90 protein-coding genes, 2 tRNA genes, 1 pseudogene and 1 riboswitch (2 of these 94 cut by a window edge) are annotated in these 115,343 nt (G+C 47.2%); of the genes and pseudogenes, 50 read left to right on the forward strand and 43 right to left on the reverse strand.

Annotation, left to right across the window (positions count from 1 at the left end; genetic code table 11):
* The 3 genes in view from EXU85_RS21630 to EXU85_RS21640 are tightly spaced (at most 39 nt apart) and all read left to right on the forward strand, a layout consistent with a single transcriptional unit that may run on beyond the window.
* Positions 1-442, forward strand: partial view of a methyltransferase gene (locus EXU85_RS21630; RefSeq protein WP_142774085.1) — the 3' portion only. The gene continues 233 nt to the left of window position 1, outside the view; only the last 442 of its 675 coding nucleotides appear in the window; its start codon lies off the left edge, out of view; the stop codon is at positions 440-442.
* Positions 443-481: 39 nt separating this feature from the next.
* Positions 482-2,002 carry a radical SAM protein gene (locus EXU85_RS21635; RefSeq protein WP_142774086.1) on the forward strand — a complete coding sequence of 507 codons (1,521 nt, stop codon included), beginning with the start codon at positions 482-484 and terminating at the stop codon, positions 2,000-2,002.
* A complete protein-coding gene (locus EXU85_RS21640) occupies positions 1,999-2,796 on the forward strand; it encodes a bifunctional 2-polyprenyl-6-hydroxyphenol methylase/3-demethylubiquinol 3-O-methyltransferase UbiG (RefSeq protein ID WP_142774087.1) in 798 nt (265 codons plus the stop codon). Before EXU85_RS21635 ends, EXU85_RS21640 begins: the two co-directional genes overlap by 4 nt.
* A 4-nt stretch (positions 2,797-2,800) precedes the next feature.
* On the opposite strand, the gene EXU85_RS21645 is transcribed toward EXU85_RS21640, so the two are convergent.
* The 4 genes from EXU85_RS21645 to EXU85_RS21660 are packed head-to-tail and all read right to left on the reverse strand — an operon-like array spanning position 2,801 to position 6,886.
* Positions 2,801-3,919, reverse strand: a complete 1,119-nt coding sequence (locus tag EXU85_RS21645; RefSeq protein WP_142774088.1) for a glycosyltransferase family 4 protein — start codon at positions 3,917-3,919, stop codon at positions 2,801-2,803.
* Positions 3,919-4,941: a glycosyltransferase family 9 protein gene (locus tag EXU85_RS21650; protein ID WP_142774089.1), complete on the reverse strand. Its 1,023-nt coding sequence runs from the start codon at positions 4,939-4,941 to the stop codon at positions 3,919-3,921. Before EXU85_RS21650 ends, EXU85_RS21645 begins: the two co-directional genes overlap by 1 nt.
* A gap of 3 nt (positions 4,942-4,944) precedes the next feature.
* Positions 4,945-5,907 carry a GNAT family N-acetyltransferase gene (locus EXU85_RS21655; protein ID WP_142774090.1) on the reverse strand — a complete coding sequence of 321 codons (963 nt, stop codon included), beginning with the start codon at positions 5,905-5,907 and terminating at the stop codon, positions 4,945-4,947.
* Positions 5,891-6,886, reverse strand: coding sequence for a polysaccharide deacetylase family protein (locus tag EXU85_RS21660; protein WP_142774091.1), 996 nt, complete (start codon positions 6,884-6,886; stop codon positions 5,891-5,893). Before EXU85_RS21660 ends, EXU85_RS21655 begins: the two co-directional genes overlap by 17 nt.
* 104 nt (positions 6,887-6,990) lie before the next feature.
* Between EXU85_RS21660 and EXU85_RS21665 the strand changes: the two genes are divergently transcribed.
* Positions 6,991-7,866: a glycosyltransferase family 2 protein gene (locus EXU85_RS21665; protein ID WP_142774092.1), complete on the forward strand. Its 876-nt coding sequence runs from the start codon at positions 6,991-6,993 to the stop codon at positions 7,864-7,866.
* 91 nt (positions 7,867-7,957) lie between these two features.
* On the opposite strand, the gene EXU85_RS21670 is transcribed toward EXU85_RS21665, so the two are convergent.
* Together EXU85_RS21670 and EXU85_RS21675 are read right to left on the reverse strand one after the other, a co-directional pair.
* A complete protein-coding gene (locus tag EXU85_RS21670; RefSeq protein ID WP_142774093.1) occupies positions 7,958-11,311 on the reverse strand; it encodes a UTP--glucose-1-phosphate uridylyltransferase in 3,354 nt (1,117 codons plus the stop codon).
* Positions 11,312-11,375: 64 nt separating this feature from the next.
* Positions 11,376-12,335, reverse strand: coding sequence for a UTP--glucose-1-phosphate uridylyltransferase (locus EXU85_RS21675; protein ID WP_142774094.1), 960 nt, complete (start codon positions 12,333-12,335; stop codon positions 11,376-11,378).
* A gap of 775 nt (positions 12,336-13,110) precedes the next feature.
* On the opposite strand from EXU85_RS21675, the gene EXU85_RS21680 reads away from it, so the two are divergent.
* The 3 genes from EXU85_RS21680 (at position 13,111) to EXU85_RS21690 (ending at position 16,483) form a co-directional block, all read left to right on the forward strand.
* Positions 13,111-13,674 carry an RNA polymerase sigma factor gene (locus EXU85_RS21680; protein WP_142774095.1) on the forward strand — a complete coding sequence of 188 codons (564 nt, stop codon included), beginning with the start codon at positions 13,111-13,113 and terminating at the stop codon, positions 13,672-13,674.
* Between the two features lie 291 nt (positions 13,675-13,965).
* On the forward strand, positions 13,966-15,270 hold the full coding sequence (locus EXU85_RS21685) for an APC family permease (RefSeq protein ID WP_142774096.1): 1,305 nt from the start codon (positions 13,966-13,968) through the stop codon (positions 15,268-15,270).
* A 61-nt stretch (positions 15,271-15,331) separates the two neighbouring features.
* The gene (locus EXU85_RS21690) at positions 15,332-16,483 is read left to right on the forward strand and encodes an LLM class flavin-dependent oxidoreductase (RefSeq protein ID WP_142774097.1); all 1,152 of its coding nucleotides are present in this window, start codon (positions 15,332-15,334) and stop codon (positions 16,481-16,483) included.
* On the opposite strand, the gene EXU85_RS21695 is transcribed toward EXU85_RS21690, so the two are convergent.
* On the reverse strand, positions 16,455-17,516 hold the full coding sequence (locus EXU85_RS21695) for a uroporphyrinogen decarboxylase family protein (protein ID WP_142774098.1): 1,062 nt from the start codon (positions 17,514-17,516) through the stop codon (positions 16,455-16,457). The two genes, EXU85_RS21690 and EXU85_RS21695, sit on opposite strands and share 29 nt — an antisense overlap.
* 340 nt (positions 17,517-17,856) lie before the next feature.
* A riboswitch (SAM riboswitch) is annotated at positions 17,857-17,956 on the forward strand.
* A 492-nt stretch (positions 17,957-18,448) separates the two neighbouring features.
* On the opposite strand from EXU85_RS21695, the gene EXU85_RS21700 reads away from it, so the two are divergent.
* The 13 genes from EXU85_RS21700 (at position 18,449) to soxC (ending at position 39,894) form a co-directional block, all read left to right on the forward strand.
* A complete protein-coding gene (locus EXU85_RS21700; RefSeq protein ID WP_142774099.1) occupies positions 18,449-19,078 on the forward strand; it encodes a YceI family protein in 630 nt (209 codons plus the stop codon).
* Between the two features lie 59 nt (positions 19,079-19,137).
* Entirely contained in the window at positions 19,138-20,433 is a 1,296-nt protein-coding gene (locus EXU85_RS21705; RefSeq protein WP_142774100.1) for a dipeptidase, read from the forward strand.
* A 162-nt stretch (positions 20,434-20,595) separates the two neighbouring features.
* On the forward strand, positions 20,596-23,787 hold the full coding sequence (locus EXU85_RS21710) for a TonB-dependent receptor (RefSeq protein WP_246859187.1): 3,192 nt from the start codon (positions 20,596-20,598) through the stop codon (positions 23,785-23,787).
* A 102-nt stretch (positions 23,788-23,889) separates the two neighbouring features.
* The gene (locus tag EXU85_RS21715; RefSeq protein WP_142774102.1) at positions 23,890-25,350 is read left to right on the forward strand and encodes a RagB/SusD family nutrient uptake outer membrane protein; all 1,461 of its coding nucleotides are present in this window, start codon (positions 23,890-23,892) and stop codon (positions 25,348-25,350) included.
* 114 nt (positions 25,351-25,464) lie between these two features.
* Entirely contained in the window at positions 25,465-27,186 is a 1,722-nt protein-coding gene (locus EXU85_RS21720; RefSeq protein ID WP_142774103.1) for a tetratricopeptide repeat protein, read from the forward strand.
* 35 nt (positions 27,187-27,221) lie between these two features.
* The gene (locus EXU85_RS21725; protein WP_142774104.1) at positions 27,222-28,097 is read left to right on the forward strand and encodes a DUF1684 domain-containing protein; all 876 of its coding nucleotides are present in this window, start codon (positions 27,222-27,224) and stop codon (positions 28,095-28,097) included.
* A gap of 844 nt (positions 28,098-28,941) precedes the next feature.
* Entirely contained in the window at positions 28,942-32,106 is a 3,165-nt protein-coding gene (locus EXU85_RS21730; RefSeq protein ID WP_142774105.1) for a SusC/RagA family TonB-linked outer membrane protein, read from the forward strand.
* A gap of 21 nt (positions 32,107-32,127) precedes the next feature.
* Positions 32,128-33,597 (forward strand): RagB/SusD family nutrient uptake outer membrane protein, encoded by a 1,470-nt coding sequence (locus tag EXU85_RS21735; RefSeq protein ID WP_142774106.1) that lies wholly within the window; start codon positions 32,128-32,130, stop codon positions 33,595-33,597.
* A 53-nt stretch (positions 33,598-33,650) separates the two neighbouring features.
* Positions 33,651-35,378: an amidohydrolase gene (locus EXU85_RS21740; RefSeq protein ID WP_142774107.1), complete on the forward strand. Its 1,728-nt coding sequence runs from the start codon at positions 33,651-33,653 to the stop codon at positions 35,376-35,378.
* Between the two features lie 53 nt (positions 35,379-35,431).
* Positions 35,432-36,598, forward strand: coding sequence for an LLM class flavin-dependent oxidoreductase (locus EXU85_RS21745; protein ID WP_142774108.1), 1,167 nt, complete (start codon positions 35,432-35,434; stop codon positions 36,596-36,598).
* A 9-nt stretch (positions 36,599-36,607) separates the two neighbouring features.
* The gene (locus tag EXU85_RS21750) at positions 36,608-38,047 is read left to right on the forward strand and encodes an APC family permease (protein WP_142774109.1); all 1,440 of its coding nucleotides are present in this window, start codon (positions 36,608-36,610) and stop codon (positions 38,045-38,047) included.
* On the forward strand, positions 38,028-38,651 hold the full coding sequence (locus EXU85_RS21755) for a c-type cytochrome (RefSeq protein WP_142774110.1): 624 nt from the start codon (positions 38,028-38,030) through the stop codon (positions 38,649-38,651). Before EXU85_RS21750 ends, EXU85_RS21755 begins: the two co-directional genes overlap by 20 nt.
* A gap of 1 nt (position 38,652) precedes the next feature.
* A complete protein-coding gene (gene soxC / locus EXU85_RS21760) occupies positions 38,653-39,894 on the forward strand; it encodes a sulfite dehydrogenase (protein ID WP_142774111.1) in 1,242 nt (413 codons plus the stop codon).
* Between the two features lie 259 nt (positions 39,895-40,153).
* Here soxC and EXU85_RS21765 read toward each other — a convergent pair whose 3' ends face one another.
* The 3 genes from EXU85_RS21765 to EXU85_RS21775 all read right to left on the reverse strand — a co-directional run bounded on the left by EXU85_RS21765 (position 40,154) and on the right by EXU85_RS21775 (position 42,458).
* A complete protein-coding gene (locus EXU85_RS21765; protein ID WP_142774112.1) occupies positions 40,154-40,594 on the reverse strand; it encodes a DUF4395 domain-containing protein in 441 nt (146 codons plus the stop codon).
* Between the two features lie 45 nt (positions 40,595-40,639).
* Positions 40,640-41,236, reverse strand: a complete 597-nt coding sequence (locus tag EXU85_RS21770; RefSeq protein WP_142774113.1) for a redoxin domain-containing protein — start codon at positions 41,234-41,236, stop codon at positions 40,640-40,642.
* Positions 41,237-41,525: 289 nt separating this feature from the next.
* Positions 41,526-42,458 (reverse strand): alpha/beta hydrolase, encoded by a 933-nt coding sequence (locus tag EXU85_RS21775; protein ID WP_246859188.1) that lies wholly within the window; start codon positions 42,456-42,458, stop codon positions 41,526-41,528.
* Between the two features lie 255 nt (positions 42,459-42,713).
* On the opposite strand from EXU85_RS21775, the gene EXU85_RS21780 reads away from it, so the two are divergent.
* Positions 42,714-43,586, forward strand: coding sequence for a porin family protein (locus EXU85_RS21780; RefSeq protein WP_142774114.1), 873 nt, complete (start codon positions 42,714-42,716; stop codon positions 43,584-43,586).
* A gap of 450 nt (positions 43,587-44,036) precedes the next feature.
* The gene (locus EXU85_RS21785; protein ID WP_142774115.1) at positions 44,037-44,402 is read left to right on the forward strand and encodes a LytTR family DNA-binding domain-containing protein; all 366 of its coding nucleotides are present in this window, start codon (positions 44,037-44,039) and stop codon (positions 44,400-44,402) included.
* Positions 44,403-44,421: 19 nt separating this feature from the next.
* On the opposite strand, the gene EXU85_RS21790 is transcribed toward EXU85_RS21785, so the two are convergent.
* The 4 genes from EXU85_RS21790 to EXU85_RS21805 all read right to left on the reverse strand — a co-directional run bounded on the left by EXU85_RS21790 (position 44,422) and on the right by EXU85_RS21805 (position 52,133).
* A complete protein-coding gene (locus tag EXU85_RS21790) occupies positions 44,422-48,150 on the reverse strand; it encodes a sensor histidine kinase (RefSeq protein ID WP_142774116.1) in 3,729 nt (1,242 codons plus the stop codon).
* Positions 48,151-48,464: 314 nt separating this feature from the next.
* A complete protein-coding gene (locus EXU85_RS21795) occupies positions 48,465-49,328 on the reverse strand; it encodes an AraC family transcriptional regulator (protein ID WP_142774117.1) in 864 nt (287 codons plus the stop codon).
* A 70-nt stretch (positions 49,329-49,398) separates the two neighbouring features.
* Positions 49,399-51,843 (reverse strand): TonB-dependent receptor, encoded by a 2,445-nt coding sequence (locus EXU85_RS21800; protein ID WP_142774118.1) that lies wholly within the window; start codon positions 51,841-51,843, stop codon positions 49,399-49,401.
* A gap of 83 nt (positions 51,844-51,926) precedes the next feature.
* A complete protein-coding gene (locus EXU85_RS21805) occupies positions 51,927-52,133 on the reverse strand; it encodes a hypothetical protein (RefSeq protein WP_142774119.1) in 207 nt (68 codons plus the stop codon).
* A 109-nt stretch (positions 52,134-52,242) separates the two neighbouring features.
* Here EXU85_RS21805 and EXU85_RS21810 point away from each other — a divergent pair, with 109 nt between their 5' ends.
* From EXU85_RS21810 to EXU85_RS21820, 3 genes are all read left to right on the forward strand, one after another.
* The gene (locus EXU85_RS21810) at positions 52,243-53,133 is read left to right on the forward strand and encodes a helix-turn-helix transcriptional regulator (RefSeq protein WP_142774120.1); all 891 of its coding nucleotides are present in this window, start codon (positions 52,243-52,245) and stop codon (positions 53,131-53,133) included.
* Positions 53,134-53,200: 67 nt separating this feature from the next.
* Positions 53,201-53,938: an SDR family oxidoreductase gene (locus EXU85_RS21815; protein ID WP_142774121.1), complete on the forward strand. Its 738-nt coding sequence runs from the start codon at positions 53,201-53,203 to the stop codon at positions 53,936-53,938.
* A gap of 183 nt (positions 53,939-54,121) precedes the next feature.
* Positions 54,122-55,240, forward strand: a complete 1,119-nt coding sequence (locus EXU85_RS21820; protein WP_142774122.1) for an acyltransferase — start codon at positions 54,122-54,124, stop codon at positions 55,238-55,240.
* A 209-nt stretch (positions 55,241-55,449) separates the two neighbouring features.
* Here the strand turns inward: EXU85_RS21820 and EXU85_RS21825 are convergent, their stop codons facing one another.
* The 4 genes from EXU85_RS21825 to EXU85_RS21840 all read right to left on the reverse strand — a co-directional run bounded on the left by EXU85_RS21825 (position 55,450) and on the right by EXU85_RS21840 (position 59,154).
* On the reverse strand, positions 55,450-56,235 hold the full coding sequence (locus EXU85_RS21825) for an AraC family transcriptional regulator (RefSeq protein WP_142774123.1): 786 nt from the start codon (positions 56,233-56,235) through the stop codon (positions 55,450-55,452).
* A complete protein-coding gene (locus EXU85_RS21830) occupies positions 56,232-56,888 on the reverse strand; it encodes an NAD-dependent epimerase/dehydratase family protein (RefSeq protein WP_142774124.1) in 657 nt (218 codons plus the stop codon). Before EXU85_RS21830 ends, EXU85_RS21825 begins: the two co-directional genes overlap by 4 nt.
* A 6-nt stretch (positions 56,889-56,894) precedes the next feature.
* Positions 56,895-57,923 carry an aldehyde reductase gene (locus EXU85_RS21835; protein WP_142774125.1) on the reverse strand — a complete coding sequence of 343 codons (1,029 nt, stop codon included), beginning with the start codon at positions 57,921-57,923 and terminating at the stop codon, positions 56,895-56,897.
* 262 nt (positions 57,924-58,185) lie between these two features.
* A complete protein-coding gene (locus tag EXU85_RS21840) occupies positions 58,186-59,154 on the reverse strand; it encodes a two-component regulator propeller domain-containing protein (RefSeq protein ID WP_142774126.1) in 969 nt (322 codons plus the stop codon).
* 401 nt (positions 59,155-59,555) lie between these two features.
* On the opposite strand from EXU85_RS21840, the gene EXU85_RS21845 reads away from it, so the two are divergent.
* Complete coding sequence (locus tag EXU85_RS21845; RefSeq protein WP_142774127.1) at positions 59,556-60,176, forward strand: hypothetical protein; 621 nt, start codon at positions 59,556-59,558, stop codon at positions 60,174-60,176.
* A 66-nt stretch (positions 60,177-60,242) separates the two neighbouring features.
* On the opposite strand, the gene EXU85_RS21850 is transcribed toward EXU85_RS21845, so the two are convergent.
* Positions 60,243-62,678, reverse strand: a complete 2,436-nt coding sequence (locus EXU85_RS21850; RefSeq protein WP_142774128.1) for an ABC transporter permease — start codon at positions 62,676-62,678, stop codon at positions 60,243-60,245.
* Between the two features lie 628 nt (positions 62,679-63,306).
* On the opposite strand from EXU85_RS21850, the gene EXU85_RS21855 reads away from it, so the two are divergent.
* From EXU85_RS21855 to EXU85_RS21865, 3 genes are all read left to right on the forward strand, one after another.
* On the forward strand, positions 63,307-64,686 hold the full coding sequence (locus EXU85_RS21855; RefSeq protein WP_142774129.1) for an alpha/beta fold hydrolase: 1,380 nt from the start codon (positions 63,307-63,309) through the stop codon (positions 64,684-64,686).
* A gap of 1,119 nt (positions 64,687-65,805) precedes the next feature.
* Positions 65,806-66,228, forward strand: coding sequence for a hypothetical protein (locus EXU85_RS21860; protein ID WP_142774130.1), 423 nt, complete (start codon positions 65,806-65,808; stop codon positions 66,226-66,228).
* 31 nt (positions 66,229-66,259) lie between these two features.
* A complete protein-coding gene (locus EXU85_RS21865; protein ID WP_142774131.1) occupies positions 66,260-66,676 on the forward strand; it encodes a hypothetical protein in 417 nt (138 codons plus the stop codon).
* 149 nt (positions 66,677-66,825) lie between these two features.
* Here the strand turns inward: EXU85_RS21865 and EXU85_RS21870 are convergent, their stop codons facing one another.
* Together EXU85_RS21870 and EXU85_RS21875 are read right to left on the reverse strand one after the other, a co-directional pair.
* A complete protein-coding gene (locus EXU85_RS21870) occupies positions 66,826-67,398 on the reverse strand; it encodes a hypothetical protein (RefSeq protein WP_142774132.1) in 573 nt (190 codons plus the stop codon).
* Positions 67,399-67,562: 164 nt separating this feature from the next.
* Positions 67,563-68,069, reverse strand: a complete 507-nt coding sequence (locus EXU85_RS21875; protein ID WP_142774133.1) for a hypothetical protein — start codon at positions 68,067-68,069, stop codon at positions 67,563-67,565.
* 460 nt (positions 68,070-68,529) lie between these two features.
* Between EXU85_RS21875 and EXU85_RS35440 the strand changes: the two genes are divergently transcribed.
* The 3 genes from EXU85_RS35440 (at position 68,530) to EXU85_RS35445 (ending at position 69,481) form a co-directional block, all read left to right on the forward strand.
* Positions 68,530-68,679 (forward strand): hypothetical protein, encoded by a 150-nt coding sequence (locus tag EXU85_RS35440; protein ID WP_168207843.1) that lies wholly within the window; start codon positions 68,530-68,532, stop codon positions 68,677-68,679.
* 86 nt (positions 68,680-68,765) lie between these two features.
* Positions 68,766-69,179 (forward strand): PIN domain-containing protein, encoded by a 414-nt coding sequence (locus EXU85_RS21880; RefSeq protein WP_142774134.1) that lies wholly within the window; start codon positions 68,766-68,768, stop codon positions 69,177-69,179.
* A 146-nt stretch (positions 69,180-69,325) separates the two neighbouring features.
* Positions 69,326-69,481, forward strand: coding sequence for a hypothetical protein (locus EXU85_RS35445; RefSeq protein WP_168207844.1), 156 nt, complete (start codon positions 69,326-69,328; stop codon positions 69,479-69,481).
* 112 nt (positions 69,482-69,593) lie between these two features.
* On the opposite strand, the gene EXU85_RS21885 is transcribed toward EXU85_RS35445, so the two are convergent.
* The 3 genes from EXU85_RS21885 to EXU85_RS36015 form a co-directional block, all read right to left on the reverse strand.
* Positions 69,594-69,779: a hypothetical protein gene (locus tag EXU85_RS21885; RefSeq protein ID WP_142774135.1), complete on the reverse strand. Its 186-nt coding sequence runs from the start codon at positions 69,777-69,779 to the stop codon at positions 69,594-69,596.
* Positions 69,780-70,179: 400 nt separating this feature from the next.
* A complete protein-coding gene (locus EXU85_RS21890; RefSeq protein ID WP_142774136.1) occupies positions 70,180-70,431 on the reverse strand; it encodes a hypothetical protein in 252 nt (83 codons plus the stop codon).
* A gap of 389 nt (positions 70,432-70,820) precedes the next feature.
* Complete coding sequence (locus EXU85_RS36015) at positions 70,821-70,949, reverse strand: hypothetical protein (RefSeq protein WP_256365995.1); 129 nt, start codon at positions 70,947-70,949, stop codon at positions 70,821-70,823.
* 166 nt (positions 70,950-71,115) lie between these two features.
* Here EXU85_RS36015 and EXU85_RS21895 point away from each other — a divergent pair, with 166 nt between their 5' ends.
* On the forward strand, positions 71,116-71,925 hold the full coding sequence (locus EXU85_RS21895) for an oxidoreductase (protein ID WP_142774137.1): 810 nt from the start codon (positions 71,116-71,118) through the stop codon (positions 71,923-71,925).
* A 12-nt stretch (positions 71,926-71,937) separates the two neighbouring features.
* The gene (locus tag EXU85_RS21900) at positions 71,938-72,780 is read left to right on the forward strand and encodes an AraC family transcriptional regulator (RefSeq protein ID WP_142774138.1); all 843 of its coding nucleotides are present in this window, start codon (positions 71,938-71,940) and stop codon (positions 72,778-72,780) included.
* 6 nt (positions 72,781-72,786) lie between these two features.
* On the opposite strand, the gene EXU85_RS21905 is transcribed toward EXU85_RS21900, so the two are convergent.
* From EXU85_RS21905 to EXU85_RS21915, 3 genes are all read right to left on the reverse strand, one after another.
* A complete protein-coding gene (locus tag EXU85_RS21905; RefSeq protein ID WP_210422398.1) occupies positions 72,787-73,503 on the reverse strand; it encodes an AraC family transcriptional regulator in 717 nt (238 codons plus the stop codon).
* A gap of 108 nt (positions 73,504-73,611) precedes the next feature.
* Positions 73,612-74,574 carry an aldehyde reductase gene (locus tag EXU85_RS21910; protein WP_142774140.1) on the reverse strand — a complete coding sequence of 321 codons (963 nt, stop codon included), beginning with the start codon at positions 74,572-74,574 and terminating at the stop codon, positions 73,612-73,614.
* Positions 74,575-75,065: 491 nt separating this feature from the next.
* Positions 75,066-78,344: a LuxR C-terminal-related transcriptional regulator gene (locus EXU85_RS21915; protein WP_142774141.1), complete on the reverse strand. Its 3,279-nt coding sequence runs from the start codon at positions 78,342-78,344 to the stop codon at positions 75,066-75,068.
* A 562-nt stretch (positions 78,345-78,906) separates the two neighbouring features.
* On the opposite strand from EXU85_RS21915, the gene EXU85_RS21920 reads away from it, so the two are divergent.
* A complete protein-coding gene (locus EXU85_RS21920; RefSeq protein ID WP_142774142.1) occupies positions 78,907-79,668 on the forward strand; it encodes an SDR family NAD(P)-dependent oxidoreductase in 762 nt (253 codons plus the stop codon).
* Between the two features lie 274 nt (positions 79,669-79,942).
* Positions 79,943-80,176, forward strand: coding sequence for a hypothetical protein (locus EXU85_RS21925; protein WP_142774143.1), 234 nt, complete (start codon positions 79,943-79,945; stop codon positions 80,174-80,176).
* A gap of 47 nt (positions 80,177-80,223) precedes the next feature.
* Here EXU85_RS21925 and EXU85_RS21930 read toward each other — a convergent pair whose 3' ends face one another.
* The 3 genes from EXU85_RS21930 to EXU85_RS21940 form a co-directional block, all read right to left on the reverse strand.
* The gene (locus EXU85_RS21930) at positions 80,224-80,724 is read right to left on the reverse strand and encodes a hypothetical protein (RefSeq protein WP_142774144.1); all 501 of its coding nucleotides are present in this window, start codon (positions 80,722-80,724) and stop codon (positions 80,224-80,226) included.
* A 401-nt stretch (positions 80,725-81,125) separates the two neighbouring features.
* Complete coding sequence (locus EXU85_RS21935; RefSeq protein WP_142774145.1) at positions 81,126-81,557, reverse strand: response regulator; 432 nt, start codon at positions 81,555-81,557, stop codon at positions 81,126-81,128.
* 145 nt (positions 81,558-81,702) lie between these two features.
* A complete protein-coding gene (locus EXU85_RS21940) occupies positions 81,703-83,787 on the reverse strand; it encodes a histidine kinase dimerization/phosphoacceptor domain -containing protein (RefSeq protein ID WP_142774146.1) in 2,085 nt (694 codons plus the stop codon).
* Between the two features lie 789 nt (positions 83,788-84,576).
* On the opposite strand from EXU85_RS21940, the gene EXU85_RS21945 reads away from it, so the two are divergent.
* The 5 genes from EXU85_RS21945 to EXU85_RS21965 all read left to right on the forward strand — a co-directional run bounded on the left by EXU85_RS21945 (position 84,577) and on the right by EXU85_RS21965 (position 89,438).
* The gene (locus EXU85_RS21945) at positions 84,577-86,415 is read left to right on the forward strand and encodes a M6 family metalloprotease domain-containing protein (RefSeq protein ID WP_246859190.1); all 1,839 of its coding nucleotides are present in this window, start codon (positions 84,577-84,579) and stop codon (positions 86,413-86,415) included.
* 57 nt (positions 86,416-86,472) lie between these two features.
* Positions 86,473-87,258 (forward strand): hypothetical protein, encoded by a 786-nt coding sequence (locus EXU85_RS21950; protein WP_142774147.1) that lies wholly within the window; start codon positions 86,473-86,475, stop codon positions 87,256-87,258.
* Positions 87,255-88,196 (forward strand): RimK family alpha-L-glutamate ligase, encoded by a 942-nt coding sequence (locus EXU85_RS21955; protein ID WP_142774148.1) that lies wholly within the window; start codon positions 87,255-87,257, stop codon positions 88,194-88,196. The genes EXU85_RS21950 and EXU85_RS21955 overlap by 4 nt, the downstream gene beginning before the upstream one ends.
* A gap of 5 nt (positions 88,197-88,201) precedes the next feature.
* Positions 88,202-88,498 carry a hypothetical protein gene (locus EXU85_RS21960; protein WP_142774149.1) on the forward strand — a complete coding sequence of 99 codons (297 nt, stop codon included), beginning with the start codon at positions 88,202-88,204 and terminating at the stop codon, positions 88,496-88,498.
* Positions 88,499-88,607: 109 nt separating this feature from the next.
* A complete protein-coding gene (locus tag EXU85_RS21965) occupies positions 88,608-89,438 on the forward strand; it encodes a sugar phosphate isomerase/epimerase (RefSeq protein WP_168207845.1) in 831 nt (276 codons plus the stop codon).
* Positions 89,439-89,538: 100 nt separating this feature from the next.
* Here EXU85_RS21965 and EXU85_RS21970 read toward each other — a convergent pair whose 3' ends face one another.
* Both EXU85_RS21970 and EXU85_RS21975 read right to left on the reverse strand, forming a co-directional pair.
* On the reverse strand, positions 89,539-90,018 hold the full coding sequence (locus tag EXU85_RS21970) for an RES family NAD+ phosphorylase (RefSeq protein ID WP_142774151.1): 480 nt from the start codon (positions 90,016-90,018) through the stop codon (positions 89,539-89,541).
* Between the two features lie 24 nt (positions 90,019-90,042).
* Positions 90,043-90,618, reverse strand: a complete 576-nt coding sequence (locus EXU85_RS21975) for an antitoxin Xre-like helix-turn-helix domain-containing protein (RefSeq protein WP_142774152.1) — start codon at positions 90,616-90,618, stop codon at positions 90,043-90,045.
* Between the two features lie 586 nt (positions 90,619-91,204).
* Between EXU85_RS21975 and EXU85_RS21980 the strand changes: the two genes are divergently transcribed.
* From EXU85_RS21980 to EXU85_RS21990, 3 genes are all read left to right on the forward strand, one after another.
* Positions 91,205-91,723, forward strand: coding sequence for a VOC family protein (locus EXU85_RS21980; protein ID WP_142774153.1), 519 nt, complete (start codon positions 91,205-91,207; stop codon positions 91,721-91,723).
* Positions 91,724-92,487: 764 nt separating this feature from the next.
* Entirely contained in the window at positions 92,488-95,145 is a 2,658-nt protein-coding gene (locus EXU85_RS21985) for an excinuclease ABC subunit UvrA (protein WP_142774154.1), read from the forward strand.
* A 116-nt stretch (positions 95,146-95,261) separates the two neighbouring features.
* Complete coding sequence (locus EXU85_RS21990; protein WP_142774155.1) at positions 95,262-95,555, forward strand: putative quinol monooxygenase; 294 nt, start codon at positions 95,262-95,264, stop codon at positions 95,553-95,555.
* Positions 95,556-95,793: 238 nt separating this feature from the next.
* Here the strand turns inward: EXU85_RS21990 and EXU85_RS21995 are convergent, their stop codons facing one another.
* Complete coding sequence (locus tag EXU85_RS21995; protein ID WP_142774156.1) at positions 95,794-98,598, reverse strand: PAS domain S-box protein; 2,805 nt, start codon at positions 98,596-98,598, stop codon at positions 95,794-95,796.
* 68 nt (positions 98,599-98,666) lie between these two features.
* Positions 98,667-99,788 (reverse strand): response regulator, encoded by a 1,122-nt coding sequence (locus EXU85_RS22000; RefSeq protein ID WP_142774157.1) that lies wholly within the window; start codon positions 99,786-99,788, stop codon positions 98,667-98,669.
* 348 nt (positions 99,789-100,136) lie between these two features.
* Between EXU85_RS22000 and EXU85_RS22005 the strand changes: the two genes are divergently transcribed.
* A complete protein-coding gene (locus tag EXU85_RS22005) occupies positions 100,137-100,484 on the forward strand; it encodes a hypothetical protein (protein ID WP_142774158.1) in 348 nt (115 codons plus the stop codon).
* 67 nt (positions 100,485-100,551) lie between these two features.
* Here EXU85_RS22005 and EXU85_RS22010 read toward each other — a convergent pair whose 3' ends face one another.
* On the reverse strand, positions 100,552-101,316 hold the full coding sequence (locus EXU85_RS22010; RefSeq protein WP_142774159.1) for a response regulator: 765 nt from the start codon (positions 101,314-101,316) through the stop codon (positions 100,552-100,554).
* Between the two features lie 478 nt (positions 101,317-101,794).
* Positions 101,795-102,193 carry a T9SS type A sorting domain-containing protein gene (locus EXU85_RS22015; RefSeq protein ID WP_142774160.1) on the reverse strand — a complete coding sequence of 133 codons (399 nt, stop codon included), beginning with the start codon at positions 102,191-102,193 and terminating at the stop codon, positions 101,795-101,797.
* A gap of 264 nt (positions 102,194-102,457) precedes the next feature.
* On the opposite strand from EXU85_RS22015, the gene EXU85_RS22020 reads away from it, so the two are divergent.
* The 3 genes from EXU85_RS22020 to EXU85_RS22030 are packed head-to-tail and all read left to right on the forward strand — an operon-like array spanning position 102,458 to position 105,220.
* Positions 102,458-103,195, forward strand: coding sequence for a (Fe-S)-binding protein (locus tag EXU85_RS22020; protein ID WP_142774161.1), 738 nt, complete (start codon positions 102,458-102,460; stop codon positions 103,193-103,195).
* Complete coding sequence (locus EXU85_RS22025) at positions 103,195-104,589, forward strand: lactate utilization protein B (protein WP_142774162.1); 1,395 nt, start codon at positions 103,195-103,197, stop codon at positions 104,587-104,589. Before EXU85_RS22020 ends, EXU85_RS22025 begins: the two co-directional genes overlap by 1 nt.
* Before the next feature lie 13 nt (positions 104,590-104,602).
* Positions 104,603-105,220, forward strand: a complete 618-nt coding sequence (locus EXU85_RS22030) for an LUD domain-containing protein (protein ID WP_142774163.1) — start codon at positions 104,603-104,605, stop codon at positions 105,218-105,220.
* Between the two features lie 48 nt (positions 105,221-105,268).
* Here EXU85_RS22030 and EXU85_RS35450 read toward each other — a convergent pair whose 3' ends face one another.
* The 5 genes from EXU85_RS35450 to EXU85_RS22050 form a co-directional block, all read right to left on the reverse strand.
* On the reverse strand, positions 105,269-105,418 hold the full coding sequence (locus EXU85_RS35450) for a hypothetical protein (protein ID WP_168207846.1): 150 nt from the start codon (positions 105,416-105,418) through the stop codon (positions 105,269-105,271).
* 346 nt (positions 105,419-105,764) lie between these two features.
* Entirely contained in the window at positions 105,765-106,151 is a 387-nt protein-coding gene (locus EXU85_RS22035) for a hypothetical protein (RefSeq protein WP_142774164.1), read from the reverse strand.
* Between the two features lie 88 nt (positions 106,152-106,239).
* Positions 106,240-106,437 (reverse strand): hypothetical protein, encoded by a 198-nt coding sequence (locus EXU85_RS22040; RefSeq protein WP_142774165.1) that lies wholly within the window; start codon positions 106,435-106,437, stop codon positions 106,240-106,242.
* A gap of 307 nt (positions 106,438-106,744) precedes the next feature.
* Positions 106,745-110,296: a carboxypeptidase-like regulatory domain-containing protein gene (locus EXU85_RS22045; protein WP_142774166.1), complete on the reverse strand. Its 3,552-nt coding sequence runs from the start codon at positions 110,294-110,296 to the stop codon at positions 106,745-106,747.
* A 1,563-nt stretch (positions 110,297-111,859) separates the two neighbouring features.
* Positions 111,860-112,438 carry a hypothetical protein gene (locus tag EXU85_RS22050; RefSeq protein WP_142774167.1) on the reverse strand — a complete coding sequence of 193 codons (579 nt, stop codon included), beginning with the start codon at positions 112,436-112,438 and terminating at the stop codon, positions 111,860-111,862.
* A gap of 226 nt (positions 112,439-112,664) precedes the next feature.
* Here EXU85_RS22050 and EXU85_RS35835 point away from each other — a divergent pair.
* Positions 112,665-113,000 (forward strand): annotated as a pseudogene (locus EXU85_RS35835) (DNA/RNA non-specific endonuclease).
* Positions 113,001-113,393: 393 nt separating this feature from the next.
* Entirely contained in the window at positions 113,394-115,106 is a 1,713-nt protein-coding gene (locus tag EXU85_RS22060; RefSeq protein ID WP_142774168.1) for a hypothetical protein, read from the forward strand.
* A gap of 114 nt (positions 115,107-115,220) precedes the next feature.
* Here the strand turns inward: EXU85_RS22060 and EXU85_RS22065 are convergent.
* Positions 115,221-115,293, reverse strand: a tRNA-Gln gene (locus tag EXU85_RS22065).
* 27 nt (positions 115,294-115,320) lie between these two features.
* Positions 115,321-115,343 (reverse strand) — tRNA-Ser (locus EXU85_RS35225) (it continues 77 nt past the right edge of the window).

Consider the following 115,343-nt stretch of genomic DNA (forward strand, 5'->3'; position numbering starts at 1 on the left):
TTTATCTATAGTATTAGCCAAAAAGGGAGCACTAGTTACTGCATCGGATATTAGTGCCATAGCCTGTAAAACAGTGGCCTACAATGCAACGGCTAATGATGTTTCCATTGAAATCATCGAGTCCGATGTCTTTGATGATTTTGCAAATCAATCTTTTGATTTAATAGTCATAAATCCACCATATTACCCCATAAACCCAAATACAGAAGCAGAAAAAGCCTGGTATTGTGGCGTCGATTACGACTATTTTCATAAATTATTTGGTCAATTAGCAGCCTTTATGGCAAAAGACGGATTTGCCGTCATGGTACTTTCGGAGGACTGCAATAGTAAGTTGATTAGCCAATTAGCAATTAAGTATGGATATGAATGGGCAGAAATCCGTCGAAAGAGATTTAGATTTGAATGGAATTATATTTTTAAAATCAAACACACAAATTAACCAGTCAGTAATTATAAAGATGCAGATCATTTTGTCTTTATGAATAAGAAAAATAAAATTCTTTTATTCAATCCACTTGTAACAAAATTCAAGGCACGGCTACCGCTCTCTATTCTACAGGTTGCTGCATCTGTTTATGGACAATATGATTTTGTACTGGTAGATGGGAATCGCGAAAAAGACGCCTGGAATAAAATAAAAAACTATCTTGACACAGGAGATTTTAGTTATTTTGGATGCACTGTTATGCCTGGGCCACAATTACGGCAGGCTATACCTTACACAAAACAAATCAAAGAACAGTATCCTTATATTAGCATTATTTGGGGCGGTTATTTTGCATCAAATCAGTACAAGGTCTGCATCGATTCAGGTTATGTAGATTATATTATAAATGGAATTGGGGATTTAGCTTTCCCTGCTTTATTATTTGCTTTAGAAAATAAACAACCTCTATCAACTATTAATAATCTAATTTTCAAGGAGAATAACAAAGTAGTAAAAACGCATAAAATTACATCGCTTGATATGGATGCCTTACCAGCATTACCTTATCAGCAACTTGAAGCCCACTACCCTATCCAATCTTATTTTGGCAAAACTCATCTTGGCAACAAAACTTCATTATACCATAGTAGTTTTGGTTGCCCATTTACATGTTCCTTCTGTGGAATAGTGCCAATTTTTGAAGCAAGATGGAAAGGTGTATCTGCTGAAAGGCTATATCATGATGTAAAATATTTAAAAGATACTTATGGTGTAGATTCTATTGAATTCTGCGATAATAACTTCTTTGTATCTGAAAAAAGAGTTAGTTCATTTTGTGAATTAATTAAAAACGAAGGTATAAACTGGTGGGGAGAAGCGCGTATAGATACCCTTGATAAGTTTTCTGATAAAACGCTCGCTGCCATGGCAACTGCCGGATGTAAAATGATTTTCCTTGGAGCTGAGACGGGTAATGAAGAAACCCTCAAAGCTATTGACAAAGGTGGCACCCAAAACGCAAATCAAATGATCCGGTTTGCGGCCCGGCTTAAACAGTTTTCTATTATTCCTGAATATTCATTTGTACTAGGTTTTCCTGCCGAAAATCCGGAAAAAGTAATGGCAATGATAGATGAGGACATTCGTTTTATTAAACGCGTAAAAGAAGCTAATCCTGATACAGAAATCATACTTTATGTGTACAGTCCTGTGCTAACAGAAGGTAGTGACTTATACGAACAGGTAAAAGCCAGCGGCTTCCAGTTTCCATCCAAACTAGAAGATTGGCTGGAGCAGGAATGGAATGGTTTCGACTTACGTAAAAACCCATTGACACCCTGGCTTACAGCATCTATGATTGATAAGATCAGAAATTTCGAAGTTGTATTGAACGCACGCTTTCCAACTGCACAGGATGTTAAATTAACCAACTTCCAACGAAAGTCTATTTCTTTGCTCTCAAAAATAAGGTACCAAACCAACTTCTTCCACTTCCCTTATGAGCTTAAATTTTTACAGCGGTATTGGCTCAGGTATCGACAACCTGAGATTGAAGGAGCAACTGTATTATGAACACTAATTTACTAGCTGTTATAAAAAAAGAATCCTATTCATCAGATGAGGGGGTACTATTGTTGACCGAGTATTTACCTAAGCAAACCCATGAAGAGTTTTATTTGAAACTTAGAGCAAAAGAAAATAGAATCTTAACTGATGACATTGTAAAAGCATTACCAAATATATCTAAAGCGGTTCCACATTCTGATGAATGGTCATTTCGGAAAGCTACTTCAGATCAATTTTGCAAAAATCTATGTGACCAAAACAAAATGGCAAACGTCCTTGACCTAGGTTGTGGGAATGGATGGTTCTCTGCTAAAATGGCATCGCACTCATTCATACATGTTATTGGAATAGATTTAAATTTACCAGAGTTAAAACAAGCTCAACGGCTTTTTGCTTCTCCTAATTTACAGTTCTGCTATGGAAATATTTTCGATGATATTTTTTCAGAAAAACAGTTTGACTATGTTGTATTAAACGCATCTGTTCAGTATTTCCCTTCTATATCTGCTTTATTTAGCCTTTTATTCACTTTATTAAAGCCATCTGGACAGATTCATATTCTTGATAGCCCATTTTACGAAGCCAACGATCTGGAGCAAGCCAGAAAAAGAACATCCATATATTATCAGTCAATGCATCAGCCCGAAATGATAAATTATTACTTTCATCATAGTTTTAATAGCCTGATGCCTTTTAATCCTATTTATACAAAAATTAAACTTTCATTTTGGCATAAAGTAATTAAAAAATCGATACACCCATTTTTGTGGGTTACCATAAAAAACTCGTTAACATCATAGGTAATTAATTAGCAAGTAAGCTTTCATACAAGTTCGCATATTTCTCTGACTGAGCAGTTAAATCATGGGTTTTGCTCCAGGCAATCCCATTTAATCTAAGCTCATTATACAATTCTGGTTTCCTGATTAATAGGAGCACGTTTTCAACTAAAGCATTTATATCACCAACAGGAGCCGCTAATGTAATCCTATTTTCTAAATCGTCGATAAGGCCAACGCGTGTTCCGCATACAACTACGCCTGAAGCCAGCGCTTCATTAACAGCTACAATTTGAGCATCAGATAAGGCGGTATGCAATAAAATGTGTGCTTGTCTAAGATAAGTTGTGAGTTCTCGATTGGGTTGACGTCCATGAAACGTAACTTTATCGCTTAAATCCATTTGTTTTGCAAGCGCCTGTATCTCTCCATCTAGTGTATCCAATCCAAGTACATCCAGTTGAGCATCCACATATTGAGTTATTTTTTGGAATGTTTTAATAAGTGTTGGCAAATCTTTTACTTTATTTATATCACCCAGGTAGATAAACTGATAGGGAGATTCTAGCGTTTTTTCCGTGACAGGAAATTTTGCTAAATCAATACCAAATGGTATAACCACAATTTTTCGGTATGAGAGCGCGCTGTTCAGTTTCTTTGACTGATAATGGGAAGGCGCGATTAGTACGTCAACGTATTTAGCCGTGTACTTTATAAAGTTCTTGGTCAATCCGGATTGAAAAAGGCCATAGTTTATGGCTGGAATACTAGTTACTTCTCCTCCCGCAACCGTAATAGCGGTTTTTATACCCAATAGCTTGCCAATCATTAAAGCCAATGTACCAGACGGAAAGGCCCAAAAAGCATGAATAATCGTGTATCTATATTTAACACAAAAATAAATTAACTTAAAAAACAGATAGATAAATCGGATAAGTACGTGTGTGTACCCTTCAAATGGTATCCCAATTAATTGATAACCTTTAGGTTTAAAATCTGGCACAACTCGTACGAACGAAAAAACGGTTAACTCATAGCTCTTTGCTATTTCTTCACACAATTCAATAAACCAGCAATTGCCTTCCCCCTTATAATTTCCGCCTATTCCTCCATTTACGATGAAAGCAATACGTTTTTTTTTCATTATCTAATCAGCAAACTTTCTGCAATCGAAATGATCATTTCAGGTGAATAACGGCTTAAACATAAGGGCACCTGCCCAAACTGGCATTGAGTTTTCATACAATTTCCACAAGGCAAATCATCTGAATTTAAAATATGTACATTTTCCCCTTCTTGTGCGCTTCTATTTTTATGGGTTGATCCAATTAGGGCTACGGTAGGAATTTTGAAGAGCCAGCCAATATGTAATAGTCCAGAATCTTCAGAAATAAGTAACTGCACTTTTCGGGTAATTAAAAATGCTTGTAATAAAGAAGTTTTTTCTGTTAAATTAATTACTCTTTCCCCTAGTTCTGCCTTAATGTACGCACTTGTAGTGTTTATTTTTTCGGTACCAAGCATCAGGAATTGAGTATGTGGGTATTTCTCAAGCCAAATCCTGGCGAAAATTACGTAGTTTTCTATTGGCCAGTGACGGCTCGGGAAAGCACCTGCTGGATTCAGGATTACAAGTTTTGAGTGGCCGTCCCATCCATTATCTACTAAAAGCTCAGTAGTAAGTTTCGAATCCGTTACCTGCAAGTCGGCCTGCTCATAGGTATTCAGTAATCCGCATCGTTCAATAGTTTGAAAGTACCTAATCGAGCCCATTTCATCACCTAACGGGTCGAATTCAGCAAATGCTTTTGGGGCTAAAATTTTTCTGATCCACTGACTTACCGTGTGATTTTGAAAATCCAATACTACTTCGTAACGCTGTGGAATAAGTTTAATCGCCAACCAAATGGCATGGAAGAGCTGCCTAAACCGTTCGTTTGAATCAGTGAGTGACCAAACGTTACAAAATATACCCACGTATTCTGCTATTTCAACTTTTTCGTACTTGGTTAATAGATCAATCTGAGCCGTGGGATATTTATTCTTTAATGCCTGTAAATATGGGTAAATCCCCAGCACATCACCAACTGCCTGAAAACGCATAGCGAGAATACGCTTAGGTGGTCGATTTAATTGCCAGGGCTTTGTTGAAATTTCTTTTTTCATATTTCAGAAAGTATCTAAATCCGCATAGGTGCATCTAAAGAGATGGTATGGTACATTAGAATTAAATTTTTTATATAATATCGGCATTGTTTCCATTCCCTGATAATACGTAGCAAACAACGATTCTTCAAAACTGCCTTCATGAGTTTGAAAAATAATAGCATCAAGTCCGCTCCAGTAACAAATGGATCTTAATTTTCGCATTGCCTGTTCGAATCTCTCGGATGAATGTGTTTTTAAATCGCCAATAAATAAATGCTGCCCACGAACTTTTATCCAAAATGTAGTATCGTAAAGGCTAATAAAAAAACTACCCATTTTTGTTTTATAATTTAAAAATTCAGGTGTCCTATTTATGGTTAAATATTCATTACTATCAAATGAATTAAAGGGTTCAGGGCAACATTGATATCGCTTTAAACTTTTCTCTGCTTGCAGTGAAATCCATTCGCCCAAACCAATCCGGTTCGCCACTTTCCAGACTGGTATATGGCGTAACGTAATACTATAGTTTTTAAAAATACGCCCAACCTGATAGCCTAGTTTATTGACAGCAATCCCATACGAATTTTGATTAGGCAAACCTAAGACACCTGTTATACCTTCAGCAGGTAGTTGCCGAAACATATAGTCGTTCAAAACAGCCCATAAGCCTTTTTTTGCATAGTCGGGGTGCGTTGCAGAATCACAGGATTGTACGCCTGTATAAGCCTCTCCTTTGTATAATAGTGGGACTAACAAGCCCATTTGATGGCTGACTGCAAGGTCATCATCAAAAGCAGTATAACCCACATTATCAGTCCCTAAGAACTGAGTGGCATACTTTTTTTGTAAGGAATCCTGATTAAAATTTGCCCTCGAAGCGGCATTAAGCAATTTACTTATTGCCAGATAATGCGAACTATTCGATCGTTCAATCCGAAAACCATTCCAATTTTCGGTTACGGGTTTAGAGGTAGCGCTCATTCAGTAGGCACCAGATTTGGTTATTTACTGATAAAAATGGGTTATTGCCGAACCGTTTTTGTAATTCAGGTATCTGCTCGTCTGATTCACAATTTAAATTTCCGGGTAACTGCCTGCGGTAGCCCAGCTCGTTTGCAGCTTTCACCACATCCAGGTTATAAAGTCCATACGGAAAGGCAAACGAATCAATTTCGGTATTTGTAATACGCGTTAGCCATTGCTTTGAAAACCTCATCTCCTCAATGACTTCGTCAAGAGGCCTTCGGGTTAAGTCAGCGTGAGTATGCGTATGTGATCCAATGGTTGCATAAGGTGATTTTGCCATAGCAGCAATTTGCCCCTCCGTCATTTGCAAATAATAATCCTCAGGAAAGTCACTCATTTTCAGGCCTAATTGAGCTTCCATTTCCTGCATAAACTCTTCAATTTCACAGAATGGAAGCTTCCTCAATTCAAGATGCAACGGGTCAGCTTTTTTTTGGGAATAAAAAACCCTGTGTTGGTTTTGGCTGTAGCTTTCTCCTTTAAACACAAGGCGCCGGGCTTTAAAGCGCAACATGTCGTAAAAGTCCGTCCAAAGATAATCGTAGCCTTTCTCTCTGATGGCAGTGACAAAAAAGGTGGCCGGTACTTGATATTTTTCTAAAATGGGTAAAACACGTGTATAGTTATTTTTGTAGCCATCATCGAAGGTTAAAGCAATAGTCAGTCGGTCAGTTGGAAGTGTACTTTCATAATACTCCTTTAATGGTACAATATTGAAATTTTCTTTATAATATCGTATCTGTTGCTCAAATGAATACTCACTAATAAATCGGCTATTAAAGTCTTGTAAGCCCACAGCATCGACCCCATGATAGACCATAATACGTTTACCAGAAACATATCTCAACAGCTGATCTTTCCCACCAACAGTACAAATAAAATCGTTGAGCGGATAACGTATTTTTCGATAGATCTTTTCAACGAATGCTTTCATCTCGACCACATCTTATGTTCAAATTAAGTATTTCCTAGAGCCCAGGTAAATAAGCTTCTAAATATAGTAGAAAAGCATGATCAATTTGAATCAAAAAAAAACAGATGTTTAGTATAATTACAATAACATATAACAGAAAAGACCTTCTGAAAATTACGATCAATTCCGTATTAGCGCAATCCTACAGTGATTTTGAATTTATTATTATCGATGACGGATCGACCGATGGCACCCGGCAAATGGTTACTGAGTTTATCGACTCCAGAGTTAGCTATTATTATGTGAATCACATTGGCTGGCTCTCTAAAATCAGAAACATTGGTCTAGCTAAATCGACTAGAAGTATCATTTGTTTACTAGACTCCGATGACTATTGGCATGTTAATTATCTTCAGGAATTAAGCAGTATTTACGCCAATAAGCAGATAAATTCTGTTATTTCAAATGCGTTAGTCTTTAACAATACTACAGAAAAAACTTTATTTTATGCTTCAGAATTACTATTAGGCCCGGGGTATATTTTAACGTATAGATTAAAAAATCACTCTCCCCTTATTTACCCAAGTTGCTTCTCATTTCTCAAAAAACCAAACCTGCGATTTAATGAAAATTTAAAATGGGGTGATAACGATCTAATTTTACGCATTTTAGCTCTTGGAAGCACTTACATAAGCAAATCAGAGCTGGTTTTCATTCGAAAACATGACAAAAATATGAGTAATAATAAAACTAAGGATTCGCTATTTATACAGGCGTATACTGAAGAGTTTATTACACTTAATTATTTAAAAGACAATAAATTTATTAGTGGATATTTGTACAGAGAGACTTATTCAACTTACCTGTATAAACAAGGAAATAATTTTCTAGAAATTGGCCTCAAATCCGATGCGTGGTTAGCTTATTTGAAATCATTTATACTGTTTCCTCTAAGGCTAAAACCATTTTTCAAGCTCTTCTTAATCCACCGATATGTTTAGGCCAGGTAGATAGTTAACAGGCACAAAAAAAGAGACTACTCGAATGGGTAGCCTCTTTTTGTACAAATTGCAACCAGTTGACACGGTGCGTTTACTGGTTTACATCCGACGGAACAAACGTACCCAACGACGCTACATACGCTTTACTGCCATCGGTAACCCAGGAATCTAACTGCGCGGGGTCTTTCATCTGCTGCCCACGGTATCGGGGAACCTCAATGTAGCCACACTTGACATCCGGTAGCGCCGACATATCGCTCCACAGTTTTTCAATTTGTGCAACTGGGTAAATATCTTCCTGCCCGTGTCCCCAGCGATATTTTACATCTTTTATAGTCACGTAGGTCGGAATCCGATGCGCTACACTTCGTACCGCTTTGGCCAGTTGAGCCTCATCTCCGGTTTGCAAATCGGCGCGCGTCAGGCCAAATAGTTGAAGGAGTAAGTCGATCTGAATCCAGGTTGTATTCGTATTGTAATAGCTCAGATTTAATTCATCCTCCTCTCGGGGTTGCGCTAACCCTTCTAACAGACGGAGCTGCCCATTAACCCGAGCCAATCCACCCCCACGATCTTCAATACGGCGGGGAACAACCTCAAACGTAAGCGCATTGCCCGATTCGAGATGATACCCAAAAGCAGCCGGATCGATGTCGGCTCCGAGCGTATCAATATTATTCAGTATAATGGTTTCCACCTGCGGGTGCTCGATAAGTAGTCGGGCCAGGGTTCCGTTACGCAACAAATTTGACACCTCATACCAGTGACCTAATGGCGAAAACCGTTGGGCGGCAATATTATCGACATAATCGGTGCCCTCTCCTTTTGATTTAGCCCAACTGATCATCGACTGGCGCACAGCATCCCGAACTTTTTGTTTATTTTCATCGAGCGCTTCCTGCGGCATCTCTTCCCATAAAAATCGCAGATCCCGCTCCATGGGTACAAACCGCTGCCCAATGGAACGACCAGGTGACAGGTAGGTTGGACCCTGGTATCCGAAATTACCCGTTTGCTCCAGTTTTTTTCGAATGGGTTCGTGCGTCAGATAGCTGGTGGCCACAATGTGCGGAATGGTAGCACCGTATTTTTCGGCCAGTTTCCGCGTTTTAGCCATGTGTATTTCCAGAAAGCTCCGATGTACACCCTCTATCTCGACAAAGGGGTTAATCGCTTTGATGACCCCAGCCCCTTTGGTCCATCGGCTGCCTACACCAGCCGCCAGATTCATAACTGCAACTTTACCAGCCCGAATGGCCTCTTCCCCAACGCTGGTTAACGACCCTAACGCTTCCAGTTGAGCAATATCTCTCGGCTGAACATCGTCAATCGTTGTTTCGGCCAGCAACCGGTTACGGGCTAATCCTATCCGGCCTTTTTGCAGTTCTTCCCGAATTTCTTCGTGCTGAATGTAATCAAACCCGTTTTGTTTCTTAATCCGATCCGCTTTTTCATTTTCAACACCCCGATTACTCTGTGATGTGGGGTCCGAAACGTTGAACAGATTGCTAATGATGGTTCGCAATAATGGATACGCCAGGTTATTTTTTTCGCAGTAGGTGGTGAAGTAATCTATTTCCGCCCGGCGGACATACGGAATCGTGGTCGGATCTTTCCTCACCAGTTCCGATACATGGATGCCGTAATATTGCTCTGGCATCAGTGCTTCGTTTCCCTCGTGCAGTGTGGCCCAAGTACCTTTCGGGTTGATACTCCAGTTATACACTACTGGCTCCATGGCAAACGGAAGTGAGTCCGATAACTCCCGTTTGGTCTTTAGAAGAATGTCCAGCACCTGCATTTTGTAGTCTTCATACCTGGCAGGGTTAACAAACATCCCCATTCCTCCGCCCGACATTCCGCCGAGCATCAGGAAACCATAGTAATCGGATCCAAACTGCTTTTTAGCTTTGGCAATAATCTGTTCGGTAAAATAGGTTGAGGCCCAGGGAATGATCGTTTTAATGGGCCCTTCCCAGTTTCGGGCCGTATTGGCACCGAGCTTTTTAATATCTCCTTCCTTAATAGCATCCAGAATCGTATCGAAGATCTGATTCGTTTGCTGGCGCGCAGCCCATTCGTTATCACCCCGGAGCAGGTATTTTTCGGATACCATTTCCAGGATCGGGCCAACGTTGGAGGCCATACCGCCATGCATAAGCACCAGCGAATTCATAATTTTATCCTGAATCTCGGGATGCACATCATCGCCCTGTAGTACGCGGTGACGCGGCAATAAAGTCCCCCGGCTAATACCGTATTCAGGATCGCCTTCCTGCGCAAACGTACCCTGAATGGCCTTGATTCCTGGCCAAACCCCACCAGAATCCTGCCAGCCACCGCCAGAGCCTCCAATCCACTCGCCCAGAATAGCCCGTGAGGCAACCAACCGTCGTTCACTTTCATCAAGCCCACCTTCTAGGTGTCGGGTTTGTCCCGTAGCACGCATCAGCAAACTAATGATTGACCCTAACAGGTTGGTAGAAACGGCGAAGCGGGAACCCTTGGGAATGTCATTTACTTTTGTGACAAGTTCAATTCCCATTCCGGGAGCCACAATACGGGTCAGAATTTCCGCTAAGGATTGGTTGGTTCCCTCAAACGATGGAGGAATTAGTCCGGAGGCAATAACCCCGGCTTTCACCAGACTCAGGTAATCATTACCGAAATTGAACAGATCGGCAAGGTCATGAATATCTTTGGTCGTATTTAAGTCAACACTGGTCAGGCGCAATACCGGCTCTGAAATAACCCGCACATAACAATGCAACGGCGGGCGAATATCCTTGTCGCGACCAAACACGCCCAGGTCGATGGATGTATTAATGACGCGTGCACCTTCGGGATAATCCATCCCCAGAAAGAAGATATCAGACCAGCCGCTGTGCGTTAAGTCCATCCGGACGGATGTTTGCTCATGCAGAATTGGGTAGAAAAGGGAGTTCTCTGAACGCTGTAGCAGTTTTGCGTGCAACCGAATGGGGTGTTCGTCCTGATGCCCTACCCGAAACATCCACTGATTGCCTTTACTGGAACGAACGCTTTTCCGTACCTGATCGGCCAGCGTCTGGAACGATAACTGGTGGTAACTATCGGCCAATGCACTGAACAAGGTAGCATTGGGGCCATGTTTATCTAAATCCTGAAGGAACGTTGCAATAGCTTGCTCAAATCGGCGAGATAATAGATCCTCAAAGCCTGCATAGGGAATTTTGCCAATAGTTGGTGTTTCACTGGCTTCCATCAGGAAAAAGCGAAAACCGGCGTACAAGAAGAGAATAGATCTAACTTTATCGTATAAACTCGGCGTAGACTTTCTGAATTCATCCAGTTCACGCAGTGCTTTTAATAGGTTTTGAGTAGATAAATTTCGGCTTAATTCAAAAAAGGATCGATTACGTATAGCAGGGTCAGGAGAAGTAATTGTTTCTATAAGAACATTCATAGTAGCTTAGTTAGGATCCAGGTTGACACGTGGGCTCAGGGTTGATAAGGTTGCAAGTAATTACCTACTGAACGAGCTGGGTTTTTCGCGCATTGGTTTCGGCCAGGAGTTCTACCATGGTTGTTAGTGTTTCATCGTGGGCTACCCCTGCCAGTCCCAGGGCTATTTGAGCCCGTAAAAGACCTTGCCGTCCGCTTAAATCATACCGGTTCCCTTTCACTTCCAGGGCAAGGTACTTCTCCGTATCAGCCAACTCCTGTAAGGTGGGCGTAAGGGGGGTATTTGTTGAGCCCAGGGCTATGTGTTTCTCAAGAATGTCAAAAACGGTAGGCGTAAGCACATGCATCCCAAAGAAACAGAGATAATAGCCAACTCGTAAACCAGGGGTTAGTAATTCAAGCTCCGCCAGGCTCAAGGATGGTTTTTCAATTAGCTTTTCAATTTGATAAACGCCTATCTGATTTGGCACATGTTTGCCCGTTAAGGTACCATATCGACCTATTTGATGCTCAATGGTAGGGTTAACGGCCGATACTGAACAGTTTTCCTGGGTAGCCAGCTCAATTAGCTGGGCAGCACACCGTTTGCTGGTACTGTTCGAGACATACAGGTAATCCCCTAAGAGCAATAGAAAAGGCTCATTATCAACAAATTCTTTGGCACAATAAACGGCGTGACCATAGCCAAGGGGCTCTTTTTGTTCAGTAAACTGAACCCGGCTAATCAGATTATCAATTTTATCGGCTTCTTCTTTGGCCCAGTCAACACTTTTAAATGACTTAACTAAATTGTCGCGTAAGGATGTGAAGGCATTGATGTATCGCTCATCATCACCTGGCGCACAAACAACGCAGATTTCCTCAATGCCGCTCAGAAAAGCTTCTTCGGCAATTGCCTGAATAACTGGTTTGTGCAAACCATCGATATCAATAACCGGTAACATAGCCTTCTGTATCGTATCAGCTACTGGATACAAACGTTCTCCGCGAGCGGCTGCGGTAATAACTGCTTTTCTTACTTTCATTTATCAAGATGTATGAATCATCGAATATAGGGGAACTACCTTAATTTAACCAAAGTGTATGTTACTGAAATGAGTTAATGAGCAAAAAAATGGCTTTGTGAACGGGTACAAAGAAATAAAATGGCAATCTATAAACAGTACAGCCCCATCAATAACGATGGGGCTGCTTTCAAATCGAATGGCGGTCTTATGGGTTAGCGTTCTTGTAAACGTAAACTTATGACTGAAAAATGGGGCTTCTGGTAACAAAAAAAACGCCGACTCAATATGAATCGGCGTTTTCTAGTGTTCACTCTCCCTAAGAGTGTATAACTTGAAATTGACCAGTAATGGCCAGGCTTTTACCATTTACAGGCTTATATTGACTATAAACTTTAGACGTAAACCTGCTTGATAGGTAACGTTTGAGAACAAGATAAACTGCCACTATCCTAAATAATAACTAATTGACTGAGGGGACACCTAATGGCTGGTCGGTCGTTTTTTATTGGTGTTACTTTCACAAAAAGTTTTGCAGACCCGTTATCCAACTGCTATGGTTAGCCGGGTAGCTCCGTTTAGTTTCTTCAACAAAAAATCCCCAAAGTGTGGATATATGACTACAGTAGTATATTCACCCGTTAGGAATATGGCCCCTTTTCTGCATCTGTACCTACATTAACTACGCACTGGTTACACTGGCATGATTTTGTTAGGAAAAATACCATAACCGATGTTTATAAACCTTCGCCGTTTTAATCAACCGGTTTGCTCACGTTCCTACCTGTCTGCTTGAATGAACGCTACTTCACAAACCGAAACAAGTTTTGTACTTGCCTTACAAACACATCGTTCGTCTGACTTTTCCCTGCTATATAATGCCTATGCACCAGCCCTGTATGGGGTTCTTCTTCGCCTGGTCAATGATCCGGCTCGGGCTGAGGATCTTCTTCAGGATGCGTTTGTAAAAATATGGTCGAACAGTCATCAGTATGACCCTAAACAAGGTCGTTTGTTTACCTGGTTATTAACTATTACCCGGAACATAGCGATGGATGAATTAAGGGCAAGGAAGGTTCAGGTTAAGGCTGCTTCCTATCTCTACGAGCAATCGGAACAAACAACTGTAGCAAATGTTCCTGAGGGACCAGTTCATGGATCACTTCTGAATCATCTGGCCCCTAAATATCGGGCTGTCGTTGAGTTAATGTACTATCGGGACTACACGAGCCAGGAAGCCGCTGACCAACTAAAAATTCCTGTTGGAACCGTTAAAACGCGTATAAGAACCGCATTACAACAATTAAAAGTACACTTTAACCAGGATATCCATCATTACCTATCCTGGTATCGCGCTTAAGCACTTTCGGTACTTTAGTATATATTACCTATATGAGAAGCCCAACCTCAGTGGGTAAATTCCCAACATAGAATCGCCCGCTTAGCTCTCAGGTTAAGCGGGCGATTCTATGTTGATCACCTAATATGTACTAAGCCGCTTAGAATAGGTAACTATTTTTACCGCAACCCAGAGCCTATTCTCAATCTGGATAGCCTATATTAGCAATACCGAAGCTGCTCGGATTTAAACGTGTGTAATTAGTAGACCTGCGTTTGATCCAGCATCGGTTACTAAATTAAACGTAAAGGATTGACTCCTCCGCCTACTTCATCAACTCCCCTTCGGCGTGGTATTAGTCGTTTTGACTTTATCGCGCTCATCATCAACATCACGATTGGCGCGGGTATTCTGGGACTGCCAGCAAAGATATACGCGTTGATCGGCACCTGGAGTTTGCTGGCCTACGGGGTTAGTGCGGCTGTAGTAACGCTCATTATACTCTGTTTTGCAGAAGTGAGTAGCCGCTTTAGCGGAACAGGTGGGCCTTATCTGTATACACGCGTAGCCTTCGGTCCCTTAGTTGGCTTTGAGGTTGGCTGGTTGTTCTGGCTGTCACGCATGGCTGCATTTGCCTCCATTTGCAACCTTTTTGTTAGCTACGCAGCCCTCTTCCGGCCCCAGTTGGGAGAGGGATGGGAGCGCACCGGTCTGATGACGGTATTGGTTGTTGGTCTGGCTACCATCAACTACATCGGCGTAAAGCAGTCGGCGCGGGTAAATACCCTGTTTACAATCAGCAAATTGCTGGCCATTGGCTTATTTGCCATCGGGGGCTTGTTCTTTTTGGATACAAACGCGTTTACATTCCCTCAACTCCCTACTTATACACCTTTTTCACAGGCTGTACTCCTACTGATTTTCACGTTCTCCGGCTTCGACGTGGCGGCTATTCCATCCGGCGAAGTGCAACAGCCGCAACGAACCATCCCGCTTTCCCTGCTGGTATCTATTGGGACAGTAGCTGTGCTATTCATGGCGGTCCAGATCGTCTGCATCGGAACATTACCTGATTTAGCCCATTCTGAGCGGCCCCTGGCAGATGCCGCCGGACAGTTCATTGGTCCAAAGGGGGCCCGGCTGATCACCATCGTGGCCTTAGTTACGGCACTGGGCACCCTCCATGCCCTGATGCTGACTGGCCCCCGACTCCTGTTTGCGATGGCGGAACAACAGCAGCTACCCAACTGGTTAGCAACCACTCACCCCCGTTTCCGAACACCTTACGTAGCTATTTTACTGACGGCCTCTCTCCAGCTCCTGCTAGCCGTTACGGGCACGTTTCTCTATGCTCTCACACTCAGCACCCTTATCCGCCTTTCTTATTATGCGCTAACCTGTGCAGCTCTACCGTTACTTCGCCGACGGACTGATGTACCCATGGCGCAATTCCAGATAGCGGGTGGAGTGGTGATCGCAGGGCTGGCCGCGTTGCTTTGCGGTTGGTTGCTGAGTAACAGTTCAGGACGCGAAGCGCGAGACGCAGCGATTGCCGCTGCGGTGGGTTTGACTATTTTCGCGGCTAACAAACGGTTCAGGATCAAGAAACTAAAATGAATAATATCGTACGAATCACATTATTCATTATCCATTATTCATTACATAGTCCGGATAACGCATGCTTCATCAACCTATTGCCTCTGTACCTGCCCGAACAACCGAACGTGTTTGTGAAGTTGCCTGGTTTTCCGATCTCTGTGGTGAAGACACCGAATTTATAAGCATTCGCGATCCTGCCCGTAGCACATTTTCGCACTGCCGCGACATTGCCCTAACCGCCGAACGACTAGGCTTCAGCAATCTTCTCCTGCCAACCTCCTACATGACGGGGCAGGAAGTAATTCCCTTTGCAGCAGGTGTTGCTCCGGATCTTCACCGGATTAATCTTCTCACGGCTATTCGTTGCGGAGAGATGCACCCACCTACGCTTGCCCGGACACTGGCCTCTCTTGACCAGATGCTCGCAGGTCGGCTAACGATCAACATTATCAATTCCGATTTGCCTGGCTATCGGGAAGATGCTGATTTTCGGTACCAGCGTTGTGCCGAAACGATTCAGATTCTGAAACAGGCCTGGTCGTCTGATCGCATCGAACACGACGGACCAGTCTATGGCAAAATTTCCTTAGCAACTGACCCAGTCAAACCCTACCAGCAAAACGGTGGCCCGCTGCTATACTTTGGCGGAACATCGGATGGAGCACGGGGCGTTTGCGCCCGCTACTGCGATGTATTTCTGATGTGGCCCGAAACTGAAGAGCTACTATATGCCAACATGCAGGATGTTTCAGAACGGGCAGCTCGCTACGGTCGGCAAGTAGATTTTGGATTACGCATTCATCTTATCGTTCGCGAAACCGAGGCCGAAGCCCGCGCCTGGTCCCGGCACATCATGTCGAAGTTTGACCCCGTTCGCGGGGCCGCTATGAAAAACGCATCGCAGAGTTCCTGGTCGCTGGGGGTCCGGCGGCAAAACGAACTCCGTGAAGGAGCCGACACCGACGGATTTGTGGAACCACTCCTCTGGACCGACATTGGCAAAGCTCGTTCGGGAGCGGGTGGTGCTTTAGTGGGCAGTGCTGATCAGATCGTCGAAAAAATCAACCGCTATATAGATATGGGGATACGGGCCTTTATTTTCTCCGGCTATCCCCTCATCGAAGAAGCGGAGTGGTTTGCCCGCCTTGTTCTGCCTCGCTTACCCAATACATCCCTGTCGCGGTTACAGGGACGCACCCCGGTTAGGCCCGAAACTCATGAGCCGTCTTGATAGCCATTTGCAAATTCTGAATCGGGATATCCGTACGTACGGTGCAATTGGCACCCAGAATCACCTGGGTTGGTGCATCCTTTAGGACCAGTTCCACAGCTTTCTTAACATCGGCTGGCGTACCAGTCGACAGCACCCCATGCCGGTCAATACCGCCCATAACCGGCCGTTTAAATAGATCAGCCGCCTGCGTGAGCGATAGGGGTTTGCCTTCTGCGGCAAGCGGCACATTCACGATCTGGCCGGGGTAGTCGTGAAAGCGGGGACCAAATTCGGCGTAGGCACCCTCGTAATCGCAAACATGCAGGATATTGAAGGGTGTCAGCTGCGCTACTTCTTTATGAATCAGCATATCGTAGTTCTTGATAACCCGATTAAACAGCACACGATCGGCCACGGCACTGGCTTCCCCGCCCTGCGAACAAGTGTAGAAACCATCCACGCCAGCGCGTACAGCCGCCCGTACATAATTCATAACCGAGAGTGTAACATTTTCCATACCTCGACTTACCGCTTCGGGATCTTCCTGCACATGCTTCAGTAATGTCTCTTTGGGTACGGCCTGTTTGGCCATTTGATACGGTGAATACATCGTTGGCAGGATCAATGCCTCCGACTTTGCCGCCTTCACCAACCCTTTAATGATATATAAACTGGGAGCAAACCACTCCTCGGTAAGGACCGGAATTTTTGCCCAGTCATCTGCCGTTTTCACCTCGGCCATTTTCGGGTAGCTTTGCTCAAACTGGATCTTCACGAAATCCATGCCCGTAGCCCGGAAATAATCAAGATGAGCCTTGATGGCAGCATCGCCCGTTCGCTGTTCGGGTGGGAAGTGCAGGAAAAAGCCAGCCGGAATGTAGTTCGGGTTACCTGACTTATCGAGTACCTGCAACATCAAATCACGCTTCGATTTGGCAAGTGCGTTTGACCGGGCAAATCCTGTTGACATAGCCCCAACGGAAGCCGCAGCCAATGCAGAAGCGCCAATAAAATCCCGCCGACTGATTGAGTTTGATACCTTTTTTTTCATGTGCTTTGAGGCTATTACTAGTTATGGGGATACAATGAGTTTCAAGATAATTGATAACGGGTAAGGCAATTTGGTTCTTGAAAGCAAGTATACTAATTATAACCAACAACCCAAGACAATATATTGATTAACAGACAATTACCCTAAACTCTATCGAGTTATACTATTTATAGGCGCCCATTTATTGCATTAATCAATTATAATTTTGATCGCAATCAAGACAAAATCTTTTTTCTACAAAATTTATAGATCAAGTTTGGAAATATAAAAATAGCCGCTTTACCTTTACAGCATCTTACAATTACTACTGCTCCGGCAGCCCGGCTGCAAAGTAGCTTTGGATTTATAAAGAAAGGGGGAGAGACAGGCTCTGCGAACCCTTAGCAACTTGCCAGTTGGTGATAGTGCTAACCTGCCTACCTAGTTAGGAACTATAAATTTACAACCGCCCCGGCGGACAACCATGTCTAGTCAATTTTCGTCCCGAAACGCAGAACCTATTCTGAATCTGCATCCTGTAGCAAAGCCACCTTGTTGCTGTTGTCACTAACTAGTTCCTGCTGAACGGATAGGTCGCGTTTACATCATTCCTTGGGTTTTATACCTGCCTGATTCCGCTCATCTTGACCTAATCATTGAACCAATTATCCTACTTAATCCATAGAATAAAAACATTTTTCCAATTCAATCTTCCGTATGAAAACAACTACGATCGCATCACTCGTTGGCTTTGGAGATACTCTTCTGAAGGCCCGGTTAACTCGCCGAATCCTCGTCGACATAGCAGCATGATAGATTTTCATTTACGGTATTCTGTCCCCGGTAGGCCGTTTGAGGCAGGTTTTATTAGAGCGTTAGTCCACCGTAAACAGAATGCCAAAAACTGAATACAGTCAACCAGAACAACTAAAACTCGCTTCGGCGAACCAACAATGAAAAAGACAATCCAACTTCTGTTCGGCCTGACGGCCCTCTCGCTGGTTTCCTTTGCTAACCCAGCCCCTAAAAAAGTCAAAGAAGCTACCTACAAAGTAGATACCCAACAAAGTAAATTGGCTTGGACAGCCAAAAAGGTAACTGGCGAACATTCAGGAACAGCCCCCATCAGTACTGGCTCGCTAGCCCTGGAAAGTGGCAAATTGAAAGGCGGATCATTTGATATTGACCTAAAGGACCTGACGGTAACGGATATCACCGACGCTGCCCAGAACGCCAAGCTGGTAGGTCATCTTAAAAGCGACGACTTCTTCTCGGTTGAAAGACACCCCACTGCCAGGTTCGTGATTTCGTCGGTGTCGCTTACTGGCAATAACACCTATGACGTAACCGGTAAGCTAACAATTAAAGGCATCACGAACGATATCAAGTTCCCGGCGCAGGTTAAAACCGAGGCTGGTAAGCTTACAGCAACCGCCAACGTAACGGTCGACCGAACCAAATATGATATAAAGTACCGATCCAAGAACTACTTTGAAAATCTGGGCGACAAAACGATTTATGACGACTTCACCCTCGCGATTACGCTCGTAGCAACGCCATCGGGAGCTGTCGCCAGCCGATAAGAATAGGGAATGTTTCGCCACTTCATCAACAACTAAAAATCAATAAATCACCCGATCCCATGAACAAACCTTCCTCTTATTTTTTGACAATCTGGACGCTGTCTTCACTAACGTATATGAGCACCGTTAGTGCACAATCTACTTCCTCTTCAACTGATACGTTAACGGATGCCATCGTTCGTCGGGTTCATAAATCTGCCCTGACGATTGATCCTCATCTCGATATTCTGGTCGATTTTAATACCCCAGGCAACGACGCTGGCACGGATACCAAAGGCCAGTTTGACCTTCCCAAACTCGAACGGGGTGATCTGGATGTAGCCACGGTGGCACTGTTTGCAGGCACGGCCCAAAAAACGCCCGAAAACATTGCTTCGGCCCGGAAAGAAGTGGATACGAAACTGGCTGCCCTGCGCCGGTTCGTAAGCCAGCACCCCGACCGACTGGAGTTTGCCTACACAGCCGCTGACCTGGAACGTATTCCGGCGAAAGGAAAGCACGCCATTCTACTGAGTTTTCTTAACGCCTTTTCGCTCGGAAAAGACATCGCTCAACTCCCAATCCTTTACCGCGATGGTGTTCGGGTGTTTGGACTTACCCATGCCGGAAACAACGACTGGGCAGATTCCTCCCGGCCTTCGCCTGGTTTCGGCGACAAACCCGACGAGTTGGGTGGCTTATCAGCACTGGGTAAACAATCTGTGGCAGAATTGAATAAGCTTGGGGTGATTATTGATGTATCTCAATTGACACCCGCGGGAGTTTTCCAGACGATTCAGTTGAGTCGGGCTCCGGTTATTGCCTCTCATTCAGCTGTACGTGGGCGGGTGGATGCGACGCGAAATCTGAACAACGATGAACTGAAAGCCATTGCCGCTAGCGGTGGAGTCGTTAGTATCGTTGCTTTCTCAGCCTATCTGCATCCGTCTCAGGAGCAACTGGCGACCTACAAAAAGAACGTTTGGGAACCCTTCGGGCTACAACCCGGAGACGATGCAAAGTCGAAACTCGATCCCGCTGCTTATCAGAAATTCCAGGCCGCTTACCGCGAATTTTCGAGTAATGGCTACAAATACACAACCCTTGCCGATTACCTGGATGCTGTTGATTATACCGTGCGGCTCATCGGCATTGACCATGTAGGGCTGTCTTCAGACTTCAATCATGGTGGAGGTGTTACGGGCTATACACACGTGGGCGACTCCCCCAACGTAACGCGTGAACTGCTCAAACGAGGCTACTCGGAAGAGGACATCCGAAAGCTCTGGGGTGGCAATTTTCTGCGTGCCTTTCGTGACGTAGAAGCAACGGCCAAAGAACTACAACGAGAATCAAAACTAGCGGTGAAGCAATGAAACGGTTTGTGTAGCCCTTTACCACCTTTTCTGCAACACGCACCAAAAAAGCCCTACCGCACCGGCAACCCGGTGATCCGCCAATGCGGACTGCGCCCGACCTCAGTAGTGGGGTCGGCGCGGTAGGCACAATCCAGAATGTACAACCGAACAGATAAATCAATGACAAACAGAATTTTACGTCAACTACTCAAGGCTGTCCGACTAAGTATTATCCTCTTATTCGTGGTTAGCCAGGCCCATGCCCAGGGACAAAGTGTTTCCGGGACAATCAAAGACAAACAAACGGGTGAGGCCTTACCGGGTGTTTCCATTGTGGTAAAAGGTACCACCACCGGTACCACTGCCGATCAGGAAGGTCGTTTCAAACTGAATGCGCCCGCGAACGCCACCCTTATTTTCTCGTTCATTGGCTACTCGCCGATTGAACAAGCCGTACAGAATCGGTCGATCATCAACATCGACCTCACCGCCGATACCAAGCTGCTTGGCGAAGTAATGGTGGTCGGGTACGGAACCCAGACGAAAGCTGAATTTACGGGATCGGCGGTGCGGGTCAACGGCGATGCGATTAAAGAGCAACCCGTACAAAGTTTCGATCAGGCGTTACAGGGCCGGGCTGCGGGCGTTAGTATTGCGCAACCCAATGGTGTATTGAATAACCCACCCGTCATTCGGATTCGGGGCGTAAACTCGATTTCGTTGAGTTCGTATCCGCTCGTTGTGGTCGACGGAATCCCTATTAATACGGGTAACGTATCGGCTAGTACAGCCGTACCGAACAACCCACTGGGCGACATCAACCCCGCTGATATTGAGTCGATCGATGTACTGAAAGATGCGGCCTCGACTTCTATTTATGGTTCCCGGGCAGCAGCAGGTGTTTTACTGATTACGACAAAACGGGGTAAGGCGGGCAAACCCCGGATCACCTACGAAAGCTGGGTAGGTTCTTCGGAAGCGGTTCGATTACCGAAGCTACTGAACGCCGAACAGTTTATTGCCATTAAGAATGAGGCCGTTTTGAATGCTAAAATTCTGGGTGGTAATGAGAAGAACGATAACGTAGCATCGGCCTTATTTTTCCCGAATAAAAACGCGGATGGATCGGCGGTAGATACCCGATGGTACGATTACATCTACCGAACGGGCGTATCACAAAGTCAGAATATCAGCGTATCGGGCGGCACACCTACGACAACCTATTACTTCTCAGCGAACTATACCAAGCAAAACGGCATCCTGAAAGGCAACGAATTTGCCCGGAAAGCGGCCCGGTTTAACATTGATCAGGAAATCACGAGCTGGCTAAAACTGAAAGGAAGCATATCGTACAATACCAGCAATAACCAATCGCCCTACTCGGGATCAACACCTAACACAACATTCCTGCTGGTTTCGGCGGCCCGACTCGCCATTGCCCTGCCCCCGAACGTAGCGGCTTACAATGCCGACGAAAGCTATAACATCAACCCGGCTAGCCCCAACACCATTGGCGTAGGAAACAATCAGTTTGTCAGCAACTTCGGCAACCCGGTGGCCTTATTGGATTTAAACCGATATACGTCCGTCAATGACCGCATCATTGGCAGCATCGGCGCAACGGCCAAGCTCCTGAAGAATCTGGACTTCGTAACGACCTACTCCATCGACCGGCTGCGAACCGACAACGTCAGTTTCGATAGTGCCATTCAGGGCAACGGATATTCCAGCAAGGGATCAGTTGATAATGCCACGGCCATCCGCGACAACTGGGACTGGGCCAGTACGTTAACGTATAACCACACATTCGGCGGCAAGCATGCCATATCCCTACTGGCGGGTTACGATGCACAAAAGTTCAACAATTCGTCCTGGGGTGCTACACGTACTCAGACTTCCGATCAGTTCTTTCAGAATTATCAGGGTAACTGGGGCGTTATCACAGCGTCCGACAATGACCTGAGTGAGCGGGCTTATTTATCGGTCTTTTCGCGCCTGACGTATGATTTCAACAAGAAATATTTCGTAACGGTCAACTTCCGGCGGGATGGAAACTCGGCGCTGGGGACGGGACGTAAATACGGTAATTTCGGCGGGGTATCAGGCGGTTGGGCCTTGTCGGAAGAAGGATTTTACAAGAACTCCCGACTGGCGGCTACGCTCACGAATGTGAAACTTCGCGCCAGTTGGGGACGGGTTGGCAATGGCAATCTGAGCAATGCCTACAACTCGCAGGAGTTATACAGTGGCTCGCTGTACGGAAGCGTTCCCACCTGGGCCATTTCGCAGGCAGGCAACCCAAACCTGGGCTGGGAAACCAGCGACCAAACGAACATTGGTGCCGATCTTGGCTTATTCAATGATCGTATCCAGGTCGATCTGACGTACTTTAACAACAACGTGAATGGCCTGATCCTCAGCGCTCCGCAAGCCGTTTCGAAAGGTATTCCGGGCAATGCGATTCTGGGCAATGTAGGGGCGATGTATAACCGGGGAATTGAGATTGGTATAAACGGTACGGTTCTTCGTAAAGGTGATTTCTCCTGGAGCGCGGGTTTCAACTACACCAACCTGCGTAATAAAGTAACGGCTCTTTCGGATGGAAATACCGACATCGTGGGCACAACCATGGTGGCCTATGAGACCACCAATATCACGCGGGTTGGTTACTCAGTGGGTAGTTTGTATGGTGCCAAAACAGCGGGGGTGAACCCCGACAATGGCCGCCGTATTTTCATCAACGCCAAAGGCGAGCAGGTTCAGTATAGTCAGGTAGTAGCGCCGGGCGAAAGCCAGTGGACGTACCTGGATGGCAAGACGGCGGCTGCGATCACAGGTGCCGATTATTACCTGATTGGCAATGCACTCCCGAACTGGTACGGCGGTTTCTCGAATAATTTCAAATACAAACACTTCGATGCTGGCTTCAACCTGACGTTTTCGGGGGGGAACCTGATCATGAATGGCACCCGCGCAACCCTCCTCGACCAACGGGCCTACAACAACTCCACCGAAGTATTGACCCGCTGGCAAAAACCGGGCGATATCACCGACGTACCCCGCCTGGTGTATAACGATCAGACGTCCAGTGGTTCCTCATTCCCCGTCTCGACCAATGCCCAAAAAGGTGATTTTCTTCGCCTGCAAACCGCATCGGTTGGCTATCGATTGCCCAGCTCAATTTTTGGTAAAACGGGCATTAGTTCAGTTCGGGTGTATGCACAGGGATCAAACCTCTTTTTACTCACACCCTACAAAGGAGCCGATCCAGAATCCTCTTCGAACGGCAATTCCAACACCACTCCTGGTGTCGAAAAGAATTCCATCGGTCAGGCCAGAACCTTCACATTTGGCCTTAACGTAGGGTTTTAGAATTACCCCCAACCCCCTAAAGGGGCAATGCTCCCTCTTGGACAGATCCCCCTTCAGAGGAGGTTGGGGGCAAAACTATAGAATACACCAACTACAATCATCATGAAAAAACAGACCTCAAATACATCCATTCGCCGTTTTCGTCGCTATCTGAGCCTGGGTTTAGCCCTAACGATCTCGGCTTGTACTGATACGGAATTACTCAATCCAACACCTGCTACAGCCATCAGCGGGACAAATGCCTTCGACACACCCGACCGGATTCTGGGATTGGTCAATGGGATTTACAAATCCGTTAAAAGCGCCAATTTTTACGGGGGTAACTACTTTACCTATTCTGAAGCGCGGGGTGAGGAATTCATCAACCGAACCAGCAATACGTTCACAGCTTATGAAGCCTGGAATCAGACCCTGAATTCAGGATCGAACTTTGTGGCAGGATTCTGGGCGGCTGGGTATGCAGCCATCAACAACGCCAATATCCTTATAAAAGGGCTGGTCGACAATCCAACTAAGGTAAGTGCTACGCTAACCAAGCAATATACCGCTGAAGCGAAATTCCTTCGGGCACTTAGTTATTACAGCCTGGTCACGCTGTATGCCCGACCCTATAATGAGAATAAAGGCACATCTCCGGGCTTACCGCTTCGTTTACAGGCTGAAACAACGACTGCTAATAACGATCTGAAACGCAGCACGGTAGCCGAAATCTATACCCAGATTTTGAAAGATCTGGATGAAGCCGAAGCGGATCTTCCCCTCAACTATTCAACCGCGTTACTCAACACAACGCGGGCGCACCGGAACACCGCCATCGCTCTAAAAACACGTGTTTACCTGAACAGCGGCAACTGGGCCAAAGTGATTGAGGAAGCGAAGAAAATCGTTTCGACAACGACTCCCTATTCGGCGGCAACGGGCGTGAACCATAAGTTGCAGAACATTACCGAGGTATTCACGACGAATTATACCAGCACCGAGTCGATCCTGTCGGTACCCATGACGGAGTTGGACAACGTAACCGGTCAGTCATCGTTCCCGTATGTGTTCAATGCTAATTCGGAGTACAATCTGAATCCCAGCGGAATATGGGGAGAAAGCGAATGGAAATCGACCGATGCCCGACGCACATTTGCCCGTACAGCCTCGGGCGTTCAGTTCCTGACCAAATACAGCAAACCGTCGCCGTTTCTGGATTACCTGCCCATTATCCGCTATTCGGAAGTGCTGCTAAACTATGCCGAAGCGGCAGCTCGCACGGGAGATCTAGCCACAGCAACGAACTTATTGAAAGCCGTTCGGAATCGGTCGGATGCCAGCTATACATTCCCTACCAGTGCCGTTGATACCCAGGACGCTTTGGTCAATACGATTCTGAAAGAACGGCGCATTGAGCTGCTGGGAGAAGGGTTCCGGTCCAATGACCTGCTCCGAAACCTGATGCCCTTACCCGCCAAGTCGAGCAGTTCGAACAGTGCACCGACGGTATTGCCCTCGCAGAGCAACTACATTTTCCCATTGCCCAACACCGAGATCACGACCAATAAACTACTGCTGAATTAAGGGCGGATTACACACAGAGCCATAGAGAACACAGAAAAAATAGGAAAATAATGATTATAACTCTATGTCCTCTGTGGCTCTGTGTGTAATCTAATTTATAAGCTACTACATTTCATGAAACTCCGCATTCTATTCTTCTGTCTAATCGCTTGTAGCGCGCTGGGGCAGCGGGTTCGCCAGGCCGAGCATGTCCACGATGTGCAGGATGGCGACAGCCACGATCTCGGCCATAACCACCTGAGTCATATTCAGGATTATCGGAAAGAGACGGTGTATGTTCACAACTTACCCGCACCTGACCTACTATCCGGCATTGGCACCTCGGACCTGACCATAAAAACCAAATCTCGACAGACCCAGACATACTTTAAACAGGGCGTTTCTCTGCTCCATTGCTTTTGGGATTTCGAAGCCTACCGCGCCTTCAAGGAAGCGATCTGGCACGACTCAACCGCCATTATGCCGTATTGGGGGCTATATAGTGCCATTGGCGCTATTGAAGGAACAGACTTTGCGGCCGATAAAAAGCTGGCTATCAAAAAGCTGAAAGCCCTGAAAGATTCGGCCTCTGAACATGAGAAACTCTATGCTGAGGCTATTCTTGTCCGCGACGCCGATACGGAGAATAGCAAGAAGGAATACCAGAAAAAGCTGGAAATCATTGTTCATAAATACCCCGATGATGTAGACGCCAAACTATTTCTGGCCCTAAGCAAAATGGGTGGGTACGACACGGACCTGAATCCTCGGGAAGGCCAGCTGTACTCCGAATACCTGTTGCGGGATTTGCTCAAAACCCATCCCAACAACGCGGCTGTCCATCATTACTGGATTCATCTAATGGAAAACTGCTGCCCCGATCAGGCGGTCGAAAGTGCAGAACTGTTGCCTAAACTGGCTCCCGCTTCGGGGCATATGGTGCATATGCCGGGGCATATTTATTACAAAATCGGCGATTACAAGAAAGCCTACGACGCCTTTGTGGCCTCGCTGGCGGTGGATTCGGCTTACATGAAAAAGCAGCACATTCCGGAAGTCGATGCCTGGAATTACATCCACAACATCAATTATCTGCTGTCGAATTGTGCCGAAGATGGCCGCTATGCAACGGCGCTGTACTATGCCGAGAAGCTGAAATCCATGCCGGCAACCAAAGAGCGAAAACGGAAATACGAAGGTCGGTTTTTCTATCAGGGTGTGATTGCACCGGCTAAAATGGAGTTGTGTTTTGGCTTTTATAAGAAAGCGGCCGACCGACTAGCGGCTATTAAGCTGGATAAAGACAGCCTGTTCACTAATAAAGCCATTGCCTACAAAGACGGGCTGTTCTACTTCGCATCGGGCATGGAAGCCGTTAAGACGAACCGAATCGAGGATGCCAACCGGTTTGCCGATGCACTCGATGCAGCGCTCTGGCGCAACGCCAACCAGCTATCGACCGACGCGGTGATTGCCCCCCGCCGACTCAACGATTTAAACGTAGCCTCGCTTGAATTGCAGGGGGTCATAAAAAGCGCGGAGAATAAATACAAAGAGGCCGTTGCGCTGCTGGAGAAAGCCAAACAAAAAGAGGATGAGCTTGGCTACAGCGAACCGCCAACGTATGCCCGTCCAGTGCTGATCAGTTTGGCCGAAACTCATCTGAAAGCGAATCAGTACACCAAAGCGATTGCCGCTTACACGCAATTGCTAGAACGGCATCCCAACTCGGCCAATGCCTATTGGGGGCTGTATAAGGTGTACAAGCAAAAAGGCGATATCCCCAAATCCAACGAATATGCCAATCACGTAAAGCGCATCGCCCAGTTTGGCGACAAGACCTTGTTTCCCTTATAGTCAATAGTTTATTAACCAATAAAATCTAGACAATCATGAAAAAGCAAACAAACTGGTTATTTCTGGCACCTCTACTGTTGTTGGCGTTTACGGCGGATTTACCCTACGAAGAGGAGATCAAACAGTGGCACCAAAAGCGGGAGGAAGACCTGAAAAAAGAAGAAGGCTGGCTTAACCTGGCGGGCTTGTTCTGGCTGAAAGAGGGCGACAATACCTTCGGGGGCAGCGACAGGAATTCAATTGTATTCCCGTCTGATCACAGCGATGCCAGACTGGGAAAAATCAGCCTGAAAAACGGGAAGGTTACGCTGGAAACGGTAGCTGGAGCACAGATTTTTGAAGGCGATAAACCCGTGACAACCCTGGATATTTTCCCCTATACGGGCAAACCCATCGTCCTAAAACACAAGTCGCTCCGGTGGTTTGTGATCCAACGGGGCGATAAATACGCCATCCGACTGCGTGATCTGGAAAGCCCATCGGTAAAAGAATTTAAAGGCATCGACACTTATCCGATCAGCACCGGCTGGCGCCTAAAAGCGAAGTTCATACCAACGCCGGGCAAGAAAATTGCGATCACGGATATTACCGGTCGGACAAGCGACCAGGATTCGCCGGGACGGTTATTATTTACCGTTAATGGGAAAGAGTATGGCCTCGACGCGACCGGGAATCTCAATCATTTGCACTTCGTTTTCGCCGATCTGAGCAATAAGCATGATACATATGGAGGTGGCCGGTTTTTAGACGCCCCCGGCCCTGACGCAGATGGCTATACGTATCTTGATTTCAACAAAGCCACCAATCCGCCCTGCGCCTTTACGCCCTATGCAACCTGCCCTACTCCCCCCAAAGACAATAAACTGGCAGTGGCCATTACTGCGGGAGAAAAACGCTACGGCGATCATTGAACGTGTTAGCATAATAGGTTAGTAAGTGCCTTACCACGTCAGCCGACCTTACCAGGTTAGGGTCGGTCTGGCGATAGTTTCGGTTATATGACTACGCAATGCTCACTAAAGCCCTATTGGTTTGATCAGACCTGACAATGGATTGATTGAAACCAATAGGGCTTTGCTGTACGTACCAGCCGGGTTAAACCAGACTAAAACCACATATCCCCGCCTACGCTAACCGACTCAATCTCTAAAACTTAAAGGCAATTTAAGGCCTTTTAGCACAGCCCTCAGCTAGGTATAAAGACTTATCGACTGCCTGTAATAACAGTATTTCTCGATAGACTAATAGCTAATCACCTGATAACCATTTTTTTACATTTTTTTGGAAAAACGAAATCAACTATTCACCTTTGCCTACTAATTAACAAGATTAGTAATGAGTTCGCCATGAGTACGTCCTGAAAATCCATCCTTCACCGGTATTTATACACCTGTTTTATCGCCGATTGCACAGACGAAATCAGAACGTGCACTAGGTTTACATCTTTCGTTCGATAGCCGGGTCTGATACCTGCTCAACAGAAGCTGAGCAACACGCACTAGCCTTACATATATAGCAACCAATGAGATACTAACTAACTGGGCAGCTATTTATTCTATAAAATCAATCGAATAGATAGTTTTATAAATTTCACCGATAAGGTGAATTCCGGTACGGATGTAAAAAAGTACGGTCTTGTGGTCCAGCGGCAACTGGTTTACAAGGCATAAAAAAGCCGAAACGGCGGCAACCGTTCCGGCTGGCTAACAATAAGGCTCTGACCGGCCTCATTTTTCACATAACCAAGACAAAGTAATGCAAAAACTTTTATTTGCGGGAGTAGTCTGGCTACTCTCGTTCGGAGGATTGCTGGCACAATCAACCGGATCACGTCTATCCGGTACCGTTCGGGCTGATAATGGCGAGCCGCTCCCAGGTGCCAACATTGTTATTCAGGGTAGTACCATCGGAACCCAAACCGACAGCAACGGCAAATTCTCCCTCCAACTACCCCAGGGCGCAAAAAAACTGGTTGTTACCTCCATTGGATTCACAAATCAGGAAGTACCCATTACCAATGCCACTAACCTCGACATTGCGTTAGTAGCCGATACGCGCCAACTTAGTGAGGTAATCGTGACAGGCTACTCCAGCGAAAGTAAAAAATCGTTTACGGGCTCGGCCGCTAAAATTGGCGCGACCCAATTGGAGAATCGCCCGGCGCAAAGTTTAGACCAGCTTCTGGGCGGGCAGGCGGCTGGTGTCAACATTGTACAACCCAGCAGTGCGCTGAACAACACGCCGGTGTTTCGTATCCGGGGCATCAACTCCATCACTTCATCGGTTTACCCGCTCTTTATCGTCGATGGGGTCACGGTGTTTACGGGTTCGTCTGGTGGCTCTGTGGGAAACAATCCATTGTCGGATATCAATCCGTCTGATATTGAGACCATTGATATTTTGAAGGATGCTTCGGCAACGGCCATTTACGGATCGAGGGCGGCTAATGGGGTTGTTGTGATTACCACCAAGAAAGGCAAAAAAGGCCGTACCAAAGTAACCTACGATGGCTGGGCGAGCTTTAGTACGCCCTACAATTTACCCAAAATGCTAAGCCCGGCCGATTACGTTACTATCAAAAATGAAGCGAGGGTCAATGCGGGCCTTACCCCCGGTTTTGTGCTGGGCAAAAATGCAGACGGGAGCGATGTAGGCACGAACTGGTACGATGTGGCCTATCAGACGGGCGTTTCCCAGAATCATACCGTTAGTGTTTCCGGCGCGAACGATGCCACCAATTATTTCCTTTCGGTCAACCACTCCGACCAGAACGGCATTCTGCGAACCAACACCTTCAAACGCGAATCGGCCCGGGTCAATCTGGAGCATAAGCTGAACCGAAGCATCAGCATCGGAACGAACCTGACCTTCAGCAAATCGGTGAACGCGGGACCAAACTCGGGCGCTATCGGCCCCAATTCGGTTGCGTCCTCGTCGGGAAATAATGTCAATACTCAGTACATTGGCTTACAACCGTTGGCGCGCTTGACCTACATTCTACCGCCAAACGTTCCTGTTTATAATGCCAACGGAACCTATAATATCAACACGGCCAACGGCAATATTGGGTATGGCCCAAACAGCTCGACGCTGGGCGTTTTCAACGCGTATAACCTGCAAACCATTTTAGATCTGGACAAGAATTCATCGGCCAATACTACCCTCATCGGGAGTCTGTTCGCTGAAATTGAGCTGCTGAAAGATCTGAAGCTGAAAACGGTTTACGGCCTGGATAACTACGTGGTTGAAAACAAGGAGTTCCGAAATCCGTACAGTGGCGATGGATTTGCCACCAATGGAGCCGCCACCAACTCGACCACAACCTATTACCGCTCCAACTGGACCAATACGCTGTCGTACAACACAACCTTCAACGAAGATCACAACCTGAGACTATTAATTGGGCACGAAGAAATCTACCGGAAAGTAGATGGCTGGGGCGCTGCCCGCACCGGCCTGGCCGATCCGTTTTACACGAACTATCAGGGTGGTTTCACGACTATTACGCCAAGCGCGAACGTCTACTCCGAAAATGGTCTGCTCTCCTATTTCACCAATGTAGGCTACGATTATAAGCGCAAATACCTGTTCAGCTTCAACTTCCGGCGGGATGGCCTGTCGGCACTGGCTGCGGGCAATAAGTGGGGAAATTTCGGGGGCGGATCGGTTGGCTGGAACCTATCGGAGGAATCGTTTTACAAAAACGCATCGCTGGCCAAAACACTTAGCGACGTCAAAATCAGAGCCAGTTACGGGGTTGTCGGTAATAGTAGTCTCAACGATTACGCATCGCTGTCACAGTTTAGTTCGGGAACGTACTCGGGCGTAGCCAGCCTCTATTTCGGGCAGGCCGGGAATCCTGATTTGCGCTGGGAAACGAGTAAGAAAATCGACATCGGCTTGAACCTCGGCTTGTGGAATAATCGCGTCACCATCGAGGCCGATTATTACAAAAACACCATTGATGGCCTGATTCTGAACGCCCCCCAACCCTCATCGAAGGGGATTCCGGGCAATTCCATTGCCGCCAACGTTGGCTCCCTGTACAACCAGGGGATCGAGCTATCAATCGGCGCGAACATCATTAATAAAGGCAAATTCCAGTGGAATGCCAATTTTAACATCGCTACGCTCGAAAATAAGGTCACGTCCTTAGGCACCGGGGGTGATATTTACCCGACCTCCCTGAGCACCTTTGGGATTCAGAATATTACCCGTGTGGGCTATTCAGTTGGGTCTATTTTCGCCGTGCCAACGGCAGGCGTGAACCCAGCTAATGGCAATAAATTATACATCAACCGCAACGATCAGGTTGTTCAGTACAATGCCGTAACCAAAAGCTTCTCGACCCTCGATGGCGCTACGGCCCCGGTTATTGATAACTATGCCGATGGCCGGATTCAGGGGCCTTCCCTGCCTACCTATTATGGCGGGTTGAACAACAACCTGACCTACGGCCACTTCGATTTGGCGGTGGGTATCATCTTCTCGGGTGGCAACAAACTGTACAACGGAACACGGGCCACCATCTCCGACCAGCGGTATTTCAACAACGGTACGTTCATTCTGAACCGCTGGACAACCCCCGGCCAGATGACTGACATTCCCAAACTTGTTTGGGGCGACAGCTTTACCGGCGGCTTCTCATCGGCCAACACTACGAATGTTGAAGATGGCTCCTTCGCGAAACTGAAAAATATCTCGCTGGGGTATCGGGTACCCGTGCAACAGCTCGGTATCAGCAAATTCATTTCATCAGCGCGGGCCTACGTGCAGGCGTCGAACATTTATACCATCACCAAGTACACCGGCTCCGACCCGGAGATATCCATCAACGGAAACTCCATCAACTCGGGCAAAGACCAGAATTCCCCGGTCAATGCCTCGGTCTATACCGTCGGTTTAAACATTGGTTTTTAGGACTTTTTCAGTTCGTAACTCATGAAATCAATAAAAACAATCAAACACTATACAATCCAGGCCTTAGCCATCCTGCCTATTTCGGCGGTGTTGTTAACCGCCTGCCATAAGGATATTCTGGAGGCCGTACCCGTTACCAGTATTTCCAACGAATCGGCCTACAGTACACCAGCCAAGATCCTGGCCCAGGTAAATGGGATCTATTCTCAATTCAGTACGGCGTCGTTTTACGGGGGCCGGTTCCAGGTCTTTAACGAACAGCGGGGTGATGAATTCAGCCAGAATGACGGCAACAACTCCACCGGTGCCAACGTCTGGAACCAGTCCATTTCGGCCTCGGGCGACTTTGTCAATGCGGTCTGGAGTGCGGGGTACACCACCATCAATTCGTCAAATCTATTGATCGACAATCTGGCCGCATCAACCGTTATTCCTGATTCAGTTCGGAAGGGGTATATAGCCGAAGCGAAGTTTTTGAGGGCCTTCAGCTATCTAAGTCTGGTACAAACCTATGCGAAACCTTACGCCCAAAGCAGCACCAGCCCGGCCCTCCCCCTTCGACTGAAAGCCGAAACGTCCAGCAGCAACAACGACCTGGCCTTTAGTTCGGTAGCGGATGTATACACGCAGATCATCAAGGACTTAAACGAAGCCGAAACGGATCTTCCGGTTTCGTACTCAAGCGCGTTACTGAATGCTTCACGAGCCCACAAAGCTTCAGCAATTGCATTGAAAACCCGTGTCTATCTATCGAAAGGTGATTATGCCAGCGTCGTTACCGAAGCCGCTAAACTCGTCTCGGCTGCGGCACCGTTTCAGTACGTTTCGGGTAACCTGACCCACAAGCTCGAGGCCAATGTAGCCACCGTATTTGCCGGATCGTATGTGGGTAATGAAGCAGTGTTCACGATTCCGTTTATTAACCCGGCCGAAGCCCCCGCCCTGCAAAGTGCGCTGGCAGCAAACTACCTGACACCCGTTGTCTACCTGAATTCGGCGGGAATTGCGGCAGACCCGGTTTTCGCATCCGCCACCTCGGTCGATGCCCGGAAAGGATTGATTAGCACGAATGCAACCGGACAGAAACTGGTGAAGAAGTTCCCGAAAAACTCCGCTCCCTACACAGATTATATCCCGGTGATCCGCTATGCCGAGGTGTTGCTTAACTACGCCGAAGCCACTGCGCAGACCGGCGATTTAACGAAAGCAACAGCCTTATTGAAAGCCGTTCGAAACCGATCCGATGCTACGTACACTTTTACAAGCGGCATCGACACGAAAGAAAATCTGGTGAATACCATTCTGAACGAACGGCGCATTGAACTCCTGGGCGAAGGTTTCCGAACCCCTGATCTGCTCCGACGTGTACAGGCCCTACCCGCCAAAACCGGAACCGCCGGTACCGCCCCTGAAGTCCTACCCACCGCCAGCAATTACGTGTGGGCTATCCCTAGTAACGAACTGGCGTATAATGGCTTATCACCGAAATAAACTGTAGCGTGGGCTGCCCGTGCGGCCCATGTCACTAACTACATCCTAACTCAATGAAAAAGACATTCCACTTACTTGCCATAGCCGCTCTACCCCTACTGGCATTGGCCAAAGGCCCTGGCGATACCGTAAAGCCAGCCAAAGAAACGGCGGATAAGGTTTACATCAATGGCAAGATTATTACCGTTGATGCGAAGAACTCGACGGCCCAGGCCGTGGCCGTAAAAGCGGGCAAAATCCTGGCCGTTGGCTCGGTCAGTGACATCAACAAGTTGAAAGATGGCAAAACGATTGTCGTAGACCTGGGTGGCAAAACGGTCATTCCCGGTCTGATTGATGGTCATAGCCACTTCATGAGCCTCGAATGGACCAAAACAGCTAACGTAGCCGCTCCCCCCGTTGGACCAGTAAAAACCATAGCCGATCTGGTTGCGGAACTGAAAAAATACAAGGCCGAGAAAAATATCCCCGATGGCGAATGGATTAACGGCTTTGGCTACGATGTGGACCAACTGGCCGAAAAACGCCACCCGACTAAAGACGATCTGGACGGTGCATTTCCCAACAACCCGGTTGTGATTACACACGTTTCCGGACATATGGCCGTGGCCAATTCAGCCGCGCTGAAATCGGCAGGAATCGACAGCACAACCAAAGATCCTGCCGGGGGTATAATTGTCCGGAAAGATGGCTCCAACGAACCGGCCGGTTTACTTCAGGAGCGGGCGCAAGGGCTTGTCCGGCGCAACCGCCCGAGCAAAACGCCTACGCTGGACGAACAGCTCAAAACGCTCAAAGATCAGCAGTTGTACTATGCCAGTCAGGGCATCACGACCGCTCAGGACGGCAGCACCAGTTTTGAATCCCTGCAATTGCTCAAACAAGCCGCCGACCGGGGCGAGTTACTCATCGACATTGAAACCTTACCGTCGTATGGCATTATCGACAAAGTGCTGGGCAACCCGGAGTTCAAATACGGAGTATTGGACAAGCATCTGAAACTGAATGGCTTTAAGTTCATGTCGGATGGCTCGCCACAAGGCAAAACGGCTTATTTCGGTCAGCCGTATTTAACTAAGGTACCGGGATGTGATAGTGAAGTTTGTCGGGGATTTCCAGTTACCACGCAGGAGCAATTCAACGCAGCGGTAAAAAAGGGGTTCGAAAACAACATTCAGGTATTTGTCCACTGCAACGGCGACGCGGCCATCGACATGTACATCGAGGCTGTTGAAAACGCCAATCGGGAGTTGAAAACGACCAGTACCAACCGACGGCCCGTCGTGATTCACTCACAATTTGTGCGCCCCGATCAGTTGGATAAGTACAAGCAGTTAGGCATGTTACCAGCCTGCTTTACCAACCACACCTTCTTTTGGGGCGATGTACACGTGCAAAACCTGGGCGAGAAACGGGCTTTCTTTTCGAGCCCACTGAAAACGGCACTCAAAAAAGGCATCATTGCTACCAACCATACCGATTTCCCAGTAACTCCTGTAAATCAGCTATTTCTACTGTGGACAGCCGTCAATCGGCAATCCCGTTCGGGCAAAACCATTGGCCCCGACGAACGACTAACGCCCATTGAAGGCTTGCGAACCATTACGATCAATGGTGCTTATGAATATTTCGAAGAAGCCACAAAAGGCTCTATCGAACCCGGCAAGCTGGCCGATCTGGTTGTCCTTTCCGACAATCCACTGACCATCGATCCGCAAGCCATTAAAGACCTGGTTGTGCTCGAAACCATCAAGGAAGGCAAGACCATCTACAAGCGTTAGGACAACCAGTACAGGACCATCCTGTCTACCAATCCGTTAATCTGCATATACGAATGACTTTATCCAAAATAGAACCGGTATCTGTCCGAACCCCACAACGCGTTGCTGAAATTTCGTGGTTCGATGACATTATTGGGGGCGATACCGAATACCTGGGCGTACTGGACAACAGCCGCCGGAGTAGTTTTGAGCACTGCAAGGATATTGCGCTGGAAGCCGAAAAACTAGGGTTCAGCTCGATCTTATTCCCAACGGCCTATACCGTCGGACAGGACCCGCTGACGTTTGCAGCAGGGATTGCCACCCTCACCCAGAAAATCAACTTACTGGTGGCTATACGCACCGGCGAATTTCATCCACCTATGCTGGCCAGGGCGCTGGCGTCGCTCGACCATATGCTCGGAGGGCGGCTGATTCTGAACATTATCAACTCCGATTTGCCCGGCTTCCGCGAAGAACCGGGTCTGCGGTACGAACGCTGCATCGAAACCATCGAAATTCTGAAACAGGCCTGGACGCAGGATCGCATCAATTACAAAGGCAAATACTACCAAGTCAATTTACCAACCGACCCAGTAAAACCCTACCAGCAGAATGGCGGTCCACTGCTCTATTTTGGGGGTACATCCAGTGGATCGCGCGACGTTTGTGCCCAATACTGCGATGTCTTTCTGAACTGGCCCGAATCGGAAGAAAGCATGTATGAAACCCTCAAGGATATGAGCGCCCGGGCCGCCAGCTATGGACGAAAAATTGATTTTGGCCTCCGTATCCACGTGATCGTTCGCGAAACGGAAGCCGAAGCCCGCGCCTACGCCAAGCGCCTGATGTCGAAGTTCGATGATCAACGGGGGCTGGAAATCCGGGCTCGGGGGGAAGATTCACGCTCATTGGGTGTACTTCGGCAAGACCAGCTCCGCGAAACCGGCGATGAAGACGGGTATGTTGAAGACATCCTCTGGACACACATCGGTAAGGTATTTTCCGGCTGTGGGGGCGGGCTGGTTGGGAGTGCGGACCAGGTGGTGGCCAAGCTGAATCGGTATATGGACATGGGGTTTCGGTCGTTCGTGTTTTCCGGGTTTCCACTGATCGAAGAAGCCAACTACTTCGCCAAGCTGGTATTACCGCGCCTGCCCAATGTGTCGATGCCGCGCTTGCAGGGCAGAATCCCAGCCGAAGAACCCGTTACCCCGTTAACCACCGCCGTGCTCGTTTAACTATACACCATGACTAAAGGAAAGGAACTTGTTGAGATGAAGCGGGAAATTGGCCTGATCGACGCGACCCTGCTGGCAGCGGGCGGCATGATTGGCTCCGGCATTTTCATTGTCAGTGCCGATGTTACGCGGACTGTTGGCTCCGCCGGGTGGCTCATCGTTGTCTGGCTCATTGGCGGTTTCATGACCCTGATTGCCGCTGTCAGTTATGGTGAACTCAGTGGCATGTATCCCAAAGCAGGTGGGCAATATGTGTACCTCAAAGAAGCCTTCAACCCGCTGGTAGCCTTCCTTTACGGCTGGAGTTTATTTGCGGTTATTCAAACCGGAACGATTGCCGCTGTGGGGGTTTCCTTTTTTAAATTCCTGGCCTACTTTATTCCCGAAGTGAGTGAAGACATTGCTTTGTTTTCCATCGGGAGCTTTCACATTTCCCCGGCTCAGCTACTGGCCATTGGCATTATTTTCCTCCTCACCTACATCAATACCAAAGGAGTTAAAGGCGGCAAAATAATTCAGACTGTTTTCACGGCAACCAAAGTATTGAGCCTGATCGGATTGATTGGCTTTGGCCTGATCTATTTGAAACCGGAAGTTTGGGCAACCAACTGGGCCAATGCCTGGCACCTGCAACCGCTCAGCCGCGATGGGTCGTTTGGTAATTACATCGGCCTACCGGCACTGGGGGGAGCCATTGCGGCTGCACTTACGGGCACTGTTGTTAGTTACGACGCCTGGAACAACGTGACGTTTGTGGCTAGTGAAATTAAAAATCCGCGCCGGAATATTGGGCTGAGTTTGTTACTGGGCACGTTGCTCGTCACGTTACTTTACGTATCGCTCAACGTCATGTTCACCGCTGTGCTGCCGCTGGCGGATATTGCCGGGGCCGAAAAAGATCGCGTGGGCATCACGGCGGCTCAGGCCATCTTCGGGAACGCGGGTACCGCCGTCATCGCCATTACCATCTTAATTGCCACGTTCGGTTGTAATAACGGCCTGATTCTATCCGGAGCACGCGTCTATTACAGCATGGCCAAAGACGGATTATTTTTCAGAAAAACGGCGCACCTCAACAAACACGCCGTACCCGAATTTGCCTTGTGGATCCAGGCGGTGGTCGCTTCACTGCTCTGTTTGAGTGGGCGCTACGGCGATTTGCTGGATATGATTTCGTTTGTTGTCGTGCTGTTTTATATCCTGACCATTTGGGGTATTTTTATCCTTCGGAAAAAGCAGCCAACGATCGCGCGTTCGTACAAAGCGTTTGGCTACCCCGTTTTGCCCGCGTTGTACATCGTAATGGGGATTGCGTTTTGCAGTCTGCTTATCATTTACAAACCCATATACACCTGGCCAGGGCTACTGATCGCCCTGATTGGCGTGCCAATCTATTACTGGTTAGTGAAACACAACACCGTACTGACCGATGAAGAAATACATGTATAGCCTGCGGATGCTGAGTGGTGCGCTCTTACTCATAGCCCTGGATGGCTGTTTTCAGGCAAATGGAAAAGAACGTTCCAGTCTATCCAGCTCGACAACTGCGTTGATTAGCCAAGCCGATACCCTTCCCTGGCCCGCCAGCTTTGGGCTGGGACGCCCGGCTACGCAGGCAGAGATTGCCCGTTTAGACATCGACGTTCGGCCGGATGGGAAAGGATTACCACCCGGTGAAGGAAAAGCCGCTATTGGAAAAGTAATTTTTGCGGCCAAATGTGCGGCCTGCCATGGCGCTGGGGGCATAGGAGGCCCAAACGGTTCGCTGGTGAGTACGAACGATCCTACCCGAAAGCGACCCGAAAAAACTATTGGTAATTACTGGCCCTACGCAACTACCGTCTTCGATTATATCCGGCGGGCCATGCCGTTCAGTCAGCCTGGTTCCCTCACCAATGACGAGGTCTATAACCTGACGGCGTATTTGCTGAACGCTAACGGCATCATCGAAGAAAAAGTGGTCATCAATGCCCAGACCTTGCCGAAGGTAGTCATGCCCGCACAAAAATTATTCGTACCCGACGACCGCACAGGTGGCCCAACCATCAAGTAAGATGAAGAAGAAAATTAGTCAAATCGACCAGCTTACGGGTAAAATTTCGCGTCGCACGATGCTTGGGGGAGCGGCAACGGCGGCTGTGGCCATCGTTCAGACGGCATCGGGCAAAACGATTCAGGCAGGTGTTTCGGTAGCTGAATTACTGCCCGATGATCCAACAAAGCAAGTCGGTACGCTGGCGGGTGAAGTGGGGACCCGGTCGACGTTTGAAAAACTCGTCAAGAAACCGTCCGACATTTCGTCGCGCTCGCCCTTACAGGATTTTTATGGCATCATAACGCCATCAGATCTCCATTTTGAGCGCCATCACGCAGGTGTACCGGCCATTGATCCGACCAAACATGAATTACTGATTCACGGGATGGTCGATAAACCCCTCATTTTCACTATCGCTGATCTGAAACGGTTTCCGTCTGTCTCGCGGATTGCGTTTCTGGAGTGTTCGGGTAATTTCCGAACGGGCAAAGAAACCATGTCGCCACAGGATGTTTGCGGTCTGACCAGTCAAAGTGAGTGGACAGGCGTTAAACTCTCGACCCTGTTTCGGGAAGTGGGCGTTAAACCCAACGCCAGCTGGTTTCTGGCCGAAGGCTCCGATGCGGCCGTTATGACCCGCAGTATCCCGGTCAAAAAAGGCTGGGACGATGCCATTATTGCCTACGCCCAGAATGGCGAGGCCCTCCGGCCCGAGCAGGGTTATCCCGTTCGGTTGTTTCTGCCGGGTTGGGAAGGGAATACATCGGTAAAGTGGCTTCGCCGGATCGAACTCTCCGACCAACCCTACATGACCCGCGAGGAAACCTCCAAATACACGGAACCCATCAAAGCCGGAAAATACCGCCAATTCAGCTTCGACATCGACGCCCGCTCGATCATTACGTTTCCATCCTATCCTAAAAAAGTGGAGAAGGGCTATATCGAAATCCGGGGTATTGCCTGGAGTGGTCGGGGAAGAGTTGTTCGGGTGGAGGTGAGTACAGATGCGGGTAAAACCTGGAGTCTGGCAACCCTTCAGGACCCCGTTTTAGACAAAGCACACACGGCCTTCCGGTACCTATGGCAGTGGAACGGTTCGGAAACGGAAATTATGAGTCGCGTAACTGACGAAACGGGCTACACCCAACCGACACTCAAGCAATTGGTCGACGCCAGGGGAAGCGAAGTGGGTTATCATTTCAACCCCATTACAGCCTGGCAAATCAAGGCCGATGGCCGGGTGTTGTTCAAACCTGAATAGCATTTACGCTTATGTGAGTGACTTATCGTCTACGTATAATTTGGTCTAATATCATCTTTTCGTTGACAGGATAAACAGGTTTGATTTTGTCGATAACAAACCTGTTTATCCTGTCAACGAAAAAAGTCACGAGCCTTATCGAAAGAGCCAATACGCAATCCCCAGGGTTACAAAATCAGTGAAGGGCTGGTAGGTACCAGCGGATGGCATTTAATACGCTTGTCTGGCAAATCTATCCTTCCTGAAACTGAGCAGACTATTAGGCAGTTCTGGGAAACAAACGCACATAGAAGGTATATACATAGCAACCCGCACAGAAGCCAACGATAGACTCTAAAGCAGCAAACAGGACAAGTGTCGCAGTAGGCACAAGGGTGGATATATCCGCCAGGTGAAGACCTAAAATAAGTAAGCTGAAGGCCAGTCCGATTCGGGCAGCGAACCGTTTAGGAGCCTGATCGGTACCTTTGTAGGGCAGATGCAGCGTCTTTACCAGCTCTTCGGCCAGAGTACCGAATGGACTATATTTACCCAGATCGAAACTCCGCAGCCCAAAGTCCAGCACCAGTCCTAACGGTATAATAAGCCAGTCACTCAGTAAATACGCGAGCCCACTTGCTAACACGAATCCAGCTACCAAACGGACTTTCGTTTCATTAATTTGTATCCCGTCAACGGGACACTCAAGGGTCGTATTCATAATCGTTTCTATTACTAATCTGCCAAAGGGAAGCACCAATCACACTTATTGCGGCAGTGCGCTCAACACATCTTCCTGTTGAGTAAATCCCTCAAAGTTTTCGTCCAGGAAATGGTATTGAATTCGGCGAAACCGGTCGATGACGTATACCGCAGGTACGTATACGTCTTCCGAAATGCCTGATACGCGATCCCAGATGGGGTCTGTTTCCGAGTAAACCCCAAACCGTCGGGCTACTGAGTTATCGGCATCGTACGCCAACAACATGGTCGACAGATCTGTCTGCTGTACCAGATACTTCGGATTCTGATTGGTAAATACCACCATTTGACCGCCTTTTGCCCGAACCTCGGTAGCCAGTTTTGTTAAGGAAGCCAAAAACGGGCGGGCGTAACCACCCCAGCAAGGGCAATAAAAACTAATTACAATTGGCCCCCGGGTTAGCAGCTCAGGTAAGCTTACCGTCTGATGGGCGGCATCGACCGTTAGAAGGGATGCCTGCCAATAGTCAGCCGTATCAACCAATGAGAAAAAGGGAACAGATTCTCCGATTAGTAAAGGACGCACCCGCTCCACAGGCTGGCGATCTTTTACAACGACTGCCCGAACATCGCCCAATTCATTAACCATTTCCAGTGTCATCGCGTGTATTGTTTATGTTTTTAATAATGTTAATCTATATATTAAATAGATTTGTTTTCTAAACAAAGAAGCCAGTTGGTTTACTGACTTAGATTAACCGAGTTCATGTAGGCTATGAAATCGTATTGGCAACAAAGGTGATACGCAAATTTTACTTCTGCAAGAAAAATATAAAAAAATGATTATCAACCAGTTGATCAATAGTCTATCGGCTTTAGGGATTTTCCTAGTAAATCAGTTGGCTAACTAGGAAAACCCCTGATTGTATAGGCTGCTTTATAGCCTTTATTTACTTTTTTAGATAGGTATCCAGCCAGTCAAAAATAGCCTGCCGATTAACATCGCTATCGAACATGGTACCGTAATGGGGAGCGCCTGGCACGATGATGAGCCTGTTTTTAACCTTTGCCAGCGTCAGCCAGGAACTCAGCAAAACAGACTGCGCGGCTGGCACCGACTCGTCTTTCTCGCCCTGAATAATCAGAAACGGGGGATCATTCGTATCAATATAGGTGACGGGGCTGGCAATTCTCGCCAGGTCTGGCCGACGTAAGGGAGATGCCCCTAACAGGCGACTTTCAGAAGTAGCCACAGCCGTATCCGAAAGCGGAGCATCCCGTCGAATCATCGCCAGCAAATCGGCCGGGCCATAGAAATCAACGACGGTTTTGATCTGGAACGACGGCTTTTTCCGATTGGCGTAAAAGGCAGGTATGAAATTATTGGCCGATAAAGCGAGTAATGACGCCAGGTGACCGCCCGCGGAGAAACCCATTAACGCAATTCGATTTCGGTCATACCCATAGGTAGCCGCCTGCTGGTATAGAAACTCAAGTGCCTGATTACAGTCCTGTAGTTGAGCCGGAAAAGGTGCCGTTGTACTGTACCGATAGTCGATAGAGGCAAAAGCGTAGCCTTTTTCCAGAATGGATCGAACGGTGTTTTTCATGTAACTCATGTCGGCGTACTTGTCGTTAAGCATCCAGGCGCCCCCGTGTACCCAAACAACCAAAGGTGGATTGGCACCCGATTTGGCGGGTAGATAGATATCCAGTAAATGCCTCTTTAGAGTATCGCCTGCATAGGGTACGTTCGCCACAAAGCGGGTATCTGCCGGGAAAATCGATTTAACAGGGTTGGTTATCTGGGCCAGACTCGCTGTAGCAGTCATGACCATCAGCAAACAGGATAAAGCAAGCCACTTCAATTGCCGGTTCAGCATAGGAGATAAGGAGTATTTTAGGATTGGATAACGAGTTCAGAAAGATACGTGTCTGTTGGGGAATCGCATCATTCAGAGACTAGCAGAACTATTTTTTCGCCTATACGTTGGCTTGTTCACGCATTGGCTCCCTCGTTCCAAGGCCGTCTTTAGTCAGTTCATCCCGTGGAACTACCAGTTCAAACAATCTGGTGCTGGATGCAGACAGGTAAACACCCAATTTTGGTGCTGTAAACAACTAAAACTACGTGCATCATGAACGTCCTCTTTTCCTTCGTTACGCTTTCTCTTGTTTCTCAAAGTCTGTTGGCTCAGCCCAAACCGGCCGCACGCAAGCCAATCCCTGCTAAGCGCCCGGTTACTACACAATCAGCTACCACCCCGGTTAAGAAACCAGTTGCCACAACGACACTCTCCGCAGCTCAGCCAGCTAAAGCGGCTCCTGTTGAACAGGAACAGCCGCGGCCGGAACAACCAACTACTACATACGTAGCGCCTAAACCGCAGGCAGCACCCGCCAATCGCCCGGCAGTTCAAAACACCCCAACTACCACCAGTCAATCTCATTTTAGGATTGGTTTCCGGCTCGGGGGCAACTCATCAACGATCGGCGGAACTGATATTTCGGCCTTGGGAGAGGGCGTTAAACTGGCCCGGGTAACCGGTTTTCACGGCGGAGTTATCGTCAATATCGGTGGCCCCAACTTTTCGGTACAACCCGAAATTCTCTATACCCAATATGGAGTTCGCGTGGCGGCTGGCGCTGATTATTTCCAGCTCAAATACAACCTCGTTGAAGTGCCGATATTGCTAAAAGCTAGCTTTGGTCAACCAAACCTTCGGTTCTTTATCAATGCGGGTCCGGTTGCAGGCTATACCACAAGTGGAACCATATCCGTTCAGGAGTCGGGTCAATCCCAGTCTCAGGCACTAGACGTGACCTCCTCTGGCCGACTGTCATTTGGCGCATCGGGCGGAGCTGGTGTTGCGTTGAAAGCCGGTCCGGGATCGGTTCAACTGGAAGCCCGTTACTCATACTTGTTCTCCAGCAATGAGGATGGCGTAGCGCTGAATCCGCAAAATGCGATGCTATCCGTAGGTTACCTCATTCCGCTGGGTGGGAAATAAAGTAGTGTAGGGGCGTTGGCGATACAGGAACCCCTGGCGATATAGTTTCTACCCCAAAAGCCACTATTCCACAGACGGACTAACCAACAGGCTGTTTCGGCGCTTATAGCCGCCCCTTTTGGCTATTCTTTGCTGCCAAACGCTTTTCTATAATGATCGGTATAGATCAGAACGGTATCTCCTTACCTGCTGTCAATGCCATTGTTAGCACATTCCGTTTCCATTTGGGCTCTATTAGCTCCCTGAGTCCTTTTCTGGAAAAGTCCAGGCAAACGCCTTCCGTTTAGAACATGGAAAGCGCTATTGTATCAATTGACTGGTCCTTGTAAGAACGGTTCACACGGCTATTTATGCATTCCAGACAATCCTTACTACGTTCCAAACCAATCAATACCGGCACAGGCCATTCTGAACGCTACTTTTAAGCGACAAACAACAAATAAACTACTAATGGAAACTATTCTCTTACCCGACTTTACTATCAAGCGATCCGTTTCGGTGGCCTCCATCGAGTATATCGAAGCAATGGGAAATTATTCGCTGGTTCACGTAAGGAATCAGAAGCCTATGCTAGTGGCCATTACACTTAAACGCCTGTCGGAACGCCTGCCTGCCTTTCTTCGCATTCATAAAGGAATTTTGGTGAACCCTGACTACATCGTGGCTTATCATACCCGCTATCTGGACACGCCTTATGTACAGCTCTCAAAAAACCGCCAGTTGCCTATTTCTCGTCGGCAGATCAAACAATTAAGGCCTTATCTGGCAGCTTTTCCCGTAATCTCACCGAACCGATGTTCACCTGTTTGTGCATGAGCGTACGAGCAGAGAGTGCCTACACCGGGCAGCCGATCGGCAGGTTAACCGTAAAGGTCGTTCCCTTTCCTTCCTGGCTCTTTACAGTCAACTGACCGCCATGACGTTCAACGAATTGCCGGGCAATAACCAGGCCCAGGCCGGTACCCTGTATGCCTGCCGTGTTACTGGCCCGGAAGAAAGCCTGAAACAACGAGGCCTGATCACGAGCCGGGATGCCCATTCCTGTATCGATCACCTGTAATACCAGACTGTCGGGCTTAAACTGAATGCACAGAACCGGAGGTGTATTTGTGGAAAACTTAAAGGCATTCGACAGCAGGTTGATTAGCACATGACTGATCAGTGTGGCATCCAGATCAACCCGGCAGGGTACGCCCTCGATGGTAAGCTGAACATTCCGCCGATCAGAGCGACCACTAAAATGCGTATCAATCAGGATCTCGCAAAGGCTAACGATATCTTCTGACTGAGGAGCATAGGCTACTTTCCCGGCTTCGATCTGACCAATGGTCAGTACATCGGTCAGTAACGTCGTGAACTGGTCAACCTGTTTTTCGATCACACCCAGGTGTTTTTGAATGGCTGGCCGGCCATTGGCAGCGGGGGCATCCAGATACAGTTTGATTAACTCGACACTGGACTGAATCGTTGTCAGCGGGGTGCGGAATTCGTGGGAGGCTGTGGAGACAAACTGCGACTTAAGCTGGTTTAATTCCTGCTCACGTAGCAGGGATTGCTGGAGAACGAGCTCCTTATCTTTCTGGCTGGTCACGTCATTGGCGATACCAATGTGTCGAACAACTTTCCCCGATTCGTCCCGGATAATAAAGGTGCGAATTAATAGCCAACGCAGCGGCTTGTTTTTCAGTTGCAGTCGATAATACAGTTCCCCGTCTATTCCGGCCTTGTACTGATCAATAAAGGCCAGAACTGCGGGCCGGTCTTCCGGCAGAACAGTCTCCATAAACGACAATGGGTCTTCGTGTGATCGCTGAAAGGTAGTCCCCCAGACCCGTTCAAAGGCAGGGTTTACATAGAGTAATTGAAATGGGTTGGCCGAGTGAATCCAGAATACCTCATCAACATTTTCGGCAATTTCCCGAAATCGTTGTTCGCTCTCCTGGAGCTGCTGCTGGGCCTCCTGTTGCTCTACTTTAGCCTGGAGCAACTGTACATGAAACGCTTGCTCCTGTAGTTCCTGTCGTTGCTGGAGTACCTCACTGGTTCGTGCCTGGACCTGATGTTGTAAGACCATTTTTTGTGTCTGTATCCGATTGACACGTAACCAATATACCCAGTACAGACTTCCCACCACGAACAAGGCGACCAACACCCGAAACCAGGTCGTTTGCCAAAACGGGGGAATAATATGTAAGTTGACAAACGTACCAGTCTCATTCCAGACTCCGTCGTTATTGGCCGCTTTGACCCGGAATACATAGTCGCCCGGGTCCAGGTTGGTATAGGTGGCTGTTCGTTGAGTACCCGCCTGAATCCAATCCGAATCGAAGCCCTCAAGTTTATAGGCATACTGATTCTTAGACGAAACGGTGTAACTCAAGGCGGCAAATCCAAATGAAAGAACCGATTGGTGATAGGAGAGCGTAATGTCGTGGGTTTCACTAATTGGCTTCTTCAGTACGGACTCCGCATCCTGCATATGTACCGACTGGTTAAACAGTTGAAAGTCGGTAATATAGACTGGAGGAATGAACGAATTATACCGTAAACTGTCGGGATAAAAGCTATTAAGTCCGCTTAAGCCGCCAAAAAAAAGCTGCCCAGTCCGGCTTTTGTAACAGGCCATCCGGTTAAAAGAACTTTCCTGCAACCCATCACTCGCGTCAAAATTACGAATGGTGTGTGTCTTCGGATTAAAGGCACTCAGGCCTTTATTGGTGCTCAGCCACAGAATTCCATGCTGATCCTCCAGGATACCCTGAATCACTTCGTTGGCCAGGCCGTCTCGCAGATGATACGTTCTGAACGTTTGGGTATGGGCATCATATTGGTTTAATCCAGCATTGGTACCCAGCCAGAGTTGCCCTGTACTGCTTTCAAAGAGGATATTTACCTGGTTGCTGCTGAGGCTTCTGGGAATTGGGTCCTTATGCAGATACTGGGTAAACTTATTTTTGTCGGGGTGGAATACATTAACCCCTCCCCCATCGGTACCCAGCCAGATGTTTCCCAGCCTGTCTTCCCACAAGCTAGTAATGGTTGGATAGTTCAGTTTACCGGCCTGTCCTGCGTTTGGCTGGTATCGGGTTATTGCACCCGTGTTCTGATCATATCGAATAAGCCCTTCCTCAAAAGTACCCAGCCACATAATTCCGTTCCGGGCCTCCAGAATCGCACTAATACTAAGGGGACTAAGCTTACCTTTCGATTCAAAGGTGCCTTTGCTTCGATTAAACAGCGTTAGCCCTCCTTTATAATTACCCGTCCAGATACGCTTTTTCCGATCTTCATAAATTGTCAGCACAAAATTACTCCCAATGGTAGCGGCATAACGGCTCGTATCCTGGTAGGCCATAAAAACGGACTTGCTTTTTTTGAGCACATTGATGCCCCCTCCATCGGTGCCCAGCCACAAATCGCCCCGGTCATCCTCCCGAACTGCCAGTATATTGTTATTCGTCAGCTTGTTCGTATTGATTCGTGTGCGTTGATAGAGCTTAAATTTCAGGGGAGCGGCATCCAGTTTATTAACTCCTCCCGAATACGTGCCCACCCACATTGTACCCATTCGATCCCGGTATATGGAATAGATCGAGCCACTGTTGAGACCCTGATTGTTATCGACCTGATACGTATAATAGGAAAATGTACCATCAGGGTGTAACAGGTTAATTCCACCGTTTTGGGTTCCAATCCACAGAGTATGGTCGTTGTCTTCGGCCAGAGCCTTCACATCATTATGGCTCAGCTGAGCCGGCAAACCTGTTGTCTGTTGAAAGCGCTTAAAAACTCCTTTGGCTCGATCGAACTGGTTTAAGCCCCCTTCTGTAGCCACCCAGAACCGCCCCTGCGAATCTTCAAAACAGGAGGTCACCCGATTTTGACTTAATGAGTGCGGATCAGCCGAATTATGTATGTAGTGGGTAAAGAATTTCGTTTTCGGGTCCAGTCGATTTAAGCCGCCACCCAGGGTACCGGCCCAAACTATACCAGCACGATCGATCAGTATAGAGCTTACCTCATTATGACTCAGGCTAGCGACATTTGAATTCTGATGGGTAAAGTGCGTAAAGGTTTTGTGTTGAGGATCAAACCGATCAAGCCCACCCCCAGCGGTACCCACCCATAGATCTCCTCCAGCATCCTGAGCGATGGCCATAACTTTATTATGAGAAAGGCTATTGGGGTGCCCAGGTAAGTGTTTGTAACTGGTAAAGGTTTCGGTATCGGGATCAAACAAATTAAGGCCACCATCATCAGTGCCAATCCACAATTGCCCCTGCTTATCCTCGAACAGGCTGTGTACATAACTATGACTCAGGCTAGTGGATTTTAAAGGGTCGTTTCGATAGAGCGTATAACTATAGCCATCATATTTATTAAGTCCATCCCGTGTACCAAACCACATAAACCCTTTTCTATCCTGCAAAATGCAGGTTACGTTATTTTGGGAAAGGCCCTGATTCGTGGTCAGGTACGTAAATCGGGCCTGTTGCTGCTGGGATTGAGCAGGCAGCGTGATCCAGAACCCAGCTAGCAGGAAGCAAAAGAAACGAAAGGGCATTATGGTTAAGGTAGTTGTAACGTACGGCGGAAGGTATTTTATTTTATAAATTTAATAACATATAATATACTCTTTACAATTAAAGTATCTTTATATAAATGAATATTGGTGTAGGAAATAGGGCTGAGTAAAGGGTTCCTGCCCAATTTAGTCAGCTGATCGACTGTATTTATTCGAATAAATACAGTCGATCAGCTAGCTCCTTCATGCTTATACCGGCAACACAGATAAAACGTATTATACCCGATGCTATACTCGTTGAGGTATTCGGCCGGGGTTATAAACTCCGATGAACTAACCAGCAGGTACAGTACTTATCCGAAATTCTGTCGGAACGCTTCGGGTGTATAGCCAGCGTGTTTCTTGAAGAACCGGATGAAATAGGAAACGTCTTCGTAGCCCAGTTGGTCGGCAATATCTTTGATTTGATCAGGCGTTGCCAGCAGGTACCGTTTCGCTTCCAGAATAATCCGTTCATTGATTAATTCAGAAGTAATTTTGCCGAGCGTCGTTTTGGTGATTTCGTTCAACTGATAGAGCGATAGATTCATAAAACTGGCGTATTGAGAAGCGAGCTTATGGGTAGTTATGTGCGTTTCCATCAACGCTAGAAATTCCTCCAGGCGCTCCTGCGTATACTGATTAATTACTATTGGCGGTCCATTCAGATTCGGGCTTTGCCGGATAAATTCGATAAAAAATATCTCCAGATTTGCCTTAATGACATCTTGATAGCCCTCCTCTTTATTTGTGTATTCCAGGAACATGGAAGTTAGCGTAGCCTTTATTTTTTCAAATCGACTGGCCTCCAGTTTACAATAGTTTTTACTGCTGGCTTTTCGTACTCGCTGGATGGAAAGCTTCGTAGTTGGGCTGTAAAATTCGGCGTTATATTCGACTAAGAATCCAGTGCTACCCACTTTCAGGTTAAGCTGGTGTACCTGCCCAGGGCGCAAAAAGAAAATAGAATTACTACGAATCGTATAGGGTGTAAAATCTATTTCATGAACTCCATCTCCAGTTTGCAACGCAAGAATAAAAAAGAAATCATGCCGGTGCAGATCATGGATTAAATCATGTTCACCCACTATATCCTGAACCTGCCGAATCGTAAACCGTTCGGCTGTTTGTATGTCGGGATACGCTGAATTAATTTGCCTGATGGGTATTTTCTTCATGGTATGGTCGCATTAATCAACACCTGCCTTTGTCAATAGTAGTGATAAAAGAGAGAAGACTGCTGTTACGTTAAAAATACAGCCGGTACAACAGGTTGGGAACTAAGCCCCGTTGGGTCGTATGCCCTACGGAACCAGGCTGACCTGGGTCGTAATATTCGGTTATCTTGCCCTGATTGTTGGTGAGATTATCCATGTTCAGGAATAATTCATGCGTGGTTCGGGCCTTGTTCCATTTGTAGCTCACCGAGAGCACTATTTTGGACAGGTCACTTAAGGACGTTTCGTACGCTTTGCTATAATCCCAGAACTTATTCCTGGCCGGATCGACGGCTAAATTCCCGGCAGCATCTCGTAACAGCGGAATAATCGGTTTAGCGCCACTGAAAAACACTTTCGCATTTATCCCCAGGACCTGATTCTTCTTCTTGCCCAGCTTAACAAACTCTTTCCCAGCTAACAGATTGACCAGATAATGACCATTGTAGGGCGTGTTGCGCTCTTTCCCTTCTAGCGTTTGGTAGGTGGAAGTATATAAGGAGCCGTTGACTAAATAATAGAAGTTATGGCTAAAGTAGCGTTCCAGAGTCAACTCAATGCCATAATTCCGACCGGTTCCTTTATTGACTAGAGCAACATAATTAAAATCAGGGCCTTCGTTAATGGTCGCGAACGTACTCGTCGCACTGTTTTCGACTGGCAACTGGTAAAGGGACTGGTAATACACTTCTGCTTTAGCCACCAACGCCTGCGTGAAACGCTTTTCGTAGCCCAGCACAACATGGTGGGCTTTCAGTAGACCCAGGTTTTTGTTTGGCTCGCTAAGTTGTCCATCTGCCGATTCAACCTGGGCAAAATAGTTATGGGCACTTTCCATCGTGCTGTGTTTCCCATAACCAGCCTGTAACGAACTGGTCGGACTAAGCTGCCAGTTCAGGGAAAATCTTGGTTCAAGGGTACTTTTATGGTTTAGCAGCACATTCATGTTATGGATGCCTGTCACCATGGTAATCGCTTCATTGAATCGGTGTTTCCAACTGATGTAATTCCGGATCGTACCCACCTTTTCCTGGAAATTGAGCAAATACACTCGAGTTGCCGCATCGCCCTGTAATTGGCTTTGCTGGTAATCATACCCTGCAAGCGAATACTGCGCACCGATCTGGATAGTATTCCGGGCATTTAGCTTAGTGTGGTAGGTAAGGCCACCCCGATAGGTCGATTTGAGTAAGCGGCTTTGAAAATTAGGGTGAGTCGTTAACACCGAATCCCTCAGGTAGGCCCCGCTACCGTCATATTGTTTTTCGATGCTGGATTCAAAAACCTTATCGTTGATGCCTTCCTGCGAATACGACAACGTAGTATGGATATAGCTTTTGGCACCAAGCGGCAAGGTGTGGGTCAACCCCAGGTTCAGTAAATTAGACCCCTTTTCCAGATCTTCCCGAATACCGGCCAGCATGGAGCGATCACCGGGCGTTTCCGCAATTTCGGGGGTTACTTCTTTCAGGAACGCGCTGCTGGAGCCACCCAATCCGAATAGGGAAAAGGCCCCGGCTTTTTTGGTGGGCAACAAAACCTTAAACGCGGCATCCTGAAACTTGGGCGATCCCTTTACGCCCGTTAAACCCAAATCGGTTAGAAGGGAAATGGTGGAATAGCGGTAATTCACCAGATAAGATCCCCCATACCCTTTTTTGAAGGGGCCTTCAACGGTTAAATCCGTACCCAGAATTCCCACGCCCAACACCGCTTCCGTTTTTTCATTATTCCCGGCTCTCAACTTTACGTCATATACGCCGGATAACACATCGCCGTATTCGGGGGCAAACGCACCCGTGTAAAAATCGGAAGTGGCCAGAATGTTATTATTCAGCGTGCTCAGCCCACCGCCAATAGCGCCCTGGTCGGCAAAATGGTTTGGGTTGGTGATTTGGATGCCTTCCAGCCGCCATTGAACATATTTAGGCGAATTACCCCGTACAATAATGTCGTTGTTTCCATTTGGATTATTGGCCACACCCGCAAAATTGGACACGATCAGGGAAGGGTCGTTAAACCCACCCGCGTACCGATTCGTTTCTTCGGGAGAAATGGACCGGGCACTGATCAGGGCCATTTCGTTCTGCGCCTGGCCTTTTTCCAGACTGGCTTTCACCACAACTTCGGCCAGTTTCAGGGTTGATTCCTGCATGGTCAGGTTAAGCACCACTTCTTTGCCGGAGTTGACCACAATATCCGGGATGATTTTGGGTTCGTAGCCTAGATACGATAATTGCAGACTGATACGTCCGGTAGGGATGTTGCTTAATTTGAACTGTCCATTCTGGTCGGTTGTGATACCAACGAGGGGTTTAGACCCTACGATGAGTAAAGTTGCCCCAATCAGCGGGAGCTGGCTGTCCGAATCAGTGAGGGTGCCTCGCACGGTTTGAGACAAGGCCTGCGCCTGGCCCAACATCGGGCTAAACAAAAGAAAAAAGAGGAAGACAAGTAGTAATAAGATGTATTTCATGGAATTGGGGATTTTGAATTTGTTTGGGGGATTTTCTTAGGTAAAAAGAGTATAGACATCAAGGCAACTAGCTGGGCCATCGACTAGCCAGCTTCCAGCGTATTGACCGAAATGAGCTTCAGATTTAAGTTCAGGATGAGATTCAGAATACCGTGCAAATGCGCGTCGTCTTTTATGACCACCTGCAGAATGGTCTGATTATCCTGATACCGGATGGTCATTCCGTCAAAGCAGTCTTCCCATTTTGGGTCGAGGTGTTCCTGTATTTTCAATTCGGTTAAGCCCTTCATAGTGATCGTTAATTGGATTCAAAAGTAGGGGTGCCCCAAAACGAAAAAACCACCCGCGCGGGTGGTTTCAGAGGGTGAATTTTAAGGAATAAAGCCATAGCTTTAGCCAATGCAAGTACTTAGTAGCAATCCGCACGTGCCGGTTTATTCGTTGGAGCCGGACGAGGTAACTGGCAGCAACCAGTTTAGAGTGTATAATTTTGAAGGCAGTTTACCTACCGAGTCCGATCTGCTTATACCGCACCGAAAGAATCATTACCTGGTTGTGTTTATCAGGCGAGCGGGTAGCCGTCATTGGATTGACATGACACCTTATGTCATTAAAGACAACACGATTTACTTTTCGGGCCCCAATCAGATCATCGTAAAGGAAGGATATGAACAGTTATGGAGCACAGGAATTGCGTTTACGGAGGAGTTCCTGGCATTGCAGGAAAATGCGTCAATAAGCAAGCTGCCGCTGATTCAAAATCCGCATAACGGCCATGCATTACAGCTTACGGAGGCTGATATTGATTTTGTAGAGGATATGCTGACCCGGATCAATACTGAGAATCAGCATCCTAGCGACTGGCAGCAACGCATGCTGAGTGCTTACCTGACTGTACTGCTTACCTATTTGAGCCGGTTATATACAGAGCAATTTACGGGTAACGATACCTCAGTCGATACGCTATTACTAAAGAAGTTTCAGGCGAAAATCAACGAATACTTCCGCGAATTGCATGAAGTGAGTGATTATGCGTCAATGCTTCATATTTCTGCCGGGCATTTGAGCGAGGTCGTGAAAACACAAAGTGGCAAACCAGCCATCAAACATATCCATGAGCGACTGGTGCTGGAAGCCCGGCGGTTGCTTTTTCATACGCCCCATTCGCTGAAGGAAATTGCCTTTGATCTCGGTTTTTCGGAGGCTTCTTATTTCAACCGTTTCTTCAAACGCGAAACCGGCGTCACCCCTGCCGACTACCGGGCTACCATCCGTAAAATGTACCAGTAATGCCGAAAAATGTGTTTCAGTCGAGCGTAGATTCCGCGGTAGCTTTGCACCGTTAACAACTAACAGGATGAAAACAGTACTGATAACAGGCGCAAACAAAAGCATTGGCTTTGAAACAGCCAGGCAATTACTACAGCAAGGGTATTATGTATACCTGGGCAGTCGGGATATACAAAAAGGCCAGCAGGCCGTTAGCCAGCTACAGGCCGAGGGGTTAACTCAGGTAGAGCCTATAGCGATCGATGTAGATGACATTGACTCGATAAAGGCGGCCCGCGACGTACTTGGGCAAAAAACTACCGTGCTGGACGTACTGATTAATAATGCGGGTATCGCCGGTGGTTTTCCGCAGACTTCATTAGAAACGAATATCAGCGTATTTAAGCAGGTATTCGAAACCAATTTTTTTGGCGTCATTGAAGTTACACAGGCGTTCATAGACCTGCTGAAGCAATCGCCCGAACCCAGAATCGTTAACGTTACTTCAGGCCTGGGTTCGCTCACGTTGCATAACGATCCTTCCTGGAAGTATTACCAGGTTAAGGGGGCCGTTTATGTTTCGTCTAAAGCGGCCCTCAATGCCTATACTATTGTGCTGGCTTATGACTTACGCGATACGGCCTTTAAGGTAAATGCCGTTGACCCAGGCTATACCGCCACCGATTTTAACCACCATAGCGGCCCCGGAACCGTGCCCGATGCCGCAGCCAGGGTTGTAAAAGCGGCTACGTTAGGATCAGACGGCCCGACCGGCCAATTCTTTAGCGACGACAATTCGCCTGAAACAGGGATTAGCCCCTGGTAAACGTGCGTCTGGTAACGATACCGAGGATAAAGCATCCTCGGTATTTTTGAAGACAGATCTACATGTAACCTCAAATAAGGCTCTTTAAGGTGAGACGAATGAATCTACATGTCATGGTTCTTAAATTGGGCGTTTTTTATTCCCTGACTAAGCCATCGTGTAGTACTACATTTGCTGCTCTCAATGAACAATAACGAATTTGGCACAAAGCCGCACTATAAGCTATTAGATGGACTTCGGGGGGTAGCCGCTATTATCGTGGTATGCTTTCACCTTACCGAGTCGCTTGCCAGCAGTCACCTTGACAATGTTGTCAACCACGGGTATCTGGCCGTTGATTTTTTCTTTCTCCTGTCCGGCTTTGTCATTGGGTATGCCTATGACGACCGATGGGACAAATTAACCATCAGCGGCTTTCTTCGGCGCCGGTTCGAGCGGCTGCACCCACTTGTTGTGTTGGGCATGACGCTCGGTGCCCTAGGCTTTTACTGGACCGACTCAACGATATGGCCGCTTATTCATACGGTTCCAGTATGGAAGCTGATCGTCGTTATGCTGATTGGCTATACGCTTATACCCATACCCCTTTCTATGGATATACGCGGCTGGCAAGAAATGCACCCGCTCAATAGCGTTGGCTGGTCCTTATTTTTCGAGTATGTCGTTAATATTCTGTACGCCCTGGGTTTACGGAAATTATCGAATAAAGCATTGGCTTGTTTGGTCGTACTGGCAGGTGCCGTGCTATTGCAGTTTGCGGTTACTAACCCCAACGGAGATGTTACCGGCGGCTGGACACTCAATGCTGAACACATGCGCATTGGGACAATACGTACCCTATTCCCGTTTTTTGCCGGTCTGCTTTTATCGCGGGTAGCGCGACCTGCCTCTATCAAACATGCTTTTGTATGGTGTAGCCTGCTGGTTGCGGTTGTTTTGCTTATGCCGAGAATAGGCGGTGCAGACCGTCTTTGGATGAATGGGTTGTATGAAGCTTTTTGCATCATTATTGTCTTTCCACTCATTGTCTATATCGGTGCCAGTGGTGTGGTGCACAATCAAATGGAAGATAAAATCTGTACGTTCCTGGGCAATCTTTCGTATCCCTTGTACATGACCCATTACGTGCTTGTTTATTTTTACGTAGCCTGGGTCAGCAACCACAAGGGCATTACGTTATGGCAGGCCTGGCCCTATGCCCTGCTCACCTTTTCAGGCGCTATGGTGCTGGCTTATGGCAGTTTAAGGTTGTACGATGAACCAGTAAGGGCCTGGCTGCGCAAAAAGCGGCTGGCAAGTTGACCGAGATGGAGCTGCACCAGCGGGACAGCAGCGAATTGCTACAACGATCAGTTGTAGCTCAAAAAGGCCGCCATAAAAAAGGGGGTTACGGCGACCGTACACGAACAAGAACGCAGCGTAGAAAAGCATCAACCAAGGGCTGCGGTCGACCGAGGGGATGCCTGTCGTTCGCCCAAATGCCTTTCTTGTTAGCAGCGGAACTCAGACCGCTACTCGGAAAGTGCTGTTGCGGTTACCCCAAACTCCTTTTTAAACGCAAAGGAAAAATGCGACAGATCTTCAAAGCCCAGATCCTGATAAATCTCGGTTACTTTTTGCCCCTTTTCTTCAATCAGGAAACGGGCTTCCTGCAACCGCCGTTTCACCAGCCAACGATTGGGCGTTTCATCAAAGATGGTTTTGAAGTCTCTCTTGAAGGCGGACAAACTGCGCCCCGTCAGAAAGGCAAAGCGTTCCAGCGTTACGTTGAATTTATAATTCCGTTGCATAAACGCTTCCAGGTCTACCCGACCGGGAACCCCATAATCAAATAATATACCGGACAAGTCGGGATGCAAGTCCAGCAGGATCAGCAACAATTCCTCTCTTTTTACATCAGAAAACGTGGTGCTGATCGCCCCAGAACCCGTGTAATATGGCTCCAGCGACAACAAAAAGTTGTTGATCAATTTGTCTTTTTTAAGCCGAATAAAAGCATCCTTAGAGGGGTGCTTCTGAAGGGGTACGGTGTACCTTTTCTGGAAGTTTTTCAAAAAGGATTCATCAAAAAAGAGGATGACTTTTTCGAACTCGTTATCCACTTTCACTTTGTTGTAGCGGGCCAGTCTGTTTTTGCGAACCAGACAGCTTTCACCGGCTTTAAGGATATATTGTTTGTTGCCGTCATACCCGTTCATGATCCCTTTGACCAGAAAGACAAAGAAATGTTCGGCAATGAATTGCTCGGGAGAGAGCGCAGGGCCAATAAAACACGATTTTAGTTCGGTAATTCTCATGACTTTGCCTGCAATTTTATATCCTGTACGTCTAAAATGGATTTATCATACCCTCTGGACACGCAATGAATCATGGCCAGACCTACTTCCCGCATGGTACAGGTCCAATTCGGCAGGAGGGATAGCCATACTGGATAAAACGCTTCAAAAACCCGGTAAATCAGCCGTACGTTCTGTTGTCCTTTGACCGGCTTCATAAATCCGGGGCGAAACGCATACACGGCTTTAAAGGGTAATTTCAGCAACGCATTTTCGGTTCGCCCTTTTACTCTAGCCCACATGACCTTTCCCTGCCCGGTGCTATCAGTACGATTTCCAGAGACATAGATAAAGGTCATAGCAGGATTGATGTTGGAAAGCATTTGGGCAAACGGAACCACAAAATCATAGGTCTTTTTGGTAAACGATTCCTCATTTTCACCAACCGAACTGGCACCCGCACAGAAAAAGCAAGCATCATAGTTTTTCAGATGCTCACTATACTTTTTGATTTCTGAAAAATCGGTTACGATTAGCTCGACCAGTTTTTTGTGTTTACGGGCCAGTGGCTTTCTGTTAATGATAAGTACCTCGGTAACTGTGGGGTTTTCCAGACAAACCAGCAAAACCCCTTCGCCTACTAATCCGGTAGCCCCCGTAATGATTAGTCTCATGGTTGTTTAGTTGACAATACCTAATTTGATTAAACTAGTGGCAGTCGCTACAATGGCTTCTTCGGTAGAACGAGGCTTCCAGCCTAATCGGGTAATGGCTTTTTCGCTGCTGGCTTGTTTGACCATGCCCAAATAAGGGATAACCGCTTTCAATTTCGGATTGAATCGGGCCAATAGTTTAATGAGCCAATTCGGCAATTCTCGGGTTGGCACTTTCGCTGCTTTTTGACCCAGATTTTTCCGCAGCACATTCGCTATGTCCAAAACCGAATACCCTTCTCCGGCAACGGCGATAAAGCGTTGTCCGTTTGCCTGAGGCAGGGTCATGGCTTTCAGATGCAGGTCGGCAACATCCCGCACATCCACGTAGCCCGAAATTAGTTTAGGACAGGCTTTTATCTCCCCATTCAGCATTTGTTTAATCGTGTGAATGGAATGTGAAAAATCGCTTGATAAAACGGGACCCAACACACCTGTGGGATTGACTACAGCCAGCTCCATACCAGCGCCTTCTTCTTTTATAAACGCCCAGGCTGCTTTTTCAGAAATCGTTTTTGACCGTTGATAAGGCGCCACGCTGTCATTCAGCACCGTCCAGTCTTCCTCCGTGTAGGGCGTAGTTTTTACCGTACCCATACCCACTGCACCAAACGCCGACGTGAGCACCACGCGCTTGACGCCCGCTTTTTTGGCCGCACGCAAAACGAATAGCACGCCGTTTTTTGCCGGGATAACGAAATCGTCATCGGTTTTTGCCTCCGTAAGTGGAGTTGGCGAAGCTACGTGAATCACATACTGGCAACCTACGATTGCTTTTTCCCAGCTCGATTCATTCTCTAAATCGGCTTCGACAAAGGTTAAATCGTCAACTGAGTTAAGTCCCCCTTCTTTCAGCATTTGTTTTACCAGTTCAGCTTTTTTAAGCGAGCGCAGCGTGACTCTTACGTTATACCCATTTCTGAGCAAGGCGATGATGCAATAGGAGGCAATAAATCCCGAACCTCCCGAGACCAATACAGTTTGTTTATTTTCCATTTCCGAATTGAACTATTGATCGTGCAAAGTTCAAGCAGGAAATGCGATTAGAGTTTGTTTAAAAGTCCAAACTAGTTTGTTAAAAAGGCCAATTATTTCTAGAGTAGTGCTTATGATGCAGCGGTATAATCATAACATTGACTGGCCACGGAGGGCTATTTGCAGTTTGATACCTTCTAACAAAATCAGCCCCAACTGGAGACGAAGGAATATTCATACATCTGCTTCTTCAATCGGGCGTTTCAAGAACCAGCTATACCTATTATTTCTGATCCACCTTCTTTTTGAAGTTGGTAATGGTCGTTCCATCACACCGATACACCCCATCATAGGCCCCAAACCAAATACGGCCATCAGTAGCTTGTAAAATCCCAAAAAGGTTTAGTGATTGGGCTATTTCAGTTACAGCTGGTTTTTTATCAGACAAGGACTTTTCGTCATAACGAAAAAGTCCAAACCTTCCAGGAGCAATCTGCGAAATAGTCCAGATGTTTCCTTTCTTATCCTCAAAGACACGAAGAATAGGATTCTGGGTGAATTGGGTAATTGTACCGCTGTCAAAGCGCCAAAGGCCATTCCCACCACCAAGCCATATAGTCCCTTTTCTGTCTTCGATTATCGACCAAATATCCCCAAAAGAGGTACCCTTATGGCTGAAAAAGGAAAAGGTTTTGCCATCATACACGTAGGTATAGCCCCTGGTGCCAAACCATAATTTTCCTGTTTTGTCTTCAAGAATAGCATTAACGTCATTAGTGGAAAGTCCTCCTTCTATTGTAAAATTTCGAAACGATTTTCCATCGTAGCGGCTTACACCTCCGTTGGTACCGAACCAGATAGTACCGGCTTTATCTTCATAAATAGTAGAAACCTGGTTATTAGCAAGCCCCTGCTCTGTTGTAACGTGTTGAAAGGACTTCCCATCGTAATAATAAACACCTGAGCCATACGTACCGAACCAAAAATTTCCGTTTCTATCTTCTACCATCGAAAAGAAGCGGTCTGAACTCAGGTTAGTGGTGATGTTGGTGAACGATTTTCCATCGTACCTTATAATACCTTCGTTTGAAGCAAGCCAAATGTTGCCCTTTCGATCTTGCTTGATGGTACGAACTGACGTGGTAGGCCCGTGGTACTTGATCGTGTCTTTTGGGAGGTCAATTTTGTTTTGTCCTTTACAGGGAGTGCAGACAAACACCAACAAAAAAGCACATACGGGTGCGTATTTCATCCCTATTTATTTTTATTAATTGCTTCAACAAACCTACTCGTTTTTGTGCTGAGCGTTTGTTAAGGGCTTGTTAACGAGATGAAAAACACGCCAGGAGTGCACTATTACTAGCTGACCCCCATAAGAAGTAACCGACTTTGTGAAATCAATCAACGGCTAAGCCATTTATACCGCCCAGTTACCTATAAGCCCGTTACTTTTGGTTCAGCAAGAGGATCGTAGTTACTTTAAGCCAACTTAATTCTAAACAGCTAGTCCTTTTATGGAGCACCCCTACTCGATTGATTCCCTACAAGCAGCCCAATCCGACATGAGCAGGACTCTCTGGACCCTAGATATGGGCAACAACTATATAAGTAGTTTTTAAGCCTCGGTTTCTTCTTGCCTAAAAGAAAGCAAGTATGAACGCTCTTGGCTATTGCACACTCTTTCTCCTGGTTGGTGCCGGATGCACCAGGCAGCCTATGCTCTCCGCCAGCAGCCCATTCAATGTGACCAGTAGGCTCAACGACTCTATCTGGTATGGTACCGGTGAACTGCTACGTATAAAGGAACCGACGCAACAGCTCGACGATGTCCGGCAGTTGAATCTGCTGGTCTTCACGGATATTGATTATCCGGGTAAGGGTGATGGGCCAAATCCAACTACGACTACTGGCTGCGTGACTGGCGACTGCACCCGAACTCAGATATTGGCACTTTACAACATTCCTCTGAAAAAAGGCCGCACTACCATAGCCAGGCTAAATCGGCACAATACGCAAAAAAACGAACCAGCTAACCTTTCGTACGTGGGCAATTCCGGTGGATTGCAGAAACGCTATATCGACAAGGGTGGAAAGCCTAGCTGGGTCAGGCTGACGAGGATCGATAAAGCAACCGGTATGGTAGAGGGGCGATTTGTCATTACCTTCCATGAGGATATGAGTGTATATAACAGGATTGAAAACGGCATGCCAGAAACGGCCCGGTTCAACAGCGGCTTGTTCCGCATTAAAATCAAGAATGTAGTCTTGAAATAACCAGGCTACCTTGCCCTGCCAGTTATGCCCTGTAACTCTTTACAAAATGGAGCAAGTCTACAGCCCCTATTCGCTCTTCAGAACATCAACCGGATTACTTTTTGCGGCTTTCATCGTCTGCGATCCAATCAGCAGGAAGGCGATTACCAATACCACCAGCAAGCCGATCAACAACTCAACCATCTGCACGGGTGTGTGATATGGGAAACGGGTAAGTACCCCATTTTCGAAGAAAAGGTAGGTTACGGGCAGCGCGATAAGGGCCGATAACGCCAGTTGTAGAAGAAAACCGCGGCTCAGTAGATAGACCAGGTTACCAGCACTGGCACCCATCACTTTGCGGATACTGATCTCCTTCAGCCGGGTTTCGGTCGTGAACGCCACCATGCCAAACAAGCCCATCGATGCGATTGACATAGCGAGTAAGGAAAGGAAGCCAATAATCTTGATCAGAACAGAAAATTCACTGTAGGCTTCTTCGATGGCTTCGTCATAGAATTCAGCCTGAAAGGGATGAACACGATCCATTTTCTTCCAGGCCGACTCGATCTTAGCTCGGGTCGCCAGCATGTCCCGGCTTTGTATTTTGGCATTAATGACTGCTCTGTCGGTAGGTGTCCAGAACATGAAGGCTACCGGCCCAACGAGGTTATCGACTTTTCCATAATGAAAGTCTTTCATGACGCCAACAATGGTCATTTTACGGTCATGTACGTTGAAATTACTGAAGGTAATTTCCTTGCCAATTGCTTTCTCGGGGTCGTTAGTACCCATGTTAAATCGCTTTAAGAACTGCTGGTTAACAATCACTTCGCTGACCGCTTCGGCCGTAGTGGGTCGTGCCCTGAAATTACCTCCGGCAATGAGCTTGTATTCATGCAGAGCCAGGTAATTTTCATCGACGTTGTTGGTCATGACCAGCGCCGAGTCGCGCGTATCGTTGTATTTCATATAACCACCCCAGGCGTTCCCCACGCTGGTGATTATTAACGAGCGGGATAGGGCCGTTACTTCGGGCATCTCACTCAGTTCCTTCATAAACGCGTCGGGTTTATTTCCCTGCATCGTAATGTTGAGGATGTTTTCGGTATTGAATCCCAGGTCGAAGGCGAGGATGTTTTTATACTGAACATAGCCAATGGCAGTTGTGGTTATAAAGATCAGGGTGAATGTGTATTGAATTACTACCAGAGCGCGTCGGAGGGTTAAGTGTTTAAAAACGCTCACCGACCGATATACTGGAGCAGACACATTTCGGAGCGCATTGATCGCACTGACTTTAGAAAAGAAGAGGGCCGGTAATAAACCAGCAATAACGCCTACGGTGACCGAAAAAACGATAAAGGCCAGGACCATAGCCGGACTAAGCTCGAGCTTCACCGTGCGCTGCATCTCCGGGGCCAGGTTTATCAGTTGCGGGCGCAATACCAGAAATAGCAGGAAAGAAAGAAGAAGGGCTGCCAGGGAGATCATGATTGCCTCCACCAGGAACTGCTGCCATACCTGGCTCTTTCCAGCCCCGATCGCTTTGCGAAGACCGACTTCCTTAAAACGGCGCATAGCTCGTGCCATCGACAGATTGGTATAGTTAAAACAGGCTGACAGGATCACAACGAGTGCCAGCCCGCCGAGTATCCAAAGCACAACCGGAGGCATATGAGGGCCTACCGAGCCAGCGCCCCCCTCAGAACGGCGGAGGCTCTCGCCAACTACGATCTGATATAAAGGCAGCAGCTCAAGTTGGATCTTCGTGTTTTCATCAGCGCGATTTTCCTCCTCGGCAAGGACATCGAGCTGCGACTGGATCGACGCTACGTTGGTCGAGGCAGGCAGCCGGAGGTACACGTAATTTGAGGGTATGCTTGCCCATTTTTCGGCGTTGTTCTTATTGAGTTGCTCGGCAGTTGAGAGCGAAACCAGGGCTTCGAAGTTGATGTGCGAAAAGAACGGAACATCCTTCATGACGCCGGTTACCTGGTAATCGAGTGTATCGAACCGGATTGCCTTGCCCAGTGCCGATTGGTTACCGAACAGTTTTCTGGCGGCCGTTTCCGTAAGAACGATCGAATAAGGATCTTTCAGGGCCGTCTCGGGATTGCCTTCCAGCATCGGAAAAGTAAAGATGCTGAAGAAGGATGGCTCCGTCCAGAAGCCCTTGATCGGGAGCGTGTTTTCGCCAACCTTCGCATCCTTCGAAAAGTCGTTGCGCACAATAGCTACGTCGTCAATGCCGGACACGTTCTGTCGGATACGTTTTCCTGTCTTTATGGATGTGGTGGCAAACTTGCCCCTCTGTTCACCATTGGTAGTCAGCACGTTGGTGATGCGATAGATACGGTCCCCATTCTGGTGGAACCTATCGTAGGAATGCAGGTCGAACAGGAAGGCGATCAGCAGTAACCCGACGGACATACTGATGGCAAGGCCAACAATATTGATGAACGAGAACAGCTTGTTGCGCATTAAGTTGCGTCGCGATGTTTTGATGTAGCTTCCGATCATGATCCATCCATTTAGTGATGCACTTTTTTCCTGCGGCAAGAATACGAAGGGTGGTTAAGCTGAATGAAAAAATGATGTGAACCTGGCTAAAAATGGGATGAATGATACGTGTGTTAATCACAACTTTTCCTGACAATGGAAAGCATTTGGATGGATTCGCCAGGCCGACGATTTAGCCGAGGTACCCAACTTCTACATCATTCGTCATTCAACACACATTTGGCCTAACCCACAATCTGGTAAAATCGCGTTTAGGAGTAACGTTCTGAGAACAAAGTATGCTTGGTATGTTGCTTATAACTCACTAAGGAACGTGAGCATCTTCAATAGCTCTACTGAAACGAATTAGGCGACTGGAGCGGTCGTTTGGAATTTATGGAAACAAGAACCGGCCATCGGCTGTCGATTGTGCTGGCCGTTTAATCTCAATAAACGAGCATTTTCGTGAGACTCTGTTGAGCTTTGGTAACAGCCACAGCTGGTCAGCCTTGCTAGCTAGAAGTGGATACCAACTATCCGCTTTTTGTTCCTTTTGTCCTTTTAACTAATTCTGTGCTGATCAGACGGCTAGTTTTAGCCATCAATTAATTAAGCTAACAATTTATAGTAAAACTGTTACTAATAATCGATGAATAGCTTAGATATCTTGATTTTGGTACTGCTGGTACTAACTACGGTCTATACAATAGTCGCTTCTAATCGGGCCAATGGCGTACTCCCCCTCTCAATTAGCTTATTGGCCCTGTTAGTCGTGATCCAATTTTTTTGGAAAGGGTTCTATTGGCAATACATTCCCACCTATTGGCTAATCTGTTTGTTGATACTCATCGTCTATGTTAACTCAGCATTATATCGAAAACTTCAGCACATTAGCTTGGGGGTGTTCCTGGTTGTTGCCTTAATGCCTTGGAGTATTTTTTTACCGGTTCCTACTTTGCCGGAGCCTTTAGGCAAGTATGCCGTTGGCACCCAAGTGTTTCGCTGGGTAGATTCATCAAGAACTGAACAAATAACGGAAGACCCATTTGACAAACGAAATGTCATTGTTCAAGCCTGGTATCCAGCCCAGGGGGACGGAAAAGGTAGCCACTCCCTTTATCTGGATGGGTTGCCTCATTTACCCCCAAAGGTGAGTGTTCTACCGAGCTTTTTATTGGACCACTACGATCAAATTGACACCTATGCGGTAGGGAATGCAACACCACTCAACGCACCGAGAAAATGGCCTGTTGTGCTTTTTCTACCGGGCTATGGAGCCGCGCGCGCGTTTTACACGAGCCTTGTCGTTGGCCTGGCCAGTCATGGCTACGTGGTTCTCAGTATGGATCATCCCTATGAAGCCGCTATTACTCAACTGGCTAATGGTAAACTGGCCACCACCATTGAAAACTTTCAACCGGATGCTCCAGACCGACTTGGCTTTATGAAGAATCGGCTCGACATTCGCGTGGCCGATGTGCAGTTCGTACTCAATCAATTAGAAAATAAAAAATCTTCTGCTACTACCTTCTTCCCTTCACTTGACCTGAATCGGATTTGTATCGCTGGTCATTCCTTAGGGGGTGCCACGGGTGGTGCTGCGATGGCTCATGATTCACGAATTAAAGCCGCAGTCAACATCGATGGCACCTTGTACGGGGGATTGCCCAAATCGAGGGGCTCTCGTCCTTTTCTATTGATAGAAAGTAATAAAGGTGAACCAGGTCGTTTCGCCCGATACGAAGCCGGCAATCAATTGTTATTCAAGCAATTTGGCGGTGGGTATCGCTACGAGCTGGAAGACGCCGATCATTACAGTTTTACGGATGTGCCACTCCTGTTAGCCCCTCCTGCCCGCTTTTTGGCCGGGCACCTCTTCAGCCTTGGTCAAGTCTCGACAAAAACGCATATGGCGACCATCAGCCTATTAGACGCGTTTTTTGATCATACGTTAAGGGGTAATCCGTCCCAGCTTGAGGCCGTTGCCAACCGCTATGCGGGTATTGTGCGGAAACAAGTTGCTCCCTAAGGTTTACTCAAGCGCCAAGCTATACAGGCCTGTTTCATTTCGTTGACGCCACTTCCATCCATCGGCTTTGGCTTTAAAAAATACTCAGCGTTTAGCGGGCTAAGCGGACGATGTCTGTCTCCCCAATTTTTACTAGCCTGTTTTCGTACTTGCCCGGAAAGTATGAAAATAGGTTGTGTCACGTAAAACGCCCAATTTAAGAAGCAAACACATGTAAACTCGTTCGTCTCATTCGGGAGGGTTTTGTGAGAGCCAGTTGAACCTGAGCAGATTGTTCTCAGCAGCTTCAACGAGTTTTTTCAATTCGCAACTAGTTAATTAAACAACTAGTTGTTTGGCTATTTCCAACTCCTTGCCTCTTTGTGGGTCTTTATAGTGAAACACCTGACAACCTTATACATGCGGCTTTTTAGCAAGGATTCCTTCTGCTTTATTTTACTTTTTTCGGTTGCTTTTTCATGCACTACTGAAAAGGAAGACTGTGGATGTAGTGGCTCAGCATACCGTACCCTTGAGAAATTGCAAGCCAGATACACCGGTGAGGGCACCTTCGTTGTTGCCGATTCAATAACAGGTTTGCTGCGCCTGTATGCTTGTGATGTGGATACTACCTAGGAAGTAAGTAAGGATACAACCCGTTGGAATTACACCATCTCGGGTAATGTTAAAAGAACCTGCCTAGGTCCCCATCCTGAATTAAGACTACCTTCTCCAGGTGGGCCCATCCAGATCACCTATCTCAAAAAGAGGTAAGCACCAGGGCCGCCAAGCTATGAGCCGCCTTACTGGATTGTAGCTTGGCGGCAATTATATATGATTTTGCCTTCCAACTGGTTGCGTCGATCTCATAAAAACTTCCTACTCACGGATGGACAGATTTCAGCAGTTTCCATAAAGAGCCTTTTTGCGAGACTTGTGTGCCAGTGATTTTACAACAGTATGATGTTGGTCATACGTTTGTAAAATTGGCCTGTTTCGTGATAAACTTCCCAAAGTACGGAACGCCACCTCAGTTATATTTTGTCGATTGTAGGCTTTAGGTAAACATATTGTAGATTATACAACAGAAAAACTTACGCTTCACGTTATTCACCAAAGTTGATAGCTCTAAATCTTGATATGAAAATTATTTTAACCTTAGTGTTCTTAATCACCCTTTCAGGTTTGTCGGCATTCGGTCGTTCAACTGCCTTTAGTAATAAGCCAGATTCTGTTCCCACTCAACAACGATTTCACGTTAAGCTCGCTTCGGATACTAGCCCAAATCAACAGCAGTGGGCGACTGTATTTTTCTATCCATCTAAAAGTCGATCAGGTAATGAAATCCGTTTACCCCTCGGTGTAAATCAAACGACCATTCGGCTCAGTTCAGGGGATCGAGTGCTTCAAGTCGATGAGGATTACGTTTTTGTTCCGAATGCCAATCGCATCCGAGTTTTGGACGAAGATGCCCTGACATCACAGCAGCCTATAAGGATTACTTACGAAGGAGTAGCCAAACCAGCTCACAAAGGGTTAAGATTAGGTTACAGGCGGCCGTAGGTTAACATATACGCACTTATACAACAGAAAAATGGAACTCTCCAATCTTTATTCCTCTGTAAATCGGCAACTTGAAAAGCTTGCATTTTTAGTTGAAGCTAGTGAGGGAGTTTATGGTCTATATGAGTTTTTGCTTACTATCGGCTACTACGATTTTCTGACAATTGTAGGAAAGTATGCTATTGCTTATGATCTATTAAAAGAACTGCTGCTAGAGGATTTAATAGTACTTGAAGAATTTACTGATCCTGATTTAAAGCAGAAAATTAGAAATGTTGAGCTAACCGAAGTTGAATTAATACTAAATCAGCCCTTCTCTTGGTACACTAGTAGTAGACCGATGTATTCAGTTGCGATTACGGCAAAAGGTGAAGCGTATATCGAAGCAGCCAACGAGATTGACCTTAAAAAGCTCGAACGTCGATTTTTATATAATGACGGCAAATAGTATTTTTCCTTAATCCTCTCATTTTGTTTTTAACCTGTTTCCTTCCCTTTTTCACATAACATAAAAATAGTTATAGAACTACCCTATAGAAAGTACAATATTTGGCTCTTAACTGATATGAATAGTAATTAGATTTTAGTTAGAGCTAGTCAGCGAGCATAATGGTAAAAATGGGGAGCTATCGCTTCAAATAGTCTATACTGGGAGGGATTGGCCATATCATCTTCCTCATACAATATGCCTTCTTCGTCATACCACCAGGAGGCTTCCTGCCAACGGTAGGTGATGACTTTATACGTAATTTCTACGTATACTACATGGGTTGTCTTCATCGCGGCTGTGATCTGATAAACCCGGGTACTATCCAGGTGCTGAGGGGCAAGTAACGAGTCGAGGGATGAAAACTTATGTTCACTGCTTGCTTCATCTGATTGGTAGATCCCGTGTTCTCGGTCGCTGCCGAACGTTCGCTTAGCCAAATTAATGGCTAACTTATCAATGACTATATACTCCTTCTTGGGTTGCACCACAATATCCCTGGTATGATCGAGCTGATAGACGAGCTGGTGGAGGTGTTGGAACGCTTGGCTGTGCACGAGTTCCTGACTATCCACTCTTGGTATGCTGGGTAGTAGAAAGAAGATAAAAATAAGAAGGGGTACAGTCAGCAAGCAGAGCAGAGCAATGCCCATTGCTTTTAAAGCGATCACGAATATTTTCAAGATGGTAGGATTAAGACAAAGTGCAAAATGACTATAACCTTCGCATTAATCGCGTTTTGTATTTATTAAAGGGTAGTTCTATAACTATTTTTATTTAAAGAGAATATGCCAAGAATCAAGGCTGTTTATCCTGTTCTTCTATTCTAACAAAAATGCTAATTAATTCAGAAACTGTGGCCTATAGCAAGACCGAGCCAAGGCCCGAATCGGTCGATAGTTTCTCCGCTTAATTCAATAATAGGAGTAAAACCAGTTCGTAGCATTAAGCCACCTGTTGGTTTTTGATAACGGTAGCTTAGACGAGGAACAGCAACTAGCAAATTCTTTCTTAAACTGATTGGAGAAGCTTCAATATTACCTCTTGTAACACCCGTTATACCAATGCCAAAATCACCATGATGACTACCTTTTCCTATCAAAGCGAACAGCTCGCCAGTTAAGGTCAGATTTGTAGGACTGTTTCCAAAATAGGAAATACCTACCCGAAATCCGTAAGCCTGTTTTTCTTTTAAGAGCAACAGTCTCTCGTAATTAACGGAGTAAAAACCGCCTGATCCTAAGCCCTCCACATAAATGGTATTACGTGATCTAAACAGGTCTTTTTCGGTTGTCTTCTGAGATAGCCCAATTAATGGTAAGCACAGGTAGAGAAGAAATAAAGAATGTCTCATAGTCAATTAGCTTAGCAAGTACAGTTACTGCCGTTGTTAGCAGCAAAGTATGTTTTAAGTCACTGAAATCGAAAGCGATTAACAGTATTTAACGTACGTGAACACTTCCTATCTCTGTCGTATAAGTGCCAATATGTTTACCTAAAGCCTACAACCGACAAATTATAACCCAAGTGGCGGATTTTGTACGAAACGGCAAAGCGACCCAATGCTTACTTTATCCGGCCCGCTCACAGCATCAACAAGAATTTTCCCCAGCCTACCGGCTTTCCTCGCGGGACAAAATTCTTGTTGACCCTGATCGCTTAAAGCAGGAATTTCTGCATTCATGCTATAATCCGGTTAGGTTTGCTTCATAGAAGATCAAGCAGAACAGAGAGTAAAATTATTTTTCTGGTAATTTGTGGTGTTCTTTGATAAAATGAATAATTAACAATAAGACATAGGTTTCCTGATCGTCATGACACATATAATCACCATCGAAACCAGCAGTGAAAATGACTTTGCCCTATTCAAGGGCTTGGCAGATCGGTTGGGCCTTTATACCGAAGAAGCACATGTCGATAGGGATAGTTTAACCGAAGCCGAAACCTTGCGTCTGTTGGAGTAAGTTGGCTGGGCAGGTGACGAGACCGGCGACGAACTGAATGCTACACTTCGGAATTCCCGCTATTTCCGCGACCGTGACTTGAACCTATGAGCCGTTATTTGTTCGACACCAATATTTGTGTGCTTATCATTAAGAACGAATTCGACCTTAAGCAGAAGATGGCTCAAGTTGGTGCCTTATCGTGTTTATTGTCCGAAATTACAATTGCTGAATTACTATTCGGGATTGAGAACGGTGCACCTGATCGACGGCCGAAAAACTGGAAAAATCTAGAATTTATTCAAGGCATTTTTCAAAATCGTATCCTGCCTATCGGCGAAGTCTCGCATGAATATGCCCGGCAAAAGGTCTCTCTACGGCGAATGGGACGCACAATCGATGAATTTGACGTATTAATAGGTTCGACAGCTATCGTTCATGATTTGATTTTAGTAACGCGTAACACACGCCACTTTGCTGACATGAGCGGACTAAAGTTGGAAAATTGGATCGATAAATAAGAGATGGGATTACAACCAGTTTAATTTATAGCTTTTGATTTTGTACCTCTTAAAGTGTATATTTTCTCGGACACGAATAGCTACAGAACCCTTTAATTGGGTGGACTTTCCAATTACAAGCTTTTTCATTTTTAAATAAAATTAGTATGAGCTCACATAGCGTGTTTTTAGTCCCAATATTCTTTTTGTTCTTAACATTTGTCTTTGTCCTGTGGGGCAAGCTAAGTCAGATCATTGCCAATCAAAAAGAAGCACTTGAGCTTCATAAAGAGTTGCTGAAAGAACTACAGAAACACGGCTAGCCATTACTGTGAATATGGCCATAATATGGCTTCGTACTTTACTTCCCAAAGTACGAAACGCATTAAGAATGGATGACTGCTACAATTCGCTGTAAGGATGAAGACATTCACTTCAGTAGGCTACAATCAGTTTAATCTGTTGCTTTAGCTCGATGTAGCTGTAAGGTTTCTTGAAATAGCCTTGAACTGTTATATCGTAAGCGGTTTGAACCAGGGCTGGGTTAACAGCCGTCGTAATGAATACGAATGGAATCGATTTACGCCGGAGATACTCATTTTCATTCAGGCGTTTACGCAATTCAATGCCTCATTTTCGTATTTCTTTGAATAGCACGAAAGTGGAGTATTACGGCCGCAGAATGGGTAAATGCCCCGAAAGCATTTATTTTGACCTATCTTGTTACAATATATACGAGCGAATATATTGTGACAAAAAACGCCCGTTTATCCAAGACGGCTTAGTGACCTTGCTTGCTAGAGGCTGTGTCTTTTGAGCTACTAAAATCCGCCCGGTGGCCCAGCCGAATGGCCCAGTTGACGTTGTGTTCAAAAGCGACCTATCCCAGAATCAGCCTAAATACCGCAAGGCCCAGACCTACTCCGGCCATATTTAAAGAGAGAAGACCCGATTTATGGGCAGGTTTAGTAGGACAACTTTACGCTACGAGCGGACTCTGGGTTAGGGATCGATTACGTCTTTAATGGACAAGCTTTACCGTCCGGCCTTCGTCTCCGGCACTAACCGTCAGGAAGGTTTTGCCTCGCAGCCAGTCGCCCCGCATTATCTGCTCAACCGGCTCGTTGGTTGCTACATAACCGCCGTGCCGACAGGATACTGTTTTTCCGATTGGCGTAGGGCAACCGTTGGTTTCGTTGGCTTCTTCGCCTGGCGCGTAGAGCGTGGAAGGGCTAAACCGATGGCCTTTCGCGCACAAGTCGGCCACACCCACGCCATTCTCGGTTCGAATTATACTTGTTTTGTTGGGCTGTCGCCCAAAGCGACAACAGACAGCTTACAAGTAGAAGGACGTGTTTCATGCCCGGGTGATTAGTTCAGCCTGGTTAAGGCACTGGTGAAATCAATCAGATAGGTCTAACTACTGTGCCAAAACCTAAAGAAGCCCTTTTGAACCAGTAGCTGTGGTTAGCCCTAACTCGGATCTCCATAAACGGACGAGCGATAGGTTGGTTAACTAAATGCCACATTAACTTCGGTCAACCTCTCCAAGTGGTCATCAATGGCAAGCGGGTATACAATGGCCCTGTCGCATATGACCGGGCTTTTTTAATGGCACAATACGCTAAGGAGCTGGATCATCAGGCGCTATGGGTCAACCGCCTAACCTTCCCGGTCAAGTAAGGTAATCGGTGCGGTTCCCCGCCGGGAGCAGCTTTTAAAGCGACTCACTTTACAACCCGTTTGGTTGAGGATATAACGATGGTCAAACCCGATATGGCCCTGATTCATGTTCGCACCGATCTAAGCATGTGGTGACTCCCCTACCTGGAAGAAGAATCTCGCCTAAGTCAGCGTAACAAACGTACACTGGACTTCTCAGCAAACGGATTTGGACTTTTCAGAAAAGCCGTGCGAAGGAACGTACTCTAATTTTGCCTTATAAAAATTAACAACTATGGCAAAGACAGTTTTAGTTACAGGCGCTTCGGCAGGAATTGGAAAAGCAACGGCTATTTTACTAGCCCAGAACGGGTACAATGTCTACGGGGCTGCACGCAGGACCGAGAAAATGCACGATCTCAGAAGTTACGGCATCAAGCCAATTGCGTTGGACGTAACTTCTGAGGAAAGTATTGTTAATTGTGTGCAACAAATTACGAAAGAAGCAGGAACGATTGATATTCTGGTCAATAATGCCGGTTTCGGTTCGAGTGGAGCGGTAGAAGATCTATCCATCGATGATGCACGGTATCAGTTAGACGTAAATTTGTTTGGTGCCATGCGGTTGACTCAATTGGTACTACCGAACATGCGGGCAACTAAATGGGGTAAAATTGTGAATGTTTCTTCCATAGGCGGCAAAGTTGCTTTTCCGCTGGCCGGTTGGTATCATGCCAGCAAATTTGCGCTGGAAGCATTAAGTGACAGCTTACGAATGGAAGTAAAACAATTCGGGATTGACGTAATTGTTATTGAACCGGGTGGGATAAAATCAGAGTGGGCCGACATTTCCAATGAAAAAATGACAGCCGTCTCGGGACATACTGCCTATAAAGACATGGTGGCCTCCACGCAGAAAGCAACCACGAACCTGGCACTCCCAGAACCAATCGTTATTGCGAAATTGATCAAAGAAGGCATTGAAGCGAAACGCCCTAAAACGCGCTATGTCGGTGGCTATGGCGCAAAACCAATCCTTTTTTTACGAAAAATTTTGTCTGACAATTTGTTTCAGAAGGTGATTTTGAGTCAAACAAATGGCTGATATCCGACGTATATGCAAAAGCAACCTCAGCAACATATCGTTTTGTACGCCTGTACAAAAGATGAATTCGGACACGATCCTTTTGTGTCCGAGCATTGGCTGGTACTGATTGTTTCGGGCAGCTCAGACCTATTTTCGCAGCAGGGCATTGTTTCACATCCTGCTGGAACACTGGGCTTGATCAGAAAAAATCAGCTGGTAAAAGCGGTGAAGAGGGTTGGCGATACCCACACGTTTTCCTCGATCAGCATTTGTTTAGATCAAAAAACGCTACAGAAATTCAGCACAGACTATGGCGTAGTAGCAGACAGTACGTACGTCGGTGAATCGAATGTGATCATGGACGTCGATCCGTTTATGAAAAGCTATTTTGATTCGCTGATGCCGTATTTCGCGCAGCCCGAAAAACTGACCCCAGCCCTCGCGCAGATAAAAACAATGGAAGCCATTGAGTTATTATTGCGCAACGCTCCGCTGAAAAACTTTTTATTCGATTTCAGCGAACCGCATAAACAGGATCTGGAAGCGTACATGAATCGACATTTTTCATACAACGTACCCCTCGCCCAATTTGCGAAACTGACAGGCCGGAGTCTTTCGGCCTTTAAACGCGACTTTGCGGTCATCTTTCAATCAACACCTGAACGATGGCTACAAAAAAGGAAGCTGGAAATGGCCTACTTTCTCATTGCACAAAAAAAGAGAAAACCATCCGACGTTTATTTAGAAACCGGCTTTGAAAATCTTTCTCACTTTTCCATAGCGTTCAAAAAAGAGTATGGCGTAAACCCCTCCGTGTTGTTACGCCACACCAGCGTTACGCCCCCGTCGGTCAATAGCCCATCTACTGCCTAGGGGGATTTACGCCCCGCTTGTCGCCACTTCCGAAGGGGTTTTGCCGAAGGTTTTTTTAAATACAAATGAGAAATGAGACAAGTCTTCAAAACCTACTTCCAGATAGACAGTGCTTGGTTTCTGATGTTGACGGCTGAGTTGGAAATACGCTTCGTCCAATCGTTTCTTCAGTAGCCAGCTTCCGGGCGGCATGCCAAAGGTTTTTTTAAAATCCCGTTTGAACGATGAAACGCTTCGTCCGGTCAGGAACGCAAATCGTTCCAGGCTCACATTGAACCGAAAATTTTGCTGCATGTATTCTTCCAAATCAATTTTGTGGGGACTGCTAAAATTGAAAAAGATAGACGCTAATTCGGGTTGTGACCTCAACAAAATTAACAATAGCTCCTCCCGTTTAATATCGGCAAATGTTTCGTCCAGCTCTGAATCACTGGTGTAATAGGGCTCCAGCGATTGTATATACTGCTTTATGAATGGATTCTTGTTGACAAACAGGAACGAATCACCGTAGGTTGAGAGGCCTACCGGGTAAGAATGCCGTTCGGTAAAGCGTTTTAAGAATGGCTCATCCAACGTAATGATGATCTTGACAAACTGGTCATCTTCTTTGAACTTGGTATAGCGAATCAAATGATTTTTCCGGGCGATGAAGCAATCGCCTGATTGCATACCATAGCGCTTTCTTCCGTCATACGCCTTCATCGATCCCTTCAGCAGGACCATAAAGTAATGCTCGGATATAACCTGTTCCGGTGAAATTTCAGGTCCTAAATGGCAGGAATGGATTTGATTGATAGTCAATTTTTTGACGGCTGAAGGTAGCGCACAAATTTATTCCGTAATCTCACTATCCAGGCTGGCCAAAATAGCCTCTTCTTTACTTCGTGGGTGCCAATCTAACATGTCTTTCGCTTTTTGATTCGACATATCTATGTAATACGTTGGATCAATAGGCTTCAGATCGGCCATCATACCGGCTTTTTGGGAGCGTTCTTTTTTGATAAGCTGAGCCACGTCATAAAAGCTGACCACGCCATCTGAGGTCGCCAAAAAGCGTTGGCCATTGGCTTGGGGTAGCACCATCGCTTTGATATGAATATCGACCACATCACGCACATCAACCACCCCAAACGTAAAGTGGGGACTGTCGGTAACCGTACCGTCAACGAGTGCTTTAATCACTCCCTCATACGAAGCCGGATAAATTCCGCCAATAACAGGGCCAAAAATGCCTACCGGATTGATAACCGTCAGTTCCAACCCCGCTCCCTGATGCGTAATAAAATCCCAGGCCGCTTTTTCAGCGATTGTTTTGGATTTGATGTAGGGTTGAACAGGGGCGTTTTCATCGGTCCAGTCGTTCTCCGTAAACGTATGCCTTTTGGGGTCGATACTGTAGCCAATCGCAGCAAACGAAGAGGTCATCACCACTCGTTTGACACCCGCTTTCCAGGCAGCTTTCAAGACCCTCAATGAACCATCACGAGCCGGTATGATGAGATCGTTCTCGTCTTCAGGCTGTACTAATGGAAAAGGGGAGGCTACGTGCAACACATAGGTGCATCCCTGGGCCGCTTCTTCCCAGCCCCCATCAGAGGTCAGGTCGGCTTCCACATAGGACAATTTTTCAAAATCGACAATTCCGGATTCTTTCAGGGCATGAACGATAGCTTCTTTTTTAGCCAACGAGCGCAGTGTCGTTTTAACGGTATATCCTTTTTGGAGCAGCTTCAAAATTGTGTGAATCCCCACAAAACCAGTCCCCCCGGTTACTAATACGGTTTGATTATCCATTGTTTCCTGTTTTTGAATACAGGGCCAAAATTGGGGGATAAACCGGCGGACAGGTTTGTTGTAAAGGTCAAGTTTTGTTTGTTGTGGAGGTCAACTATCAGCAAGGGGGCACGAAAAGGTTGGTTATGTTTGAGGCTGAAGACCCTTAGCCACCGAGTAGCTAGGCAGATTTTTTGACGTAGCGATTCGACGACTGTACTACTTTCAGATGATGCACAGCAAACGACCGCTTACGAGATACTTGCCGCAGTTCTTTATCACTGCCATTTTGAGCTAACTACTGTCTCAACTTGTCACTCGCCAATCAATGTCTCTGCAACAACACGCCTGAGTTTATGAGACATAACGTTGGGCTTTAAAACGACCGCAAGTCGAGCGCGACTCCAAGACGAACCATGAATGATCTGCCCGGCGACCCGGTTCTATTCGGAAGTGCTAACCTTGATTAGTGGCGTTTATGGGCAGCCTTATGCTCCTCAGCGCACGACAACTTAAAGCAAACGCAGTTGCCTGGCTTTTTCTACAGCTTTACTGCGGCTGTCCACATCCAGTTTTATGTACAGATCTTTCAGTCGGGTTTTCACCGTATTCAGGGAGATGAATAGCGTGTCGGCTATTTCCTGGTTGGTCAGATTCCCGGCCATCAACTGGAGGGCTTCCCGGTCGCGGGTGGTTAGGTTGAACTGGACAGCGGGAGAGTTTTTGCGTTTTTCAATCTTCCGCCTGAGTTTATCGATAAACTGTTGGGGGAGTTTTTCCGCTGCGGTTGCCTGACTTTTAAATACTTCTTGGAGCAGCGGGTTGATCTTATCCAGGTAATTGAGGTGATACATTAAAATGTCATCGGTGGCCGCATAGCGCAGCGAGTCGGTTAAGCTCGACAGCGCTTTTTCCCGCTCGCCCGTCGCCAGGAAAACCAGGGTAAGAAACACGTTGATTTCTATCATGCGCTCAATTCGATTCTGAGTGCTGGCCATCTCATAGAGCTGGGACAGCAGTTGAAAGGCATCCTCTAGTTTATGTTCGGCCATGAGCAGCTGAACCAGCGACATGTAGCGGTACTCCTCGGTATACGAAATGGGCTTGCCTGTTTCAACGCCATGCATGTCAAGAAAAGCGCGGGCTTTTTCCAGCTCGTTCTGGATCACGAGCAACGTGGCTTTTATGCCAATGTACATAGACTCCCGGAATGGATTGACCTTGTGTTTTTGCATGATCGTTTCCATTTCCTTTATTTTCTGTTCCGCCCCTACCAGATCTCCCTGCCCATGCAACACCACCGCATAAACGACCAACACCAACACTTTGGAGGTCATATCCGCTTCCTGAATACATAGGTTATAGGCTATTTTTATGTTTTCCGCAGCCTCCTCCAGATCGGCCCAGAAGTACTGGATAGCCGCCATGTTGGCAAATAAAACGGCAAACGTCCAGTCTGTTTTTACCAGGGAAGCATACCCATTTTCTTTCAGAAATTCCAGAAGATCAACGCTACGTTGGTAGGAAACTTTATAGTGCCCTAATCTCCCCTCATTGAAAGCCAGGGTAGTAGCAATGGTGGTTATGAGGTAAATGTTGCCCGATTTCTTACCGAACGCCAAGGCCTTTTTTAAGGCCTCGGTGCTTTCTTGGAGGTTTCCATTGGCTAGCTGGGCCGTCCCTACCGCATACCATCCCCAACTGAACCATAAAGGGTCTTCTTCCGAAAGATTGTCCAGCGCGATCCGGCAGTAGTCAAGGATTATATCCGGCTTGCCCAGAAAGGAATGCTGGTAAGCCATAGCCACCGCCAGTTTGCCTATTAATTTATGCTGGTCTGGCGTAGCTGACCCGTTTGCGATCGTTTGCCGGGTCAGTTGTTCGGCACTGACCAAAAAAGGGGCGGCCTTTTGAAGTTGTCCGGCCGTAATCAATACCCAGGCGTAGAATAAGCTAAAGCCCGGATTCTTTTTTATAAGCTCGCCCGGCAATCGGTCACCATAGTTCATAATAGACGAGTGGAGACCAGTTTCCCACAGGCTCTCCGCTACGTTGACCAGCAACTCAATGGCTTTATCATAATTCTGGGTTTGAAGCAGATGCTCAATGGCCAGGGGAATCTGGTGGTTCTGCTCAAACCAGGCGCTTGCATTAGTATGTAGCCTACTCACAAGCGCTTTCTCTTTTGTGTAAAGACGTTGTTTTAATAAATCGGCGAACAGGTGATGATACCGGTACCACTTGCGCTCCGTATCTAGCGAAATGATAAAAACGTTATTCTTCTCCAGCGTTTCGAGAATCGTTTGACTATCCTGACGATCCAGAACAGCATCGCAAAGCGGTCCGGACAATTGGTCTAAGAGGGAGGTTTGCAGTAAAAATTCTCTGACTTCGGGGGTTTGTATCTTTAGCACTTCCTCAATCAGATAATCCATGATATACCGGTTATCTCCCTTAAAATTCTGAATAAAAGCAGCGCTATCGTCTCGCCCATGGAGGGCAATAGCAATGAGTTGCAAACCCGCAATCCAACCTTCGGTTTTATAAGCCAGGGCCTGAACATCTGCCGTACTGAGCTTTAATTTAAGGGTCCGGTTAAACAGAAGATGAATATCAGTCGGCGAAAAACTAAGGTCAGCTGCCCTTAACTCGACTAACTGGTGCTGACTTCTCAGTTTTGCGATGGGTAAACTGGGGTCGGCCCGGGTGAGAATAACCAGGTGGATGGTAGAGGGTATATGCTCGATAAAATAGGCCAACAAGTCTAAAATCTCCCGGTTCGTAATGACATGTAAATCGTCCAGTACGAGGCAGAAGTGGGTGGGGAATGCCAGCAGTTCATTCAGCAAAAGCTGAACAACAGACCGCTGACTTATCTGACCTGGCGAGTGCAGCAGTTTCATCGCATTATCGCCAAATTGAGGAAAGAGTTCCTGAATGGCGGAAATCAGATAACTCAAAAATTCGGCCGCATCATTATCGCTGGTATCGATAGAATACCAGGCCGCAGGAATCTGCTGCTGAATGATCCAGTCACTAACCAGCGTTGTTTTCCCAAAGCCTGCCGGTGCCGAAATGAGCATTAATTTAGTTTTCAGGCCCGCAGTCAGTTTATCAAAAAGCTCTGAGCGATGAACGGTTTGGCTACCGGGCGGAGAAATATGCAGTTTTGTTAACAGCACATCGTTCTCCTTATGGCTATTCCTATCGGCCACAGGAAGCACAGTACTGAGTTTGTTAGGTAGGACCTGTATTCCCTTGAGTTGGGTGGGCAGTGGAACCTGGATACCTGGATTCGTAATGGCAAATACTTCTACGGTGTCTGTTACATTTTTTAGCGCAAAATGGCCTAAAGAGGCCGTTGAAATCGTTGGCTGATTGCTCAGTTCATCATTTAATTTCCCTGATATAAGAATAGCCCCAGCCACGCCAAGGTTTTCGATCCGGGAAGCTACGTTCACGCCATCGCCATACACTTCTGTCTGGTCAAACACAATATCGCCCATGTGCAGGCCTATGCGGAGGGCAACAGGCTCTCCCTCCCGCAAGCTTTTTTGAATGGCAATAGCACATTGAACGGCTTCGACAGCACTTTTAAACACACTTAATACGCCATCGCCATAATACTGTATAATCCTTCCCTGGTGTACCAGATGTTGTTGCTCAAATACCCCACGATGGCGCGCCCGAACAAGTGAGGCAACCTGTTCATCTCGCTGCGTTAACGCTGTATAGCCAATAATGTCGGCAAACATGATCGCAGCTAATTGCCGCACTTTATTTTCATCCATGACCTATTCGTTTGGGGGCGTGGGCACAAGGTATCGAAAGAAATCGACTATGAAGCGGATATAAGTCTTTGTCAGGCAAGATGATACAACCGGTTAGGTACGTACCAGACAGGCACCGAGAGATGCTCGATTAAAAATCCCGGTTCTGACGAATCCAAACGGCCTAAACGCTTACGTCTCGGGCAACGTTAGGGCTCCATTTCCTTTTTAGCACCCGTTCTCCATCTACCGATGTGCCTTGGCAATCTGAACGAGCGTGTTTGATCAACGGCCAGTTTTAGTTTGCTCGACCCAGGTAGTTCTTTTTAGAAACCTCACATCTGCTGGTTTTCGGCTGATAATATCAATCAGTATTTACTGGGTAGTAACGCTTAGCGAACACTCTTTCCGGGAGCAGTACGAAAAGAACAAATAAAATCACTTCATTGCGATCAAGTTCAGTTGGTTTGATCCTTAAAATCAGGCACTACCTTTCCCTAATAAATAAGGGGTTGTTGGTACCATACATTACCAGGGAAAAAGCCCATTCAATGAAGAAACAGTATAGCGTTACCTAAACACTATGACAAACAGAATTGCCATTGTAACAGGGGCGGCCCGCGGGATCGGGCTTGCAACAACAAAATTATTTTTGAATGATCATTGGCGTGTCGCTATGGTTGACTATGACGCAGCGGAGTTACAAAAAGCATCGGAAGAATTGCCAGGTACCCTGCCGATTTATTGTGACGTTTCTACACCGATCATGGTTCAAGAAATGGTATCAAACGTACTCGATACGTTCGGACGCATCGATGCATTGATCAATAACGCAGGGGTAGCCATTTTCCAACCGCTCGAAAAAACGGATTTTGACGCCTGGCGAACGATTATGGCTACGAATCTGGATGGCGTTTTTCTTTGTACACAGGCAGTTATACCAGCGTTGAAAGAGAGTCGGGGGTGCGTCGTCAATATAGCCTCTATTTCTGCTCTTCGCGCCAGTACCCTGCGTGTCGCCTATGGAACCTCAAAAGCAGCTGTTGTTCACCTAACCAAGCAACTGGCCGTAGAACTGGGAGATTATGGTGTTCGGGTCAACTGCGTGTCACCTGGCCCGGTAAAGACTAAGTTGGCGGAAGCCGTTCATTCACCAGAAATTATCAAAGCCTATTATGATGGCATCCCATTGAATCGCTCGGCAACTGAGCAGGATATCGCCGAAACAGTCGTCTTTCTTTGCTCTGAAAAGGCCTCCTTTATTACAGGGCAGATGATTGCCGTTGATGGCGGATTCGATGCTACGGGTATCGGTCTGCCAGCCCTCCGGGCATCAAGACAATGACTGGTTGGCTACTGCTTAAACCTTCTTTCAATCTCCTATACACAATGCATTACAACTACCATAGTGGCAGGTTAGATAAGTAGGTCGAATCTTCAATTGAAGTGCATCCCCGATCTGTCTAGGGTGTGAATGGAAAAAAAATTTGATTTTTATTCCCTGACTTCGACGCCGTGGTTCGGTGCCCTGCTGGCACATACTGTTCGAGTCTACTCTACTGTGCCGAAAAATCAGCAACATAAGAAGCCGGTCCATTGAATTTGAGCTTGGCTTTTGAGTGGCCAAAACAACCCATCCCTACGCCTACATCGCCAACCCAATTCGAACAATTGGGCTACAACGGGCTATCGAATATGACATCGGCAAGCAGCCTGTGGAAGCAGTTAACGAAACGGGCTTCGGCACCCAGTTGGTGGAATTGCTCGTCCGCCAGTTCGATGGTATTCTAATCTACCAGAGCCAGGACGGGATGCTCGTCAAACTCCGAGTCAACCGACCAGCCGTTGCCTAAGGCCGAATTTCGTCCAATTATGCACTAGTCAACCACAATCAAGGTTATCATTTTGCCAGCCTGTCTAAACTCGCTCGCTCGGTAGCCAGGCTGGATTGAAATCGGTTAAGGGTATGCTCAAGTTGCCGAAGTGAAGTACTTCGGTAAGACTCTTTAGAATTGATAGACTGTACATTGGCAAGCCGATGCTGCATTCGACTAATGGCCATTTCTAACTTGACAATACTGCTTTCGTGTCGATTGATCCGGTTGGTTATAAATTCACTAGCCCAGGAATGGCAGATGGATTTAACAGGGGTTGGGGATTTTAGAACGGTCAGCCATTCTTGCTCTAAGGCTCGGATAGCTGGCAGACAGGGTTGCCCATCGAAAGCCTCAACAGGCAGTTGAAGTAAACTGTCTCCATCACACACGGAAGCGTTTAGCAGAACATGGCCTCTTGACGAGATATTGGTTAAAACCTCGAAGCCTTTTTCTAATTCTGAATTTTCAAAATAGAACTTCTGGCGTTCTCCTTGTTGATTAACCGCGGTTAAATAGAAAATCATGCCCGATTAACGTTAAATAAACCTGTCGCTTTACGAATTAAGTATGTTTTCCTTCCCATCTGCTAAAAACAGGACTCCCAATCTTTCCTACCCTAGCTGCATTCGTGTTACGTACTCTTTGGGCCGGAACACGAGAAGAAGCGTATAGTCATTCAAAAAATCGGGGTGATCTCCTGCAAAAACAAAATTCTGACCGGCAAAATCAATACACGTGTATATGAATTAGGATATGGTCTTGGGTTGAACTATCTGTTATCCTGTATGCAACCATTAACAGGTAAATAAATAGCTAGACTGATGTCCTTCGTAGTATATTGCGTGTGGCTATCCGTTTAAAATTGACCTCTTTATAAAAGGACAGTTCGATGTAACTTTATCTTTCAGGTAGTAGCAGAGTTTGGTTAATCGTTAAAACTACTATTGGGATGCAAACACTTGTCCCAATAATCGATGATAGCACTCATCTGTGCTTTCAGGAGGGCAAAGGTGGTTTCTTTTTTAAAATATCCCTGAATAGTCATGCTATAAGCCTGATTGACAAGGCCTTGGTCGGCAGCTGTTGTTAAAAAAACGAACGGAATAGACTTCATTTTTAGATACGCATTCAGATCAATAAGCTGACGAAGTTCTATACCATTCATGTTCGGCATATTTACATCGCATAAAATCACTAAAGGGGGTTCCAGGGTAGCAATTAAATACTCAATGGCCTCAACGCCGTTACTAAAAAAGACCAGTGGATTAATAACTTCCAAACTTTTAATTGCTTCCTGAATAAAGAGTTTATCATTCTCGTCATCTTCAATAACAACAATTGGAGCTTTGCTCGTCATAGTATGTAGGTCAAACGTAATTACGGTTTTTGTAAGTTGTCAGCCACAGTGATCGTTCGATTTTCTGAAGGGCAGACTAACAAATATAACAAAAGTAAGGTAGGATCAGGCGTACAGTCGCCTGGCATTGAGCTATAGCCGTAACCTACGCTACCACCAGTCGGGTGTCCTGAATCGAAAGCCGAAACAGAGTACCATTCTGTAGTAACCATTCGCCATGGCCATCGAGTTGTTCGCTCAGGGAGGTAATCAGGCGTTTACCAAATGAATTTCGCGGGTTGAGTTGCTGCCCGTCAGAAAGATCAATGCCCGGTCCATTATCCTGCACTTCCAACGTCATACCCGTTCGACCTTCGTGCCGATTCTGCTGAAGCTCAATCCGAAGCAACGGCCGCTGCCCGGCCAAATAGGCATATTTAAAGGCATTGGTAGCCAGTTCGTTCACAATCAATCCCAAAGGGATGGCCACATCGACATCCAGTTCGGGCAGATCGACATTGAGTTGCAGGTCGAACGTATCACGCTGGTATCCATACGCTTGTATCAGACTGTCGGCCAGATCGGTGAGGTATTCAGCCATGTTTACGGTCGTGAGCTGATCGGTCTGGTAAAGCCGCTGGTGAATCAATGACATAGCCTCAACGCGTTGCTGACCAACCCGCACTGCCTGAATGGCCTTTTCATCGTCGAGCCGGTTCGATTGGAGTTTTAGTAGACTGGACACGATGGCTAAGTTATTTTTAACGCGATGGTGCAGTTCCTTCATCAGTACACGTAACTGATCCGCCTGATTGCCTAGCTGTTGACTGTTCGCGGTAATGATACTGTTCTGAATCGATAGTCGCTGGTTTGTTTGGCGGATAATGAAGTATTGAGCGACCAGAGTACTCAGCAACACCAGCAGTATCCCCAATCCCCCCGTCATGTACTTGATTTTCTGCGCGCGCTGTTGATTGTGCTGATCAAGTTGCGCAATCTGGGTGATTTTCTTCTGGGTATCATACTTGGTTTCCAGCTCGGCCACCGCTTTGGCTTTCTCGACCTCGGCCATTGCTTTGATCTGCGCAATCCGGCGGGTCTCCTCCGACTCAATAAGCGCAATCTCCTTTGCCTTGCGGGCTTCTACCTGAGCAATGGCCTGCGTTTCGGCCAGTTCCAGGTTCGCTTTAATGGTTGCCAGCGCATTAGCCTGTTGCAGGGCGTAGCGGCCCTGCAATTGGGCAATCGTGCGGGTTTTGTCGAGCGTCATCAGGGAATCTTCTACCCGTTTGTGCATCGTTACGGCCGCGTATGCTTTCTGATAATTTCCGACGGCTGCGTACGCACGAGCTAACTCACCATACACTGAACTTGTCAATGGCGATTCCTTAGCAGCTTTTACGGCATCCAGCGATTTTTCGGCGTAATAAACAGCCGAGTCCGGGCGGTTCAGCCCCCGGTAGGCGAAGGACAGATTGCGGTAGTTATGGGCCAGACTACTGAGTTTTTTTAGGGGCAGATTGATCGTTATTGCCTTTTTTAGGTAGGTAATAGCCGTTTGATACTGGCCTGTTACGTTATAGTTTTTGCCGAGGTTGTTATACAGAACGCGGTAAGCTTCGGCGCCTGCATGCAGCTGATCGTTGATGGCGATGGCCTTAAAAAAATAGTCTCGACCGATCGGGTACTGCCCCATATCCTCGTAGATAATACCCGCATTGATATAATTATCGACCAACTGGGCTGTCAGGTTAAAACGCTGATTGAGGGCGATAGCCTGCTGAATGTGAGCCAGACCCTGTTTGGTCAGATTACGAACGTGTTGACTGTCGCCCATCATCTTATAAAGCCAGCCCATATTATTATACACCGGAGAAGATAGAGCCGGTTTTCCCGCTTTGGTATAGTGCGTAATAGCAGCCTGGTAGCAAATCAGAGCCTCTTCGTATAGCCCCTGGTGCATTCGTATTACGCCCTGTAGCCGGTTATAGTCGCCTAATCCCACCTGGTAATTTAGTTGCTGGCTAAGTTGAGCCACCAATTTCAGGTAGGTCTCAGCCGAATCCGACTGACCCTGTTTATAGAAAGCGTTGGCAATATCGTAGTACGACTGAGCCCGACTCGTGTCCGGTAAATTACGGGAAAGCAATATGGGGCGTCTATCCGTATTCTTTTGCTGGGCCATTGCTGGATAGCCCACGAGTGTCAGCAGAAGAAGCACGCTGGCAATACACCAATGGTGAGGTATCATGTAGCTAGGGAAAAGAAGGTTAAAAAGATCAGCGAAGTAAGAATCACGTTACCGTAACTGGTAAAAATAATGTGATTATACTCCGTTTTGCTTACTCAAAGCGGAATATAATCACATTATTTTTACCAGTTATCATCTGTTCAGCCATTAAAACTATTAACACCCGAAAATAGCAGGATACTAGTTACTCAACGGGGTCAATAAGCCTCGCTAGCCTGTCAACCTACTCGGATGTGTATGCTACGAATTAGGGTTACTAGTGACTAAAACGGTTCTCGTTCATCGTTATCCCTCTTTTGGGTATACTACCGTTCAGTTAAACCTCTAATTCGAGCTGTTTTTTAGAAACGGTTGTTCCAACCTGATCAGTTGGCGACAGTGAGTCGCTACTTACTACTTGGGGTGGCTACCTCCACCCTAGCTCAAATGGCTCTCTGGCTCGATCGAATCGGCAAAATTCATCAATAACCAAGGGGTTCCCACGTTGATCATGAGGCCTTGTGCGCAACGTCATCTGAACCTTTTCTGTGCGAAAATATATGGCTACAAGATCAAACCGTTAGCTGGGTAACCAAGTATATGTGACTATAGGTCGTGGCGTTTATAGGGCAAACGTTGCAGGATTTACGGTGGTTATCACCCTATTTTTACTGGACAATATCAGGTAAAAATATGAGTATTTTTACTTAGCACAATCCGTATAACTCCTGTTTACTGGCGTTATTGGTCTTTGTAGGTTTGTATTGATGTTCAATATAGTCTATTCCGTACCAGTAAAACCAGTAAATCATGAACAAGAAAACAAAACCTGTCGTAGCCGATATGCAATCGGTTTCAGGTGTACCGGCCCTCGTTAACGAGTCATGCATGCTCGTCCCTCCCTCGCCTGAAGCACAGGAAAAAATCAAGAAAGAACTGGATAAACTTCAAAAGCTAGACAGTCCGTTTGCGGCAAATATTGCGTTCAGACAAACGAAAGCGGTTGGTCTCGATGATGGGCTGATCTTTCCGGGCACGCTCTTTCCATTAGGTACAACTGCATCCATAGCCAGCAATGCCGCAGCAGACCGTGCTCCGTTACGGGGAGCGGTCCGTGTGGCTGTTGTGTTAGTCAACTTTTCGGATCGCGCAATTACGCAGCCAGTCAGTCATTATACCAATTTGTTCTTCTCGTTGGGTGTTGTGCCTACGGGTAGCCTACGTGAGTATTACCGCGAGGTGTCGAACAATGCCGTCGACATTCAGGGCCAGGTAATTGGCCCGGTTACGCTTTCACACCCAATGTCTTACTACGCACACGGTGCATCGGGCAGAGGGAACGTCTTGCCCAATGCCCGTACAATGGCGCAGGAGGCAGCTCAATTGGCAAATCCCCTCATTAATTTTGGCAGTTACGATAATGATGGCAACGGTTTCGTCGACGCGTTCATTGTCATTCACGCTGGGCGTGGAGCTGAAGAAACAACGGCACTTACGGATATATGGTCGCATAAATGGGTATTACCCAGTGTTTATGCTGCCGATGGCAAAAGTATCTACGCCTACCTGACCGTTCCGGAAGACTGTAAATTAGGGGTATGTGCCCACGAACTGGGGCATCTGCTGTTCGGCTTTCCAGACCTGTATGATACAGATGAAATAAACGCCAGCGAAGGTATTGGGAACTGGTGCCTCATGGCAGGTGGTAGCTGGAATGGAGGTGGTAACCGACCTGCCCATCCATCAGCCTGGTGCAAGGTTCAGCAGGGCTGGGTGACGGTGTTGAATCAGACCTCCAATGGCCTGGTCAGCATTCCCGACGTAAAGTCCAGCTTTCGGGTGAATCGGCTCTGGAAAACCGGGGGAGCAGGCAGTGAGTATTTTCTGGTTGAAAACCGCCAGAAAACCGGTTTTGATGATCATCTTCCCCAGGGTGGTTTGCTGATCTGGCATATCGATGATGCGGTTGCCGATAATACCAATGAAGCCCATTACAAAGTGGCGCTGATGCAGGCCGATGGTCTTCGTGATCTTGAGAAGATTAATGGATTTAACCGGGGCGACGCGGGTGATCCTTATCCTGGCTCGTCGAACAATCGCTCATTTACTAACTCCAGTACGCCGAACTCAAATTCGTATGCAGGCTCGAGTACCTGCGTTGCCATTACATCAATCAGCGATTCGGCGGCCACCATGTCGGCGCAGTTTCAGGTTCGTTGTAAAGTGCTTATAAAAGAAGTAAAGGATAAAGACGTAGTCAAGGATAAGGAGCTGGCCAAAGAACGAAAGGAGCTGATAAAAGAAAAGGAATTCGCCAAAGAGCAAAAAGATCTGATACTTGAGAAACCGCAATTCGATAAGCCAGTCAAGGAAAACTTTGAGAAGCCCGGCGATGGCAAATTGACCGAAGGGAAATTGGCAGAACAGGGAGGAGGCTTTGGTTTAGGAACTGGCACGCCCGACGTACTGGGGCGTGTATCGGCTCTCGAGAATCGAATGAATGCGCTGGAACCCTTTATCAGCCAGTCGTTACGTCCCGACTTGATCAATGGAGCTTACCGACAGGAAACCGACCAGGCAGCCGTTGACCCTGAGCTGGATGCAGACAGTAAACGGACGTTGGATTCGAAAGTGCCTGACACGCTCTAATTGAGTTCGCTAGGCGTAGCCGCACGTGTCGGCTACGCCTAGCGAACTCATTAACCTATGCAGACACTCGTCATTCTTGCTCAGAGCCAGGACACAATCGCTTTGGCTTTAGCTAACTATATCCGGCAGCAGAGCCAGTTACGGGTTGAGTTTGTCACCGATCTGGACCTGATTACGGCACCCGACTGGCAGATTTCGCTCTCGACGGCAACTTCTGAGTGGCGCATTGTCCTGGCCGATGGGCGGGTATTGTCATCTGATACGGTCGATACGGTGTATTCGCGCCTATCGTACCTGCAATCAGCCGCTTTTCGCCATCAGGCAGACACGGACTATGCTCAGGCAGAATGGCACGCTATGATAGCCGGGTGGCTTCGCCATCTGGGATCGGCACTGGTTGGCGCGCTACTCCCAACCTCACTAGCGGCCACTTCCGCCAATCCCTTACTACGACTCTACCAATTGGCGCAGGCCGGCCTACCCGTAACCAACTTATCGGTATCAACAATGGATCGGTCACTTTCTCAACAGGGCCAGCTTGATAATCGGACGGGGAAATGGCAACAGGAGCCCCTTTCTATACAGTCCGACTCGGTGCTGGCAACGGGGAAAAGTCTGACGGGTTCATTGGCAGGTAGGTTCAAGCCCGCTATTCATCAGTTACAGGCCGATCTTGGTTCCGACTTGCTTCAGGTCTACTTTATCCGTACAGTTCAGGGCGACTGGAAGGCAACCGATTACCAGACACAGGTTGCACTACGAACCCCGGATGAGTTATCGGCGCTGGCCCAGTACCTGATCTACTACGCCACGTCTACTACCCTTATTGACCATGTACTATGATTCTCATTGCGGGTATTGTCTCCGAAGATCCTACGGCGCAGGTTATTGAAAGCGCAGAAGCCTTAGGCATTGATTTTGCCGTGTTCAACCAGCGGGATGCGGGTCATTATGAATTGCACACTAGTCTAACGAACAATTGTCTCAAGGCTGATTTATGCATTGCCGGACAGTGGATCGACCTGATGGCACTCGATGGGATTTATGTACGCATGATGCCACCGGAAACCTTCCCCGATACGTATGTTAACGGTACACGTCATTCGCTCACGCCCGATATGAAGCAGCGACGTTTTTTTATCAATACCGTGTTCAGCCAGCTTACGGACTTTCTGCCGGTGCGGGTCATGAATCGACCCGAAGCGATGGGCTCGAATTTTTCAAAACCCTATCAGCTCGCAACAATTCGAGAGATAGGCTTGGGAGTTCCAGCTACTCTGATAACCAATCAGCCAGCCGCCGTTAACGCGTTTGAAGAAGAACAGGGTTCCCTAATTTTTAAGTCGATCAGTTCGACCCGGTCAATTGTAAAAGTACTCGACGCAAGCTATCGGACCCGCCTGAACCATCTGTCGGCATTACCAACACAGTTTCAGGCCTGCCTGCAAGGGCACAATATTCGGGTGCATGTTGTGGGTGATCAGCTTTTTTCAGCTCATATCAGCAGCACAAACGTTGACTATCGGTATGCTCATTCAGCCGGAGGGCAAACAACGATGTATCCGGTTGAGTTACCTGAACGTGTGCAAAAACAGTGCTTTGCACTATCGAAACAACTAAATTTACCACTGTGTGGAATTGATCTTTTCCAGACCGATTCAGGTGAATACTATTGTTTTGAAGTCAATCCGTCGCCCGGTTATACTTATTTTCAACATGAGGCCGGGTTACCTATTTCAGATGCTATTGTGCGTTACCTTTCTACGGGTACTGCCCGGTAAAGTCTATGCAAATCATCGAAAACTGGACACGCGTCCGGGGTATTATCAAGACCTTTTCTGCCGAAAGTGATACGGATAATTTCGGCGAAATGGCCCTGTCCATTCAACAAACGAGTAGCCTTGAAGGGATTGCGGATCTCATTTCGCCTAAAGCACTTACCAAAGCTCGGATCTATGTACCAACAGCCGATCTGGCAGACACTACGATTACACCTGGGCAGGCGGTTGAGCTTATTCTGCACATAACAGCCAGTGGCCGATTGTATGCCCAGCCAGGAAGCCTCCACGTACTGAATGAATGATGTGTTTGCTCCTACCCTATTGCCTTTTAATACTACGCCCTTGTAACGGGTAGGAATGCGGCCTTCACTGGCTTTGGCCAATAGATACTATACTTCTGGTTCTCTTTGCATGCTTTCACGTCGAAATTTTCTTGTCGCAGCCGGGTCACTGGCAGCCGGACTCCCCTTTAGCTCTGCCCAGGCCCTGGGTAATTACCCGATTGGTATTCAGCTCTACACCGTTCGGGAGTGGATGAATCAGGACCCCGTTGGAACGCTCAAACAATTAGCTGCCATTGGCTATACCTTACTCGAATCCTACCAGGGCGACAAAGGCATATATTTTGGTCTGAAACCCGCTGAGTTTACCAAAATAGCCCATGATCTGGGAATGACGCTTTTTGCCAGTCACTTTAACCTGGGTAAAACGGCCGAAACCTCGATCACACAAGCCGCCGAAGTAGGACTCAAGTACATGATCGTTCCGTATAACAAACTGACTGATCTGGAAACAACCAAGCGGGCGGTGGATGAATATACCCGGTTAGGTGAGTTATGCAAAAAACACGGCGTTCAGTTCGGCTATCATAATCATGGGTACGACTTTGAAACCTTCGATGGCGTTGTACCCTATGAGTTGTTTCTGAAACAGATTGATCCCAAGCTGATGATCATGGAGATGGAGCTCTACTGGTTTGCCCGTATGAATATTGACCCTCTGACGTACATTCAGAACTATCCGGGTCGTTTTCCCATCTGGCATGTCAAGGATATGGACAAGCAGGACCGTACGGCCAATACAGAGGTTGGAAAAGGAAGTATTGATTATAAACGACTCTTTAAACACGCTAAACAAGCGGGCTTACAGTACTCCATCGTGGAACAGGATGGCCATTTCCACCCCTCAGTATGGCCTAGTTTAACCACTAGTTTTGGCGCAACAAAAGTCCTGGGTCGATAAACCGTATGTTACATGTTACAGGTAGGGTTGACAGTCATTTATCCCCTTTTCTACGTAAAAATCGTTTAGGTAATCGTCCCATTGAATTCTATAGTTGCCCTCAATAGGTGGTTGGATTGTTCCATAAGCGCTGATTCAGAATCAGATCTTGACTACCCAAAATAGTTATGTCCTGATATAGGCGGTGTTTGGGATGCAATAGCACATTGTGAGAGATATCCATAACCGCTGACGGTACGCCTATTCCCAGGTCAAGTGGACTTTGCAGCCACTCCGCAAAAATTGACTGCGTTAAGGGTAAAGCCGTTGGATAAGCCCACTCATCGGGCAACAATTCAGGATATATCCATCGGACCTCACCGTCTGGAATTTGTAACGTGAAGATGCGCAAGGCAGGAAGCTGGTCATAGGGTATTTTAGGGAAATGAACTAACGTTTCCAGCAACGCTAAAGCTGGTGAAGTAGCTGTATAGAGAATACCTATACCCGATGGATTCCAACGTCCACCGGCCATCTCGGCCCCAATCACCGATAACGGATCATGCCAATAAGGCTCTTTTAAAATGCGATAGACTTTCACACCAATTCCTTGTTGCTACCGGACTTAGCTAAATACCCCGGACTCGATGCGGGTAAAGACATTATCAACCAGTTTACACCCAGTCACCGTATCCAGTAACGATAAAGGAGTCGGATAAGGCGGCATAGATTCTCTGGCAACTACGCCAGGATTGGCCAATCGCTCCCGACGGGCCTGCGCGGCCGCCGACAGGTCGGTGGGCGCTTGCTTCGTACCCATCTCGGCCATGGGGCGGGGGACATAGTCTGTTACAGGGGGAGCAAAACCTACCTCAGGCGTTGCCAACTCAGCTAAGGGTGTACGAAGCCAGTTGTAAAATCCCTCCCGGTGCCCATCAAAGATAGCCAGTCCGTGCTGAAATAATTTCTCCAGCAATAATAGCCGTTCAGAAAGTGGAACGGATAATTCCCCTTGATGATGATTATATAAATTTCGTTCGGTGATCCCCAAAACAAGCGCCATCTGCTTTTTGGTTAAACCTCCTAATAGGGCTACTTCGTCGACCCGGCTACGGGGTAACTTCTGACGAGCCTGTAGAATTAGATCAGTGGTTGAAAAGCCCCAGCCAAGACCAGACTGCTTTATGGATGGCGTCACCATAGTTCTATGAAGTTTTGCATGAATATAACTGAATTATTTCAAAATAAATTTCAGGAGACCTTAGTCCGCAAGAACTTCATTAGAAATCCAGGTAGTAATTTCTGGCGCGTATACTACGAAATAGAGTTGACAGGTATAAACTGAATTCAGGGCGTAAATACCCGCTCTCCTGCTCAGAAATCGTCCACTTAAACGTCCCAATAAAATCAGGACAAAACAGGGTCAATCTAACTCGTTTGTCCTAACACATTGGTTCCTCTAGCTGTACATCTGATTAATCAATCCAAAAACAGGACGATCATAAAATTAGGGGGGCACCTACCAGCTGCAAGACAAAAACCGGTCGGGTAGGAATAATGATATTCGGACTTTAAATACGATAAAGCCGGAGACCGTGAGCTTGCTGAGCAACGAAAAACCAGCCGAGATTCTTCTTGTCGAGGCATAAACGATCCGATTGAACGCAGATGAAAATCAAGCGATAACACTAAAAATCACCGCTAGCAACGGGACGGTAACTGGCTTACATCAAATCATACTTATAACGAAGTAACAAATGATTCTTTTCAAGAAGAACAAGACTAAGATGTCTTTTTATAAATGTGTCAAAATAACACTAATGGTACTTGGGGGTGCACTGAGTGCTCTGGGGCAATCCAATTTTGCCAGCAAAACAATTGGCGTAGGGGTTGTTGTCGCCGACCTCGAACGCTCGCTTGACTTTTACGTGAATGGCATCGGTATGGTCAAAACTGGCAGCTTTACCATCAATGAAGAGTTTGGCAAACGTTCCGGCCTGACCAATGGTGTAGCCACGAACGTAACCATCCTGAAGCTCGAAAACAGCCCGGAAGCCACCGACTGGAAATTGATGAGTTTGGGAAGTAAACCAGCGCATCCGAAGCCCAAACATATTCAAGATGACACGGGCATGCAGTATATCACCATTCAGGTGAAAGCTCTGCAACCCATCATCGACCGGCTTACGCAACTGAAGGTGCCGTTTCTGGGTAGCACCCCCACACCCCTGAATGCCAAAGCGCACTTTGTTTTTGTGCAGGATCCCGACGGTACGTTCATCGAGTTAATTGGTCCGCTTCAATAATTTTGAAAACTTGATTCTAACGGCGACGCTCTTTGCCGAAGGCAGCCCCCGCTTATTCTTGTTCTCGCTCTTTATGTTCAGAGGAAAAACAAGCACTTTCAATTTGGTCTGCTAGCGAGTGTGCTGCTGTTCAGGTGCGTTGCATGGATGGGGTAGCTAACTCAGTTGGAATACCAATCGGATACTGTTCTAAACATCCTATCTCAACTATCTCTCAATAGGATACGAATCTGTTTCTACCATGAGCTGCGGTCTCGCTCTGGCGTACCGGTCGCTACGGTATGTTATCAGAAAAAGAGCCGTATAGCGAAGCCGTGACTACTCCTGTGGCTAGGCGCAATCGATAGCTTGAGGGTAGTACGAAATTATCTAAAAACTGCAATAGCAATTGGTGCTATTCTCCGCGGTTTTTCTAAACAATAACCTTAAACAAGTGTTACCCTATAGACCGAATAACGGTTTTTCGTATACGTTTCCTTAGCCTGGTTGCCCAGTTGGGATCATTTCCTCCGGACGGACCGCTCCTGCCGGACGTAGAGATCTTACCTGCTCAACCATGATATCTTTTACCCATTCAGAGTCAGCTCTGCTAGGCCGACTCGCTTCCTTTCTGGTCGCCCAATGCCAAGCGCTGCTGACAAACTGGCGAACCGCTTGGGTTTACTATACTATCCAGCAAAAAGTAGCAAGTTTATTCCCGCGGTTAACGAAAAAGCGAACACGTTGATAGTTTATAGCAACCTCGCCAAGTAGCTTCTTTTCCCATGGCTCGACGAACAAACGCCAACGACCAGGACGATAAAACAACATCCGGATTTGTCCGCGTGCGGGGGGCTCGTGAGCACAACCTCAAAAATATCGACGTCTCCATACCACGCAATCAGCTGGTGGTTTTCAGCGGTGTTTCTGGCTCGGGCAAGTCGTCCCTGGCTTTCGGCACCCTCTATGCCGAAGCACAGCGACGCTATCTTGAATCGGTTTCCCCCTATGCCAGACGGCTCATCGATCAGGTCGGCGTGCCGGATGTCGATGCCATTGACGGCCTGCCACCCGCCGTTGCCCTCCAGCAGCAACGCGGCACGCCCAATGCCCGCTCAACGGTAGGTAGTCTGACGACACTCTCGAGCCTGGTGCGTATGCTCTACTCGCGCGTGGGTACGTACCCCCCCCGGCAGACGATGCTCTATGCTGAGGATTTTTCCTTCAACACCCCCCAGGGGGCTTGTCCCCGTTGTCATGGCATGGGCCGCGTGCATACCATGACCGAAGCGTCGATGGTTCCCGATCCGTCGCTGACCATTCGCCAGCGGGCCATTGCTGCTTGGCCCACGGCCTGGGGCGGTCAGAACCTGCGCGATATTTTAGTCTCGCTGGGCTATGACATCGACATACCCTGGAAAGACCTGCCCAAAAAAGACCGACAGTGGATTCTCTTTACGGACGAGCAGCCGACGGTTCCCGTCTATGCGGGCCTCACCCCGGCCCAAACGCGTCAGGCTCAGCGACTGAAGATGGAACCGAGCTATCAGGGAACCTTCAGCAGCGCCAAACGAAATCTGGAGCACACGCTGGCCCATACCGACAGTGCCGCCATGCGCAAACGCGTGTTGCAGTTTATGATCAGTAGCCCCTGCCCGGTATGCCAGGGCAAGCGCTTAAAGCCCGAGGCCCTTTCGGTTACCTTCGCCGGTTACGACATCGCTGATCTTTCGCATCTCTCCTTGGACCAACTAGCAGACGTCATCAAGCCTGCCGCGAATGGTGAGTTTGCCGCCGACAGGAATTCGTCAACGTCGCTGGTGAGTCGCCAGGCGGCCAAAGCTGCGCTGGATACTCGTGTGCAGGCCGGTGGCTCAGCGCACAAGGGTGCCCCTGATGTGCGCCGTACCGATGATCTCTCGCCGGAAAAGCGCATCGCTGCCGAGCGCCTGTGCGGTGATCTGCTGGATCGCCTGACAACGCTCATTGAGTTGGGCCTGGGTTATCTGTCGCTTGACCGCAGTACGCCCACCTGCTCATCCGGTGAGTTACAGCGGCTGCGGCTGGCCACCCAACTTTCCTCCCAGCTTTTTGGGGTCATCTATGTGCTGGACGAGCCGACAGCCGGGCTGCACCCGGCCGATGGCCACGCGCTCTTCGACGCCCTGGACAGGCTCAAAGCGTCGGGTAACTCGCTCTTCGTGGTCGAACATGACGTTGAGTTGATGCGCCGTGCCGATTGGCTCGTTGATGTTGGCCCTGAAGCAGGCAGCGCGGGCGGGCGCATTCTCTACAGTGGAGAACCACAAGGCCTTAGGCAGGTCAGCGAGTCCCGCACCCGGCCCTACCTGTTTGAGGAAACAGCCCGGCTGGCGCCCCCCAACCGTCCCCCTCAAGGCTGGCTACGTCTGGAAGGAGTCCGACGAAATAATCTTCAGGGGGTGACCGTTTCGTTTCCGTTGGGTTGCTTTACTGCCGTGACCGGTGTCTCGGGCTCGGGCAAATCCAGCCTGGTGAGCCAGTCTCTGCTGGATCTGGTGGCAGCGCATCTGGGAATGAGACGGGAAGAGGCTGAGGAAGATACGCTGGAAAATACCCCCACCGAAAAAACCATTGGTCAACTGGGGGGCAATGTCAAGGCCATCCAGCGCCTGATTGAGGTGGATCAAAAACCAATCGGACGAACCCCACGCTCCAACCTGGCCACCTATACCGGGCTTTTTGATCAGGTCCGCAAACTCTTTGCCGCCACACCGGAGGCCCGTCGGAGACACTTCGATGCCGGCCGTTTTTCCTTCAACGTCGCCAAAGGGCGGTGCCCAACCTGTGAGGGCGAAGGCCAGGTCAGCATCGAGCTGCTGTTCATGCCGAGCGTGTATGCCCCCTGTCCGACCTGTCATGGCACACGCTATAACGAAAAGACGCTGGAAATTAACTGGAACGGCAAATCCATTGCGGATGTGCTGGGCATGACGGTTGAAGAAGCCTGCCTGTTTTTTGCTCAGGAAGCGTTGGTGTTGCGGTCCCTCGACACGCTACGGGATATTGGCCTGGGCTATCTCAAGCTTGGGCAAAGCGCGACCGAGCTTTCCGGCGGGGAGGCCCAGCGCATCAAGCTCTCCACCGAACTGCAACGCACGCAACGGGGCACCACCCTCTACGTGTTGGACGAGCCGACCACCGGCCTGCATCCGCGTGATGTCGACCGTCTTTTGGTTCAGCTGAACCGCCTGGTTGATGCGGGCAATACCGTTATCGTCGTCGAGCATGATATGCGTACGGTGGCCCAGTGTGATTGGGTTATCGACGTGGGACCCGGAGCGGGAAATCACGGCGGCACGATCGTTGCGGCAGGCACACCCGCTGAGATTGCCGTGTGTCAGGCAAGCCACACGGCTCCTTTCCTGGCGAACATCCTGAAGCCAGAGCTAAGTCCCCCCTAATCAACGCCACAAGTCTATTTGCCTATCACGTGACTTAAATGTATTACAAAACGTAGGACCAAAGTCGTACGCTTGTTAACGATCAAACGCATTACAAACCTTTAAACTCATATATCATGGAAAAACTGTCATTACTGGCTCGCGTTCAAGCAAAACCTGGCCAAGAAGCTACTGTCGAGAACTTTCTCAAAGAAGCCGTGGGCATGGCTCAACTGGAAGAGGGCACCATTCGTTGGTATGCCTTCAAGATCAATGAGAATACGTTTGGCATTTTCGACACATTTGCCACCGAAGACGACCGGCAAGCCCATCTGAACGGGGAGATTGCCAAGGCGTTGCTGGCCAATGCTGATGCGCTACTGAGTGCGCCCCCTGTGATTGAACACCTTGAATTACTTGCCGTTAAGTAACTTCTTATAGCAGGGTAGTGATTTTCGGGCTTTGCCAAGTAAAGTCTGAACGTTACTACCCTGTTACTAATAAAGCAACATTTGTTTTATTCTAAAAATACTCTCTTACCTGAGACGAATGAGCGTTCGTGCTTCAGCTTCATTAATGGGGCGTGTACTAGTATGCTTATGATAATTGTTGTCAACAATTATCATAAGCATACTGTCTGTATAAGATAGTAGATTACCTATGGAGTGGCTAGCCTTTCAATAAGGTGAATGTTACAGTTGTTCCCTCATGTTCAACGCTATCTATTCGTATTGTACCTCCGTGTAGTTCCACAAACTCGCGAACAATCACTAAACCTAAACCCGAACCATGAATATTCACCACATTCTTCGCGCGAAAGAACGTCTGGAATAAGTGAGCTTGTTCCTCGGCAGGAATACCAATCCCTTGATCAATAACCGATATGACTAGTTGCGCGCCAAAGCCGATCAGTAATTTCGGGTTACTTTGGGAGAACTTAAAGGCGTTTGACAGTAAATTAACCAGTACATGGCTGATTAACTTCTGATCTACAGAAACCCGTTCTGGTTCCCCTTCAATCAATACATCTACGACCCGATTATCCTTACGATCCGCAAAATGCGTTTCGATCACTCGGTTCGTTAAGGCAACCAGATCAACCGGTTCAGGATGAAAAGGAATTCGTCCGGCGTCAATCTTGCCAAACGTCAGGATGTCAGTTAATAACTCGCTAAAGTTGGCAATCTCCCGTTCGATGATTTCCAGATGTCGGCTAATGGCTGGGGGCGGACCTTGGATCGACTGCTCTAAGTACATACCGATCAGATCGACGCTCGATTGAATAGTTGCCAGTGGCGTCCGAAATTCGTGGGAAGCGGTTGCGACAAACTGGGATTTGAGCTTGTTTAACTCCTGTTCCCGGATCAGCGATTGCTGAAGAACCAGCTCCTTTTCTTTCATATCCGTAATATCACTGGCAATACCAATGCAACGCAGGGGAATACCCCCACTGTCTTTCATCACAAAACTGCGAACATTGAGCCAATGAATCAGGCCATCCCCTCCCTGAACTCGGTACTGAACGGGAATTTCCTCCCCCTGGCGATACTGTTCGAATGCCGCTTCTACCATCGGACGGTCTTCGGGGATAACCGCGTTCAGGAACGAGTAAGGATCGTCGTAGAGACTTTGGGATGTCATGCCAAAAACGCGTTCATAGGCCGGATTGATATATAACAACTGAAACGGAACGGCCGACTGAATCCAGAAAACTTCATCCACGTTTTCGGCAATTTCCCGAAACCGCTGTTCGCTTTCCCTCAGGGCATCTTCGGCCTTTTTTCGCTCAGTAATATCCCGGGCTGAAGAATAAATCAGTTTCTCATACCGTTTGGCGCGCCATTGAATCAGGCGATAACTACCGTCTTTGTGCTGATACCGGTTTACAAAACCGTCAATGACGGGCCTCTGGTAGGTTTGTAACGAGTCGTCGCGGTCGTCGGGATGAATAAATTCGAGAAAGTAATGCCCCTCCATTTCTTCCGCCAGATAGCCTAACGTCTCGGTCCAGGCCTGATTTACTTTTAAAAAATGCCCGTCCAAGCTGGTAATGCAATGGAGGTCGAGCGCCCGTTCAAAGAAGATCTTTAGCTCACGACTTGTTTTTTCAGCCTTTTCTTCAGCGGCTTTCAAGGCCGAAATATCCGTTGCCATCCCGACGTATCCTGTCACCTTTCCGCCCTCATCCTTTAAGGTGCTGGCCGTCATAAAAACCGGGATACGTTGGCCTCTTTTACCCAGGATTAAGCATTCGGTGTGAAAAAAACCATCCGTTTCCAACGCCGTTTTAAATAGTTCTGATGTGGGGAGGTCGGAAGAGGGCTGGTACGAAACGAGGGGTACCGGATTTTCCGGCGTGCCTGGTTCAATCTGAACGACGCAACCGATCAATTCTTCGGGTTTATAGCCTAACAACTGTTCGATCGCCCGGTTCGCCGTTCGAACGATCCCGTAGATATCCGTTGAAACGATCGACTGACCGGCATGTTCCAGAATTGCATTTTGCCAGGCCGAAAGTTGCCCGATCTTAAGCGTACGCTCCGCAATATGCTGCTCTAAGTTTTCGGTCTGGGCCTGTAGCTGCTGCTCCGTTCGTTTCAGTTGCGAGATATCCTGTACGCATAATAGGACTCGTTCCCTGATTGGAGTCATAGATAGATTACACCAAATCTGGCCGTGTTCAACGGTTACCTGCCATTGTACCTGGAGAGGTTGGCCGGTTTGTTGAACCGTTTTTAAACGGTCGAACAGGCCAGCCGTAACGGCCGTCGAAAACAGGGAATTGAGTGTACTGCCGGTCATCTGTTCGACGCTTCGTCCAGCAATAAGAGCGTTGGCGTCATTGGTAAAAACATACTTAAAATCAGTCAGTTCCCCGTTCGAATAAACTGGTTCGAAAAGGGTCAGCCCTGCCGGACAGCTACTTACGACGGCCTGTAATAGCGCATTAGTATCGTTCAGCAACTGATTGGCCTGGCTTAGCAAGGTCTGACTCCGACGCAGTTTCAGGAGCGATACAACCTGCTGGGCCAACGATTGAAGGGTTGTGGCCTGTTGATCGGAGAGGTGCCGTGGCTGATGATCTAGTACACATAAGGTGCCCAGTGCCTGTCCAGCTTCATCAATCAGCGGGACACCCGCGTAGAAGATAACAGGTGGGTCGCTTAACGTAAATGGGTTTTGGGCGAAGCGTTCATCCACACGGGCATCCATCACCTCCATAAGCTGGGTTGGCGTTTGAAGGGCGTGTGCACAGAATGAATATTGCCGGGGCGTCTCCTTGAGGGTAAGACCTTGGGCTGCTTTAAACCACTGACGCTCAGTATCCAAAAAGGTAATCAGTGAAATGGGTGTTTGACAGATATGGGCAGCTATTTGGGTTATAGCGTCATATTCCGCTTCCGGTAAGCTATCGAGAATAGTATAGCTCATGAGCGCCTGTAAGCGATGCTGCTCGGTTTCTGATAAAGTCATAAAACGGTAGGTTACAGAATGGTCAATCGCTTAAGCTTTAGGCCCCATGTTGTTTTCATCTTTGGGGCTTATGCCGATTTATTCAGTGAACGAACACGATCCATAAGTGGAAGCTGGAGCGTCACTTTCGTAAGGCCCTCTGGCTTACTATCAATCTGTAAGTGGCCCTGGTTCATCTCGATTAGGGTTTTGACGATAAACAAGCCCAGCCCCGAACCCTGCTGCTCGTAATACTTGCGGTCAAACTGAGTGTATGGAGCAATCCGGAGACTATCGCTGGATTTAAACGCACGTCCCCAATTGGTAATGGTTAGCTGGTAGCACTCATCACGAATCAGCCCCGACACACAAACGTCACGACCTCTTTCCGAAAACTTAATCGCATTGTCTATCAACTCCTCCAGTATCTTGGTCAGGCTGTGGGGCGGTAAGCGTAGATGGGCCATTTCGGTAGTAGTAAGGATGGTTGCAGGCTCTTCATGCTCTTTCTCAATCGTTTGTTTAACCTCTTTAACAAGCGCATCGAATACATAGGAGTTGCCCTGGCTTAATGCGTCGTGTTCAGCAGAGCCATGCGGGTGGATAAGTAAGTTGGTGAGACGTTCATTTTCGAGGGTTCTTTTAAGCCGTAAGCAACACCTCATCATCTGGTCCAGCATAGACTCCATCTCGGCGGAGTCGAGCGTAGGGTAATCTTCCTTTAATAGGCCGATAAAGCCCATAATCCCGGCTAGGGGTGTGTTATGCTCATGAATCGTGACACGACCCAGGTTGGTTAGATAGTTGGTCAACTGGACCTGTACTTGGTGGTTGCGAATCTGCTCACGCTTTAACCGGGTTTCGATGGATTTTAGTAAGTCTTTACTCGTAAACGGTTTGATGAGGTAGTCATCAGCGCCTAAGACCATACCTTGGCGGAGGTCATCGGGTTCGGCTCTGGCAGTGAGAAAAATGAAAGGTAGGTGACTCAGTGAACGGTGAGCGCGAATGGACTCCAGTACCTGATAACCGTTCATTCCGGGCATCATGACATCGCAAAGTATCAAATCAGGTTGTGATTGAATGGCTCGGTTTATGCCTTCCTGGCCATCGGCGGCTGTATCGACACTAAAGCCTTGTAGTGTCAGCAGTTCGGCTACGTTCTCACGAATAGATGACTCATCTTCGATGACTAATATCTGCCTTTTCATGTTTGGTCAAAAGAGGGTACGATGGATTGGGTCGTTTGGTATTGCCTGGATCGAGGTGTAAGACGGAGCCTTTACTTAAAAAAACACGTAAGGTCTTCTTAAACCAGCGAAGCTTCGCTTTACAGGTAGTATGATTTGACTGTGAGCAAATCCTTACCTCTAAATAGACTTGTTGAGTAGCTAGCTGTATAATCAATAAAAATAATAGCACCCGCTATGCGTAGGAAGCTTACCGTGATTATTCTAAAAAAATCGAATTAGAATCGAAAAAACGCTGCCTTAGCTTTGTTTCGGCCATTTGAGGTTGCTCATTTTCGTCAACATTCAACCTAATACGCCCACTAATTCATGAATAAGACGGCGACTAATACATTTATAAATTATGTCAATAAGATGGTGAGTCGAACTGATTGGCAACGGGAAGTAGAATCTTTGTATACCAACTATTATTTGATTTCTCTAGTACTAGCCTACCCGTCGACTGCATCGGCTCCTGAGGTTAGTCAGTTCCGACGTTTACAGTCCACTTTGATCAAAACGATTGAACAGTTTGTCGCCGAATTAGATCAGCAAACAAAGCAAACTCAATCGCCGTCGGCCATCAACTGTTTGCTGAAAAGTCATATAGCGGTTATGCAAACGCTTAACGGTCAAATCGGTAATCTGTTAAAGGAACAAGCGGCTGGTGTGAGCTAAGGAGCGTAAATAAGTTGTCTGTCTAAATGTTGACATTGGATCATTCGATGCGTATTGGGTGCCAGCATTATTTGTTGGGTAAAGCCGTTTTCGGGCGGTGTTGCTGCCTAAAACGCAGGGGTGACATACCATTGGCTTCTTTGAAACTGAATGAGAAATAAGATAGGCTACCAAAGCCGCATCGGTCGGCAATCTGCTGAAGACTATAGTCGGTTTCTAACAGAAACGCTGCAGCCTTACGAAGACGGTGGCCTTTTAGCAGTTCACTAAAGTTCCGTCGGAGATATTTCTTTAGATTCCGTTGCATCGCCGACAGACTCATGTTCATTTCCAACGATAATTTATCGGCGGTCAAGGATGGATTACGAGCATGCTGCTCGAGTAGCTCGCTAAAGCGCTTAACGAACTGAATTTCGGTTTCCTGATGAGCGGACGCCTGCTCTAATTGGTGCAATACTAACTCAGTTTGTCTACGGGTGATATTATTAACTTTTAGGAGTAGTTCTTTATGCAGGAAGGGCTTGAACAAATAATCAACAGCGCCTTCTTCTAACCCCAGAAGTTTATCCTGTTCGGTTACTAGGGCAGTTATAAAAATAACCGGAATTGACCGGTAAAGAGCGTGTCGGTTTTTTGCCCGGATAAATGCAATGCCGTCCATATTCGGCATCATGACATCGCACAAGATTAGATTGGGCAGAAAAGTGGGTAGTAATTCAAACGCCCTGATTCCATCCGGTGCGGTTTTTACTTCGTGATTACTTAATTGGAGCTGCTCACTGATATTTTCCCTTAACTGCAAGTCATCCTCGACTACTAGTATTTTTGCCATTACGGGTAGTTATATACATTATATCAAAAGTAAATAGTTTTTTATAAATAAATAAATTGAGCTAACCGTATGTTACTAAGAGGGCCGAGGTGACGATGGTTAGACCTGGGTCCGCGCTCCGACTGCGGGCCATTTGACAGTCATAAAAAAAGCCGTCTCCCTAAGTACTCTATTCTTGGGACGTTTTAGTTGACTGCTAATGCAAACGACCGAACGGCGGACCGTGAGTTATTTCTTTTTGTGTAAAACTACCCACATCATCGAGATTTTCGTCCAATAAAAGGGTATTTAGAATTACTTATGGCCTATGTACTATTTTATAAATGAATAACTTACACTGATACTACCTTCAATTAAAATCGTCCAAAAAATCCTCCCATTGCAACTGGAACTAGACAGTCGTGAATGAGCGCAATAGCCCCATACTGCAAACGCCACACTCAGGAGCGTGGCGTTTGCAGTATGGGGCTATCTAAAATTAGTTGACCGCGATCAGACGATTCGGGGCGCTGGGCTGGGTGGTCGACAGCGTGACAGTATGGGTTGTTACATCAACACCGTTCGTGATTTCTACCTGGTAGGCACCATCTTCCAGCTCACTAAGATTTAAGCGAATGCGCGCTGTTTTTTCGTTCTTACCCAGATGTTGAACAAATAGAACCTTACCGGATGTACCCTTCAGTTTGATGTCTACTTTACCCGTCGTTTCTTTATCAAGGGCAATGTTCAGTTTACCTTCTACGGTTGAGTAAATACCGGCTTTATAGGCAGCAACGGCTGCTGGGCGGCTACCAGGGTTAACGGCAGCCAAGGAAGTAGAAAGCGTAACGGCACTAAGGGTAACGGCAACGAGCAGTGGTTTGATGAGGGATTTCATGACTTTATGTAGTTGTTGTTTGCGTTAAAATTGAGTCGGGTTCTTCCCGATTGATGTGTCAAAGGTATGGGCGATAGATGGTACTATGCATAACAAACTACCGGAACGGTTGACCCCCTGGATGAGTGGAGTAAAAACAGGGTGGTTGAGTAAACGGTCGTATGCACCTTACTTAAACTACTTACTACTATTTTCTAGTAAATCGGCCTTTCCAGCGCCTTATAAGGAAAGAGCCCCTTACTGCTGATTCAATCACTTTTTCCTATGACTGTCGGACTATTTATACCCTGCTATGTAAACCAGTTTTACCCGCAGGCAGCCATCGCTACGCTGCAATTGCTGCAAAAGCTAGGGGTAAGCGTGGTGTATCCACCCAAACAAACCTGCTGCGGCCAACCTATGGCTAATTCAGGCTTTGAACACCTCACGCAGGAGTGCAGCAACCTTTTCATAGAAAACTTTTCGGAATTCGACTATATCGTGGCTCCTTCCGCTAGTTGTGTGCTTCACGTAAAAGAACACCTCAAGTCAGTTAACGATCCGGCCAGAGCAGACAGCATCCGTTCGAAAACGTATGAACTTGTTGAGTTTTTGACCGATGTGCTGCACCTGGAAAATCTACAGGCACGGTTTCCGCACAAAGTGGGTATCCACCAGAGTTGCCACGGGTTACGCGGGCTGCATCTGGCTCAGATGAGCGAACTAAATGCCGCACCCTTCTCCAAACCTGTCCAGTTATTAAACATGGTAGACGGCCTGGAGCTGGTTACGCTGGACCGCCCGGACGAGTGCTGCGGCTTCGGCGGAACGTTCTGCGTGGCCGAAGAAGCCGTATCGGTAAAAATGGGCAAAGACCGGGTTTCTGATCACGAACGACATGGGGCTGAATACATCACATCCGTCGACCTTTCCTGCCTGATGCACCTCGAAGGAATTTTACAGCGAAACAAGAGTACCGTTAAAGCCGTACATATTGCCCAAATTTTAAACTCGACCTTGTAATGGAAAAACTAGTCAACGACCATGCTGCCTTAGCCGAGATCTTTATTAAAGACGAAGAGCGTGTCGACTGGCACGACGGAGCACTTTGGTGGATACGGCAAAAACGCGACATGGCAGCCAAAAACATACCGGAATGGGAGGCCTTACGGGAAGCAGCCTCCCAAATCAAAAGCAATGTACTGTCCAACCTGCACGATTATTTACTGGAATTTGAAGCCAACGCTATCAAGAATGGTATCAACGTTCACTGGGCTGCCGATGCCGAAGAGCACAATGCAATTGTGTATGGTATTCTGAAAGAAAAAGGGATTGAACAGATGGTAAAGAGCAAATCCATGCTTACGGAAGAATGCCATCTGAACGAATATTTGATCGAGCGGGGAATTGACGTGATCAATTCAGATCTGGGTGAATATATTCAGCAATTGGATAATGAACCGCCGAGCCACATCGTTCTGCCCTGTATTCATAAACGAAAAGAAGAAATCGGCGAAATTTTCCATGAACATCTGGGTACCGAAAAAGGGGTATCCGATCCCACAACGCTGACCCGATTTGCCCGCCGACACCTGCGTAAAGTTTTCATTACCCGGCGGGCTGCCCTTACGGGCGTGAACTTCGCCGTGGCCGAAACCGGTGAGTACGTCGTGTGTACCAACGAGGGGAATGCCGACATGGGCGCTCATTTATCCGAAGTACAGATTTCGTCGATGGGGCTCGAAAAGATTATCCCCCAGAAACAGCATCTGGGTATATTCTTACGACTATTGGCCCGCAGTGCCACGGGTCAACCTATCACCATTTATTCCAGCCATTTCAAAAAGCCGCGAAAAGGGCAGGAAATGCACCTGATTCTGGTCGATTATGGTCGGAGTCGCCAGTTAGGCCGGGCCGATTTTCGGGATTCGTTAAAATGCATCCGATGTGGTGCCTGCATGAACACCTGCCCCGTGTACCGAAAAAGTGGCGGTCTCAGCTACCACAACACCGTTTCTGGACCGATCGGTGCGATTCTGGCGCCGAATCTCGACATGAAAAAGCATGCGGATTTGCCCTTCGCATCAACGCTCTGTGGCTCCTGCTCCAATGTATGCCCGGTAAAAATCAACATTCATGAGCAACTGTATAAATGGCGTCAAGTGATTGTTCAGGAAGGCTATGCCGCCAATACAAAAGTACTGGGCATTAAAGCCATGGCCTGGACACTCTCATCGCCATCATCCTATACAACCATTGGAAAAGCGGGACGATGGGTATTGAATAACATCCCGTTTGCGGTCAACAATAAGTTCAACCCCTGGTACAAACAACGTGAAATGCCTGATACGCCAAAAGAATCGTTTGGTGAGTGGTATGCAAAACAGGAGCCAAAGGACGGCACCGAGAAACGTTAATCAACGAAACTGAATGAACACGAGAGAAAGCATATTGGCCGCGGTTATCAAGAACCAGCCGCCAGCCAGTCCTTTGCCTAGTATCAGTGCCTTTAAAGGTACCGACCAGCATATTTTTTCAACATACGCGGATACATTCACCAGCATCGGTGGCACCGTCTTTTTAGCTGAAAGCCTAGCCAGGATCACAAGCCTGATTCAGGAAAACTTTGATGGGACACTGCGTATTATCACTACCTTACCCGAGTTAGGCAATTCGTTTGAACTGCTCTCGCCAGAGGCCGATCCCCATACGTTTGATGATGTAGAGGTAGCCGTGATTGAAGCAGAGTTGGCTGTAGCCGAAAACGGAGCCGTATGGCTACCCGAACAACGGATGGGCCAACGAATCATCCCCTACATTTGCCAGCATCTGGTTGTAGTGGTACCTGCCGAACGTATTGTGCCGACCCTACACGAAGCCTATCAGAAAATTGGGGCGGGTGATTATGGCTTTGCCGCCTTTATTGGTGGGCCTTCTAAAACGGCGGATATTGAACAGGCGCTGGTGCTGGGCGCCCACGGCCCAATCTCGATGACCGTCTTTATTCTGAAAGCAACGGATAAAGCGGATTCGTCACGAATAAACTAGTGCTATGCCAAATCAGACTCCCGACCGGTAAATGCCGTACCCTCAACGCTACCGTTTCTTTTTATCAGGCGAATAAACCAGTCCGTCAATGGCTTCCAGTTGATTGTTTACTTGCCTGACAAAAACACAGGTGAACATCCATTTCGCTAAACGATAGGCATCCGTCCGAAACTCGCCGATCGGTAGTTTGATCAGCACTTTATTCCAGCCCTTTTTTAGCGTAACTGGCTCTGGCGGGCGATTTTCGTAGGGCTCGTTTGTGTAGGGTTGTTCATTATCCAGCGGGTGTAAGCCTGCATTTGTCCAGATGGGTGGCCTTAGCTCCTGGTCATTAACCCAGATTTTACTGCCTTTGTAATCCCACTAGCCCTGGCTGGTTTAAGCTGTTCTATTCCAGCTAAATCCTGGGGGTTACTTCGTTTTTAGGTTGGGCCAGCGCAACACCCAGGGTGATCATCAATAGAATGAATAACGACGTAGTCCTCATCGGTAGCAATCAGCCAGTGATAAATCTCATAGGTAGTAACCTCGTGGCTAAGCAACTCTACTCATCCCTGCTGACAAAACGGTTCATTCGTTCGTTGAAGGCATCCAGCATCGCATCATCAAGGGTCCCCGCCTGTTGCAGATCGAGCCGTAGAAAATCTACCCGGTCAGCCCCCTCGATCATTCCCTCGAACTTGAGTTCCTGCTCCACCCAACCCGACGTTTTATGTAGCGCAGCCGCCTGAGCAAGCACTGCCTGAACAATAACCGTTGTCCGATCCGTATCCTGGGTTGTCAGCAGAAGTATCCTGATGTCCGTCAGGTAATCGGCATAGGTTAATCCCTGGGCAGGTAGTTCGGCCCGAACCCACTGAATGGCCAGTGACTGAATCAGGTCTTTGTAAGGTGCGATATCAAGATCGTCTAAGCGTATACGTTGGTTCACGGGTTAAACTTACCATGGTGAGCTAATTATATCCTAAACAACCTGTATACCTATAGTTACTGATGAGTGGGCCGATTTAGTCGTCATATCAAGCGCAAATACGTACCCGCGAAAGCCGGATGTCTGGCCGGTTGAACTGACGCTGCATTTCAGCGAAGACCCAGTCAATCGCTTCATCTGGATCCGCAGCCGCAACGGATAGATCTCCATTTTGCTGAATGTTGTGATTCGTCTCATCCAGTACATCAAACACGACACGAATTAACTGTTTTCTTTTAGTTACCATACTACTCTAATTTATAAACAGATGGGCTGACCAATCAGTACCTGGTTGCCTACCCACTAATCGGTTACGACCAGTGTAGCATCAAGACGACAGGCCACTTCATCCTTGTTGTTGATTTTGGGCAAAAATACGAGCTATATACTATAGTTATATTATATATAGCAAAATAATATTGCACAAATGAAGACTGCCCTGGAATTGGAGAACCACTACAGTTGGCTGTCACGAATCATGTAGCCTGAAGAATGTAGGTATTTGTTTATAGATGAGATGTAAGTAATGAAGCTGGGGAAAACAAATCATTAGGTTATTGAACCTGGATTACCTGAACGCCCAGTACCGGACGACCATCGGCGGTAACACCCTGGATCACCACGCGCAGCGTGCGTACTACGTCCGATAGCGGAAAACGTAGCTGGCTTCGCCCCTGACTGTCGGTTTGCATGAGTGGTTTCCAGTAGAGAACATCCCGGTAATCGACGGAGCCGGAAATGGAGTCGGTCGTTACTTCCGTAGTATAGCGTGGGACGTAGAACTCACGCTGTACCGACGGGTAGCCAATGAATTGAATTGGCGTCATACCTTCCTGTGGCCTCGCACTGCCCTGCATAGACCGTGCCCTTTTTGTGTAAAAAGCAATAACTCCGTTTCCGCCCCGAGCCCCATATGTACCCGTCGTAATAGCACTTTTCAGCACTTCGATACGTTCAATATCACTTGGGCTGAAGAAAAATAAAGCAGTTCCATCAGGGTCCTCAATGGGCATACCATCCATCAAATACAAGGGCTGCATGCCACTTTTGAAACTACTCACTCCCCGCATAAACACCTTATAGCTACGCGGTACTGCGGCTCCTTCTCGTGTAACCGTCACGCCCGCCAATCGTCCCTGAAGCATTTCATATAGATTTTGGTAGGCTGGTGATTTCTCATCGACCACAATAACGGCATCAGCTTCATTGTGTAAACTGCGCTGTTGAATATCCTCGGGTCTTTTATCTAATTTCTGCGCTCGAACCGTCACTTCTTTCAGCACTTTCGCCGTTTTGTCGCGGTAAGAATCGGCGTTTGCTTCCTGCCGAAGTCGAGCCGCTTCCAGTTGAGTCCGTAACATCGACCAGTTTGTCGCAACCGTTAGTTGACTAGATTCCCATCCTTTTCCGGGCACTTCCTGAACCAGAAAGGCTTCTTTGGCCGGAATATTTTTTAACCGATGATCAGCGATTCGTGTCAGTAATTGTATTGTATCGGTAATGGCCATGCCTGCCAGTCGAAAGCGCCCCTGTTCGTCAGCGCCTGCCGATTTTACGAACGATTGCTTAGGGCTTGTCGACATCACAATAATCTGAGCGCCGGGTATAGGTTGATGTTGAGCATTCAAAATGCGCCCCTTGAGCGATACGCCACCGAGTGAATCTGTTTCGGGTGTGCCACTGACCCGTCGCCAGCCCTGCGTTAACAATAGGTCGTCCAACGCTTGACGGGTTTCGGCAGAGCGATTCATGACGTATTGGTTAGGATTTTCGACACGTCCCCGAAGCTCGCCCGTTAGCAACAAGTGTGCCTGCAACGTGGCATCGGCGGTATCATCAGGCACTTGACCTACATCGGTAATCGACGCCGATAAAGCGGCCAGTGCGGGTAATCCGTTATCAGTCAGATTGACGCTTAGAATGGCCTGCTCGCGGGGCTGATACCGGGTTTTGTTTAGACCCATCCGCACGCGCACTGGCGCAATGAATTCGGGCACATAAATTAATCGCTCGGCTTGGGGTTTGGCGATGGCATCGTACAGGGTGATTTGCGCAAGGCCCGGCAACCAGCTCATCATGGGCAGGTTTATCTTCGCCACCCCATTTTGCAGGAGAATTTTTCGCTGATCGACCACACGACTGTGCTGCTGAATCAGGATATACACGGAGTCGATAACGGCCCGGTTAGAACTCAGTATGGTTAATGCCAGGCGGGTTGTATCGCTGATCGCATCGGCCGACAGCAACAGCCCTTCCGGTTCGGGTTTGGGCAACGGAACGTGTTGCGGCTGGTTGTTATACGTTAGGTCGGCGTAATACGTCCGTTGTGCCTTGGGCTCCATCAACACGCTGGTCATTCCCTGCTGATTGGTCTTGAAACGAACGACTTCAACGCCCAGGTCGTCGACAATACGTCCCGCGATGGACAATCCATGACCATTGGACTGGACAATTTTTACACCCAGCCGCGCTGGCAATCCCGAAATCCAGCAACCACCTTCCGGCAAAATCTGGACATCTACTGGCTGCGGAACCGAATCATTATGTATGGCTACCTCGTTCCGAAACAGATTATAGATAGCCACAGACCGTTCAAAAGCAGGGCGTCGCTGGGCGTCATCTTCATCGGTATAGGCGCGCAGGCGATACGTTCCCGTCTTGAGCGTATCCGACAGGCGAAAATTGCCTTCGCCACGTCCGTCAACGATGCGTATCCACTGGTGCTGAACAAGCTTGCCTGCCGAAGAAAGTAGATCGACATGAATAGCCGTTTCGCCATCGGCCCGCTGATGATTGACAGCATCAAGCAGGTACGTACTCATCCAGAGCCGATCGCCCGTGGCGTAAACCGGTTTATCGATGTGCACAAACAAGCTGGGAGCCAACAATTTGAATCGTTCACTGAAATCCGTAGCGATACGTCCCATACGAGCATCTGGTGGCGCGAGTTTCCCCTGTAGGGCTAATGAGCCGTTCGTAAGCGTCTCTTTCTCATTGCCTTTAACCTTCCAGTCGGCGGGCAACATGGTCGATAGCCGGTCGTTACCCATCGAGCCTTTTACGTCCATACCTTCAGGCATCGTAATAACCCCATCGACGGTCATTTGCAGCTGGCCACTAGGCAGTCTCATTTCCGTATAGGCGTAGCGAGCATCGGGATAAGGCGAAAAACCCGAGTTCGCATTCGTATAGAATACGATCAGTTTCATGGGCGAAACCAATCGTCGTTCGGTCGATAGCTTACCGGATTGAATCAAGGCAGAGACCTTAACTGGAATCAAACGCTTATAGTCGCTAACCGCAGCGGAAAGCGTAATTGACCGCTGTTCAATGGGAATTGGTTTGGTGATATCTTCCTGATAGACCAGAAAGCCTGCCTGTTCGAACGTATTGTCAGTCAGACTAGCCATTAAATGGCGAATAGATCCTTTGTAAGCAGCCAACCGGTTACGCCGGAATCGGTCGGCTTGCCGTTCGTTCTCGGGTTTTAGTTCGTCAAAACGGGCTGTACCTGCATAATAAACCTCGCCTGATGTAGTTGCACTGAACTGTTGCAAATCATAAACCAGTCGATAGCCCAGCGCCTGGTTATCAATTATTAATGGCTCACTAGCCGTTGCATATAAATGATCTTTATCTTCGTTGAAATGGAGAACTTCGCTGTTGACAAGCACACACTGTCCGCCAAAGGGCTCTCCGAAGAGTTGCTTTTTAAACTGACGTAACTGCCGTTCCCATTGCTTCGGATTACCCCGTACGGTTACGGCATCCAGCGTTTGTTCACTTGCTTTCAGCCGAAAACTGGCTTTTTGTGGAGACGCATTATCAAATCTGTATGTGCGTTTGTCCGGCTGATAGCCAATAAACGAGGCAACCACCTCAACCGTACCCAGTGAAATTCCAGCCAGGGTAAACGCCCCTTTTTCGTCGGTGACAGCCCCCCGCGTGCTGCCATTCACATAGACATTGGCAAACGGCATAGGTTTCCCCGTCGTGGCATCCGTTACAGTACCGGTTAGTACGGCTGTCGTTTGCCCACAAGCCAGGTGGGTCGACCCCAGCAGTAGAACGGCAGTTATCCAGCCGAAGAAGAATGAGCAACGCATAGGTAGTCAATTAAGCCCTCTAAAAAGGGCTCCGAAACGTACTTATACCTATGGCTGTACTAGTACCTATGGCTGTACTAGCCCATAGTCAGTCAATAAATGAGTGGGGGTTACTAAAGGTGTGCTAATCTGGGACCTCTAACTTCCCTGACTATTAGGGATCAATGCGAGTGGATCGAGGACCTCTTCGCCCATTCGCTGGCAAGGTAAACTCTAAGGATAGAAAAAAGTGTATAGCGTGCTGGCTGGCAGCAGTGGAAAATCAACGAACCTCTATTCTATGATACTACAACTATAGTACGCAGGAACTCGCAAAAAGCGCATTAACTCCGGCCCAAATTCAAATAACCAGCTTCAATCCCTTTGTTTCTGGCTTTTGCAAAATGCGCCTGACTTACCAATAAACGAAATGGGATATTTTTTTGCCATGGTGCAAAATTATCAAAACGTCTATAGGTTTATCAGGCGCTTCTTTACATATATGGGTATTTACTATTAAGACTCAATAGTTAATAAATGGTTATCATTTTTAATAAAAAAAGTTAGTCTCAAAGAGACTAACTTTTAAGAACCCATATATGTATTGCCAATTGTAAAACATGGCTATTAGTCATCTAACGTAAAAACATATAATTGGTTGAGTTACTAAATCGCCATTTAATAAACTCCGGCCGGGTTTCACATTCATTGTCAGCAACTTGATGTATTTCTAAAAATCCGGGCACGAACCTTAAATAACTTCGTGTACAATAAATCACCCCCGACATCCGAAAGAAAGTATACCACCGGATTTAACGGGGCTGCCTGCGCGGGCTGATATGCTGAGGCTGGTTAGTCAGGGAGAACCTACCATGGCAATTACCATTTCCTTACGCTGATTATCAGCGTAAAAACACGCCTATAGCGTCCTTTTTGGGTCGATTAAGAGCCGTTTACTGGAAGATAGCCGGGGATTGACGCCGTATTTTTGATTTGCGGAATACTCGCCATGAATTGTTAACGAATGCAGGCCGAGCCTTGGGAGCACGGGTATTATTAAATCCGTAGGTTACATTCGTTGTTAGGTTACGGTACTCTTATTGCGTTTGCCAATCAATTTTACCAGGCTGTTTTGGCCAAGCTTCATAAATAAAGTGTCCGGCGAAACAGTCCCCCCAGGAAACAGGAGAAAGTAGAAAGCCCTAAAAACACAAAAGCCACTGATTATCAGTGGCTTTTACTTTCTCTTGTTTGCCCTTGTTAGAGCCTTTTGTACCGGGAGCCGGTACAAAATAAAGAGCCTATCTATCTGATTATCAACATTATAGTAGGCAGTAAGTAACAAATAGGAACCATATAGTGCAAAATCAGTTAAAAATTTATCAAAAGGTCGAGTTACAACCACCAAAATCTCCTAAAACCATAATAACATACGTTGATATAGGCTAGAATTAGAGTTAATGAAATAATGTACCTAGATAACAAGTCGTTGATTGGAAGAAATGCCTAGGTAACCTTTGCTAATTCCTCCGAATGTATATTTCTAACCTATAACCTCATCGGCTAGTCAATGAGGTTAAGTTTCTAGGCTAATTTATGGGTAGCTATAAAGTTTTCCCATGTTGACATTGCCGTTGTTATCAACTCATCAAGATCACAAATAACTTTGCCTGTACTATCAGTTATTTCTGCATCAATTTCACCCTTAGCCACTGCCCCAGTGGGCGTTACCTTCCCGGTTGTTAGGTCAAAACTGATAAAATTATCACTTTGGGTCACGGTGAAAGAAACAACTGATTTTACATTTTTTATAAGTGGGTCTAATCCTGATCTTTTAGATTTTGTTAATGGATAACCGTGTTTTTGTTGATTATCTAAATCTGTAATAAGTTGGAGATACAGAGATTTATTGATCTCATCTTCTACGAGTTGTGGCTTCAAACCTACAGAGCTCATTTTGTTTTTTATGTTATCTTTCAAGTCAGCTATAGCGCTTATAGTGCTTACGACTTTACTTTCGTCGGTCGCATTTTCTTTGGAGCCAAAACTAAATTCAAATGTACCTGGCTTCCAACGAATTTGCTTTTGATAGTCTTCAGTTGACATTTGCCCAATACTGGCATATACCCGCTCTATTCGCTTTTTAAAATCATTAAAGTCCATATAGATTCATACTAAGATTAATTGGCTAATGAAAGTTAAGCCTTTCTCCTCGTATTCAAAATCGAGCGTTACATTATTAACAATCAACACAATTGATCGTCATCGCTAATTGGTGTAGCTAACACCTAAGCTCAGCCTGGAAGGATTCGGCATCTCGTTATACACGGCAACTTCATACCTGATCATCATTTACTGCTACCTGGTACAAGTCAGGCATGCGGATTACATGAATTTTGGCTTCTACCGTGGCCACCTCTGCCCATCAGATGATAGAGATAGTACCGCTGAAGAAAACAAAACGACTTTCATTCTGACCAACATAGTACCGCAGGCACCTCAACTTAACAGGCAATCTTGATTGAGGCTAGAAGGCTACTGCCGTAATCTCGTGACTCAGTGTAACGAGCTGTACATCATTGCTGGAACAGCGGGCAAAGGTGGTGAGGGGGACAACGGCAAGGCTACAACTATTGCCAGTGGCAAGCTAACCGTTCCTGCTGCGCTCTGGAAGGCGATTGTAGTATTGCCGGTAGGATCTGACGTGAACCGAATAAGCGCTTAGACGCGAGTTATTGCCGTCTAGATGCCAAACACGAATGCAACCTGCAAAGGGGCTTGGGGAAGTTACCGAGTTAGCGTCGATGTGGAGAAGCAACCGACCTGCTGAACAGGGATGAGTAGGGTAACCAACTGTAGAGTCAGCTGCCAGCAGGTAAGCTAAGCCGAAAGCTTGCACTTCCCAAAAATACCCTAGTAAGCGGATCAACATTTGAGTAATGTGTCTCTAGCTCGTAAAGGTAGTTGACGAGGGATAAACGTATCAGGCTTGAGCCCTGAGTAGGTGTTCGCTCGTCAACTCCTAGTAAGGGTTAATAACAATCCCACCTTAACCTTGCGATGCATAGTAATAATATTCCGCCTGTTACTTTGGTATTTTAAACGCAACCTATTTTATATGAGCACAGTTAAGACTTCTTGTTGGGTACTGTTGATATTAACTTATCTAGTTGGTTTACCCTCACAGGCGCAATGGACTACGGCTAAACTTTCAGGCCCAAGAAACTACCTAGCAGCTACCAGTGTAGGAAGTAAAGCACTTTTTGGGGGAGGCCTGGTAAACAATTATACGTCAACTGACAAAGTAGAGATTTTTGATGTGGCTACTCAAGCATGGTCTAAGGCTAGTCTCTCACAAGCTCGATGGAATTTACTTGCCACTAGTGCAGGATCTAAAGCATTTTTTGCTGGTGGAATGACGGGAAGCCTCCAAAATCCATTAACACCTTCAGATAGAGTAGATATCTATGATGATGCCACTGGTTTGTGGAGCACGGCAAGCCTTTCAATAGCTAGAGCTAATTTTGCCGCTACCAGTGCAGGTTCTAAAGTTTTTTTTGGTGGAGGACTTGGCCTTTCTAATGTAGTAGATATTTATGATACGGCTACAGGTCTTTGGACCACTACGACTCTTTCGCAGGGACGATATAATCTGGCTGCTACTAGTGCAGGCTCTAAAGTGTTTTTTGTCGGAGGCAAGTTAGCCAATGACGTTATGTCCAATGTTGTCGACATCTACGACACCACCACAGAACTTTGGACGACAAGGACGCTACCAAACCTAGTTGGATTTCCCATTGCAACTAGTGTAGGGACGAAAGTTTTCTTTTCGGGCGATCAAACAAACATAGTTGATATCTATGATGTCGCGACTAACGTATGGTCTACGGCTACCCTCTCTAAAATACGATTTAGCTTATCAGCAACCCGTGCAGGAACTAAAGCTTTTTTTGCGGGTGGAGGCTTTTTACCCCCAGGCGAATATGCTGCATCGTTTAGCGATGTAGTAGACATATACGATTATGCTACTGACCAATGGACTACAGACAAATTACCACGCGCCTGTCTTCGTTTAGCTTCTACTAGTATAGGGAAGCAGGCTTTTTTTGCCGGTGGAGAACCTGCTCTTTATACTACATCGGATGAGGTATATATCTATACAATCCGACCACCGCTTAATATAACTCCTTCTAAGGCAACCCTAACCAGTACCAGCCCCTCAGTCAGCCTATCAGCGGTAGGCGAGGGCACTCTCAAATGGTCAACTGGAGCTACTACTCCGGTTATTTCGGCTACTACCGCAGGAATCTATTCGGTTACCTTGACAAACGCTGAGGGCGATACAGCCAGTGCCAGCGCAACAGTAATTGGTCAGGATTTAAGCCCCACACTGCTGCTACCACAAGCTAACTTCCCCGCTGCTGGTAGCGAAGTGAATCTAGTCGTGGCAGTCGCGGAAGTAGGTGGCTTTCCGACGTCTTTAGGAAACGTTTCTATTACCATCACCGTCCCTACAGGCTTCACCGTTTCCTATGACCCATCGCTGACTGCTATCAATGTTACAGGCGGGGAAAACAATCCGGTCATGGTGAATAATTCTGAATGGCGTATAACAAGCAATACTAGCAATCAGCAGATTCGCTTAACAATTAATGAAGGGCTATTTATTGCTGCAAATGCCACTACCAATTTAGGCTTTACGGTCACCCGTACGAGTGCTAACTCTGGAAGCACATCCAATATCACAGTCAATGTTGCCAATGATAAGACTAAAACGTTTGACGGAAATTCAGCGAATAACATCTATGCCAGAATAATCAGCGGCTTATAAGTTTTTCTAATTTCGTTAATTGACCAGCAGAAGTAATCTCCCTAGAGATAGCCGAATCAAGGTCATCCGAGTCAGAGTCGGGGGTAATAACCGCTATACTATCCGGCAATGTTGATGTCCTGCCAGGGCTCGAACCTGGAACCTTCTGAACCAAAATCAGACGTTCTACCAATTGAGCTACAAGACAATAAAGACCTCCATGCTGAGGTCTTTGCAGAGAGCCTGGGGCTCGAATCG

Source organism: Spirosoma sp. KCTC 42546 (assembly GCF_006965485.1).
Classification (GTDB): Bacteria; Bacteroidota; Bacteroidia; order Cytophagales; family Spirosomataceae; genus Spirosoma.

Excerpts from the sequence above, each read along its gene's own strand:
- EXU85_RS21635 (WP_142774086.1), top strand. The coding sequence starts at position 482 with ATGAATAAGAAAAATAAAATTCTTTTATTCAATCCACTTGTAACAAAA.
- EXU85_RS21640 (WP_142774087.1), top strand. The coding sequence starts at position 1,999 with ATGAACACTAATTTACTAGCTGTTATAAAAAAAGAATCCTATTCATCA.
- EXU85_RS21645 (WP_142774088.1), bottom strand. The coding sequence starts at position 3,919 with ATGAAAAAAAAACGTATTGCTTTCATCGTAAATGGAGGAATAGGCGGA.
- EXU85_RS21650 (WP_142774089.1), bottom strand. The coding sequence starts at position 4,941 with ATGAAAAAAGAAATTTCAACAAAGCCCTGGCAATTAAATCGACCACCT.
- EXU85_RS21655 (WP_142774090.1), bottom strand. The coding sequence starts at position 5,907 with ATGAGCGCTACCTCTAAACCCGTAACCGAAAATTGGAATGGTTTTCGG.
- EXU85_RS21660 (WP_142774091.1), bottom strand. The coding sequence starts at position 6,886 with ATGAAAGCATTCGTTGAAAAGATCTATCGAAAAATACGTTATCCGCTC.
- EXU85_RS21665 (WP_142774092.1), top strand. The coding sequence starts at position 6,991 with ATGTTTAGTATAATTACAATAACATATAACAGAAAAGACCTTCTGAAA.
- EXU85_RS21670 (WP_142774093.1), bottom strand. The coding sequence starts at position 11,311 with ATGAATGTTCTTATAGAAACAATTACTTCTCCTGACCCTGCTATACGT.
- EXU85_RS21675 (WP_142774094.1), bottom strand. The coding sequence starts at position 12,335 with ATGAAAGTAAGAAAAGCAGTTATTACCGCAGCCGCTCGCGGAGAACGT.
- EXU85_RS21680 (WP_142774095.1), top strand. The coding sequence starts at position 13,111 with ATGAACGCTACTTCACAAACCGAAACAAGTTTTGTACTTGCCTTACAA.
- EXU85_RS21690 (WP_142774097.1), top strand. The coding sequence starts at position 15,332 with ATGCTTCATCAACCTATTGCCTCTGTACCTGCCCGAACAACCGAACGT.
- EXU85_RS21695 (WP_142774098.1), bottom strand. The coding sequence starts at position 17,516 with ATGAAAAAAAAGGTATCAAACTCAATCAGTCGGCGGGATTTTATTGGC.
- EXU85_RS21700 (WP_142774099.1), top strand. The coding sequence starts at position 18,449 with ATGAAAAAGACAATCCAACTTCTGTTCGGCCTGACGGCCCTCTCGCTG.
- EXU85_RS21705 (WP_142774100.1), top strand. The coding sequence starts at position 19,138 with ATGAACAAACCTTCCTCTTATTTTTTGACAATCTGGACGCTGTCTTCA.
- EXU85_RS21710 (WP_246859187.1), top strand. The coding sequence starts at position 20,596 with ATGACAAACAGAATTTTACGTCAACTACTCAAGGCTGTCCGACTAAGT.
- EXU85_RS21715 (WP_142774102.1), top strand. The coding sequence starts at position 23,890 with ATGAAAAAACAGACCTCAAATACATCCATTCGCCGTTTTCGTCGCTAT.
- EXU85_RS21720 (WP_142774103.1), top strand. The coding sequence starts at position 25,465 with ATGAAACTCCGCATTCTATTCTTCTGTCTAATCGCTTGTAGCGCGCTG.
- EXU85_RS21725 (WP_142774104.1), top strand. The coding sequence starts at position 27,222 with ATGAAAAAGCAAACAAACTGGTTATTTCTGGCACCTCTACTGTTGTTG.
- EXU85_RS21730 (WP_142774105.1), top strand. The coding sequence starts at position 28,942 with ATGCAAAAACTTTTATTTGCGGGAGTAGTCTGGCTACTCTCGTTCGGA.
- EXU85_RS21735 (WP_142774106.1), top strand. The coding sequence starts at position 32,128 with ATGAAATCAATAAAAACAATCAAACACTATACAATCCAGGCCTTAGCC.
- EXU85_RS21740 (WP_142774107.1), top strand. The coding sequence starts at position 33,651 with ATGAAAAAGACATTCCACTTACTTGCCATAGCCGCTCTACCCCTACTG.
- EXU85_RS21745 (WP_142774108.1), top strand. The coding sequence starts at position 35,432 with ATGACTTTATCCAAAATAGAACCGGTATCTGTCCGAACCCCACAACGC.
- EXU85_RS21750 (WP_142774109.1), top strand. The coding sequence starts at position 36,608 with ATGACTAAAGGAAAGGAACTTGTTGAGATGAAGCGGGAAATTGGCCTG.
- EXU85_RS21755 (WP_142774110.1), top strand. The coding sequence starts at position 38,028 with ATGAAGAAATACATGTATAGCCTGCGGATGCTGAGTGGTGCGCTCTTA.
- soxC (WP_142774111.1), top strand. The coding sequence starts at position 38,653 with ATGAAGAAGAAAATTAGTCAAATCGACCAGCTTACGGGTAAAATTTCG.
- EXU85_RS21765 (WP_142774112.1), bottom strand. The coding sequence starts at position 40,594 with ATGAATACGACCCTTGAGTGTCCCGTTGACGGGATACAAATTAATGAA.
- EXU85_RS21770 (WP_142774113.1), bottom strand. The coding sequence starts at position 41,236 with ATGACACTGGAAATGGTTAATGAATTGGGCGATGTTCGGGCAGTCGTT.
- EXU85_RS21775 (WP_246859188.1), bottom strand. The coding sequence starts at position 42,458 with ATGCTGAACCGGCAATTGAAGTGGCTTGCTTTATCCTGTTTGCTGATG.
- EXU85_RS21780 (WP_142774114.1), top strand. The coding sequence starts at position 42,714 with ATGAACGTCCTCTTTTCCTTCGTTACGCTTTCTCTTGTTTCTCAAAGT.
- EXU85_RS21785 (WP_142774115.1), top strand. The coding sequence starts at position 44,037 with ATGGAAACTATTCTCTTACCCGACTTTACTATCAAGCGATCCGTTTCG.
- EXU85_RS21790 (WP_142774116.1), bottom strand. The coding sequence starts at position 48,150 with ATGCCCTTTCGTTTCTTTTGCTTCCTGCTAGCTGGGTTCTGGATCACG.
- EXU85_RS21795 (WP_142774117.1), bottom strand. The coding sequence starts at position 49,328 with ATGAAGAAAATACCCATCAGGCAAATTAATTCAGCGTATCCCGACATA.
- EXU85_RS21800 (WP_142774118.1), bottom strand. The coding sequence starts at position 51,843 with ATGAAATACATCTTATTACTACTTGTCTTCCTCTTTTTTCTTTTGTTT.
- EXU85_RS21805 (WP_142774119.1), bottom strand. The coding sequence starts at position 52,133 with ATGAAGGGCTTAACCGAATTGAAAATACAGGAACACCTCGACCCAAAA.
- EXU85_RS21810 (WP_142774120.1), top strand. The coding sequence starts at position 52,243 with ATGCAAGTACTTAGTAGCAATCCGCACGTGCCGGTTTATTCGTTGGAG.
- EXU85_RS21815 (WP_142774121.1), top strand. The coding sequence starts at position 53,201 with ATGAAAACAGTACTGATAACAGGCGCAAACAAAAGCATTGGCTTTGAA.
- EXU85_RS21820 (WP_142774122.1), top strand. The coding sequence starts at position 54,122 with ATGAACAATAACGAATTTGGCACAAAGCCGCACTATAAGCTATTAGAT.
- EXU85_RS21825 (WP_142774123.1), bottom strand. The coding sequence starts at position 56,235 with ATGAGAATTACCGAACTAAAATCGTGTTTTATTGGCCCTGCGCTCTCT.
- EXU85_RS21830 (WP_142774124.1), bottom strand. The coding sequence starts at position 56,888 with ATGAGACTAATCATTACGGGGGCTACCGGATTAGTAGGCGAAGGGGTT.
- EXU85_RS21835 (WP_142774125.1), bottom strand. The coding sequence starts at position 57,923 with ATGGAAAATAAACAAACTGTATTGGTCTCGGGAGGTTCGGGATTTATT.
- EXU85_RS21840 (WP_142774126.1), bottom strand. The coding sequence starts at position 59,154 with ATGAAATACGCACCCGTATGTGCTTTTTTGTTGGTGTTTGTCTGCACT.
- EXU85_RS21845 (WP_142774127.1), top strand. The coding sequence starts at position 59,556 with ATGAACGCTCTTGGCTATTGCACACTCTTTCTCCTGGTTGGTGCCGGA.
- EXU85_RS21850 (WP_142774128.1), bottom strand. The coding sequence starts at position 62,678 with ATGATCGGAAGCTACATCAAAACATCGCGACGCAACTTAATGCGCAAC.
- EXU85_RS21855 (WP_142774129.1), top strand. The coding sequence starts at position 63,307 with ATGAATAGCTTAGATATCTTGATTTTGGTACTGCTGGTACTAACTACG.
- EXU85_RS21860 (WP_142774130.1), top strand. The coding sequence starts at position 65,806 with ATGAAAATTATTTTAACCTTAGTGTTCTTAATCACCCTTTCAGGTTTG.
- EXU85_RS21865 (WP_142774131.1), top strand. The coding sequence starts at position 66,260 with ATGGAACTCTCCAATCTTTATTCCTCTGTAAATCGGCAACTTGAAAAG.
- EXU85_RS21875 (WP_142774133.1), bottom strand. The coding sequence starts at position 68,069 with ATGAGACATTCTTTATTTCTTCTCTACCTGTGCTTACCATTAATTGGG.
- EXU85_RS35440 (WP_168207843.1), top strand. The coding sequence starts at position 68,530 with ATGACACATATAATCACCATCGAAACCAGCAGTGAAAATGACTTTGCC.
- EXU85_RS21880 (WP_142774134.1), top strand. The coding sequence starts at position 68,766 with ATGAGCCGTTATTTGTTCGACACCAATATTTGTGTGCTTATCATTAAG.
- EXU85_RS35445 (WP_168207844.1), top strand. The coding sequence starts at position 69,326 with ATGAGCTCACATAGCGTGTTTTTAGTCCCAATATTCTTTTTGTTCTTA.
- EXU85_RS36015 (WP_256365995.1), bottom strand. The coding sequence starts at position 70,949 with ATGAATCAGGGCCATATCGGGTTTGACCATCGTTATATCCTCAACCAA.
- EXU85_RS21895 (WP_142774137.1), top strand. The coding sequence starts at position 71,116 with ATGGCAAAGACAGTTTTAGTTACAGGCGCTTCGGCAGGAATTGGAAAA.
- EXU85_RS21900 (WP_142774138.1), top strand. The coding sequence starts at position 71,938 with ATGCAAAAGCAACCTCAGCAACATATCGTTTTGTACGCCTGTACAAAA.
- EXU85_RS21905 (WP_210422398.1), bottom strand. The coding sequence starts at position 73,503 with ATGGTCCTGCTGAAGGGATCGATGAAGGCGTATGACGGAAGAAAGCGC.
- EXU85_RS21910 (WP_142774140.1), bottom strand. The coding sequence starts at position 74,574 with ATGGATAATCAAACCGTATTAGTAACCGGGGGGACTGGTTTTGTGGGG.
- EXU85_RS21915 (WP_142774141.1), bottom strand. The coding sequence starts at position 78,344 with ATGGATGAAAATAAAGTGCGGCAATTAGCTGCGATCATGTTTGCCGAC.
- EXU85_RS21920 (WP_142774142.1), top strand. The coding sequence starts at position 78,907 with ATGACAAACAGAATTGCCATTGTAACAGGGGCGGCCCGCGGGATCGGG.
- EXU85_RS21930 (WP_142774144.1), bottom strand. The coding sequence starts at position 80,724 with ATGATTTTCTATTTAACCGCGGTTAATCAACAAGGAGAACGCCAGAAG.
- EXU85_RS21935 (WP_142774145.1), bottom strand. The coding sequence starts at position 81,557 with ATGACGAGCAAAGCTCCAATTGTTGTTATTGAAGATGACGAGAATGAT.
- EXU85_RS21940 (WP_142774146.1), bottom strand. The coding sequence starts at position 83,787 with ATGATACCTCACCATTGGTGTATTGCCAGCGTGCTTCTTCTGCTGACA.
- EXU85_RS21945 (WP_246859190.1), top strand. The coding sequence starts at position 84,577 with ATGAACAAGAAAACAAAACCTGTCGTAGCCGATATGCAATCGGTTTCA.
- EXU85_RS21950 (WP_142774147.1), top strand. The coding sequence starts at position 86,473 with ATGCAGACACTCGTCATTCTTGCTCAGAGCCAGGACACAATCGCTTTG.
- EXU85_RS21955 (WP_142774148.1), top strand. The coding sequence starts at position 87,255 with ATGATTCTCATTGCGGGTATTGTCTCCGAAGATCCTACGGCGCAGGTT.
- EXU85_RS21960 (WP_142774149.1), top strand. The coding sequence starts at position 88,202 with ATGCAAATCATCGAAAACTGGACACGCGTCCGGGGTATTATCAAGACC.
- EXU85_RS21965 (WP_168207845.1), top strand. The coding sequence starts at position 88,608 with ATGCTTTCACGTCGAAATTTTCTTGTCGCAGCCGGGTCACTGGCAGCC.
- EXU85_RS21975 (WP_142774152.1), bottom strand. The coding sequence starts at position 90,618 with ATGGTGACGCCATCCATAAAGCAGTCTGGTCTTGGCTGGGGCTTTTCA.
- EXU85_RS21980 (WP_142774153.1), top strand. The coding sequence starts at position 91,205 with ATGTCTTTTTATAAATGTGTCAAAATAACACTAATGGTACTTGGGGGT.
- EXU85_RS21985 (WP_142774154.1), top strand. The coding sequence starts at position 92,488 with ATGGCTCGACGAACAAACGCCAACGACCAGGACGATAAAACAACATCC.
- EXU85_RS21990 (WP_142774155.1), top strand. The coding sequence starts at position 95,262 with ATGGAAAAACTGTCATTACTGGCTCGCGTTCAAGCAAAACCTGGCCAA.
- EXU85_RS21995 (WP_142774156.1), bottom strand. The coding sequence starts at position 98,598 with ATGACTTTATCAGAAACCGAGCAGCATCGCTTACAGGCGCTCATGAGC.
- EXU85_RS22000 (WP_142774157.1), bottom strand. The coding sequence starts at position 99,788 with ATGAAAAGGCAGATATTAGTCATCGAAGATGAGTCATCTATTCGTGAG.
- EXU85_RS22005 (WP_142774158.1), top strand. The coding sequence starts at position 100,137 with ATGAATAAGACGGCGACTAATACATTTATAAATTATGTCAATAAGATG.
- EXU85_RS22010 (WP_142774159.1), bottom strand. The coding sequence starts at position 101,316 with ATGGCAAAAATACTAGTAGTCGAGGATGACTTGCAGTTAAGGGAAAAT.
- EXU85_RS22015 (WP_142774160.1), bottom strand. The coding sequence starts at position 102,193 with ATGAAATCCCTCATCAAACCACTGCTCGTTGCCGTTACCCTTAGTGCC.
- EXU85_RS22020 (WP_142774161.1), top strand. The coding sequence starts at position 102,458 with ATGACTGTCGGACTATTTATACCCTGCTATGTAAACCAGTTTTACCCG.
- EXU85_RS22025 (WP_142774162.1), top strand. The coding sequence starts at position 103,195 with ATGGAAAAACTAGTCAACGACCATGCTGCCTTAGCCGAGATCTTTATT.
- EXU85_RS22030 (WP_142774163.1), top strand. The coding sequence starts at position 104,603 with ATGAACACGAGAGAAAGCATATTGGCCGCGGTTATCAAGAACCAGCCG.
- EXU85_RS22040 (WP_142774165.1), bottom strand. The coding sequence starts at position 106,437 with ATGGTAACTAAAAGAAAACAGTTAATTCGTGTCGTGTTTGATGTACTG.
- EXU85_RS22045 (WP_142774166.1), bottom strand. The coding sequence starts at position 110,296 with ATGCGTTGCTCATTCTTCTTCGGCTGGATAACTGCCGTTCTACTGCTG.
- EXU85_RS22050 (WP_142774167.1), bottom strand. The coding sequence starts at position 112,438 with ATGGACTTTAATGATTTTAAAAAGCGAATAGAGCGGGTATATGCCAGT.
- EXU85_RS22060 (WP_142774168.1), top strand. The coding sequence starts at position 113,394 with ATGAGCACAGTTAAGACTTCTTGTTGGGTACTGTTGATATTAACTTAT.